An 83,350-nucleotide genomic window follows, 5' to 3' on the forward strand; every position below is an offset into this window, starting at 1 on the left:
GCGCCAGCCCTGGCCGGCCATGGCGGGGCCGCCGATGATGAAGTCCAGCGGCATGAAGACTTCGGCGCCGCGCGTGGGCCCGTTCATGAACATGGCGTTCAGCGGGAAGTGGCGGCGGCCGGTGTCCACGCCGGGGTGGTCGTGCGGCACCAGCGCGCAGGTGATGCCCAGGTCTTTCGCGCCGCCCAGCAGGCCCTCGGGGTCATACAGGCGGAACGCCAGGCCCAGCAGGGTGCAGACGGGCGCCAGCGTGATATAGCGCTTGTCCCAGGTGACCTTCATGCCGATCACTTCGCGGCCCTGCCATTCGCCCTTGCAGACGATGCCGCTGTCGGGGATGGCGGCGGCGTCCGAGCCGGCCCACGGGCTGGTCAGCGCGAAGGCGGGCACTTCCTCGCCGCGCGCCAGGCGCGGCAGGTAGTGGTTCTTCTGCTCGTCGGTGCCGTAGTGCAGCAGCAGTTCGGCGGGCCCGAGCGAGTTGGGCACCATGACCGACACGGCCAGCGCCGACGAGCGCGTGGACAGCTTGGTCACGATTTCGGAATGGGCAAACGCGGAGAAGGCGAGGCCGCCGTATTCCTTGGGGATGATCATGCCCAGGAAACCCTCGGCCTTCAGGTAGTTCCAGACTTCGGCGGGCAGGTCGAAGCGCTCTTGGGTGACGCTCCAGTCATTGACCATGCGGCAGGCGGTCTCGGCCTGGTTGTCCAGGAAGCGCTGCTCCTCGTCCGTCAGGCGCGGGCGGGGGTAGGCCAGCAGGCGGCTCCAGTCGGGCCGGCCGCGGAACAGTTCGCCTTCCCACCACACCGTGCCCGCTTCCAGCGCATCGCGCTCGGTGTCCGACATCTGCGGCAGCACCTTGCGGTACATGTTGAAGATCGGGGCGGACAGCAATGCCCGGCGGATGGGACGCACGCCCAGCGCGACGGCGACCAGGAGCGCGATGACAACCAGCGCGAGGATGACTGCGTTCATTTCTTTGTCTCCGTGAATTGTCCAATCAAGGTGTCTGACACCGTCGAGAGATGAACTCCAGTCTGCGCAGGCGTCTCATCGGTGTCAGACACCTTTGTCATCGGTGTCAGACACCTTCCAATCATTAGGGCACCTGCGGCAGCGGCGCGCGCAGGCCGCCAAGCAGGAAGCTCATCAGGCGGGGCAGCAGCAGGTCCGGGTTGTTGGGCTGTTCGGCTTCGTCGATGGTCCAGCCGGTGACCGACCGCAGCAGGTCGGTGCCGATGATGGCGTACGACGTGGCGCCGAGCATGAACTGGAAGCGCCACATGATTTCGGCCTTGGGCACGTCCGGCAGCGCCGCGAACAGCGCATTGCGGTAGCGGTCAAGCACGTCGGCGTATTCCTCGGCGAACAGCGCGCGTATGAAATCAGAGGGGTCCGTCATGGTGCGTTCGAGCAGCGGCAGGAACGTGCTGCCGGCCTGGGCGGGGTCGGCTGCCAGCCGCAGCAGCGTGCCGAAGAAGGCGTCCACGATCTGCGACGGCTTTAAGGGCTTGCCTCCGGATTGCGCCTCCAGTTCGTCCAAAAGGCGCAGGCGCTCGCGATTCAGCACTTCCAGGCGGCGTTTTAGCACCGCCTGCACGAGTGACTCCTTGGAGCCGAAGTGGTAGTTCACCGATGCGAGGTTCACGCCGGCGACGCCGGTGATCTGGCGCATGGAGGTGCCGTCGTGGCCCTGTTGCGCGAACAGGGCTTCGGCGGTGTCCAGAATGGTTTCGCGGGTGGTGAGGGATCTGATTTCTTGCATAAGGTTGAATTCAAACGTTTGTTTAAAAATATTATGCGTGAGCCTTGGACGAGAAGCGAGCCTCGGCTATCCCCAATAGGGTTTACCCCTAACTTCGCGGCTCCGACTCTGGCCGGCCATCGTTGGGCCGCTCCACTCCGCCGGATGGATGACGCCAAACCGGGCTTGCGGATGAGCGCAATTCAAGGTGGGAGGGTGAGGCTGAGCCGTTCGTCCTCGGACGGCCGCCCTAGGATGAATGTGGTCTGGAAGCGAGGCGCAAAACGCCGCAGTATCAGCGCGAGGACTTGAATGCATTGCCCCGTGTACGCGCCTGGTGAAACCTTCGCCGTTTCGGCGCGGCAGGCTGATCGCCCAGATACAGGAGCAGGAGAAATGAAGACCTACAGAGTGGGACTGCTGGTTGACGGGTATGAGCAACCCGGCTGGATGCATGAGATGGTTGAGTGGCTCGTCCATAGTCAGGATTTCGAACTCGCCGCGCTGCTGGTGATGAGCAGCGAGGGCATCGACAAGGCGCCCCGCCTGGGCGTGAAGGCGTTGTTCGGCACGCTTTCGCGCCTGGAGGGCAAGCTCCTGCCGCAGAAGCAGAGGCTGATGCTGGCGTGCCGCGACTTGCGCGAGAGCCTGCCGTCGGACGCGGTGCCGGTGCTGCCGCTGGAGCCGGGCGCGGAGGATGCGGCAGGGCAGCGCGAAGTCGACGTCCTGGAGCTCGACCTGGTGATCACCCTGGGCGCGTCGCTGGCGACGCGCGCGCAGATGATGGGCTGGGCGCGCCTGGGCGTATGGCAGCTGAGCTATTCGGATATTGCGGTGGCGACCAGCCGCTATGCCGGGTTCTGGGAGGTCTTCCAGCGCGAGGATCACACCACCGTGAAACTCTGGCGGATCGCGGCGAACGCGGACGAGGACGAGCTGCTGGACCAGCGCAGTTTCAACACGGAAGTGTTCTGGCTGAAGAATCAGGCGCGCGCATTCAGTTTGGGAAATTTCATGCTTTACGATGCCCTGCAGACCCTGGCCCGCGCCACCCAGGGCGTCGCGCCGCCCGGCATGCAGATCATGAGCGGCCCGCGCCGCGCCGATCCCGCGGAGTGGGATAGCGCGGCATATATCGCTCGCCAGGCCTGGTTAATGTCGGATTTGATTGTGCGGCGCATCATGAAGCGCAATGTGCGCTGGCGGATTGGTATGTTTCCGTCGGCCCGGCAACAAGCGGTGGTTTCGGAGGCAATGGTATTGCAGCCGCCCAAGGGCAGATTTTTTGCGGACCCGTTTGTATATACCCACGACAAGAAGCCATATATATTCTTCGAGGATTATGATTTCACTTCCCGCAAGGGCACGATTTCAGTCGCGACCTACTCCGACGGGGCTTTCCGGCTGCTTGGCACCGCGCTGAACCTGCCTTACCACCTGTCATTTCCGTATATATTCGAACACGACGGCGTGACGTACATGGTGCCGGAGACGTGTGGAAATCGCAGTATCGAGCTCTGGAAATGCACTGAATTTCCGCTTAAATGGGAGCTTGACGTAAATCTGATGACGAATATATCGGCGGTTGACACCATTATTTTCAAACACGGAGAATATTGGTGGCTATTAACTAATATCGACAGGACGGATGGCCAAAGCCATTGCGACGAGCTGTTCGCGTTCTTTTCCGATTCGCCGCGCTCGACGGAGTGGACGCCGCACGCCTGCAACCCGATCGTGCGCAACCCGATGCGCGCGCGCAACGCCGGAATCGTTGTCTCGCCTAGCGGAGACGTGATCCGCTGCGCCCAGTACCAGGGCTTCTGTCACTACGGCAAGGGCGTGTCGCTCAACCGGATCGAAGAGCTTTCCCCTTCCACCTACGTCGAAACCGATGGCGAGATCCACTACGCCAGCTTCCTGAGAAAACGCCATGCTTCAATGCACCATTGGCATCACCAGGGGGGGCACACGGTATTTGACTTCGCCTACATGGAGTAAATCCGTCCGCCGGCACGAAAATAAAAATGTTACCTATATTTCGAATGCAGGGAACGCGCCCGGGCATAATGTGTCCGCAGATACATATAGACAGCTTTCCCCTCACATACAGCTGTTTCGAGCCGCGTCCGGCGGATGTCCCGGCGCGGCATTTTTTCGTCTGTAACAATGGTGGGAGCGCGGTTGCAGGCGCCCCTGCGGAGATTTTCCATAGGGAAAACGCAGAGATGCGGCAGAGGGGCTGGTGGAAACCCTAGCGGTAAAAAGGAGGAGATGATCGTCTCATCCGTATTTAGGATCGTGATTAAGGCTAACGAATGATTTCTGATTTTATCGGATTATATCGCCCTGAAACGTCTTGATTTTGACAAATCCGAACCATAAGATGGGTTCATGCCATCCGTTATGTTGGCTACCAAAGTCTCCCAGCCCAAATGCCCCGGTCCAGCTTCATTAGATATTCCGGGATATGCGGTCCACCCCCGCGGGGCTGGAAAAAAAATAGTCTTCAGCACAGCGAAGATCCCTTCTAGGCCCGTCGAAAAACCGGGAGGACACCATGGCCAAGATGGTCCTGATTGAAGCCCATCCGCTCTTGCGGTTGGGGTTGTGGCAGATACTGAGCAAGTTGGACGATGTGTGGGAAATCGAGGGGATGGGCTTGGCGGATGTGTCCAAGGCCGATGGCGTGCATGCTGGCGCCGATCTCCTGATCTATGGATTGCCGGTGGATACCGACGAGGCCTGGAGCGCCTTGCACGAGATCCAGCGCGTGCTGACGCCGAAACGGATTCTTCTGTTGACGGATGTCATGCCCTTGCCGATGCCGGTGCAGGGCCTGCCTGGCGCGAGCGTCTACGGTTGCCTGATGAAAACGGCCTCGGTCGAGATTCTCGAGGCCGCGATTCGCCTGGTCATGGCGGGCGGGCAGTGCTTCCCCAGCGAACAGGCGCTGCAGGCTCCGGCTTCGACGGTCTGCGCCCTGCCGGCACGGGACGCGGACGATGGCGCATCCAAGGGCACTATGCCTGTCAGCGCGGGAGCGCAGTTGCTTCAAATCACGCCGCGCCAGTACGAAGTGCTGGTGTTGCTGGCCAGGGGCTATCCGATCAAGACCGTCAGCCGCATGCTGAATATTTCCGTGGCGACGGCCAAGACGCATGCGTGCACGCTCTACCAGCGTCTGCATGTCAAGAACAAGGGCGAGGCCGTATACGCGGCGCTGCAGCGCGGCGCGACCTTGGAATGGCATGAACCGAATGGCAGGGATGCGGACGCCGGGCAGCTTTATGGGCGCAAGCTTGGGTAGTCGACGGGATGCGCTGCCTGCCCGGCAGCATGGAACGCGCTTGTTCCGCAGCTGCCGGGTTCGCGCATAGCCATCGCGGCTAAGGCATACACAGCAGTATCCGCAGTTGCAGTGCTGCTGCTTTCCTCCACCAATCATCCTCCTGAACGAGATTCAGCGGACGTAGCCGCTGATAGCATGGGTTGTGTCCGCAAGCATGGATTGAGAGGGCGAATCACTTAGTCTCGCCATTGCGATTCAATGCCGCGGACGAGATTCCCTTGAATCTGGCGAAGCGCATGAACCCGCGCCTCGCGCCGCGCTGCGCCAGCGTCTTGGGAACCGTGTATGGGCCATGCGTCACAAGGTTCTTCCCGGGATGACAACCGTACTGATCGAAGACTACGCTCTGCTTCGTGTCGCAATCCAGCATGTGCTGGAACGTGTGCGGAACGCCGACGATATCCTGGCCATTTCGCCAGCCCATCTGCTCAATATGTCCAGCTCGATAAACCGCCCAGTGGAGTTGCTGGTGGTCGGTTGCAGCGGGGTGGCTGAACAGGACGTAGGGCTCCTATCGCAGGCGATGGCTTTCTTCATGCCCCGGCTGGTGCTGGTGCTTTATTCCGCCCTGGACCAGAGCGTGATGGCCGCCTGCGCGCGGGCGGGGGTGGCGGGCTATCTGCCCAAGGCCTCCAGTCCCGACGCGCTGGCCGCGGCGGTCAGCCTGGTGATGGCGGGGGGCGAGTGCTATCCGCAGCCTGCCGGGCGGCCCCAAGGCGCCACGCACGCGCCGGTGCAGGAACTGCGCGAGCTGACGCAGCGGCAGGAAGAGATATTGCAGCTGCTGGTGCAAGGCAAGACGATGCGCGAAATCGGCCAGCAGGTGGGCATATCGGTGGCCACCGTGAAAAGCCATGCGCGCACGCTCTACTGGAAACTGAACGCGCGCAACCAGGCCGAGGCGGCCTATATCGCCGTGCAGATGGGGCTGGTCAGAAACGCCAACAGCCCTGCGCCGGGCAAGAGCGACGGCGGGGGCTGACGGGGGCTCATGGAGTCAGGGCCTGTGCGGGTTGCGATGCAGCCCGCACAGGCCCTGGTTCGTTTGGCAAGCGTCGGGCGCGCGTTCGCGGGCCCGCCAGCGGGGGCCCTGGGGCAGGGATCAGATATCGCCTTCGCGGGCGCGCGCGTCCGCGGCGGCGGGCTTGCCTTTCGAAGCCACTAGGGCTGCGAATTCGCGTTCCGCCGCAGCCAGCACGGCATCCACGTGCAGGTGGGCCAGCGCGTATTGGCGCGCGGCCGCGCCCAGCGTCTCGCGGATCTGCGAGTTGTAGCTGAGCTTGCGCACGGCTTCGGCCATGGCCACGGCGTCTTCGGGCGGCGTGAGCAGGCCGCAATGCGCCACCACGCCGGCAAGTTCCGTGCCCCGCGCCGCGCCGCACACCACCGGCCGGCCGCTGGCCAGCATGCCGGTCAGCTTGGACGGCATGACCAGGTCGGCCGCGCCGGCGCGCTGCGGCAGCAAATGGATGTCCGCCGTGTTCAGCAGCGCGCCCAGGCGTTCGGCCGGCTGCAGGTCCATGAAGACGACTCGGGCCAGTCCCTTGCATTTCTCTTGCAGCGGCACGCGTTCCGGGCCCTGCCCGCAGAACACGAACCACAGGCGGTCTTCGCGGCTGAGCCGGCGCGCCACATCCGCCAGCGTCTGCAGGCCCTGCTTGCCGCCCATGTTGCCGGAGTACAGCGCGACGATGGCGTTGCCGGGAATGCCGAGCTGCGCGCGGTAGTCCCCGCCATCGGCGCGCGGGGCAATGGCGTCGACGTCGATCCAGTTGGGCAGCAGCACGGCGCGGCCGGGGTCGACGCCCTTGGCCACCGCCAGTTCCAGCATGCGGCGTGAAATGGTGGAGACGCGGTCGAAGCGGCGCATCAGGAACCGCTCCGCGCGCTTGACCATCCCCCGCAGGCGCGCGCCCTTGAGCAGGCCCAGCTCGAACGCCGCGTCCACTTCGTAGTCCTGGATGTGCAGCCAGGCGCGGGCGCCGCACAGGCGCGCCGCGAGCCAGGCGGCGGGCGCGCAAAAGAGCGCGGGCTCCACGACCAGGATGATGTCGGGCCGGCCGGCGGCGGCGCGCAGCAGCGAGGGCAGGCTGGACAGCGCGAAGCTGGCCAGGTGGATCAGGCGCTTGAGCCCGCCGGGCCGTGCGGGCACCCAGAGCGGAGCCCGCCGCACGGTCACGCCGCGGCGCTCTTCCTTGGCGTAGCGTCCGGCGCGGTAGCCGTCGTGGACCCGCCACTGGGGGTAGTAGGGCGGCGCGGTGACCGCGCTGACCTCGTGGCCGCGCGCGGTCAGCCATTCCGCCAATTCGGCGGTGTACTTGCCGATGCCGGTCAGTTCGGGCGCGTAGTTGATGCCGTACAGGAGTATTTTCATGTCGGGCCGGCCATGCGGGGCCGGATGGGCCGGCACGGATTGCCGTGGCATACCATCGCGGGCGGCATGTTGCGAAACACCGAGCTGCGCGCGCCGACCACGGCTTCGCGTCCGATGGTCACGCCCGGGCCGACAAACACGTCGGTCGCCACCCACGCGCCTTCCTCGACGCGCACGGCCCGCTCGCGCAAGGGAAAATCGGGCTGTCCGGCGTCGTGGTCGGCCGCGCACAGGTAGCTGCGCTGCGACACCACGGCATGCGCGCCGATGTGGATGGGGCCCAGGCTGTAGATCACCGCGTCGTCGCCGATCCAGGCATAGTCCCCGATCTCCACCTTCCAGGGATAGGTCACGGTGGCCGTCGGCCGGATCAGCACCTTGTGGCCCACGCGCGCGCCGAAGCAGCGCAGCAGCCAGCGCCGGAATCCATACGCCACCTGTGGCGACCAGCGGAAAATCGTCCCCTGCACCATCCACCACAGCTGCACGGTCAAGGCCGAGCGGCCGCGCTGTCCCGGCGCCAGCGCAAACTGGTCCAAGCGCTGCAATGTGCTCATTTGGCGGCCCCCGCCACGGCATCGCGACGGGCGCTGGCGGCGCTGGCGCGCTGCGCCTTCTGGATCTCTTCGGTCTTGATGCGGATCTGCCAGTAGTACATGGCGCGCGCCACGGCGTAGTCGTAGCCGGCCTTGCCGTCCAGGAAGCCCAGGCGGAAGACGTAGGAATGCAGGAACGAGATCGGCGCCTTGAACGGCAGCGCCTGGAAGATCCGCTTGAGCAGGGAGCGCACGCCCACATTGGCTTCGCGGGGATCGTTCATGAGCCCCTTGGTGCGCAGGTTGGCTTCCCAGTCCGAATAGCGGTTGTGCTTGTCGAAATAGTGATAGAGCGAGTCATGGTCGTTGTGGACCATGCGCTGGCGCAGGGCGAAGGTCTCGCCTTCGACTTGCGGCTGGTAGTGGCCTTCCACTTCCCACATGTTGGCGACGTCCAGGTCGTCGTAGTCCAGGAAGCGGGAGCGGCCGCGGGCCAGCAGCGCCAGCTTGTAGACGCGGTGGCCGTGTTCCAGCTTCTTGCCGCAGAACACGTAGTCGAACGGCACGAAGGCGCCGCCGGCGCCCGCGGCAAAGCGCGGCAGGGCCTCGCGTATCTCGGCGGCCAGGCCGGGCGTCATTTCCTCGTCGGCATCCACGTACAGCACCACGGAATGCGTGAACGGCAACTGCTCAAGACACCATTGCTTTTTCTTGGGGTACTTGCCGTCCCATTGGAAATTCGAGATGCGGGCGCCCAGCGCCGTGGCGATCGAGCAGGTCGCGTCCGTGCTGTTGGAGTCCACCACGAAGACCTCGTCGAATTCCACCAGGGCCTTTAAACACTTGGCGATATTGCGTTCCTCGTTCTTCGTCATGACCACGACGGATACCGGTATCTTCTGCATGATGCTGTCCTGTTCAGGGCGTGCCGCGCTGCATGAGCGGCTGGAATAGCTCGATGACGTTGCGGCAGTGCCGCTCCAGGGAAAAGGCGTCCGCGCGCTCCGGCCCTTGGGCGGCCAGCTTTTCGCGCATGGCGCCGTCATAGGCGAGGCGCCGCACCGCCTCGGCCAGCGCCGCGGCGTCGCCGACCGGCACCAGCAGGCCGTAGCGGCCCGCGTCCAGGATTTCGGCGGGGCCATGGGGGCAGTCGGTGGAGATCACGGGCACCCCCAGGCACAGCGCCTCCACCAGCACGTTGCCGAAGCTCTCGCGGAGGGATGTGAGGGCGAATGCGCCCGCGCCCGCGATCATCGGAAACGGGTTGTCGATGTGGCCGGCCAGCGTGACCTGGCTGCGCGATGGCTTGTCGTCGATCCGCTTCTGCAGGGCGGCGTGTTCGGACCCTTCTCCCAGGATCGTGAAGGTGATGCCGGGATCGTCCAGCAAGGCGGCTGCGTCGATCAGGGTGGCGTAATCCTTGACGGCCTCAAGCCGGCCCACGGCCACCACGTTTAGCGGCGCCTCCCTGTCGGCGTCGGCTTGACGCCCGGCGCCTTGCCGGCGCACGTTGTCCAGCGGCACGCCGTTGTAGATGGTGTGGACCTTGCCGCGCAGCGGCGGGAACATGCTGACCAGGTCTTCCTTGACGCCGCGCGAGACGCCCACCACTGCGTCGTGGCGGCGATAGGTCTGGCTCACCAGCCAGCACTTCAGGCGCCGCATGCGCGAGGCGCCGTAATGGATGGCCGGACTGCTGTGCTCGAAGGCCACCGTGCTGAAGTTGCCGCGCAGGACCTTCTTGGCCAGCACGACCAGCATATTGCACAGCAGGCCGTGCGAGCAGACGATGGCGGGCTTGTCGCGGCGTATCTGGGCGAGCAGCCGGAAAAAGGCGAGCGGCAGCATGAGCCGCAGCTTGGTTGGCGATTCGATGACGGGCAGGGCGCGGGTGACCTTGGGGTTGGCGATGGGATACTCGCGATTGCGGGAGCGCAGCAGGAACAGGGCGGAATCGACGCCCTGTTCCGGCAAGGCATCCACGATGAAGGCGACGCATCTTCCGACGCCACCGTGCAAGTCTGGCGCGACAAACAGGACATCAGGCATGAGGTATTACTCGCGGTGGCGCCCGGCGCACGGCGTCCGGGCGGTGTCTGGGGGTGGGCGGTTCTTTGCGCGGCACGGGCATGATCTGCGCATTGCGCATCAGGGACAGGCAATAGCACAGCAGGAATCCGGTAAAGGCGGTCTTGGGCGCATAGGCCAGGCCGCCGGACAGCGAATCGATGAAGATGTAGATCGGGGCCGTGGCCAGCAGGTAGCGCCGGTGCATCTCCAGGCCGGGATGCGCGTAGCGCCTGAACAGCGTGAGCAGCAGGATGAGCAGGGGCGGCAGCATGATCATGAACGTGCCCACCACGCCGAACTTCATCAGGTAGAAAGCCCAGGAGTTATGCGCGAACGTGCTGAGCTCGAAGCCGTTTTCGCCCATCACCCAACTGCGGAACCCGGCGCCCTTGCCGAACACGGGGCTTTCCGCGAAGAAGTCCATCTGGCCTTCCATTTCCTGGATGCGCGCGCCGTAGCTTGAATCCTCGTCCAGCTTTTCGACGCTGAAGATGCGGTTGGTCAGCACATCCAGGTAGCCGATGCTGGCGAAGATCAGCACGCCGGCGACCGCCGCGGGCGCAAAGATCAGCACGGCGCGGCGCCGGATTTCGGAGCTGCCCCCGAGCATCACGGCGATCACGACGGAGACCGCAAGCTGCAGGTACTGGCTGCGGTTCAGCGAGAAAACCAGCGCCATCACCATGTACACCGTCAGCGCGTAGGCCTTCGGGCCCGACACGTTCAGCGTGCGCCGGAAGTACAGCAGCGACACCACGCCCATCGGGATGGCCCACACGCCCAGCCGCACGTTGCGCAGCGGATTGGCCACGCTGAAGCCCTGCATCTGTTCCAGCAGCATCAGCGTGGCAACCGCCAGGCAAGCGGCCACGATGTACTTTTGCAGCACCGCGTAGGCGGCCGGACTGTCGATGTCCTTGTAGCAAAGAAAGGGCGTACACAAGAAATAGAACACGATGCGCAGGTCGCGCGCCACGTCGCCGGTCTGGATGCCGGGATGGTCCATGGACACCAGCAGCAGGTAGATCACGGACAGGGTCTGGAAGCCCAGCAGCATGCCCAGCACGCCGCGGGGCAGGGCATAGGCGCTGGGCTCCGCCAGCCTCAGCGCCTTGACCGCCAGCATGGCGACGAACAGCACATCGAAGGGCGAGAGCTTGAAGCTGCCCACGCCCAGGATGAACCGGTCGTCGTTCAGAGCGAGCGCGGTGAACGCGAACATGCCCAGCAGGTGCAGGGTGGAGAAGCGGCGGTGCGGGTTCATTGCGGCTCCATGCGGTGTCGGCCGGTCCTAGTGCGAGGTCCAGTCGTCGCGTCCGAGTATCTTGGTGGTCAGCTTCTCGAACAGGTACGACAGGTCGCCCTGGCGGGCATGGGCGGCCACCTTGGAGGCCCGGCAGGACAGTTCGAACAGCTTGCCCAGGCCGGGCTCGGTGCGCCGGATGCGCGTGACGATCTGCTCGCGCTCTTCCAGCAGCACGTCCTGCATCAGCGCCGTCTTGGTCTCGTCGTGAGCGGTGTAGACGCCCAGCGCATCCGGCACGATCAGGTTCTTGCCCTCGCGCAGCAGGCGGCTCCACAGCTCCAGGTCCATGCAGTAGCGCATGCTCTCCTGCAGCAGGCCGTACTTGCGCAGCAGGTCGCGGCGGAAGATGGCCGACTGGTTGGGAATGGACGCCTTCACCACCGTCAGCGTGCCGCGGTTGACGGGGGTGTAGTGGATCTTGCGGAAGATATGGTTGTCCGCGTCCGCCACGAACAGGTTGCCGCTGACGATGGGCGCGCGGCCGCGCGCCGCCGCCGCGCCCAGCTTGCGCAGCGCGCCGGGGAAGTACAGGTCGTCCGAATTCTGCCAGCCCACATAGTCGCCCGTCGCGCGTTCGAAGCCCTTGTTGATGGCGTGCGACTGGCCGCGGTCCGGCGTGCTTTCCCAGTACGTCAGGTAGCGCTCGTACTTCTTGATGATGTCCACGCTGCCATCGGTGGAGCCGCCGTCGATGATGATGTACTCCAGGCGCGGGTAGCCCTGGTTGAGCACGGACAGGATGGTGCGCTCCAGGAACTTGGCCTGGTTGAACGAGGGGGTCACGATGGTCACTTTGGGCAACAGGCCGCCGGCGATGGGCGCTGGCGGGCGGAGCTCGCGGACGAAGTCGATGAGCTGACGTGAATACTCGTTATGACGCTTGCGCATGTAGGACCTCAGCATGTTGGTTATCGGGTGGCCGCAGGCATGGCGCCCGGGAAGTCGGGGCGGGATTGACGAATGGCGAGTGCCACGCCGGCCAGCGTGATCGCCGCGTAGGCCATGCGGCCCCAAGCCGCGGCGTGCTCCCCTGCCGCGTGTACCAGCCCCGCCATGACGCACAGCATCGCCAGCCCGCCCAGGCCGTTCAGGATGGCGACGGCCCGGGAATTTCCGAGCCCAAGCAGGGAGAAATGCGCTGCGGCGTTCAGGGACAGCAGGCCTGACGCCACGATGAGCAGCTGGAAGGTGCCGAGATGGCCGGTGGCGACGTTGGCGCCCAGCAGCAGGTTCAGCAGCGGATGGCTGACCGCCAGCACCGCCAGCGTGGCGCCGGCCGACAGGGCCAGGTTCCACAGCATCATGCGGCGGATCTCGCGTTCGGCGGCGCCCGGAAACGGCGGCGACACGGACAGGCGGCTGATGCGCGGCATGGCCTTCTGGAAGATGGCGACCGCGGCGGTATGGATGATCTGGCCGACCTGCACGCCGACCGTGTAGATGGCCAGCGCGGCCGGGCCCATCAGGCTGCCGACCAGCACCCGGTCCACCGAGCCGAAGGCCAGCGCGCTCAGGCTGTTCAGCCACGACCAGCGCGAGAATTTGAATGCGTCCATCATGGCGCCGCGGTCGCGCACGGGGCGCACCAGCACGCGGCCGTAGGCGCGGGAGAAGACGCGCATCTTTACGGTGCCGGCCAGCAGCAGGCCGAAGGCCTGGGCCAGGCCCGTCCAGGTGGGCGATGCGGTCAAGGAGGCCGCCGCGCAGGCCAGCGCCATCGTGCCGGCTCGGCTGAAGACCTCGCACAGCGCGGTGGCGCGAAAGTCCTCGCGGCCCTTCAGGCATCCCGAGAAGAGCTGGTCATACTGCTGCGTCAGGTAGATGGCCAGCGCCGGCATGGCCAGCATGGTCACCGCCACGCCGCCGAATGTGGCCGCGGGCCATCCCAGGCCGACCACGCCCCACAGCAGCACGGCCGCCAGGGTCACGACCGCCAGCGCGCAGCCGATCAGCGACATGCTGACGCCGGCCGCGCGGTAGGCGCCGCCCGGCTCGTGCATGCGTTCGGACACCAGCTTGGTCGCCGTCACCGCCGCGCCCAGGTTGGCCGCGTTGCCGAAGCCGGCCAGCGCGATGATCATGGAATACTGGCCAAAGCCCACCGTTCCCAGCTGCCGGAACAGGATGGGCAAGGCCACCAGCGCGGCGACGGGGCCGATGCCGTATTCGACCAGCCCCCAGAAGGAGGCGTTGCCGGCGATGTGTTTCCTTACGAATCCAAGCATCGGGAACCCCGTCGGTCATGCTGGCGCGGCCGTCAGGCCACGGGCAGCGCGTGTTGAGTGCGCTCGCGCAGGAAATGCCCGTAGGCCAGCGTGATGCCGTGCGTCAGCGAAATCTCCGGCCTCCAGCCCAGCGACTGCACGCGCGACGAATCCATCAGCTTGCGCGGCGTTCCGTCGGGCTTGCCGTTGTCGTAGACGATGTTGCCGCCGTAGCCCACGACGCGCGCCACCAGCTGCGCCAGGTCGGCGATGGAGATGTCCTTGCCGGCGCCGATGTTGTAGATGCCCTCGGCGTCCGGATGCTCCATCAGCATGACGCAGGCCTGCGCCAGGTCGTCCACGTACAGGAACTCGCGCAGCGGCGTGCCCGTGCCCCAGATGGTCACGCTTTCCTGCCCGGCCTCGCGGCCTTCATGGAACTTGCGGATCAGGGCGGGAAGCACATGGCTGCTGTGCAGGTCGTAGTTGTCGTGCGGGCCATACAGATTGGTCGGCATGGCGCAGATGAAGCGCGCGCCATACTGGCGCTGGTAGGCCTCGCACAGTTTCAGGCCCGCGATCTTGGCGATCGCGTAGGGCTCGTTGGTGGCTTCCAGCGGACCGGTCAGCAGGGCGTCTTCGCGGATCGGCTGCGGCGCCTCGCGGGGGTAGATGCATGACGAACCCAGAAACAGCAGCTTGCGCACGCCGGCCGCATAGGCGGCGCGGATCACGTTGCACTGGATCATCAGGTTCTTGTAGAGGAAGTCCACCGGATGCGTCTGGTTGGCCAGGATGCCGCCCACCTTGGCGGCCGCCAGATACACCACGTCGACCGGCGTGGTCGAGAAGAAGCGGTGCACCTGGTTCTGGTTCTCCAGGTCCAGCTCCTCCCGGCTGCGGGTCAGCACGTTGGGGTAGCCGCGGCGGTGCAGTTCGCGGGTGATCGCCGCGCCCACCATGCCGCGGTGGCCGGCGACAAACACGCGTTGGTCCAGGTTCGTCATGTCGGACTACTCCTTGTAGGCGTAGATTTCGTAGCCGTTCTGTTCGACTAGCGCATCGCGCCGCGCGTCCTTCAGATCGCTTTCCACCATTTCCTTGACCAGCTGCGCGAACGAGGTGCGCGGCGACCAGCCGAGCTTTTCGCGCGCCTTGGTGGGATCGCCCAGCAGGGTTTCGACTTCCGTCGGGCGGAAGTAGCGCGGGTCCACGCGCACGATGACCTGGCCGGGCTTGACGTCGTGAACCGGCGAAAAGAGCACGGTCGCGGTCTCTTCCAGGCCTTCGCCTTCCCAGGCCAGCAGGATGCCCAGCTCGCGCGCGGCGGTATTGATGAACTCGCGCACGCTGTACTGCATGCCGGTGGCGATGACGTAGTCTTCCGGCGTGTCCTGCTGCAGCATCAGCCACTGCATTTCGACGTAGTCGCGGGCGTGGCCCCAGTCGCGCAGCGCGGACAGGTTGCCCAGGTACAGGCATTCCTGCAGCCCCAGCACGATGCGCGCCAGGCCGCGGGTGATCTTGCGCGTGACGAAGGTTTCGCCGCGCTTGGGCGATTCGTGGTTGAACAGGATGCCGTTGCACGCGTACATGCCATAGGCTTCGCGGTAGTTCACGCTGATCCAGTAGGCGTACAGCTTGGCCGCCGCATACGGGCTGCGCGGATAGAACGGCGTCGTTTCCTTTTGCGGCGTTTCCTGCACCAGCCCGTAGAGCTCGGAGGTGGACGCCTGGTAGAAGCGCGACTTGTTCTCCAGCTTCAGGATGCGGATGGCTTCAAGCAGGCGCAAGGTGCCCAGTCCGTCGGCGTTGGCCGTGTATTCCGGCTCCTCGAACGAGACGCCCACGTGGCTCTGCGCGGCCAGGTTGTAGATCTCGTCGGGCTGCACCGACTGGACGATGCGGATCAGGCTGCACGAGTCGGTCATGTCGCCGTGGTGCAGGACGAAATTGCGGGGCTGGTCGTGCGGATCCTGGTACAGATGGTCGATGCGCGCGGTATTGAACAGCGAAGCACGCCGCTTGATGCCGTGGACCTCATAGCCCTTGGCCAGCAGAAACTCCGCCAGATAGGCCCCGTCTTGGCCAGTAACGCCGGTAATCAGTGCCCGTTTTGGCATGGTTGTGTCCTTAAGACTTAGTGACTGCACGAAAGGAGCCGAAGGCTGCGGTACCAATGTGCAATGAGATTACTGTTGCACCAGCCGCTAAGATATCGGCCAAAAGGTCTAATAATTCAGCCTGTCGGTAGGGAAAAAAGGACTGGATTGCTTCATCCAGCGCGGCCAGGGCGGTGGCCGCCAACATGGCCGTCAGGGCCGGGCGCCGGTTGACCGAGACGTAGATGAGCCCGGTCAGGAAGGCGTAGGCCGCCAGGTGCAGGCGCTTGTCGCCAAAGGCGTCCGACATGTCCGCCGCCAGCCCGGGCAGGTTGCCCACCGTCACCAGGACGGCGAAGAACAGCGCCGCCACGGGCAGGCAGATGCGGGCCATGCCCGGGCGCCAGAATGGCTTGTCTTCGCTGTACCGCCCGTGGTCAGACACGGCCATACATATCCTGGAAGCGGACGATGTCATCCTCGCCCAGATACGCGCCCGACTGCACCTCGATGATCTCCAGGGGGATCTTTCCCGGGTTCTCCAGGCTGTGGACCTCGCCCAGCGGGATATAGGTCGACTGGTTCTCCGTCAGCAGGTACTGCTTGTCGCCGTTGTAGATGCGCGCCGTGCCCGACACCACGATCCAGTGCTCGGCCCGGTGGTGGTGCATCTGCGAGGACAGGCGCGCGCCCGGCTTGACCGTGATGCGCTTGACCTGGTAGCGCGGCCCCTGGCCCACCGAGTCGTAGGAACCCCAAGGCCGCTGCACCTCGCGATGGTGGTTGAGCTCCGACCGGTGCTGAGTCTTGAATATCTCGACCAGCCGCTTGACGTCCTGGGAGCGCGACTTGTGCGCCACCAGCACGGCATCGGCCGTTTCGATGACCACAATGTCGTCCAGGCCCACCGAGGCGACCAGCCGGCTGGTGGAGTGGATCAGGCAATTGCGCGAGTCCTCCACCATGACGTCGCCGGTGGTGGAGTTGCCTTCCAGGTTCTTCTGGGCGATGCCCCAGACCGCGTCCCATGCGCCGACGTCGCTCCAGGAGGCCGCCAGCGGAATGACCACGGCGCTGTCGGTGCGTTCCATGATGGCGTAGTCCATCGAGTCGCTGGGGCAGGCCTCGAACGAGGGGCCGTCCAGGTGGAACAGTGCGTTTTCCCCGTGGCCCGTGGCCACGGCGGCCTGCACCTGCTCCAGGATCTTGGGCGCCAGCCGCGCCATCTCGGACAGGAACACGGAGGCCTGGAAGGCGAACATGCCGCTGTTCCAGTAGTAGCCGCCGTCCTCGATGAAGCGCTGCGCGACTTCCGGCGACGGTTTTTCGACAAAGCGGCGCACGCGCCGCGCGGGCGCCATGGCGCCGGGCTCCTCCGCCTGGATGTAGCCGTAGCCGCTGAGCGGGGCGGTGGGCGTAATCCCGAACGTCACCAGCGCGCCCTGGCGGGCGGCCTGGTAGGCCTCGGCGAACGCCGCGCTGAGCACCTCGCCGTCCTCCAGCACATGGTCCGACGGCATGATGAGCATGATGGGGTCCTCGCCGTCGCGCATGGCGCGCAGCGTGGCCGCGGCGATGGCCGGCGCGGTGTTGCGCGCAAACGGCTCCAGGATCACTTCCACGTCCTTGATGCCCAGCTCCAGGGCCTGCTCCGCGGCGATGTAGCGGTGCGCGTCGTTGCACACGAGCGTGGGCCTGGCCTCGGCGCCCGCCGCGCCCAGGCGCCGCAGGGTGTTCTGCAGGAGGCTGCGGTCATCGGTCAAACGGATGAACTGCTTGGGCAGCAGTTCGCGCGACAGCGGCCACAGGCGCGAGCCTGATCCGCCGCAGAGTATGACTGCCCGGTACGGGGGAGGGGGATTGGTCATGGCGCTCACTCCTTGAAGTAGGCCTGGGTGTACGGATGCACGCCGGGGTCGGCGGCGATCACTTCCGCGGGCAGCCAGCGGTAGCTGTCGTGCTGGGCCAGGGGAAGGCTTGCGGTATCCAACGAAAGCTCGGCCTCGTAGGCGAGGACGACGTAGTGGGTGGAGCGTCCGGCTTCACCCGCGAAATTGGTGCCATAGAAATGCTCGTACACGCCGCGCGGCTTCCATGCCGCTTCGGGCACGGACAGGCCCAGCTCGTCCTGGACGATGCGGCGCAGCGCGTCGCGCAGGGACTCGTTCTTCCGGATGCGGCCGCCGGGCACGAACCAGGCGCCCTGGGCCGGCGGGTTCGCGCGCAGGCCGGTCAGGTAGTGGCCGTCGCGGTCGCGCAGCAGCAGGTCGATCGACACCAGGGGCAGCATCTCCACCGCCTGGCGGAAGTCCGCCCGGGCCAGCACGCCGCCGCGCACCGCCGGCGCCTCCCGCACGGGCCATCCCAACGGCTTAGTAGACATTGCGGCCCGTCCATCCGGAGAACGCCGTGCGGGCGATGATCAGCAGGTCCATCCTGAACGTCCAGTGCTGGATGTAGTAGATGTCGTGCTCGACGCGATCGCTCATCTTGCGCAGCGTGTCGGTCTGCCCGCGAAAGCCGTTGACCTGCGCCCATCCGGTGATGCCGGGCTTGACGCGGTGGCGCATCATGTAGCGCTGCACCAGGTCCTTGTACATTTCGTTGTGCTCCAGCGCGTGGGGCCGCGGGCCGACAACGGACATGTCGCCCATCAGCACGTTCAGGAACTGCGGCAGCTCGTCCAGGCTGGTGCGCCGCAGGAAGCCGCCGATCCGCGTGATGCGGTTGTCGTTGCGGGTGGCCTGCGTGACCACGCCATGCTCCTGGTGCACGGTCATGGTGCGGAACTTGTAGACATGGAACACCTTGCCGTCCACGCCCAGGCGAGGCTGGGTGAAGAAGACCGGGCCGCGCGACGTCGCCTTGACCAGCAGGGCCACGGTCAGCATGACGGGCAACAGCCCGATCAGCGCGCAGAGGGCGAAGCCGCGGTCAAAGACTTCCTTGGCCCAGCCGCGCACGCCGGCCGCCGGCAGGCTGTTGAGCTGGATGGCGGGCAGGCCCAGGAACTCGCCGATGCGGTGGCCGAGCAGCTGGATGGACATCACGTCGGGAATCCAGCGGATATCCACCAGGTCGTTGCGCAGGTGGTAGAGCACTTCGCGCAGTTCCTGGCCAGCCTCCATCGGCAGCACGATCCAGATCTCGCGCACATTGTTCTCATGCACGAAGGCGTGCAGGTTGTCGAGGTCCTGCAGGCGGCGCACTTGCGGCGGCAGGATTTCGTGCGGCTCCGCATAGATGCCGGCCACCTCGTAGCCGGCTTCCCGGTACTTCTCGACGCGGCGCCACAGGTCGTGGCCCAAGGCGCCGAAGCCCACCAGCAGCACGCGCTTCTTGTTCAGCCCGCGGTCGCGCGCGGCGCCCAGCGCCGCATAGACGGCGATGCGCACCCCGGCCAGGGCCAGCGCCGCCGTGCCGAACCAGGTAGCCGCCCATATGCGGGATACCGCTCCGGTCTGGTGCATGAGAAAACTGACGAATATTCCCAGCGCGAAAACGGTGGCCCACGCGGCTAGGCTGCGCACCACCAGGTCGGTCAACAGGCGGCCGCGCCAGGACACGTACAGACGGAAGGCCGGGAAGATGGCGATCACGCCCAGGCCGCACAGATAGATCAGGAACAAATGAATCTGCGGGGGATCGACCACGGCGTCGTCCGAGAATTTCAAGCCGGTGGCAGTCAGGCCGCAGGCAATGACGATCGCGGCGTCGAGCAAGCGATAGAGATAGCTTGCCGCGCTGAACTTTGTCGACGTGTCCGTTTGGGACGGGTCCATCACTCGCTCCTGTTCATGTGGAGTCGGCCTTCGCGCAGTCTTTCAACACGTACTCCACGTGAAAAAAATGCTCTGGCTCGGGCGACATTGCGCGCCTCCCGAATGGAGGCATTGCGCGATATAAAACTAGAGCCTGCGAAGAGCGAAAGACATCAGACCTGTCAGATTTCAAGGCCCGCATGCCGCAGCTATCATGGCGATCCCCTCGACCTGACTTGCTTGCAACCAGCAAGAAAAGTGCAGTGCCGCAAAGCATGTGGCCACCGACAAAATCTTATTGAGTGCGCGGTTTACCCGAAACCTCCAAACGATGTAGGAGAAGGCTTAGGACATCCGTCGAATGTGCGGGGCCGAGAAAAGAGAGTGGAATGTCGCAACCCGTTACGCATCGGGCTCCTTTCCAAGCAACGAAGTCATTCACAGTGGATTTGCCATGACTACATTTTTCGGAACGTTGAGCCGAGCCATAGCCGCTATCGCGCTCGTGTCGTCGCTGGGCGCTTGCGCCCTCTCTCCCGGTATGACCTTCAATGCCAATCAGCTCGCGGATCCGCTGGATCCCAACTCGAAGGCAGTCATCAAGGAGATCACGCCAACCCTGGTTCTCGAGGACCAGCGCGCGCGGCAGGCGCTGCTTGACAACGAGGGCATCGATCATCTGTTTGGCAAGCCGGGGCCCTACCTCATCGGGCCGGGGGACATCCTCTCGATCGTCGTGTGGGATCACCCCGAGCTCGTGCTTCCGACGCAAACCTACGCCATTGGGTCTGGGGCAACGGAACTAGCTATTGGGGATACCGCCTCGGGCATTCCGGGCTATACGGTCTCATCCACTGGATATATCCAATTTCCGTATACCGGACTGCTGAAAGTGGCGGGGTTGACGGAACTTCAGGCTCGCAATCTCATAGTCAATAGTTCGAGCAAGTACATCCAGGACCCGCAGATCACCGTACGCGTTCTGGGATATCGCAGCAAGCGCATCTACGTCGACGGCGAGGTGACGACGCCGGGGACGGTCGCGATCAACGATGTCCCTATGACCCTGTTGGAAGCGATCAACAGGGCCGGCGGCATTTTGCCGACCGGAGACCGCAGCGCGGTCTACGTGATCCGCGACGGCCGGCGTACTCGCGTGAACCTGCCTGCGTTGATCGAGCGCGGCCAGGATTTGAACCAGGTGATGCTGAAGGCGGGAGACATCGTGAGAGTCACATCGCGAGACGACAGCAAGGTGTTCGTGATGGGCGAAGTGTTCATACCCGGAGCGCCGGTGATGCGTGACGGGCGCATGTCGTTGACGGAAGCGCTGGGTGTGTCGGGGGGGCCTAACCAGCTGAGTTCAGATCCGTCGCAGGTGTTTGTCGTTCGCAGCACGGAGCAGGCGACGCCGCTGGTGTTCCACCTGAACGCCGGTTCGCCGCAAGCCCTTGCCGTGGCGGAGAAATTCGAGTTGCAACCTAAAGACGTCGTGTTCGTGGATTCGGCCGGCCTGGTGCGGTGGAACCGCTTCATCAGCAATCTTTTCCCGAGCGCGCAAACGGTACAGACCGTCAGGTCCATCGATTAGTCCGTCTCAAAACCACCCCTTTGGGGGCGCCGCAACCGCCGCGGCGCCCTCTCTTGGAGAGCTGCATGTCGTTGCCTATCGAATCGTTCGAGCCGCCAGTCCCGGCCCGTCAGCAGGAAACCCCCCTGTCGTCCCACGTGGACGCCATTTTTTCCAACCGGTGGATGATCATCGCGATCACCATGATCGCTTTGCTCGGCGCCCTGGCCTACGTGATGGTGACGCCCGCCGTCTACTCGGCCGACATCATCGTGCAAGTCGAGGAGGAGTTGCCCGGCGGGCAGGCGCGCAGCCTGCTGGGCGACGTGTCGTCGATGTTCGATACCAAGGCGGAGACCTCCGGCGAAATGGAAGTGCTGCGTTCGCGGATGGTCGTCGGCCCCGCCGTCGACAAGTTCCTCTTGTACATCCACGCCAAGCCGCGCTATTTCCCGGTGGTGGGAGAATGGCTGGCGCAGCGTTATGAAAGCCTGCCGTATCCGTCGAGCTTTCCGCGCGGCGGCTACGCCTGGGGCGGAGAAGCCATCGCGATCTCGCAGCTGGACGTGCCCAACGAGTGGCTGGGCAAGCCCTTTCGCCTGACCGCGCTGGGAGAAGGGCGCTACACCTTGAGCGACAAGCTCACCGGCGCCACCTTCACCGGCACGGTCGGCAAGCCCGAGCATTTCCTGCTGCCGGGCGGAGGCGCGATGGACGTGCACGTCGACGCGCTTGCGGGCCGTCCGGGCACCGAGTTCACCGTGTCGCGCAGCTCGCGCCTGGCGGCGATCGAGAACGTGCAGTCGCACATGGGGATCTTCGAGCGGGGTCGCGCGTCGGGCGTGATCGGCGTCACGCTGGAAGGCAACGATCCCGCGCTGACCACCGCGGTCCTGAACCAGATCGGCCAGGAGTACGTGCAGCAGAACGTGAACCGCAAGTCCGCGCAGGCCGAGAAGTCGCTGGTGTTCCTGGAGCAGCAGCTGCCCCAGCTCAAGGGCGAGCTGGACGCCGCCGAAACCAAGTACAACGCCTTGCGCAACAAGCGCGGCACGATCGACCTGAGCGAAGAGGCCAAGCTCATCCTGGCGCAGTCGGTGGACGCCCAGACCAAGGTGATGGAGCTGCGTTCCAAGCGCCAGGAGCTGATCACGCGCTTTGCGCCGACGCACCCGAGCATCGTCGGCATCGACCGCCAGATCGCTTCGCTGACGGGCGACGTGAACCGCATCGGCAACAACATCAAGCAGCTGCCCGACCTTGAGCAGGACGTGGTGCGCCTGGTGCGCGACGTGCGGGTCAACACCGAGCTGTACACGGCGCTGCTCAACAACGCCCAGCAGCTCAAGCTGATCCGCGCCGGCAAGGTGGGCAACGTGCGCATCCTGGATGCGGCCGTGCAGCCCGACAAGCCGGTGCGCCCCAAGGCCGCGATCATCATCGGCGTGGCCACGGCGATCGGCCTGATCTTCGGCATCCTGTGCGCCTTCGTCCGCAACGCGCTGTTCGGCGGCCTGTCGGAGCCCGAGGACGTCGAGCGCCATACCGGCCTGCCGGTGCTGGCCGCCATTCCCTACAGCGACATGCAGGACAAGCTGTGGCGCCGCAGCCGGCGCAAGAACGCCACCGTGCCGGCGCTGCTGGCGCAGAGCCAGGGCAACTCGCCTCCCATAGAAAGCCTGCGGTCCTTCCGCAACGTGCTGCAGGCGTCGCTGCGCCAGTCCGCCAACAACATGGTCATGTTCACCGGTCCGGTGGCGGGCGTGGGCAAGTCGTTCCTGTCGGCAAACTTCGCCTTCATCCAGGGCGGCGTGGGCAAGCGAGTGCTGCTGATCGACGCCGACTTCCGCAAGGGTCAGCTCAACCGCTACTTCGGCGTGCCCAAGGAAGACGGCCTGTTCGAAGTGCTGTCGGGCACGATCCCGCTGACCCGCGTCAGAAAGCACAGCGTGTCCGAGGGCGTGGACTTCATCGCCACGGGCGCCGTCACCTTCGATCCTTCCGAACTGCTGGCCTCGCCGGTATTCGGCGAGACCCTGCGCGAGCTGGCCACCCAATACGACATGGTGATCCTGGACACGGCGCCCGTGCTGTCGTCTCCGGACGCGGCCGTGGTGGGCACGCATGCGGCGGCGGTGATGGTGGTGGTGCGTTCCGGCATGAACACGGTGGGCGAGATCCGGGAAACGGCCAAGCGCCTGATCCAGGCCGGCGCGCCCGTGGACGGCGTGGTCTTCAACGGTCTCAAGCTCCTGCCGGAACGCTTCGGCTTCCGGTCCAAGTACGGCGGTTATCGATACTCCCGTGCGGCGTACTACGGCGATTTCAAGCAGAACGGTCCCAAGTGAACGCCACCCGGAGAAACTGGCATGCACGGAACTTTTGGCTGGGACACCCCGCAAATTCTGGATGCGGTTTTCAAGGCTTATGACATACGCGGCACGGTGCCGGACGAGATCGACGCAAGGTTCGCGCACAGCCTGGGCATGGCGGTGGGCGCCCGGGCGCGCGAACAGGGGGCGCGCTCCATCGTGGTGGGGCGCGACGGCAGGCTGAGCAGCGTGGAGCTGGCGGCCGCGCTGCAGGCCGGCCTGCGCTCGGCGGGCATGCATGTCATCGATATCGGCATGGCGACCACGCCGATGGTGTATTTCGCGACCCGCCTCATGGACACGGGCGCCGGCATCGCGGTCACGGGCAGCCACAATCCGCCCGCGCACAACGGCTTCAAGGTTGTGCTGGAAGGCGCGTCGCTCTATGGCGAGGGCATCACGGCGCTGCGCGACGCGATGCGCCTGCCGATCGAGTCGGCAAGCGTGGCCGGCGGCCGCACGCAGATGCAGATCATGCCCTGCTATGCGGCGCGCTTGGTCGGCGACATCCGCATGGCGCGGCCCATGAAGATCGCGATCGACTGCGGCAGCGGCGTGGCGGGCGCGGTGGCGCCGGCGCTGTTTCGCGCGCTGGGCTGCGAAGTGACCGAGCTGTTCTGCGAAGTGGACGGCTCCTTCCCGGGCCACCACCCGGACCCCGCCGATCCGCACAACCTGCAGGACCTGATCTATTGCCTGCGCTATTCCGACTGCGAGGTCGGCCTGGCGTTCGATGGCGACGGCGACCGGCTCGGCGTAGTGACGAAGTCGGGGCAGATCATCTGGCCGGACCGCCAGCTCATCCTGTTTGCCCGCGACGTGCTGGCGCGCAACCCGGGCGCCGAGATCATCTACGACGTCAAGTGCAGCCGCCATGTGGCGCGCGCGATCACCGAGGCCGGGGGCAAGGCCACGATGTGGAAGACAGGACATTCCCTGATCAAGGCCAAGATGCGCGAGTCGGGAGCGCTTCTTGCTGGGGAGATGAGCGGCCATATTTTCTTCAGGGAGCGCTGGTACGGCTTTGACGACGGCATTTACGCCGCCGCGCGCCTGCTGGAGATCCTGTCGGCGGCGCCGGACCCGTCGGCCTTGCTGGAAGGCTTGCCGCAGTCCTGCGCCACGCCTGAAATAAAGCTGGAGACCGCCGAAGGCGAGAGCGTTGAGCTGGTGAAGGCGCTGCGCGAGCACGGGGAATTCCCGGGCGCCGTGTCGATCAACGATCTGGACGGTATCAGGGTGGACTACGCCGACGGCTTCGGCCTGGCGCGTCCGTCCAATACCACGCCGACGGTGGTACTGCGGTTTGAAGGAGACACCGTGGCCGCACTGGCCCGAATCGAGGAGGACTTCCGCAAAGCGTTCAGGCGCATTGCACCTCATGTTCGTTTACCGTTCTAAGGAGCATCACGCGATGGGAAAGGCTCAACATGCGATTGAGGCGTTAAGGGCGAACTCCGGCCTGTCGGAAAGCCCGGAGTGGGTGGCTTTTGCGCAGGCCGCGCAAGGCGCCGCACTGGATGCCGGCGCGCTGAAGGTCATCGAGGCGGCGGGGTTGTGCGTGGACCTGACGATGCAGCGCCAGTCCTCGGCGCTGGATGCCGCGGCGCTCGCGCTGTTGCAGGCGCGCGGCGTGGCGGATGCGCGCCATGCGCTTTTTTCCGGGGAACCGGTCAACTGGACCGAAGGCAAGCCCGCATGGCACACCGCGCTGCGCGCGGGGCGCACGCGCGAGCAGCCGGACGGACAGGACGCGGATTCTGTTTGCGAATATTCGCGCATGACCGACTTCGTGCGGCGCGTGGACCAGAGCGCGGATTTCTCGACCGTGCTGCACATCGGCATCGGCGGCAGCGACTGGGGCCCGCGCCTGGCGATCCAGGCGTTCGGCGGCCCGTTGCAGCGCCGCCAGATCCGCTTCGTGTCCAACATCGACGGGCATGCCTTCCATGACGCCGTGGCCGGGCTGGACCCGCGCCGCTGCCTGGTGGTCGTGTCCTCGAAGTCGTTCACCACGGCCGAAACCCTGCACAACGCGCGCGCCGCCATCGCCTGGCTCAAGCAGGGCGGCGTGGCCGACGTGTCGGACCACCTTGCCGCGGTCACCGCCAATGTGCCGGCCGCCAGGGCGCTGGGCGTGCCGTCCAGCCAGGTCTTCAAGATGTGCGACTGGGTGGGCGGGCGCTATTCGGTCTGGTCGGTGGCGGGCCTGTCCATCGCGCTGACGGTCGGGGCCGACGTGCTGATCGGCATGCGCGCGGGCGCGGAAGCGATGGACCAGCATTTCCAGCAGGCGCCTTTCGCGTCGAACGCGCCGATCCAGCTGGCATTGTCCGGTCTCGTGAACTGCAGCGTGCTGGGGCACAACTCGCTGAACATCGCGGCCTACAGCGCTCGCATGCTGCATCTGGTCACCTACCTGCAGCAGCTGGAAATGGAATCGCTGGGCAAGCGGGTCGCGGGCGACGGCGCCGCGGTCGGCGTGCCGACGGCCCCCATCATCTGGGGCATGCCCGGCACCGACGGCCAGCACACCTTCTTCCAGTGGCTGCACCAGAGCGAGGACGGCGCGCCCGTGGACTTCATCGCCAGCCTGCAGGGCCACGCGGACAGCCCGGACGCGCATCGCATGCTGCTGGCCAACTGCCTGGCGCAGCGCCAGGCCCTGTTGCGCGGCAAGTGCCTGGAGCAGGCCTTGCTGGACGTGGCGCACATCGACGACCAGGAGCGCGCGCTGAGCCTGGCCCAGCACATGGTGCATCCGGGCGGACGGCCCTCCACGCTGATCGTGCTGCGCCAGCTCGACCCGCGCGGGCTGGGCGCGCTGCTTGCCCTGTATGAACACAAAGTGTTCGTGCAGAGCGTGGTCTGGGGCATTAACCCGTTTGACCAATGGGGCGTGGAACTGGGCAAGCGGCTGGCCACCGGCATCGAGCGCGAGCTTGCCGTGCCGGTCTCGGCGGGCGTGGTGGATTGGGGGCACGACGCTTCCACGTCCTACTGGATCGACCGCTATCGCGGCCACGCGCAGGCCCCGCGCTCGCGGCATGCCTGGGTGCCTGGCATGGCGGCGCATCTGTGACGGGGGCGGGCATGCCGGACACGCATGTGCTGGTGACCGGCGGCGCGGGCTATATCGGCACGCACACGCTGGTGGCGATGCTGGCAGCGGGCCAGCGGCCACTGGTGCTGGACAATTTCAGCAACGGCAGCCGCGAGGCCGTGCGCCGCGTGGAGCGGCTCTGCGGAGCCCGGATCCCGCTGGTCGAAGGCGACATCCGCACGCCGGGCCTGATCGGGTCGGTGCTGGCCGACTCGGCGGGCCGTGGCATGCCGGTGCGGGCGGTGCTGCACCTGGCGGGCTGCAAGGCGGTGGGCGAATCCGTGGCGGACCCGCTCAAGTACTACGACAACAACGTCAACGGCTCCCTGGTCCTGCTGCGCGCCATGCGGGAGGCGGGCGTGTCGCGGCTGGTGTTCAGCTCGTCGGCCACCGTCTATGGAGAACCGCGCTACCTGCCGTTCACCGAAGCGCATCCGCTGGCGCCGACCAATCCCTATGGCCGCACCAAGCTGATGGTGGAAGAGATGCTGCGCGACGTTTGCGCGGCGGACCCCGCCTTCAGCGCGGTCACGCTGCGCTACTTCAATCCCATCGGCGCGCATCCCAGCGGGCAGATCGGCGAAAGCCCGCGGGACCTGCCGAACAATCTCTTTCCGTTCATCACGCAGGTGGCGGTGGGACGCCAGCCCTTCCTGCGGGTATTCGGCAACGACTACGACACGGCCGACGGCACCGGCGTGCGGGACTATCTGCACGTCATGGACCTGGCGCAGGGCCATGTGCAGGCCCTGTCCTACTCGGAGGGCCAGGCGGGCTTCGTGGCGGTCAACCTGGGCACCGGGCAGGGCACCAGCGTGCTGGAGCTGGTGCGCGCGTTCGAACGGGTCAACGGCTGCGAGATCCCCACGCGCACGCTGCCCCGGCGGGCGGGCGATGTCGAGCGCATGTGGGCCGATCCGGCGCTGGCCAGGTCCTTGCTGGGGTGGCGCAGCACGCACGATGTGGAGTCCATGTGCGCCGACGGCTGGCGCTGGCAGCGGGGCAATCCGCAGGGATACGAGGCGGACCCGGCCGCGGCATAACCCCAACGCCATGTCGGATGGATTCCAGGAAAGGCGCGCGAGCGGTTACAGTTGACGAGAATATTGCGTAGCAACATTGCCCCGGCGGTCCGGCCGCCGGGGCAATGCACCGTCAGCGAGGCACTCCCATGTTTGATTTCCATCCGTATGCCGGAATTGCCGGCGCCCAACCGGGGCTCTGGCAATGAGCGGCCCGGCCTACCTCCCGCCCGCCCACTGGAACCTGGACAGCATCGTGTCCGGCCTGCGCGAGGCGCGCGTCGCCTGGCGCGGCCCGCGCGGCCGCCTGCGCGACGACGCCGGCATGCGCGAATTCCCCTCGCAGGAAAGCCTGCGCCAGATCGTCAAGGATCTCTGCGGCGCCTTGTTCCCGATGCGCCTGGGCCCCATCGACCTGCGCGAGGAGGTCGAGGACTTCTATGTCGGGCACACCATCGGCGCGGCGCTGGACGCGCTCTTGCACCAGGTCTGCCTTGAACTGCAGTACGTCGGCCGCCAGGAGCCCACCCTGCACGCGGAAACGCAGCAGCGCGCCATCGAGATCGTGCGCCGGTTCGGCGCCGAACTGCCCGCCGTGCGCGCCGCGCTCGACCTGGACGTGACGGCGGCCTATCAGGGCGACCCGGCGGCGCACAGCGTGGACGAGGTCCTGCTGTGCTATCCCGGCGTGGCGGCCATGATCCATCACCGCCTGGCCAACGTCCTGTACCGCCTGGGCGTGCCCATGCTGGCGCGCATCGTGGCGGAGATCGCCCATGCCGACACGGGCATCGACATCCATCCCGGCGCCACCATCGGCCGCAGCTTCTTCATCGACCACGGCACGGGCGTCGTGATCGGCGAAACCGCCATCATCGGCGACCGCGTGCGGCTCTACCAGATGGTCACCCTGGGCGCCAAGCGCTTCCCGCCCGGCGAAAACGGCGAACTCAAGAAGGGCCTGGCGCGCCACCCCTTGATCGAAGACGATGTGGTGATCTACGCTGGCGCCACGATTCTGGGCCGCGTCACCATCGGCAAGGGATCGACCATCGGCGGCAACGTCTGGCTGACGCGCAGCGTGGCCCCGGGCAGCAACGTGACGCAGGCCAGCCTGGTGAGCGACATGCCCGACTGCGGCCTGGGCGGCTGAACGCCGTTTCCCCGCGCGCGGCGCATCGCTGCCCGCGCGGGCGGGCAGGACACAGGAGCCAGCATGGATACAGGAGTCTCGGATCTGGCCGCGCTGCGCGGCTTCATCGACCGCCACCCGCGGCTGTTCGTGCTGACGGGGGCGGGAGTCAGCACCGACTCCGGCATCCCCGACTACCGCGACACCGAGGGCGAATGGAAGCGCAGTCCGCCCATGACCCTGCAAACCTTCATGGGCGGCGATCTGGCACGGGCGCGCTATTGGGCGCGCAGCATGGTGGGCTGGCGCCGCTTCGGCCATGTGCGGCCCAACGCCTCGCACCGCGCGCTGGCTCGCCTGGAATCGCGCGGCCACGTCGCGCTGCTGGTGACGCAAAACGTCGACGGCCTGCACGAGGCCGCCGGAAGCCGCGAGGTCGTCGATCTGCACGGCCGGCTGGACGAGGTGCGCTGCATGAACTGCGACTGGCGCGGCTGCCGCCACGACTGGCAGGACGCGCTGCACGCCGGCAACCCCGACTGGGCGCTGCTGGACGCAGCGGACGCGCCCGACGGCGATGCGGACCTGGACGGCGAGGACTTCTCGCGCTTTTCCATCCCGCCGTGTCCGCGCTGCGGCGGCATCGTCAAGCCGGATGTGGTGTTCTTTGGCGAAACGGTGCCGCGGGACCGGGTGGACCGCGCCAACGCGGGCCTCATGAGCGCCGACGCGGTGCTGGTGGTCGGGTCTTCCTTGATGGTGTATTCGGGCTACCGCTTCGTGACCGCCGCGTCGCGCAACGGCATGCCGATAGCCGCGATCAACCTGGGCAGGACCCGCGCCGACAGCCTGCTGACCCTGAAGGTGGAACAGCCTTGCGCGGTGGCGCTGGACGCGCTATAGGCCAGGGCGGGCGCGGCCGGTTTTTGACCGGTCTAAGCAAGTGCTTGGCCCGCAACGGTTTTTTCGCGGTGTTACAGACCTTTCCATAGGGTTGTCCACAGGAACTGTGGATAATTCCTAGGGATAACCCCATATTTTGACCCCTTTCCGAGGCGCTTTTGTCAAGCCTCGATGCCGTCTGCTGCGTCCCCCAACAACGCCTTGCGGGCCGCGTGCCAGCTCCCGGCGTCCGGGGCGTACAGTAGGCCGCCCGTGCGGTGGGTGGGCTTGTAGGGCGAGCCGTCGAAGCGGGCCGCATAGCCGCCGGCCTCCCGGTGCAGCAGCCAGCCGGCGGCGTGGTCCCAGGCGGTGAGCTGGTTGTACAGCGCGATGTGGCAGTGTCCCGCCGCCAGCATGCGGTATTCGTGCGCGGCGCAGCGCAGCGAGGCCGTGCTGCCCAGGCGCGACAGATTGCCGTTGACGGCGCTGCGCAGGGGCTCGGGCAGGGCGCCGGTGGCGATCAGCCCGTCCATGTCTTCCGGGGGCGCGGGGCTGGCGACCGCCAGCGGCGCCTGCCTGCCGTTTTCGTACTCCATCCAGGCGCCTTCGCCGCGCACGGCCAATGCGCTGTCGCGGCTGACCGGGTCGTAGATCACGCCCGCGATCACGTCGCCGCGGTGGCAGGCCGCGATCATCATGCCGAACAGGGGCAGGCCCGCGACATAGTTGCGGGTGCCGTCGATGGGGTCGATCAGGAAGGCCAGGTCGGCGTCGACCAGCATGTTCAGCAGGGCGGGATTGCGCGACGAGGCTTCTTCGCCGATCAGCACGGCGCCGGGATGCAGCTTCGCCAGGCGCGCGGCGATCAGGCGTTCGGCCGCTTCATCGGCGTCGGTGACGAGGTCGCGGGGGGAACTCTTGCCCCGCACCGAGCCTTCCGGCAGGTTGCGAAAGCGCGGCATGACCTCCGCCTGGGCGGTTTCAGCCAGAATGGCCGCCAGCCTGCGGGTGTCCTCACGGGTAAAAGTTCTGCTCATACTGACTCGTCCAGGGAACGCGCAAATCTATCATGCCTGGGCGACATTTGATCGCGATTTTCAAGTCACTGGTTTGAAAGGACTTTTTCCGGTCATGCAGGAGTTATCTGCCGGGTTGTCCACAGTTGCTGGGGATAAGCGGGCGCGGAGCCCGCCTATCCCGGCGCGCGGCGGGGAGCCGCGCGCCCTGGGGCATCAGGCGCCCAGGTCCACGCAGAGGTACTTGATCTCCAGGTACTCTTCGATGCCGTACTTGGAGCCTTCGCGGCCCAGGCCGGACTGCTTGACGCCGCCGAACGGGCCGACTTCGTTGGAGATGAGGCCGGTGTTGATGCCGACGATGCCGTATTCCAGGGCCTCGGACACGCGCCAGATGCGGGCGTAGTCGCGGGTAAAGAAGTAGGCGGCCAGGCCGAAGATGGTGTCGTTGGCCATGCCGATGACTTCTTCTTCCGTTTCGAAGCGGAACAGCGGCGCCACCGGGCCGAAGGTCTCTTCGGTCGCAAAGCGCATGGATTGCGTCACGTCGCGCACCACGGTCGGCTCAAAGAAGGTGCCGCCCAGCGCATGCGGCTTGCCGCCGGCGATGACCTTGGCGCCGTGGGCCGTGGCGTCGGCGATGTGCTCTTGCACCTTTTCGACCGCGTTGGCATCGATCAGCGGACCTTGCGTCACGCCGTCGGCAAAGCCGTCGCCGACCTTCATGGCGGTGACCTTGGCCACCAGGCGCTTGGCGATTTCCTCGTACACGCCGGCCTGCACGTAGATGCGGTTGGCGCACACGCAGGTCTGGCCGGCGTTGCGGTACTTCGAGGCCAGGATGCCGTCGACGGCGCGGTCCAGGTCGGCGTCGTCGAACACGATGAAGGGCGCGTTGCCGCCCAGTTCCAGCGACAGCTTCTTGATGGTGGGCGCGCATTGCTCCATCAGCGTGCGGCCGACTTCGGTCGAGCCCGTGAAGCTCAGCTTGCGCACGACATCGCTTTCGCACAGGGCCGCGCCGATGTCGCGCGAGCTGCCGGTGATGACATGGAACACGCCCGCGGGCACGCCGGCTTCTTCGGCCAGCACGGCCAGCGCCAGCGCGGTCAGCGGCGTCTGCTGGGCGGGCTTGACCACCATGGTGCAGCCGGCGGCAAGCGCGGGGCCGACCTTGCGGGTGATCATGGCGGCGGGGAAGTTCCAGGGCGTGATCGCGGCGGTGACGCCGATCGGCTGCTTGAGCGCCATCAGGCGCTGGCCGGCCTTGGGGCTTTGCAGGATGTCGCCGTCGATGCGCTTGGCTTCCTCGGCAAACCATTCCAGGAACGACGCCGCGTAGGCGATTTCACCCGCGGCCTCGGTCACGGGCTTGCCCTGTTCGGAGGTCATGATGGCGGCGAGGTCTTGCTGGTTCTGCAGCATGAGCTGCGCCCATTTCTGCAGGATCGCCGCGCGTTCCTTGCCCGTCTTGGCGCTCCAGGCCGGCAGCGCGGCCTGGGCGCTGGCGATGGCCTGTTCCGTTTCCTTGCGGCCCAGCTTGGGCACCGACACGATGGTCTTGCCGGTGGAGGGATTGTCCACGGGGATGGATGCGCCGCTGCCGGCGCCTACCCACTTGCCGTCGATATAGCAGGCGTCGCGCAGCAGATCGGGACGCGAAAGGGGATGGGTCAATGCTGTCATGTCGGGAGTCTCCTTGATGGGTGCGGCAGGCCAAGCGACTACGGGCGTGGCAGGCTCCGGGCTTGAGTGCCAAGCCGGAGTCCCTGCTACGCCCGCAATCGTCGTGCCTGCCGGCCGAATAACCGGGTATTCAGGGCTGCGCGCCTTACGCCGCGAGCGCCTCGGACAGGATGTCCAGCGCGCGCGCGAACTGGGCGTCGGGAATGGTCAAGGGGTACAGGAAGCGCAGAACGTTCCCGTACACACCGCAGCTTAGCAAAATCAGGCCGCGTTCGAGGGCGCGCGCCTGCACGCGCTTGACCGCTTCGGCGTCCGGCTTGCCGGCCGGGTCGTTCAGCTCCAGCGCGACCATCGAACCCAGGCCGCGCACGTCGGCGATGCCCGGAACCTTGGCGCGCAGGCCTTCCAGATGCGCGCGCAGCTTGTCGCCGAGTTCGGCGGCGCGCTCGCACAGCTTTTCCTCGGCGATCACGTCCAGCACGGCATGCGCGGCGGCGACCGCCAGCGGGTTGCCGGCGTAGGTGCCGCCCAGGCCGCCGGCTGCGGGGCCGTCCATGACGTCGGCGCGGCCGACCACGCCCGAGATCGGCATGCCGCCGCCCAGGCTCTTGGCCATCGTGATGAGGTCGGCCTGGACCGTGTGGTGTTCCATCGCGAACAGCTTGCCCGTGCGGCCAAAGCCGGTCTGGACTTCATCGGCGATCAGCAGGATGCCGTGTTCGTCGCAGACCTTGCGCAGCGCCGTCATCAGTTCGGGCGGCGTGATGTTGAAGCCGCCTTCGCCCTGCACCGGCTCGATGATGATGGCCGCGACGCGCTTGGGATCGATGTCGACCTTGAACAGCAGGTCCAGCGCCTTGAGCGAATCGGCCACGCTGATGGACTGCGTGGCGTTGGGGAACGGCACGTGATAGATGTCGCCCGGCATGGGGCCGAACGACAGCTTGTAGGGGGCGACCTTGCCGGTCAGCGCCATGCCGAGCATGGTGCGGCCGTGGAACGAGCCCGAGAACGCGATGACGCCCGAACGGCCCGTGGCCGAACGCGCGATCTTCACGGCGTTTTCGACGGCTTCGACGCCGGTGGTGAAGAAGGCGGTCTTCTTCAGGCCCGCGATCGGCGCCAGGCGGTTGATGCGCTCGGCCAGCGAGATGTAGCCTTCGTACGGCACGATCTGGTAGGCGGTGTGCGTGAAGTTGTCGAGCTGCGCGGTGATCGCGGCCTTGATCTTCGGGTGCAGGTGGCCGGTGTTCAGGACGGCGATGCCGCCTGCGAAATCGATGTATTCCTTGCCATTGGCATCCCACAGCGTGGCGTTTTCCGCGCGCACGGCATAGAAGTCGCACATGACGCCGACGCCGCGGGGCGTGGCGAGGGAACGGCGGGTATTCAGATCCTGATTCTTCATCTCGGCCTCGAAGAGCATGATGGGCGGTAAAAACCTTATTTAATGCTACGATGGCCCCACTTGTGGGAACCACTTTAATAAATCAGGTAGAACCAATTGCGTTCCATCGTGGGTGACTTGCTGCTGCTGCGCCTGGCCGACGGGTCGACCGAGCCCATGAACAAGCGGCTGTACCGGGGAGTGCGCGAAGCCATCCTCGACGGATCCATCGCCGCGGACTCGCGCCTGCCCGCCACGCGCGACCTGGCGGCCGAGCTGGGCATCGCCCGCAACACCGTGGTTCACGTATACAGCCAGCTGCTGGCCGAAGGCTATACCCGCAGCCGCCAGGGCAACGGCACCTTCGTCAACGCCTCGGTGCCGGATTCCTACCTGGCCAGCGGCCGCCGCTTGCGCCAGGCCGCGCACGCGCAGGCCCGCCCGGCGCTGTCGCCGCGCGGCGCGGCGATCGTCGACAGCGTGTCCGCCTCGCCCTACCAATGGGGCGCCTTCATGCCGGGCGTGCCCGACCTGACCGAGTTCCCGCACAAGAAATTCGGCCGCATTTTCAGCGCCCTGTGGCGCAACCCCTCGCCCGACCTGCTGACCTACGCCTACGGGGGCGGCCTGCCCGCGCTGCGCGAGGCGCTGGCGCAGCATCTGGCGCTGACCCGCTCCATCGACTGCGATCCCGAGCAGATCATCATCACCGAAGGTTCCCACCAGGCCATCGACCTGACTACCCGCATCCTGGGCGAGGCCGGCGAGACCGCCTGGGTCGAGGACCCGGGCTACTGGGGCGCCCGCACCATCCTGCAGGCCAACGGCCTGCGCACGGTGCACCTGCCGGTGGACGAAGAGGGCATGCGCCTGCCCGAGACGGCCGGCGCGCCGCCGCGCTTCATCTTCGTCACGCCGTCGCACCAGTATCCCCTGGGGCCGGTCATGTCGCTGACCCGCCGACGCCAGTTGCTGGCGATGGCGCGGCAAAGCGGCAGCTGGATCATCGAAGACGACTACGACAGCGAGTTCCGCTTCTCGGGGCGGCCCATCGCGTCGCTGCTGGGCCTGGAGCCCGATGCGCCCGTCATCTACATGGGCACCTTCAGCAAGACGCTTTATCCCGGCCTGCGCGTGGGCTACCTGGTGCTGCCCAAGGCCCTGACCGCCGCGTTCCAGGCCGCCCATGCGGAGCTCTACCGCGAGGGTCACCTGATGACGCACGCCGCGCTGGCAACCTTCATCTCGGAAGGCCACTACGCCGCCCACATCCGCCGCATGCGCATGCTGTATGGACGCCGCCGCGCCATGCTGGTCAACCTGATCGAACGGCGGCTGGGCCCCGACTGGCTGCATCGCGACGCCAGCATGGCGGGCCTGCACCTGGTGCTGACCTTGCCGCAAGACATGGACGACCTGCGCGTGGTGGACGGGGCGCGCGGCAAGGGCGTGCTGACGCGCGCGCTGTCGCGCTACTACGTCAACGACGAGGGACGCCGGCCCGGCCTGCTGCTGGGCTATGCCTGCGTGCCCGAGCACGACATTGCGCGCAAATTTGAAGTGCTGCTTGAAAGCCTGGCGGAAGTGGCGCGGGGGAAGTAGTTGTAATGGACGTCTATGTGCAGGATCGCAATCGCCGAAACCGGAAATGGCGCGAAGTAGTGCGCATATCCGGTGTCTGACACCTTTGCCTTGCCGGTGTCAGACACCGCGCGTCCCCGCGCAGGCAGTCTCAGAACGGCAGCAACGCCGACGCAAAGGCCGCCGCATTGCGCATGCCCTGGTCTTCGAAGTTGGTGTTGAACACGGCGTGCGCCTGGGCGCTTTGCGCCGCCAGCCGGGTGAACCGTTCGGCCAGTTCGGCCAGTTCCTCGTCCGAATACTCGTACTGGAAGCGTCCGGAAGAGGCCGCGCCCGATACGTTCCAGGCGGCCGTGTTGCGCCCGTGCAGGCGCAATAGCGCCAGGTCGGGATGCGTGCTTTCCCAGACGGCGGGCACGGTGTTGTCAAAGCCCTGCGGCGCGTCCACCACGGTATGCGCGACGCCCAGCTCGCGCTCGAAGGCCAGGGTGTCCGCGGTGGCGGCGGGCGTGTCGAACCAGCTGCGGTGCCGGAATTCCACCGACACCAGGTGTTCTTCCATGCGCCGCGCGCAGTCGGCCACGCGCGCCATGCCGCGCGCGTCGCGCCGGATCCATGGCGGAAACTGGAAGTGCACGGCGCCCAGCTTGCCGGGCAGGCGCAGGGGCTCCAGCGCGAGCTGGTAGCGCCGCCAGAGTTCGTCGCGCAGATCGGGCGGCATGCGGTCGTGGTAGATGATGGGTTCGGGCCAGTCGGCAAGCTCGCGGCGGATGTCGGCGGGCAGGGCGGACAGCGGCGTCTGGTGGCCGGTGAACAGCCGGAAGGCCTTGATGTTGAAAACGAATTCGTCCGGCGTCCGGGTGGCCCACAGGTAGGCGTTTTCCGGCGTGGGCATGGCGTAGAAGCTGGAATCGATCTCGGCCATGGGAAAGCGCGACGCATAGAAGCGCAGGCGGGCTTCGGCGCTGCGGGCCTCGGGCGGGTAGAAGCGTCCGCAGGCAAGCAGGGTCGGGTCGGTCCAGGAGGCGGTGCCGGTCAGGATGCGGGTCGAAAGACGCATGGCGCCAGGGGGGAATCAGACGGAATCGAAAAAATTCTGTATAAATATACAGTGTTCATCCGCAGCCAGGCAACGCCATGGCTCCCTCATTCCTTGCGGCCGCAGCGCTGCGGCCCCGCTCCATGTCCGACCCATCCAATTTGCCGTCTCCGCCCGCCAACGACCGCCCAGCCGGCCGTCCCGACCCCCTGGCCGACCTCAATCCCGCCCAGCGCGAGGCCGCCGAATTCGGCGTGGCCGGCGCGCCGGGGGACGACGGCGCCCTGCTCGTCATAGCCGGGGCGGGTTCGGGCAAGACCAATACGCTGGCGCATCGCGTCGCGCACCTGATCATGAACGGCGCGGACCCGCAGCGCATGCTGCTCCTGACCTTCTCGCGCCGCGCGGCGCTGGAGATGGATCGCCGCGTGGGCTCGGTGCTGCAGCGGGTGATGAACCTGCGCGCTTCCCAGCAGGCGCCGTCCCTGCCTTGGGCGGGCACCTTCCACGCGATCGGCGCGCGCCTCCTGCGCGATTGCGCGCAGCGCATCGGCCTGTCCGAAGCCTTCACCATCCATGACCGCGGCGACGCCGAGGACCTGATGGGCATGGTCCGCCACGAACTGGGCCTGTCGTCCACGAAGTCCCGCTTTCCGCTTAAGGGCACCTGCCTGGCCATCTATTCGCGCGTGGTCAACAGCCAGACGCCCGTGGACGACGTGCTGAAGACGTCCTTTCCCTGGTGCGCCCAATGGGAAGACGAACTGAAGAAACTGTTCCGCGCCTATGTCGTGGCCAAGCAGGACCAGCAGGTGCTGGACTACGACGACCTGCTGCTCTACTGGGCCGAGATGATGTCCGACCCCGGCATCTCGGCCGACGTGGGCGCGCGCTTCGACCACGTGCTGGTGGACGAATACCAGGACACCAACCGCCTGCAGTCGGCCATCCTGCTGGCGATGAAGCCCGACGGCCGCGGCCTGACGGTGGTGGGCGACGACGCCCAGTCCATCTATTCGTTCCGCGCGGCGACGGTGCGCAACATCCTGGACTTCCCGAACCAGTTTCCCAAGCCCGCGCGCGTCATCACGCTGGACCGCAACTACCGGTCCTCGCAGCCCATCCTGAATGCGTCCAACGCCGTGATCGGCCAGGCGGCGGAACGCTACGCCAAGGACCTGTGGACCGACCGGCTGTCGTCCCAGCTGCCTGAACTGGTGACCGTCAGCGACGAAAGCGGGCAGGCGCGCTGGGTGGCCGACCAGGTCCTGGCCCAGCGCGAGGGCGGCGCCACGCTCAAGTCGCAGGCGGCGCTGTTTCGCACCGCCAGCCATAGCGCCGCGCTGGAACTGGAGCTGACCCGCCGCAATATTCCCTTCGTGAAATTCGGCGGCCTGCGCTTCCTGGAAGCCGCGCATGTGAAGGACCTGCTGTCGCTGCTGCGATGGGCCGAGAACCCGCGCGGGCGCATGGCGGGTTTCCGCGTGGCCCAGCTGATGCCCGGCATCGGCCCCGCCACGGCGGGCAAGCTGATGGACGCCATGTCGGCGTCGGCCGAACCTCTGCGGGCGCTGCGCGAATTCAAGCCGGGGGCGGCGGCGCAAGAGGAATGGGGCGCGTTCGCCGACACCTATGCCGCGCTGTGCGATCCCGCGCTGAAATGGCCGGCGGACGTGGACCTGGCCCTGCGCTGGTACTCGGGCCAACTGGAACGCCTGTACGACGATGCGCGCGTGCGCAAGACGGACCTCGACCAGCTCGCGCGCATCGCGGCGACCTATCCGTCGCGCGAGCGCTTCCTGACCGAGCTGACCCTGGACCCGCCCGACGCCACCAGCGACGAGTCCGGCGCGCCGCTGCGCGACGAAGACTACATGATCCTGTCCACGATCCATTCCGCCAAGGGCCAGGAATGGAAGGCGGTCTACGTGCTGAACGTGGTCGACGGCTGCATTCCGTCCGACATGAGCACCGGCACCGCCGAGGAAATCGAAGAAGAGCGCCGCCTGCTGTATGTCGCGATGACGCGCGCCAAGGAACGCCTGCAGCTCATCGTGCCGCAGCGCTTCTACGTGCATCAGCAGACCGGCATGGGCGACCGCCACGTATATGGATCGCGCACGCGCTACATCACCAATTCGATGCTGCCGCTGTTCGACCACCTGCCCAAGCTGCCCGAACTGCCGGCGGGGCGCGGCGAACCCAAGGAGCCCCAGGCGCCGCGCGTGGACGTGGCCAAGCGCGTGCGCAATCTGTTCTAGGACGCGCAGGACGCAGGCAGGCTGGGCTATCATCGCCCGATACGCATAAGCTGTCCGGCAGGGATCGCATTGTCAGAGGGTGTTTATGTCTACTGAAGAACGTGCCGGCGACCCGTCCAAGAGCGAGGTCGTGGCGTCGATCGCCTATGTGAACGGACGGCGGGACCGCGAGGTTCCCATCGATGAAGTCGGCCAGTACGTCAGCCAGAGCCACAGCATGCTGTGGATCGGCCTGCGCAATCCCGGCCCGGAAATGTTGGCCAAGGTTGCCCGGGAACTCGGCGCCTGCGGCAAGAACCAGGAAGAGATGCTGGAAACCCACCGGCGGCCGAAGATCATCGACTACGGCAACATGATCCTCATTGTCGCCATCACGGTCGAGGTCGAGGCCGAGCGCCCCATCTTCGGCGAGACCCAGTTCCTGATCGGCGACGGCTTTCTGGTCACGGTGCGCCGCGGCGCAACCGCGGGCCACAGCCCCTTGCGCGAGCGGCTGGAGGCCGCGCCCGACCTCCTCAAGCGGGGCAGCGACTATGTGGCGTCCGAACTGCTGGACTGGCTGGTGGACCGCTACGTGGCGGCAGCCGGCAAGATCGAATCCGTCGTGGAAGGCGCGGAGCAGAAACTGCTGATCCGCGGCGCCAAGGACTCCGACATCCGCAGGCTGTACCGGCAGCGCCGCGACCTGCTGCGCATCCATACCGTCGTGTCGCCGCTGTCGGAGATCTGCCGCCGCCTGGCGCGGGTGGAAATGTCCGCCGTGGACGAGCATGCCCGCCCGTATTTCGGCGAGGTCGCCGACCGCGTGCTGCGCGTGGACGAACTGTTCAATGCCCTGCGCGAATCGCTGGCGTTCGCGTTTGAAGCCAGCCTGATGATCGGCCAGGCCGCGCAAAACGACACCACCCGCAAGCTGGCTTCCTGGGCCGCCATCCTGGCGGTGCCCACGGCCATTGCCGGCATCTACGGCATGAACTTCGAGTTCATGCCCGAACTCAAGACCCCCTGGGGCTACCCCATCACGCTGGGCGTGATCGGGACGGTCTGCTCCGTGCTGTACTGGCGCTTTCGCAAGTCCGGCTGGCTCTGATGCGCCCCGGTGTCTGACACCCTGGGAGATGAACCTTGGCCTGTGGCGATGCGCCTTAGGGTGTCAGACACCTCACCCCGGTGTCTGACACCCTGGGAGATGAACCTTGGCCTGTGGCGATGCGCCTTAGGGTGTCAGACACCTCGCCCCGGTGTCTGACACCCAGGGAGATGAACCTTGGCCTGTAGCGGTGCGCCTTAGGGTGTCAGACACCTCACCCCGGTGTCTGACACCCTGGGAGATGAACCTTGGCATGTGGCAGTGCGCCTTAGGGTGTCAGACACCTCGCCATGAACCTTCCCTTAGGGTGTCAGACACCTCCTTAGGGTGCAGACACCTCAGCCGCCAGCGGGCTTGTGGCAAACTGCCTGCGTTTTCCTGTCTGGAGCCCGGCTGGTGCGTGGCAAACCTTTCTTTCGCGGCGGCAGCAAGCTGACCGCCCTTGTCGTCGCCCTGATCCTCGCGGCGGCCGGCGCCCTCATCAACTGGCTGCAGCCCTCGGGCCGCGACGGGCAGCGTCCGGCCGAACGGCCGGGCGCTTCCGCGCCCGCCGTCCAGAACAAGCCCGGCCCGGCCGCCGCGGGGGGCGTTCCCCCGGGCAGCTATACGCTGACCGGCATGATCGTCAACGTGGCCGATGGCGATACCGTGACCCTGCGCGCCCCAGACGGCCAGCGGCGCATCCGCATGGACAGCATCGACGCGCCGGAAGAGGGCCATGGAACCGAGCAGCCGGGGCAGCCCGATGCCGAAGCCTCGCGCAAGCACCTGGCCAGCCTGGTGGCGGGCAAGACGCTCACCGCCCAATGCTATGAGCAGGACCAGTACGGCCGCGATGTCTGCGCGCTGATCCTGGACGACGGCCGTTCCGCCAACCGCTTGCAGGTGGAGGCCGGCTATGCCTGGGCCTACACCGCCCCCAAGGGCGACTATCTGCGCGACAAGGCCATGCCGGAACTGCAGCGCCAGGCCAAGGCGGCCCGGCGCGGCCTGTGGGTGCGCCAGGACGCCATGCAGCCCTGGAAATGGCGCTACGACTGCTGGCGGCAGCGCCAGTGCGGCTGAGGCTTCTTCCAGTGCGGACGGGCCGCTAGGGGATGCCTGGGTACTGGCTGCGGCCCGCGTTTGCTATCCTCTGTCGCAACGATACGAAGGGAAGGTTTCCATGGGTGTAATGAAGCGGCTCTGGGCGTCGGCCATGCTGCTGTCGCTGGCTTTGACGGGCTGCTCGCAAGAAAGCCCCATCAACAGCCCGTATCCATCCGGCGCCGAGAGCCAGAACACGCTCTATTCCGCTTTCGTCAAACGCTCTCCGAAGTACCTGGATCCGGCCAGCTCTTATTCCGGCGATGAAACCCCATATACCTACAACATCTATGAGCCGCTCTACGGGTACCACTACCTGAAGCGGCCCTACGAGCTGGTGCCGCGCGCGGCCGCGGCGATCGACCCGCCGGTCTTCCTGGATGCCCAGGGCAATCCGCTGCCCGCGGATGCGCCGGGCGAACAGATCGCCGAAAGCGTCTACGACATCAAGATCCGGCCCGGCATGCGCTTCGCGCCGCATCCCGCCTTTGCCCGCAAGGCGGACGGCAGCTACGCCTACTATCCGCTGGCGCCCGGCGAACTCGACGACAAGTTCTACATTCCCGACTTTCCGCTCACAGGGACGCGCGAGCTGACGGCCGACGACTACGTCTACGCCTTTCGCCGCCTGGCCAGCCCGCGCGTGGTGTCGCCCATCTATTCGCTGATGGCCGAGCACGTGCAGGGCCTGAAGGACTACGGCGACCGCCTGCGCAAGCGCGACCAGGAACTGCGGCGCGACATGCCCGGCGGCGCCGGCGCGCCGCCCTGGCTGGACCTGCGCGAAGCCGATGGGTTTACCGGCGTCGAGGCGCTGGACCCGCACACGCTGCGCATCCGCGTCAACGGCAAGTACCCGCAGTTCAAGTACTGGCTGGCCATGACCTTCACCGCGCCCATCCCCTGGGAGGCGGACCGCTTCTACAGCCAGCCGGGCATGGCGGCGCACGACCTGTCCTTGAATACCTGGCCCGTGGGCACCGGCCCTTACATGCTGGTGGAGTCCCTGCAGAACCGCCGCCACGTGCTGGGCCGCAATCCCAACTTCCATGGCGAGCCCTATCCCTGCGAAGGCGAGCCGGGCGATGCGGCGGCCGGCATGCTGGCCGATTGCGGCAAGCCCACGCCGTTTATCGACCGGGCGGAATTCAATGTCGAAAAGGAAGCCATCCCGCTGACCGGCAAGTTCCTGCAGGGCTACTACGACGTGCCGCAGATCGAGCGCGGCGAATACGGCGTGGCGATGCTGGTGGCGGCCGGCGACAGCCAGGACAAGGCGCGCACGTATCGCGAACACGGCATCAAGCTGCCCACCACGGTCGAGACCGCCAACTGGTACATGGGCTTTAACTGGCTGGACCCAGTGGTGGGCAAGGGCGACACGCCCGAGCAAGAGGAACGCAACCGCAAGCTGCGCCAGGCCATCAGCATCGCATTCGACTGGGAAGAGTATGTCGCGGTGTTCGAGAACAGCCAGGCGTCCGTGGCCTACGGTCCGGTGCCCCCGGGCGTGCTGGGCTACCGCGAGCCGCCCGAAGGCGTGAACCCGGTGGTCTACGACCTGGTCGACGGCAAGCCCGTGCGCAAGTCCGTCGGCGAGGCCAAGCGCCTGCTGGCCGAGGCCGGCTACCCGGACGGCCGCAACGCCACGACAGGCGCGCCGCTGGTGCTGTACTACGACTCCATGTCCGGGGGCGGGTCCAACCCGCAATTCGACTGGATGCGCCGCCAGCTGGCCAAGATCGGCGTGCAGCTGGACGTGCGGGCCACGGACTACAACCGCTTCCAGGACAAAATGCTGCGCGGCTCCGCGCAGATCTTCCTGTGGGGCTGGAATGCCGACTACCCCGACGCCGAGAACTTCCTCTTCCTGCTCTACGGCCCGAACGCCAAGGCCAAGGGCGGCGGCGAGAACGCGGCCAACTACGCCAGCCCCGAATTCGACAGGCTGTTCGAACAGATGAAGTTCCTGGACGACGGTCCGGAAAAGGCGGAGCTGATCGCCCGGATGATCGCCGTCGTGCAGCGCGACGCGCCGTGGATGTTCGGCTACTTCCCGATGTCGGGCGGCGCCTATCAGCAGTGGGTGGGCAACGCCAAGCCCACGCAGATGGTGCGCAACACGCTGCAGTACATGAAGATCGACCCGGAACTCAGGCAGCAGAAGATCGACGAATGGAACTCGCCCATCTGGTGGCCCATCGGCGTCTTCGTGCTGCTGCTGGCGCTGGCGATATGGCCTTCGTATGTGGCGCTCAAGCGGCGCGAACGCCAGACGGCCTTTGTTCCGTCCGAGCGCAAGGAGCAATCATGATCGGCTACGTGATCCGCCGGCTGCTGTACGGCGTGCTGATTCTGATCGGCGTGAATCTGTTCACCTTCATCCTGTTCTTCGCGGTCAACACGCCCGACGACATGGCGCGGCTGGCCATCGGCGGGCAGCGCGTCAGCCAGGACGCCGTGGAAAAATGGAAGGCCGAGCGCGGCTACGACAAGCCGCTGTTCTTCAATGCCCAGGCCGAGGGCGCGGCGCGGCTGACCGACACGGTGTTCTACCGGCGCTCGGTGCCGCTGCTGGTCATGGACTTCGGCGCGTCCGACGGCGGCCGCGACATCGGCCGCGAGATCAAGACGCGCATGGGCCCCAGCCTGGCGCTGGCGGTGCCGACCTTCTTCCTGGGGCTTTTCGCCAGCATCGTCTTTTCGCTGACCCTGGTGTATTTCCGGGCCACGCGGCTGGACTTCTGGGGCGTCGTGCTGTGCGTGATGCTGCTGTCCATCTCCAGCCTGTTCTACATCATTGCCGGCCAGTGGGTCTTTGCCAAGCTGCTGCGGCTGGTGCCGTTCTCGGGCTTTTCCGGCGGCCTGGATATGGTCAAGTTCCTGGCGCTGCCGGTGCTGGTCGCGATCGTGTCGCGGCTGGGACCGGAGGCGCGCTTCTACCGCACGCTGTTCCTTGAGGAAATCGGCAAGGATTACGTGCGCACCGCCCGCTCCAAGGGGCTGGCCGAGCGCGTGGTGCTGTTCCGCCACGTGCTGCGCAACGCCATGCTGCCCATCCTGACCAGCACGGTCGCCGCGCTGCCGCTGCTGTTCATGGGCAGCCTGATCGCGGAATCGTTCTTCGGCATCCCCGGCCTGGGCAGCTACACCATCGACGCCATCAACGCGCAGGACTTCTCCATCGTGCGCGCCATGGTGTTCCTGGGCTCCGCGCTCTACATCGTGGGGCTGATCCTGGCCGACATTTCCTACACGCTGGCCGATCCCCGCGTCCGATTCGAGTAGCCGCCATGCCCAAGTTCGTCTTCCTCTGGACCGATATCGCGCTGTGGCTGATCGTGCTGGGCGCCCTGGCCTATGTCTGGCACGTGCGCCGCAGCCCCAACCTGCGGTCCACCTGGGCGCGAGTGGCCCGCGACACCCCCGCCATGTGTTCGGCCGTCATCCTGGTCGCCTTTTCGGTGGTCGGACTGCTGGACTCGGTGCACTACCGCCCGCAATTGCCGCCCGCGCCCGGCGCCGCGGCCGGCGCCCCCCCGGTGTATGCGCCGGCCGTGCAGTCGGCGCTGGACGGGCTGCTGGCGGGCACCGTGCTGATGCGCCCCGAGAAAAACTATTCGGCCCCCCTGGCGGCGCACCTGTTCACCAAGGAAACGATGCTGGTCGACGATAAGCCGGTGCGCGATTTTCCGCGGCTGCGCGGCGCGGCCACGCATTTGACCGATCCGGAAAAGGAGCTCCCCGCCGACATCGCCAAGCGCCTGGGGCTGGGCCTGGCGGTCGGGCTGCTCATCTCGCTGGCGGGCGCGGCGCTGCTCTTTGCCTGCCTGGCGCGGGCCACGGGCTCGGCCTCCCACGCCGCCGAGGAACTGCTGGCCGGCCGCGCCGACGTGCCGTGGCGGGCCATGACCATCACCTTCGCCTTGCTCTGCCTGACCGTCGGCGCGCTGGCCGGCCTGTCCAGCGGCTACCACGCGCTGGGCACCGACCGCATCGGCAACGACGTGCTGTGGCAGGCCTTGAAGAGCATCCGCACGGCGCTGGTCATCGGCAGCCTGACCACCCTGGCGATGCTGCCGCCCGCCATCGTCTTCGGCATCGCCGCCGGCTATTTCAAGGGCAAGGTCGACGACGCCATCCAGTACCTCTACACCACCATCACGTCGATTCCCGGCGTGCTGCTGGTGGCCGCCTGCGCGCTGATGATGCAGGTGTACATCGACAATCATTCCGACCTGTTCGATACCTCCGCCGCCCGCGCCGACCTGCGGCTGTTCCTGCTGTGCATGATTCTGGGCCTGACGGGGTGGGCCGGGCTGTGCCGCCTGCTGCGCGCCGAAACCCTCAAGCTGCGCGAACTGGAATACGTGCAGGCGGCCCGCGCGTTCGGCGTCTCGCACTGGCGCATCATGACCCGCCACCTGCTGCCCAACGTCGCACACCTGGTGCTGATCACCGTGGTGCTGGAATTCTCGGGCCTGGTCCTGTATGAGGCCGTGCTGTCCTATCTGGGCATCGGCGTGGATCCCAGCATGAATTCCTTTGGCTCGATGATCGACGGCGCCCGGCTGGAAATGTCGCGCGATCCCATGATCTGGTGGAACCTGATGACCGCTTTTCTCTTCATGCTGGCGCTGGTGCTGGCGGCCAACCTGTTCGCCGACGCGGTGCGAGACGCCTTCGACCCGCGCACCCGCCGGTTCAAGCCCAGCCGCCTGGCCCGCCTGGGCTTTTTCGGCCGGCGCCCGGGCGCGGTGCTTGCCGCCGATGCGCGCCCCTCCAAGACCGGAGAGGCGCCATGAGCCAGGACACGCCTTTGCTGGCCGTGCGGGGCCTGGACGTGGACGTTGCGGGCGAAAGCGGCATGACGCATGCGGTCAAGCGCCTGCAGCTTGCCATCTCGAAGCGCCAGACCTTCGCGCTGGTCGGCGAGTCAGGCTGCGGCAAGAGCATGACGGCGCTGGCGCTGCTGCGCCTCTTGCCGGATGCCGGGCGCATCGTGGGCGGGCAGATCGACCTGGACGGCGAAGACCTTAACCGGCTGCCCGAAAGCGCCATGCGCGGCGTGCGCGGCGGCCGAATCGGCATCATCTTCCAGGAGCCGTCCACCAGCCTGAACCCGGTCATGCGCGTGGGCGACCAGATCACCGAGACGCTGACCACGCACACGCCCTTGCGCGGCGCCGCGGCGCGCGCCAGGGCCATCGACTGGCTGCGGCGCGTCGGCATTCCGGAGCCCGAGCGCCGCGTCGACGACTATCCCTTCCAGTTCTCGGGCGGCCAGAAGCAGCGCGTCATGATCGCCATCGCGCTGGCGGCCGAACCCCTGCTGCTGATCGCCGACGAGCCGACCACCGCGCTGGACGTCACGGTGCAGGCGCAGGTGCTGGACCTGCTGGCCAGCATTCAGCAGGAAATGGGCATGGCCGTGCTGCTCATCACGCATGACCTGGCGGTGGTAAAGAACGTGGCGCACCACGTCGCGCTGATGCGCGGCGGCGAGATCGTCGAGAGCGCCAGCGCCGAGGAATTCTTCCGCGCGCCCAAGCATCCCTACGCGCGCCAGCTCTTCGAAGCCATCCCCACGTTCGACAAGCGCGGCGTGCCGCTGACGGAACAAGGGCGCGACGCAGCCGAGCAAGACCGCGGCCAGCGCGCCCTGAGCCGGGCCGCGCACGCGACAGGCGTGGTGCTGGACGTGCAGGACCTGAAGGTGCACTACCCGGTGCGCAAGGGCCCGCTGCGCCGCATCGTTTCCTGGGTCAAGGCCGTGGACGGCGTGACGTTCACGCTGCGCGCGGGCGAGACCCTGGCCTTGCTGGGCGAGTCCGGCTGCGGCAAGACCACCACGGGCAAGGCCCTGCTGCGCCTGATCGACGGCGCGCGGGTGTCGGGCCGCGGCATGCTGCAAGGGCAGGACGTGCTGTCCGCCGACCGCCGCCAGCTGCAGCGCCTGCGGCAGGACATCCAGATCGTCTTCCAGGATCCGTACGCGTCGCTGGACCCGCGCATGCGCGTGGGAGAGATCCTGGACGAGGGCCTGGCGTCCCTGCGGCGCGGCATGGGCAAGGAGGCCCGGCAAAAGCATGCGGCGCAGTTGATCGACCGCGTCGGGCTGCCCGCCAATACGCTGACGCGCTATCCCCATGAGTTCTCGGGCGGCCAGCGCCAGCGCATCGCGATCGCGCGCGCGCTGGCGGTCGAGCCCAAGGTGCTGATCTGCGACGAGCCCACGTCGGCGCTCGATGTCTCGGTGCAAGCCCAGATCCTGGACCTGCTGAGGGAACTCCAGGACGAGCTCGGCATCGCCTATCTTTTCATCACGCATAACTTCGGCGTGGTCGAATACCTGGCGGATCGCATCGCCGTGATGGACGCAGGGCGCATCATCGAGCTGGGGCAGGCTGAATCGGTGCTGCTGGCGCCGCGCCAGGAAGTGACGCGCAGGCTGCTGGCGGCGGTGCCGCGCCTGCAGTTCGGACCGCCGGGCCAGGGCTGAATCTTGTATTCTGGGGGTTCACCCCCATATTGATGCCATGGCCCTCAAAGTTTTTGACCTCCAGTGCGAACACAGCCACATTTTTGAAGGCTGGTTCGGCTCGCACGAAGACTACGACGCGCAACAGGCGCGTGGCTTGGTCACGTGCCCGGTTTGCGGCTCGGCCAGCATCACCAAGCGCCTGTCCGCGCCGCGCCTGAACGTGGCGCACCTGCATGCCCCGGCAACCCAGCCCGCCGTGCCGGCCGGCGCCTCCGACGCCGAAAAGATGGCCGCGCTGCAGGCGGTGGTCATGCGCCAGGTGCGCGCGCTGGTGCGCAGCACCGAAAACGTGGGGCCGCGCTTTGCCGAAGAGGCGCGCCGCATCCACGAGGGCGACGCCAACGACCGCCCCATCCGCGGCACCGCCACTCCCGAAGAGCGCGAATCGCTGGCCGAGGACGGCATCGAGGTCATGGCCGTGCCCGACTTCCTGGACGACGAACGCCTGCAGTAGGGCGCGCCGCCGCGGCAATAAAAAAGCCAGACCCGCGTGGGTCTGGCTTTTTTTTGTCGCAGGGCCGGATCAGTTGTTGACGCGGCTGCGGTATTCGTTCGTGCGGGTGTCGATTTCGATCTTGTCGCCGATGGCGCAGAACAGCGGCACGTTCAGCTCGTAGCCGGTGTTGATCTTGGCCGGCTTGGTCACCTTGCCCGACGTATCGCCACGGACGGCGGGTTCGGTGTAGGTGATTTCGCGGACGAGCGTCGTGGGCAGTTCCACCGAGATGGCGCGGCCGTCGTAGAAGACCACTTCCACGGGCATCGCTTCTTCCAGGTAGTTCAGGGCGTCGCCCATGCTGTCGGCTTCGATTTCGTACTGGTTGTACTCTTCGTCCATGAAGACGTACATCGGGTCGCCAAAGTAGGAATAGGTGCATTCCCTGCGATCCAGCTGGACGACTTCGAACTTTTCGTCGGCCTTGTAGACCGATTCGCTGGCCGAGGCGGTCAAGAGGTTCTTGAACTTCAGCTTCACAACGGCGGCGTTACGGCCAGACTTGTTGTATTCGGCCTTCTGGACCACGAGGGGATCCTTGCCGACCATGACCACGTTGCCGACTCGCAATTCCTGAGCGGTTTTCATCGATAAAACTCCGGGGGTGATGGGTGCACTCGCCGTGCTTGCAGAAGTCGCCTTGCATACGTGGGTCTGGCCTGGGCCTGGACTTGGTCTGTCATGTAGACGGTTTCGTGCACACCCCGGGAGGCGTCATAGTTGAGGCCCGACAAATTCAGGGCGACTCAGAAAACTCTCTATTCTAACGTTTCTTGGCCAAGTCTGCGCAAAAACCGGCCAGATTTTCGGCCAGGTCGGGCAGCGCCGCCTGGCTGGCGTCCCATTGGCGGGCAGCCGCGGCCCAGGCCTGCCAGCCGGCGGGCGCCAGCGCGGCCGCGACGGCGGATGCCGTCAGCCCGGTTTCCGGCTGGTTCCAGGCCCGGATCAGCGCCTGGGCGGATTCCGGGGCCGGATAGCGGGCCAGCCATGCCTCCAGCTTTTCCAGATGGATGTTCTCGTCTTGCGGGTAGATCTGCCAGACCAGCGGGCGGGCGGCCCAGGCGGCGCGGACAAAGGAGTCTTCGCCGCGCACGAAATTGATGTCGGCGCACCAGAGCAGGCGGTCGAAGTCCGGCTGGGCGACAAAGGGCAGGCGGACCAGGCGGGGCGCGCCGGGGGCCTGGCAGGCCGCGTCCAGGCCGGGCGCCACGCCCTGGGGGGCGAGCAGCACGCTGGCGCGCGGGTCGGCGGCCAGGGCCTGAACCAGCGCCGGGGCAGGCGCGGCGGGGTAGCAGAACAGGGATACGGTGCGGGCGCCGTTCCGCCGGAGCAGCAGCGCATCGTCCGGCACGCCGATCGACCGCAGGAAGCTCTCTTGCCGCGGTACCGACGTCTGCAGCGCGTCGCGCTCGGCGGACAGGCCGGGTTCGCGCAGCAGGCCGCCGGTCGCCGGGGTGAAGCCGGGAAAGAAGAAGTGCTTCACCAGCCCATCCGGCCGCTGCGACGGCAGGCCGTGGCAGCTTTCCACCCAGGGTTCGGCGCTCAGGTATTCCAGGTTGATCCAGGCTGGATGGGTGCGGTGCATGCTGTCGACGAACGCCGCGGGCGGATCGCAGGCGAACGCCTCGATCACCACGTCGCGGGCGGTCAGCGCCGGGTCGGGCGCGTCGGACCAGTGGACGATATCGACGCCGCCGTGCCGCTGGCGCGGCGACAGGGCATCGATGCCGGGCTGGATGCGCGCAAAGCTGGCCAGGTCGTCGACCCACAGCCGGACATCCCATCGGAAGTCATGCGCCAGTCGGCGCGCCAGGCGCCAGCAGACGCCGATGTCGCCATAGTTGTCGACGACCCGGCAGAAGATGTCCGCTTGCATTGCCGCCCTAGTGGAACTTGGCGGGGGCGGCTTCGGCGTCCTCGGGGAGCTCGGCATGCACCAGCTCGCCCAGGGGATTCGGGAAATAGGGCGCGCCGCAGTCCTCGCAGTATTCGGCCGGCAGCACGCCGGGAATGCGACGCACGTCGGTGACGCCGTACTCCTTGAGCAGCGCGGCGATCTCGTCGACCACGTCCGGCTGGCCTTCGTCCGACGCCAGGTCTTCCTCGCGTCCGTACAAGGGCCACACGCAGCCGTAATAGACGTCGTTGCTGCTGCGCGCCGTGAAGCTGATGCGGTATTCGTCGATCCGGCCCTCGCCGCAGCCGGCCACGACCGCCCGCAGCTGCGAGGCTTCGAGGCTGACCGCGCCTTCCAGCCAGCTGATCGCCGCGCGCAGCGACAGGGGGCGCACTTGGCGGTCCGCTTCGCGGTTGCTGACGTAGTAGGCGTCCGGCAGCAGCGATTCAAAGCCGCAGCCGGGCAGCAGCGTGGCCAGGGTAGGCTGGGCCTGCGCGGCCCATTGCTCCTGGCAGGCGTCGCGGCTGGCCTCGGCGTTGCCCAGGTGTTCCTGCCAGCGGAAGATAGGCTCGTTCTCGGGCACCGCCACGGCGCCCACGATGTAGCGCGTGTCGGCCAGCATGTTCGCGGTCTCGACTTCGGTGTTCAGCGCGGGCTTGGTGGTTTCGGCGCCCAGCGCCTGCGAGCCCAGGCGCTGCAGCCATTGCCAGGTCTCGGAGAAGGTGCGGGGCATCTGGTCCACGCTGACCACCAGCGGCATCAGCGCGCTGCGGGCCTTGCTGGACAGGACGTGCCCGTGCAGCTGGGCCAGCAGGGCTTGCTGCGCGCTGGCGGAGATGGGGCCGGTCGGGATGGCGTAGCGGGTCCAGGCGACGATGGGCGCGACGATCAGCAATACGTCGTACCGGACGCCGTTCTTTTCGATCTTCATCGATTCAGACAGGGTTTCCGCCTGTTCGATCAAGACCTCGTAGGCGCCTATGTCGCTTTGCGCGAGGTGGTCCAGCGCCGCTTCCAGGGGGGCATCCTGCCCCGCCTTCAGCAGCTTCGGAATCGCTTCGCCAAGCTGGTTCTCCCAGAACACGTCTTCGACGCGGCTGCCCGAACGGTTCAGCGCTTGGGCAAGCGCAACCAGGCGGGTGGCGTCGCGGGTCATGCGGGGAGCGGATTGGCTGCGGGATCGGGCCATAACTTCGGGGGACGTCCAATAAGTGTGTAACGACGTAGTTTAACGCCCGCCACACCCCGGCAGGGGGGCGGCGCGCGCGGGCTTGGCGGGCCGGGCCGGCCAGGGGGCGCAGCGGCGCGGATCCGGATGCCGGCACGCCCGGAATTGATGCTGGTTCAGCAACAGATTATGTCGATGTAGGGGGTTTATTGCTGAAGTCAAACAGCCGAAAATGGCGGCATCGACATGATTTCTGGAGGCATCGCCATGCGTTGGCCTGTGCTTTTTGTTTCCCATGGTTCACCCATGCTGGCCGTGGAACCCGGCCTGACCGGTCCGGCGCTTGCGGATTGGAGCGCCGCGCAGGGCCGCAAGCCGCGCGCCATCCTGGTGGTGTCGCCGCACTGGATGGGCGAGGGCCTGGCGCTGTCCACCCGCGACCAGCAGGTGGCCTGGCACGACTTCGGCGGATTTCCGCCCGAGCTCTACACCTTGCAGTACGCGGCGCCGGGTTCGCCGGCGCTGGCCGCGCGCGTGCAGGCCTTGCTGGCCGAGTCGGGCATCGCCGCGGAACGCGACCCGCGCCGCCCCTTGGACCATGGCGCCTGGGTGCCGCTGCGCTACCTGTATCCCGATGTGGACGTGCCGGTCGTGCAGCTGTCGCTGGACATGGGGCGCGACGCCGCCGGCCAGATGGAATTGGGCCGGGCGCTGGCGCCCCTGCGCGACGAGGACATCCTGATCATCGGGTCGGGGTCGCTCACGCACAACCTGCGCCATGTCCGCATGCCGCAAAACGCGCCCGCGGCGCCCTATGTGCCGGCTTTCCAGGAGTGGTATGCCCGCAATCTGGCCGAACACAACGTGCCGGCGCTGCTGGACTGGCAGGCCCAGGCGCCCGGCGCCATGCAGGCGCATCCGCATGACGACCACCTGATGCCGCTGTATGTGGCGATGGGGGCGGGCGGCCCGGCGGCCCGCCGCCTGAACGACGAAATCTCGTACGGCGCGCTGGCGATGGACGCGTACCAGTTCGATTGATGCGGCACCCGCGCCAAGCGTGAAAAAGCCCCGGAGCCTTGCGGCTCCGGGGCTTTTTTCCATGCGCCCGAGGATCAGGCCGCCAGCAACTGGCGCAGCACGAAAGGCAGGATGCCGCCGTGCTGGTAGTAGTCCACCTCGATCGGGGTGTCGATGCGCAGCAGCACCGTCACGTCCTGCTTCGAACCGTCCTTGCGGGTGATCGTCAGCGTCACGTCCTGCATCGGCTTGATGCCGTTTTCCAGGCCCGAGATGTCGTAGGTTTCTTCGCCGGTGATGCCCAGCGACTGCACGCTGTCCGCGCCCTTGAACTGCAGCGGCAGCACGCCCATGCCCACCAGGTTGCTGCGGTGGATGCGTTCGAAGCTGCGGGTGATCACGGCCTTCACGCCCAGCAGCTGGGTGCCCTTGGCGGCCCAGTCGCGCGACGAGCCGGTGCCGTACTCTTCGCCGCCGAACACCACGGTGGGCGTGCCGGCCGCGACGTACTGCATGGCCGCGTCATAGATGGACATCTGTTCGCCCGTGGGCTGGAACAGCGTTTCGCCGCCTTCGAAGCGGCTGCCGTCGGGCAGCGACGGAATCATGAGGTTCTTGATGCGCACGTTGGCGAAGGTGCCGCGCATCATGATTTCATGGTTGCCGCGGCGCGAGCCGTAGCTGTTGAAGTCGGCCTTCATCACGCCGTTTTCCTTCAGCCACTTGCCCGCGGGCGAGGTTTCCTTGATGGAGCCGGCCGGCGAGATGTGGTCGGTGGTGACCGAGTCGCCGAACACGCCGAGCGCGCGCGCGCCCTTGACGGCGGGCATCGCGGCCGGCGTCATGCCGAAGCCTTCGAAGAAGGGCGGTTCGGCGATGTAGGTCGAATCCGGCCAGTTGTAGGTGTCGCCGTTGACGCCCTTGATGTTCTCCCAGAGCTTGCCCGGGTTGCTCTTGACCTGGCCGTAGTTGGCCTCGAAGACCTTCGGATCCAGCGCGTGCTTGAGCAGCGCGTTGACTTCCTCGGCGGTGGGCCAGATGTCGCCCAGCCAGACGTCGCCGTTCTTGCCCTGGCCCACGGGCTCGGTCATCAGGTCGCGCGTGACGGTGCCGGCCAGCGCGTAGGCCACGACCAGCGGGGGCGAGGCCAGGAAGTTGGCCTTGATGTTCGGGTGGATGCGGGCTTCGAAGTTGCGGTTGCCGGACAGCACGGCCGAGCACACCAGGTCGTTGCCGATGATGGCTTCGTTCAGGTCCGGCGTCAGGTCGCCCGCGTTGCCGATGCAGGTCGTGCAGCCGTAGGCGGCCACGTCGAAGCCGAGCTTTTCCAGGTAGGGCAGGAGGCCCGTCTTGGTCAGGTAGTCGGTGACCACGCGCGAGCCGGGGGCCAGCGAGGTCTTGATGTGCTTGGGCACCTTCAGGCCCGCTTCCACGGCCTTCTTGGCCAGGAGGCCGGCGGCCAGCAGCACGTTGGGGTTGGACGTGTTGGTGCAGGACGTGATGGCGGCGATCAGGATGTCGCCGTTCTTGATCTTGGTGCCGGCGCTGGTGGTGAATGTCTGCGCAAGCTTTTCGGCGGGCTGGTTGAAGCCGTTCTCGGCGATCGGCTTGGAGAACAGGTCGATGAAGGTGTTCTTGACGTTGCCGATCTCGATGCGGTCCTGCGGACGCTTGGGGCCGGCCAGGGACGGCGCCACGGTGGACAGGTCCAGCGTCAGCAGCTTGGTGAAGTTGATGTCCTGGGCCGAGGGGATGCCGAACATCTTCTGCGCCTTGAAATAGGCCTCGAAGGCGGCGATTTCCTCTTCGGTGCGGCCGGTGCCGCGGAAGTAGTCGATAGTGCGGTCGTCGACGGGGAAAAAGCCCATGGTGGCGCCGTATTCCGGCGCCATGTTGCCGATGGTGGCGCGTTCGGCCACGGTCAGGCTGGCGGTGCCTTCGCCGCAGAATTCGACGAACTTGCCCACGACCTTCTCGCGGCGCAGCATTTCGGTGATGGTCAGCACCAGGTCGGTGGCGGTGACGCCGCCGCGCAGCTGGCCCTTCAGTTCCACGCCCACGACGTCCGGGGTCAGGAAGTACACGGGCTGGCCGAGCATGCCGGCTTCGGCTTCGATGCCGCCCACGCCCCAGCCGACCACGCCGATGCCGTTGATCATCGTGGTGTGGCTGTCGGTGCCCACCAGCGAGTCGGGGTAATAGACGTTGTTCTTCTTGTCCAGGTGCACGCCGCGCGCCAGGTATTCCAGGTTGACCTGGTGGACGATGCCGAAGCCCGGAGGCACGACGCCGAAGGTGTCGAACGCCTGCATGCCCCACTTCATGAACTGGTAGCGTTCCTGGTTGCGCTTGAACTCCAGCTTCATGTTCAGGTCCAGCGCGTCCTTGGTGCCGAAGTAGTCGATCATGACCGAGTGGTCCACCACCAGGTCCACGGGCACCAGCGGCTCGATGCTCTTGGGGCTCTTGCCCATCTTGTCGGCCACCGAGCGCATGGCGGCGATATCGGCTAGCAGCGGCACGCCCGTGAAGTCCTGCAGCACGACCCGGGCGACCACAAAGGGAATCTCATCTTCGCGCTTGGAGTTGGCCTGCCAGCCGGCGAGCTGCCTGACGTGCTCTTCCGTGACCTTCTTGCCGTCGCAGTTGCGCAGCACGGACTCCAGCACAATGCGGATGGAGACCGGGAGCCGCTGCACATCGATGCCAAGCGACTTGCCCAGCGCCGGCAGCGAGTAGTACTGACAGGACTTGTTGCCGATCTTGAAATTCTTGAGTGTGTCTAGGGTGTTGTGCGGCATGATGGACTCCGTGGTTTTGCCCGACTGAAGGCGGCATTTTCTGGCGTTTTGGCGCGCTTGTCATTGTATGTGAGACAAGCTCGCGGGTAGTCTTATGTCTTGTATCTTATATAAGACTTGGGTGGCGCGTCAAAGTTCCGGCCCTGTTTCGCGCCGGACAATCAGGGTGCGGCAAAACCCCTACTTTGGCGGACGCGCGCAAAGCCCGCAAGACCCCTTCGGTTTTACCAAGAAAGTCCTACCGTTGCGTGGCGCATGCCGCCGGGCGTTCCGGACCGCGGGCGAGCGCGCCGTCAGGTCAGGAAATCGCGCAGCAGCGGTTCCAGTTCGGTCTTCAGGAAGTCCACCAGGGCGCGCTGGGCGGTCGAGGGGTAGGGGGTGGGCGAGGTCAGGATGTAGAGCTTGTCGCCGGGGCCTTGCGCCTTGTAGGCCGGCAGCACCTCGCGCAGCCGCCTGGCCTGCAGGTCCGCCTGCACGATGTAGGCGGGCAGCAGCGCCACGCCGGCCCCGTCCCGCGCGGCCTGCGCCAGAAAGGGGAAATACTCGGATTGCAGGCGGGGCGCGAGCTTGGCCTCGTAGGACTGCCCCTTGCGCTGCAGCCGCAGCGTCACATGGGACCGGGGTCCGGGCGGGCACAGGAAGTCCAGGCGGCCCAGGTCCCGGGGGTGGGCCGGGGCGCCCGTGCGTTCCAGGTAGGCGGGGGACGCGCACAGGCGCCACGTCACCTCGCCCAGTTCGCGCGCCACGTAGTCTTGCGGCGGCGCCGAGATGACCCGCAGCGCCACGTCGATCTCCGAGGAAATCAGGTCGCTGACGCGGTTGGAGAACAGCACGCGCAAGCTCAGGCTGGGATGCTGCAGGGCGAAGCGGACCAGCAGCGGGCGCAGCCGGTCCAGTTCCCCCAGGCCCGTGGGCAGGCTCAGCCGCACATGGCCGGTGGGCTCCGAACCCAGCTTCTGCAAGGCGTGGCGGGCGGATTCCACCTCGCGCGCCATACGCGCCCCATGTTCGTACAGCACGGTTCCCTGCTGCGTGAGCTCCAGCCGGCGCGTGGTGCGCCGGATCAGCTGCGCGCCGAAGGCGCGTTCCAGTTTCTGCAGATTCCGGCTGACATGGGACCGCGTGACCCCCTGGCGCAGCGCGGCTTCGCTCAGCGTGCCGGCCTCGACGATGGTCACGAAGAGCTGGATCAGGTTCAGGTCCAGCGCGGGCAGGGTGGACATGGGCGACGTCTATTGTTGCCTGTGAGGAAACAGAGTTTACCCAGGTTGGAGGATTGTCGCGGTATTGGCGCGTTGATATTCTGGACCCATAACCAGGAGACAGCGATGCAAAACAGCATGTTCCGCGCGGACCTCTTCCAGGGACAGCGCATTCTGATTACCGGCGGGGGCACGGGGCTGGGCTACGCGATGGCCGAGCAACTGGCCTCCCTGGGCGCCACCGTGCATCTGTGCGGACGCCGCCTGTCCGTGGTCGAAGAGGCCGCGGCCGCCTTGCGCGCCAAGTACGGCGGCCAGGCGCATGCGCATGCGGTCGACATCCGGGACGCCGACGCCGTGGACGCGATGGTCGAAGGCATCTGGACGGAGCACGGCGGGCTCGACGGCCTGATCAACAACGCCGCGGGCAACTTCATCAGCCCGACCGAGAAGCTCTCGGCCCGAGGCTTCAATGCGATTGCCGACACCGTGTTCCGGGGCACCTTCTACACCACCCAGGCGGTGGGCAAGCGCTGGATCGCGACCGGCAGGCCCGGCGCGGTGGTGTCCATCGTGGTGACCTGGATCTGGACGGGCACGCCTTTCGTGGTGCCGTCCGCCATGTCCAAGGCCGGCATCGACGCCATGACCAAATCGCTGGCGATCGAGTGGGGCCGCCACGGCATCCGTTTCAACGCCATCGCGCCGGGGGTGATACCCACCGAGGGGGCCACGGCGCGCCTGCGCCCGAACGGCAACGGCATGGACACGCTGATCAAGCAGAATCCCATGCAGCGCCTGGGCACCGGCCGCGACATCGGCGAACTGGCGGCTTTCCTGCTGGGGCCGGGCAACGACTGGATCAATGGCCAGACGATTGCGCTGGACGGCGGCGACTATCTGGCCAACGGCGCCTACTTCAAGCAGTACTTCGATTGGACCGACGACGACTGGGCCGCGGCGCGCGCCGCGATCGAGGCGCGCACCGCGCAGGACAAGGCGCAGCGCGCGGGGAACCCGGCATGAGCGGGCAGGTCATTGCCGGGGACCGCCGGCTGGACCGCGCCGCGCTGGCCGCGCGGGGCGAGCAGGTGGCGGCGGGCCTGGCGGCCATGGGCGTGCGCGAAGGCGACGTGATCGCGGTGCTGCTGCGCAACGGCATGCCCTATCTGGAAATCATCCAGGCCTGCAAGCGGCTGGGCTGCTATTACTGCCCGATCAACTGGCACTACACCGCCGAGGAGGTCGCGTTCCTGGTGACCGACAGCGGCGCGAAGCTGCTGATCGCCGAAGACGACCTGTGGCGCCAAGTGTGGACGGCGCTGCCGGCCGGCCTGCCCGCGCTGCGGGTGATGGGCGAAGGAGAAACCGTCTTCGAGGCCAACGACTACGACGCCTGGCGCGACGCGCAGCCGCGCTACGACGGCCCGCTGGTCGCGCCGCGCGGACACATGGCCTATACCTCGGGCACCACGGGCCGCCCCAAGGGCGTGGTGCGCCAGCCCTTCCCGGTGGATCGCCTGGCCGAGCATCTGGCGGCGGTGGAGTCCGTGGTGGAACAGGCCTATGGCCTGCGCCCGGGCTGCCGCGCGCTTCTGCCCGCCCCGATCTACCACAGCGCGCCCAGCGTGTTTGCGCAGGTGGCGCTGCGCGTGTGCGACACGCTGGTGCTGACGGCGCGCTTCGATCCGCTGGAAGTGCTGCGGCTGATCGAACAGCACCACATCGACACCGTCTACCTGGTGCCCATCATGTATGTGCGCCTGCTCAAGCTGGACGCGCGCACGCGGGCGTCGTTCGACCTGTCCTCCCTGCGTTTCGTGGCGTCCACCGGCGCCCCCTGCGCGCCGGAGCTCAAGCGCGCCATGATCGACTGGCTGGGGCCGGTGGTGCACGAAACCTACGCCTCCAGCGAAGCGGGCATGGTGACGGCGATCGATTCGCGCGAAGCCCTGGCGCGGCCGGGCAGCGCGGGGCGGCCCATCGGGCCGGCGCAGGTCCGCATTTACGCCGAAGACGGCTCCGTCTGCCCGCCGGGCCAGATCGGACGCATTTATGTGCGCCAGCCGGCGTATGCCGACTTCACCTACCGCAACCATCCCGAGGCCCGCAAGGCCGTGGAGCGCGACGGCCTGATCGGGCTGGGCGACCTGGGCTATCTGGACGAGGACGGCTACCTCTACGTTTGCGACCGGGAGTCGGACATGGTGATCTCCGGCGGCGTGAATATCTATCCGGCGGAAATCGAACACCACCTGATGCAGTACCCGGGCGTTGCCGATTGCGCCGTTTTCGGCGTGCCCGACGCGGAGTTCGGCGAGCGGTTGCTGGGCCTGGTCCAGCCCGCGCCGCAGGCCCGGCTGGACCCGGCCGAGGCGATGGAGTGGCTGTCCGCCAGGATCGCCCGCTACAAGGTGCCGCGCGAGCTGCTGCTGCGCGAGGCCTTGCCGCGCGACGACAACGGCAAGATCGCCAAGCGCAGATTGCGTGCGGAATTCTGGGAGGGCCGCCAGCGCAAGGTGTAGCGGCCCGGGCCGCATTCAAAAAAGAGACGGGCAGCACCCACTACAAGAGTCGGAGCAGACTCGGGAGACAAGCATGTTGAAGATGAATCATTGGTTCGGCCGCGCCGCGGCCGCGATGCTGGTGTGCGCCGCCGGCGCGCCGCAGGCCCTTGCGGCGTTTCCGGACCGGCCGGTCAAGCTGGTCGTGCCCTATACGCCGGGCGGCGCCGCGGACCAGTTGTCCAGGGTGCTGGCCGAGCGCCTGTCGCGCGAGCTTGCGCAGCCCGTGGTGGTGGAGAACAAGCCCGGCGCCAACACCATGATCGCCGCCACCCAGGTGGCCCGCGCCCAGCCCGACGGCTATACGCTGTTCCTGGCCAGCAACGCCAGCATGGTGCTCAACCCCATGCTTTATCAGAAGATCTCGTACGACGCCGCCCGCGATTTCCGCGTGCTGTCCGTGGTGGCCGAATTGCCGCTGGTGGTGGTGGCGAACAACGAAGTGCCCGCCGCCACGCTGGCGCAATTCGTGTCCTACGCGAAGACGCGGCCCGGCAAGCTGAATTACGCCTCCGTCGGCATCGGCAACCCCTTGCAGCTGGCCACCGAACTCTTGAAGTCGCGCACGGGCATCGACGTCGCGCACATTCCCTACAACGGCAGCGCGCCGGCGTTGAGCTCGCTGATGGCCAACGACACGCAGCTCATGGTCGACGTCGTCAGCACCTCTTTGCCGCTGGTGAAGGAGAACAAGATCAAGGCGCTGGCCGTGACCACCGCCGAGCGCCTGCCGGTGCTGCCCGAGGTGCCCACGGTGGCCGAGAGCGGTTTCCCGGACTTTCGCGCGGCGACCTGGTTCGGCATCGCCGTGCCGCAGGCCACTCCGGCCGCCGAGGCGAGCGCGCTGCAGGACGCCGTGGCCAAGGTCATGGCGCAGCCCGACTTCCGCGAACGTTTTCAGACGCTCGGGCTGGTGATCCAGGCGCCGCGGGACCAGGCGCAGACCGACCGCTACGTGGACGAAGACCGCCAGCGCTGGGGGGCGGTGATCCGCGCGAACCACATCAAGCTGGATTAGGCCTGTTGTCGCAGAGCAACGAGGCGCCCCTTTTTCTAAGAGGGACGCAATGAGAACCATTCTCTTTTGGTAACATCTACCCCGCAAGACCTCAAGACCCCCAAGGCGAACGGGCTCTGCAGGCCCCCGCCGCAGGGGCGTCGCGGCAGTTCAAATCGGGATTTTTGCGGATCTGCCCCCCCGCAACGCGGACTGTTTTCCGCCCTACCAGCGTCCCGATATGAAAATTCGAACTCTCGCATGCATGGCCGCAGCGCTGCCGTGCCTTGGATCCGTCCACGCGCAAACCGCGCCGCAAGCGCAACCCGCCGGTTCCAACGGCTCAGTCATGTCGATGGACGCCATCAGGGTCGAGGCCAGCGCCGACGCGTCGGCCGGCGGCCTGGCCGAACCCTTTGCCGGCGGGCAGGTGGCCCGCGGCGGCCGCGTCGGCCTGCTGGGCACGCAAGACAACATGAGCACGCCGTTCAGCATCACCAGCTACACGAACGAGCTGATCCAGGACAGGCAGGCGCGCAGCGTGGGCGACGTGCTGCAGAACGACGCCGGCGTGCGCGTGGCGCGCGGCTTCGGCAATTTCCAGGAGTCGTACTTCATCCGCGGCTTCATCCTCAGCTCGGACGATGTGGCCTACAACGGCCTGTACAGCCTGCTCCCCCGCCAGTACATCGCCACCGAACTGTTCGAGCGCGTGGAAGTGCTGCGCGGCGCATCGGCCTTCCTGACCGGCGCGACGCCCGGCGGCGGCGGCATCGGCGGCGTGATCAACCTGGTGCCCAAGCGCGCCCCGAACGATCCGCTGACCCGCGTCACCACCGGCGTGTCCAGCGGCGGCCAGTTCCAGCTTTCCACCGACATCGCGCGCCGCTTTGGCCCCGACGACAGCACCGGCATCCGGCTGAACGCCGCGCAGCGCAGCGGCGACACCGGCGTCGACGACGAACACTCCCGCACCAGCCTGGTGTCCCTGGGCCTGGATTGGCGCTCGGCCGATACGCGCCTGTCGGCCGATATCGGATGGCAGGAAAACAAGCTCAAGCGCGCGCGTCCCAACGTGACCCTGGGCGCGGGCGTCACCACCGTGCCCGACGCCCCGGACGCCAGCTCCAACTACGCGCAGCCATGGTCGTATTCCAACGAGCGCGACGTGTTCGGCACCTTGCGCGCCGAGCATGACTTCAGCGACAAGGTGACGGCCTACGCGGCCTTCGGCATGCGCCGCAGCGACGAAGCCAACTCGCTGGGCAACGTCACGCTCACCAACGGCAGCACGGGCGACGGCAACTTCTATCGCTTCGACAATACCCGCGAAGACAGCGTGAACACGGGCGAACTGGGCCTGCGCGCCAAGGCGCGCACCGGTCCGGTGGGCCATGAGTTCGTCGTGTCGGCGTCGTTCTTCGACCTGAAGAAGAAGAACGCCTACGTGATGGATTTCAACAACAAATTCGCCACTAACATTTATGATCCGATTTCGTATGACAAGCCCGCGTTCAGCGCCGGCGCGCTGCGCGGCAACGACCTGGACAATCCGGCGCTGCAAGGCCGCACGCGCCTGAGCAGCTATGCCATCGGCGACACCATGTCCTTCCTGGACGACAAGGTGCTGCTGACGGCCGGCATCCGCCACCAGCGGTTGTCCCAGCGCGATTACGCGTACAACACCGGCGTGGAAAACGGCGCCTACGACACCAGCCACAACTCGCCGGCCGCCGGTCTTGTCGTCAAGGTCGCGCCCAGCGTTTCGCTGTACGCGAACTACATCGAGGCCCTGGTCGCGGGCCCGACCGCGCCCGCGACCGCCGGCGGCATGCCGGTGCCCAACGTCGGCCAGAGCCTGCCCGCCTTTGTCTCCAAGCAAAAGGAAATCGGCGTGAAGTACGAAGGAGAGGGATTGGGCGGCGGCCTGGCCTTGTTCTCCACGGACAAGCCGCGCGCGGTGTTCGACTCCAGCAATACGCTGACCAACTCCGGCAAGGACCGCCATCAGGGCGTGGAACTGACGGTGTTCGGCGAACCCGTCAAGAGCGTGCGCCTGTTGGGCGGCCTGACCTGGCTGGACGCCGAGCAGCGCTCCACCGGCACGGCTTCGCTGGACGGCAACCGCGTGATCGGCGTGCCGCGCTTCCAGGCCAACATGGGCGTGGAATGGGACATCCCGGGCGTGCAAGGCCTGGCCGTGGACGGCCGCGTGGTCTACACGGGCTCGTCCTACGCGGATGACGCCAACACGCTCAAGGTGCCCGGCTGGACGCGCTTCGATGCCGGCCTGCGCTACATGATGGACGTGGACGGTCATGTCCTGACCCTGCGCGCCCGCGTGGACAACATCGCCAACCGCAACTACTGGTCGTCGGTGGGCGGCTACCCCGGCAACGGCTACCTGGTGCTGGGCGGCCCGCGCACGTTCTCGCTGTCGGCCAGCATGGACTTCTGACGAACGGCCGGCCCCTCACCACAACCATCCCCCTCGCGTCAGATCCCCCTCGCAGCTCTTGTACTGCGAGGTGAACTTCTCGGCGCGCGCCTGCACCTTTTGCGACACGGTCTTCAGCCAGGCCTTGCGGTCGAAGCTGCGGTTGCGGTAGCCGGTCCAGCCCTCGTGGTAGTTCAGGTACTGGCCATAGGCGTCCCATTTGGAGATGCCGTTGATGCGCTGGGTCTTGCTCATGTACCAGCCCATGAAGTCCAGCGCGTCGGCGAAGTTGTCGCGGCTGGAGCCCCAGCCGCCGGCGTCCTTCTTGTAGTCCGCCCAGGTCTCGTCCTTGGCCTGGGCGTAGCCGTAGGCGGAACTGACGCGGCCCCAGGGGATGATGCCCAGGAAGTAATAGCGGGGCGGCACCGCGTCCTGCTTGAACGAGGATTCCTGGTACATCATCGCCATGGGGACCGGCACGGGCGCGCCCCATTTCTTCTGCACCTTCAGCGCGGCGTCATGCCAGTCGGGCTTTTCGCGGAAGATGGCGCAAATGTTCTCGGGGTTGGAAGGCGGTGCGGTGGCGCAGCCGCCCAATGCCATCAGCAGGGTCGGCAGCAGCAGCGGCCCTAGTCTCATTGCCGGGTTCCTTGTGCATGGGATGGCCGCATTCTAAGTGTTCTTGCGCGCCGGGCATTCGCCGAACAACGATGTTGCCTGGGGGCAACTAGCCCGAATCCGCAAGATGGCCGCCCGGCCGGCAGGAAGCCCCATGCCGGCCCGGCCTTGTTTTCAGCCCGCGGCCACGGCCTGCGCCGCCCAGCGCGCGTAGGCCGCGACGTGCTCGTCGCCGTGCGGCTGGCCCATGAACTGCACGCCGAGCGGCATGCCCTGCACGGCGAGCAAGGGCGCGGCCACGGCCGGCGCGCCCAGGTACGACGAGACGCAGCTGAACGAGACATCCCCGGTGGGGAAGGGCGTATCGCGGGTCGCGTCCAGGCGCGGGGCCGGTCCGCATGAGGCCGGGCTGATCAAGGCATCGCAATGGGTCGCCAGCGCGGCCAGGCGCTGGCGGGCCAGGTCGCGCAGCGCCAGGTCCTGGCGGAAGGTTTCCAGCGTGACGCCGCGTCCGCTTTCCAGCTGGCGCAGCAGGCTGGGGCCCAAGGTGCCGGGATACTGCTCGACGAGGTTCTCCAGCGACCAGCGCTGCTCCCAGGAAATCAGGCGCAGCATGTCGGCCGTGGCGGTCGCGATGGACTGTTCGAATATTTCCAGCAACGCCAGATCGGCCCGGCGGATGATCTCCACGCCTTCGCCCCTCAGCTGTTCCAGCAGGGCTTCAAAGGCATTCCTGGATGCGGCGTCCAGGCGCGGCCAGCCTTCCGTTTCCATCACGGCCAGCCGGCGCGGCTTTTCCGGCGGCGGGGCGGACAGGCCGCCATACAGCCCCGGATGGCCCGGATCGCCGCCGACCCGCGCCACGATTTCCATCGCCGTCGCCCACATGTCTTGCGCGCATCCGGCATGAATGCCGATATGAGACTGGCTGTAGCCCAGCCGTTCGCCACGGTTGATGCCGCCAAAGGTCGGCTTGAGCGCCCAGTTGGCGTTGAAGCTTGCGGGGCGCAGCACCGACCCGACCAGTTGCGAACCGATGGCGACGGGCACCATCCCGGCGCCGACTGCGGCGCCGGAACCGCTGGACGAGCCCCCCGGCGTGCGCTGCGGATCAAACGCGTTGGTGGTCGGGCCCGGATCCAGGAAGCCCAGCGCGGTGGTCACCGTCTTGCCCAGTATGATGGCGCCCGCGTCGCGCAATGCCCTGACCAGGGCGCTGTCGCGCTTGGGGAAGCTGCCCGCGTACGCAGGGCTGCCCATCTGGGTCGGCATGTCCTTGGTTTCGATCAGGTCCTTGATCCCGACAGGCATGCCGTCGATCTGCGACAGCGGCCGGCCTTCCTGATAGCGCTTGTCCGATTCCAGGGCTGCGGCGCGCGCCCCTTCTTCGTTGAGCACCACCCACGCCTTGACGGCGGGTTCGCGCTGCCGGATGGTTTCCAGGCAGGACTCCAGGAATTCGCTGGGACGCTGCGCGCAGGCCAGGAAGCGCTCGCGCGCGGCGCTGAACGACAAGGCCTGATAGGTGTCCGGATGGTAGTTCATTCGTGTGTTCCTCGATGGATTCAGTTGCTTTGAATGCCGGCGCTGACGATCAGGTCGGTCCAGCGGCGGTATTCCTTCTTGAAGAACGCATCGAACGATTCCGGCGTGCCCGTATCGACAGCCATGCCCACGCCTTTCAGGCGCTCGCGCACGTCCGGCATCTGCAAGACCTCGATGACATCCTTGTTCACCTTGTCGATGATCGAGCGAGGGGTGCCGGCGGGCGCGAACACGCCATACCAGGCCTCCAGCTGCAATGAGGGCAAGCCTGCTTCCGCGGTCGTGGGCACATCGGGCAGCGTCGCCAGCCGCTCGCTTGAGGCAATCGCGTAGGCCTTGGTCCGGTTCGCCTTGACGTAGTTCTGCACGTTGCCCGAGGCGAACTGCACCAGCACGTCCACCTCTCCCGAAAGCATGGCGGTGGAGGCCTCCAGCGCGCCCTTGTAGGGCACATGCATGATGTCCACCCCCGCTTCCTGCTTGAACATCTCGGAATAAAGCTGAAGCACGCCGCCCGAGCCGTTGGAGGCATAGGTCAGCTTGCCGGGATTCTGTTTGGCTTGCGCGATCAGTTCGCGCAAGGTGTTGGCCTCTACCTTGGGATTGGCCAGGATGAGGACGGGCAGGGTGCCGATCTTGCCGATGCGCTCGAAGCCCTTCACCACATCCACCTTGGCGTGCTTGTTGATGGCCGGCAGCGTCGCCAGCTCATTGAATGTCAGCAGCAGGGTGTAGCCGTCCGGCTTGGCCTGCGCGGCATAGTCGGTGCCGACCAGCGTGCCGGCCCCCGGCTTGTTCTCGACAATGACCGGATGGCCCCACATGACGGCCAGCTTGGGTCCGACCAGGCGGGCCAGCAGGTCCGCCGTGCCGCCCGGGGTGGTGGGCACCACGATGGATACGGTCCGAGAGGGATAGGGCGCCTCGTCGGCGGCCGCCGCCGCCTGCGTCCCGATGGCCAGATAAAGCAATACGCCCGCGCAGTTGCGCCAAAGTCCCAGCTTCATGCGTGCCCCACTTTGTTTAATAAATGATTAAGGGAAAGTCCGCCAAACATTCATTGCCGCGATGGAATCGTAGAAATCGCTACCCGGGTGGTCAATCAACTTCTCCGCTGCTACGATTTAGTTTTAGTTAACTGAAACAATATGGACCCGCTTCCTCCGCTCAATGCGCTGCGTGTCTTTGACGTGGTGGGGCGCGTGTCCAGCGTCACTGCCGCCGCCCAGGAACTCTGCGTGACGCCCGCGGCTGTCAGCCGGCAGATCCGCTTTCTTGAGGACCACCTGCGCATCCGGCTGTTCGACAGGCATCACCGGCGGATAAGCCTCACGCCGGCGGGCCGCGATTACCACCAGGAGGTATCCCGCCACCTGGCGGGGCTGCGCCGGGCCACGCAGGACCTGCATCATGCGGCGCGGTCGCGCATCTTCAACCTGCGCGCGCCTCACACGATCGCCATGCGATGGCTGTTGCCGCGGCTGGCAAGCCTGCATGCCGCGCATCCCGAACTGGAGGTCCGCCTGCACACCTCCGCCAGTCCGCCCGACTTCGAACGCGAAGACCTGGACGCGGCCATCGTGATCAGCCACGGGCACGAGCCGGGGGTGGTGCATTACAAGATCATGGAAAACGAGATCGCGCCGGTGTGCAGGCCCGACATGGCGGCGCGGCTGCAGCGCCCCGAGCAGCTGTTGGGCGAGACCTTGCTGCATACGCATGCCCGCCCCGACGACTGGCAGATGTGGTTTTCGCATGCCGGCCTGCAGGTGCCCGGAACCAGCCGCGACATGCGTTTCGAGTCTTCCGCCCTGGCTTACGAGGCGGCATTGGCGGGCTTCGGCGTCGCGATCGGGCAAAGGTCGTTGATTACCCAGGAGCTGGATGACGGCAGCCTGGTGGCGCCGTTCGGGCAGTGGGTCAACCTGGGCAGTTTCAGCTATTACTTCGTCATGCCCAAGGCGGTCTACACGCGCAACACGCCCGAGGCCGCCGTGCTGAGGCAATGGATTGCCTCGATTTCGCTGCCGGCAACGGGGCCGTAGACGGAAGCGATAAAAAAAACCCCGGGCGGAATCGCCCGGGGTTTTCAGCCGTGCCGGCAAGCGCGCCGGTCGGGTGTCTTAGACTTCGATGGCGTCAGCCACGTCCTTGTAGTCCGCGATCTTGTCGAAGTTCAGGTACTGGTAGATCTGGTCGCCGCTCTTGTTGATGACGCCCATATCGGCCATGTACTCGTCCTTGGTCGGAATCCGGCCCAGCTTGGAGCAGATGGCGGCCAGTTCCGCGGAACCCAGGTACACGTTCGTGTTCTTGCCCAGGCGGTTCGGGAAGTTGCGGGTGCTGGTCGACATGACGGTGGCGCCTTCGCGCACTTGCGCCTGGTTGCCCATGCACAGCGAGCAGCCCGGCATTTCCGTACGGGCGCCGGCGGTGCCGAACACGCCGTAGTGGCCTTCCTCGGTCAGCTGGGTGGCGTCCATCTTGGTCGGGGGAGCAACCCACAGTTTGACCGGGATGTCGCGCTTGCCTTCCAGCAGCTTGGAGGCTGCGCGGAAGTGGCCGATGTTGGTCATGCAGCTGCCGATGAACACTTCATCGATCTTGGCGCCGGCGACTTCCGACAGCGTCTTCACGTCGTCCGGGTCGTTCGGGCAGGCCACGATGGGCTCATGCACGTCGGCCAGGTCGATTTCGATGACGGCGGCGTATTCGGCGTCGGCGTCAGGCTGCAGCAGCTGCGGATCGGCCAGCCAGGCTTCCATGGCCTTGATGCGGCGGCCCAGCGTGCGCTCGTCTTCGTAGCCGTTGGCGATCATCCACTTCAGCATGACGATGTTGCTGTTGATGTACTCGATGATCGGTTCCTTGTTCAGGTGCACCGAGCAGCCGGCGGCCGAACGTTCAGCGGAAGCGTCCGACAGTTCGAAGGCTTGTTCGACCTTCAGGTCGGGCAGGCCTTCGATTTCCAGGATGCGGCCGGAGAAGATATTCTTCTTGCCTTGCTTGGCAACCGTCAGCAGGCCTTGCTTGATGGCGTACAGCGGGATGGCGTTGACCAGGTCGCGCAGGGTGACGCCGGGCTGCAGCTTGCCCTTGAAGCGGACCAGCACCGATTCCGGCATGTCCAGGGGCATCACGCCCGTGGCGGCGGCAAAGGCCACCAGGCCCGAGCCGGCCGGGAACGAGATGCCGATGGGGAAGCGGGTGTGCGAGTCGCCGCCGGTGCCGACGGTGTCGGGCAACAGCATGCGGTTCAGCCACGAGTGGATCACGCCGTCGCCCGGACGCAGCGAGACGCCGCCGCGCGTGCTGATGAAGTCAGGCAGCGTGTGGTGCGTCTTGACGTCCACGGGCTTGGGGTAGGCGGCGGTATGGCAGAACGACTGCATGACCAGGTCGGCCGAGAAGCCCAGGCAGGCCAGGTCCTTGAGCTCGTCGCGGGTCATGGGGCCGGTGGTGTCCTGGCTGCCGACCGAGGTCATCTTCGGTTCGCAGTAGGTGCCCGGGCGGATGCCCTTGCCTTCCGGCATGCCGCAAGCGCGGCCGACCATCTTCTGGGCCAGCGTGTAACCCTTGCCGGAATCGACCGGGTCCTTGGGCAGGCGGAACAGCGTGGAGGCCGGCAGGCCCAGCGCTTCGCGCGCCTTGGCCGTCAGGCCGCGGCCGATGATCAGCGGAATGCGGCCGCCGGCGCGCACTTCGTCGAACAGCACGTCGGACTTGACTTCGAATTCAGCGATGACTTCGCCGTTCTTGATGGCTTTGCCTTCGTAGGGGCGCAGTTCGACCACGTCGCCCATTTCCATCTTGGAAACGTCGAGTTCGATCGGCAGGGCGCCGGCGTCTTCCATGGTGTTGTAGAAGATCGGGGCGATCTTGTTGCCCAGGCACACGCCGCCAAAGCGCTTGTTCGGCACGAAGGGGATGTCTTCGCCCGTGAACCACAGCACCGAGTTGGTGGCCGACTTGCGCGATGAACCCGTGCCGACCACGTCGCCCACGTAGGCGACCAGGTGGCCCTTGTCCTTCAGCGATTCGATGAACTTGACCGGGCCGCGCTTGCCGTCTTCTTCCGGTTCGAACGCGGCGCCGTCGCGCTTGTTCTTCAGCATCGCCAGGGCGTGCATCGGGATGTCGGGGCGGGTCGTGGCGTCGGGGGCCGGCGACAGGTCGTCGGTGTTGGTTTCGCCAGGCACCTTGAAGACCGTGATGGTCAGGCTTTCCGGCAGTTCCGGACGGCTGGTGAACCATTCGGCGTCTGCCCAGCTTTGCAGCACGGACTTGGCGTTGGCATTGCCCTTGTCCGCCTTTTCCTTCACGTCGTGGAAGGCGTCGAACATCAGCAGGGTCTTCTTGAGCGCATCGGCGGCGATGGTGCCGATTTCCGCATCGTCCAGCAGTTCGACCAGCGGGCCAATGTTGTAGCCGCCGAGCATCGTGCCCAGCAGCTCCGTCGCCTTGGCGCGGCTGATCAGCGCACAAGCTTCCTTGCCCAGCGCCACGGCGGCCAGGTAGGAGGCCTTGACCTTGGCGGCATCGTCCACGCCGGCCGGCACGCGGTGGGTCAGCAGTTCGACCAGGTTCTGCTCCTCGCCAGCGGGCGGGTTCTTCAGCAGTTCGATCAGTTCAGCGGTTTGTTTGGCCGTAAGGGGCAGCGGGGGAATCCCCAGGGCCGCGCGTTCGGCAACGTGTTGGCGGTAAGTATCCAGCATGTAAGGCCTGCTTAAAGTCGGGTTGGAAGAAGGGTTGTTGGCCGGAATTGTAGAAGGAAGTGGGGGCGGCAAGCAAATGTCTTATATCTTATATAAGACCTGGATGGGCTGCTGTTGCTCCGGGACGACGCCGGGCCGGGGCGGCGGATGCGCCGGGAAGGAAAGGAGGCCGCCTTTTCCCAGGCGGCAGGCCCGCCGGCGGCGCGGCGCAGGAGCTCATCTATTTGTGACAGGGTGTGTGGACAGCGCGCTTCGGGCGTCGAGCCGGGGGAAAGTCCCGGTGCTATCATCGCCGGCTTCAAACCGTTAACCCGTTAGCACGCCGTTTCCCCGTCGATCCGCTCCTGGCCGCCTTGCCGCGCCGCCGGGGCCGAGCCGAGGCTGGTCTGGCTCTTCCCCGCGCATGAGTATTTATCAACACTTGCTGTTCCTGGCCTGCGTGGCGCTTGCCACCTACGCCCAGACAATGACGGGCTTCGCATTCGGCCTGGTGCTGCTGGGCCTGTCCGGCGTGTTCCAGCTTGCATCCGTGTCCGAGGTGGCCAATGTGGTCAGCGTGCTGTCGCTGGTGAACGCCGCCGTCACGCTGGCGCGGGCCAAGCCCCAGGTGAATTGGTCGCTGCTGACGCCCGCGATGGTCAGCAGCCTCGCCGGCGTGGGCGTGGGCGTTGCCGCGCTGACGTGGATCAGCGGATCGATGGCGGTGCTGCTGCAGTTGCTGCTGGGCATCACCATCCTGGCTTGCGCCGTGCTGCTGGTGGCGCGCACCCAGCCGCTGGCGCAGCTCTCGTCGCGCGCGTCGTCCGTGTTCTTCGGCGGCGTGTCGGGCGTGCTGGGCGGGCTGTTTTCCAGCGCGGGTCCGCCCATGGTCTATCACCTGTACCGGCAGCCCCTGCCGCTGGCGACGATACGCAACAGCCTCCTGATCCTGTTTTCGCTCAACGCCGTCGTGCGCCTGGCGCTGGTGACCGGGCAGGGGGCCTTCATGGCCTCGTCGTTCTGGTTGAGCGTGCAGGCGCTGCCGATCGTGATCGGGGTGACCTGGATGGCGCGGCGCTACAGCACGGCGGACTCAATGAAGACCGTCAAGCGCATGGTGTTCGTGCTGCTGCTGGCCGCCGGCCTGGGCCTGATCGTGCCCGCGTCGCGGATGCTCGCGGCGGGCTAGCCGCGAGCGTGGCCGGGCGCTAGCCGCGTTCGCCGGTGATGTAGCGTTCGAGCTCGTGGATGATGAATTTCTGCTCGCTCATCACATCCTTGACCAGGTCGCCGATGGACAAGAGGCCGATGAGCTTGTCGTTGTCGATGACCGGGAGATGACGGAAATGCCGCTCGGTCATCATGGCCATGCAGTGTTCCCGGGTGTCCGCGGGCCCCACGTAGTAGACGGAATCCGTCATGATGTCCCGGACCTTGGTGGTGCGCGAGGATCTGTCCTGCAACACGATCTTGCGCGCGTAGTCGCGCTCGGTGAACATGCCCAGCACCACTTCTCCTTCCACGACCACCACGGCGCCGATGCTGCGTTCGGCCATGGTCTTGACCGCGTCGAAAACCGATGAGTCTGGCGAAACCGTCACGACGGAGTGATTGGTTTTTTCCCTGAGAAGCTCAGCAACTGTCTTCACGATGTGCTCCCGAATCGCTGGTGAGGTTCGAACGTCGGCCCCCGCGCCGCACCGGGCGGCTGGCGGATGCCACGGCGTGACCATGCTCCATCCTAAGCCTGCCGGCCATGTTGCCGCAAGCGGGGCGGCTTATTTCGTGTTTTTGCCGCGAAATGCCTGGCTGGCGTCGGACGGGTGCGCGTTCAGGCGGCTTCCTTGTCGTAAAGCGACGTGCGCAGGTAGGACAACGCGTCCATGCCGCTGGCGATGGCGTGGCCGCCGATGCGTTCATGCCAATGCGATTCCGATCCGCCGGCCAGGCGCCATTCGCGCAGCCGCCGGGTGTAGAGCTGCAAGTCGTACTCCTCGGTGACGCCGATGGCGCCGTGCACCGCGTGCGCGATGTCGGCCACGAGCGGGGCGGCCTGGCTGGCGCGGGCTTTGCCCAGGCCTGCCAGCAGGGGCTGGGGCAGGCCGTCGCGGCCCTGGAAGGCCAGCTGCGCCGCCATGCGGGCGGCCCACACCTGTTCGGCCATCACGCTGATCTGCTGTTGCACGGCCTGGAACCGGCCGATGGGCTTGCCGAATTGCACGCGCTGGTTGGCATAGTCCAGCGTCATCGCCAGCACGCGGTCCATGGCGCCGGCGATAAGGCCTGCATAGGCGGCGGCAGCCAATTCGGCGAGAGGCGCGCCGTCGGCGATGCGCTCGGCGTCGTCCAGCGCCCAGGACGCCTGCGCGTCCAGGCTGCCGTGCGCGCCGTTGGGCTGGACGCAGGCCGCCTGCATGGGCAGCAGCCATGCCTGGCCGCCGATGCCGGCCAGCACGTAGTCGGCCGTGCGCGCCCATGGGACGCTGATGCCGGCGATGCGCTTGCCGTCGATGGCGAGCCCGTGCGGGGCCAGCGCGATCGAACCGGCCGGCTGAGGCCGCTGCGCGCGGCTCAGCCAGGCGCGCGCCAGCAAGGTGTGGGCGATGGGGTAGGGGCACAGATGGCGGCCGGCGGCCAGCGCCACGGGCAGGGCGTCGGCCAGGCCCAAGCCGGCGCCGCCGTGTTCTTCGCGCACCAGCGCGTCCGCGAAGCCCGCGTCTTCGCAGGCGCGCCAGGCCTCTATGGGAGGCTGCCCCTGCTCGGCGAGGCGGATCACGTCCGGCGTGCAGGTCTGGGCAAAGAGGCGTTCGGCGGCATCGCCAAGAATGTTGTCCATGACTGTCGTCCTTATCGAAGGCCAAGACCGCGGGCGATGATGCCGCGCAGGATTTCACGCGTGCCGCCGCGCAGCGAGAAGGTGGGGGCGACCTGTTCCAGATAGGCCAGCGTGCGCAGGAGCGGCAGCGGCGGGGGCTGGTCGGGGCGCCGTCCCAGCGTGTCGCCGATCAGGCGCGGGATGGCTTGCTCAAGCTCGGTGCCCAGGTCCTTCACCAGCGACGCCTCGGTGGCCGGGCTGAGTCCCGCCGCCAGCTTGCCCGCCACCGCCAGGGACATGGCGCGCAGCACCGCCATCTGCGACAGGATGCTGCCCAGCGCGGCGCGGCTGCCGGCATCGTCGGACACGTCGCGGCAATGCGCGAGCCAGCACTCCAGGAGCGCGATGCTGGAATACAGGCGCTCGGGTCCGCTGCGCTCGAAGGCCAGTTCGGCGTTTACTTGCGCCCAGCCGCCGCCTTCCTCCCCGATCAGCGCGTCCGCGGCCAGCGCTACGTTGTCGAAGAACACTTCGGAGAAATGCGCGTCGCCCGCCAGGTCTTCGATGGGGCGGATCGTGACGCCCGGCAGCGACAGGTCGACGATGACCTGCGACAGGCCCTGGTGGCGGTCCTCGGCCGTGCCTGATGTCCGGACGAGCGCGATCATGTAGTGCGAGCGATGCGCGTTGGTCGTCCAGATCTTGCTGCCGTTCAAGCGCCAGCCGCCGGCCGCGGGCTCGGCCCGGGTGCGGATGCTGGCGAGGTCGGATCCGGATCCGGGTTCGCTCATGCCGATGCAGAAGAACGCCTCGGCGCGGCAGATGCGCGGCAGGTAGAAGGCCTTCTGGCCGGGCGTGCCGTACTTGAGGATCAGCGGCGCGCTCTGGCGGTCGGCGATCCAGTGCGCGGACACCGGCGCGCCCGCGCCCAGCAGTTCCTCGGACAGCACGAAGCGCGCGAAGTGGCCGCGCGCCGCGCCGCCGTGTTCGCGCGGCAGCGTCAGGCCCAGCCAGCCGCGTTCGGCGAGCTGGCGGCTGAAGCCCGCGTCGAATCCCATCCAGGAGCGGGCCCGTTCGTCGGGCTCCAGGCCGTCCAGCGTGTCCGCCAGAAAGGCGCGCACGTCGGCGCGCAAGGCTTCGTCCTCGGGAGGGATGGCGGTCAGTTCAAGCGTATCGATCATCGAAGCTCCGGTGCGGGCAAGGGCGCCGCAGCACAGGCGCCGGGGCCCACTATCCGGGAACCCGCCGAACGCTGTCCAATAGTATTTTTTTGATTTCCGATACGCAGGGCTTATAGGCGCAGCCACGCCCCGATAGCGCAGGCGTATCGCGCGCGCAGAAATTAATATTAGACGGCGCCTGCCTGCATGCCTACGCTCCCTGTAGACCCGTGACTCGCCCCGCGCGGACCGGGCGACAACAACAAAGGAGACAAGCATGAACAAGGTGATGCGCCTGTTGGCGCTGGCCGGCGCCGCCTGGCTGGCGCAACCCGCGGCGGCGGCCCAGGCCGCGTATCCGGACAAGCCGATCCGGCTGATCGTGTCGTTTCCGCCGGGCAGCGGCACCGACAGCAACGCCCGCTATGTGGCCAGGAAGATGGAGGAAAAGCTGGGCGTGGCCGTCACGGTGGAGAACCGCCCGGGCGGCAACAGCTTCATCGCCGCGCAGGCCGTGGCCACGGCCGAGCCCGATGGCTACACGCTGCTGCTGGCCAGCAATTCGCCGGTGGCGACCAATGCCGCCATGTTCAAGCAGCTGCCCTACGACCCGGTCAAGGATTTTGCGCCGGTGGCGCGGCTGGGCTACGGCGCGATGGCCCTGGCGGTGAAGGCCGATGCGCCGTACAAGACGGTGGCCGACCTGGTCGACGCGGCGCGCCGGCGGCCGGGCGAACTGAATTTCGGCAGCGGCAGCGCGTCCTACCAGATCGCCACCGAGCTGTTCCTGTCGATGGGCGGCATCAAGGCCAACCATGTGCCGTATCGCGGCGCGGCGCCCGCGCTCACGGACCTGGCGGGCGGGCAGGTGGACTTCGTGTTCGCGGACTACGGCGCGGTGATTCCCTTTGTGCAGAGCGGCCGCATGCGCCTGCTGGCGGTCACCGGCGATGCGCGCCTGAAGAGCGCGCCCGATACGCCCACCTTGCAGGAGTCGGGGTTCCCGGGCTATTACATGGTGAACTGGACGGCCGCCTTCGCGCCCGCGCGCACGCCGGCGGCCATCATCGACACCTTGTCCGACGCCTTGCTGGCCATCTACCGCACGCCCGATGCCGCCGAGTTCCTGGCGCGCACGAGCTGGGAGGTGTTTCCGGTGGGGCCGAAGGAACTGGGCGACTTCCAGCGCGCCGAAATACGCAAGTGGGACGAGGCCGCCCAGCGCGCCGGCATCCCGAAGCAATGACCCGCAGTCTTTCAGAACAGGAGGGATCCATGACGGATCTGGTGCAGATCGAACAGAGCGCGGACGGCGTGGTGACGCTGACCTTGAATGACCCGGCAACGCGCAACGCGCTGACCGGCAGCACGATGGTGGACGAGCTGCTGGCCGCGTTTGCGCGCATCGAGCGAGATCCGGCCGCGCGCGTGCTGATCATTGCCGCGGCGGGCAGCGTGTTCTCGTCGGGCGGCAACGTGAACGACATGCAGCGGCAGATCGGCCCCGAGGTCGGCAGCGCCGCGTTGCGCCAGGAGTACCGGCACGGCATCCAGCGCCTGCCGCTGGCCTTGCACGCGCTGGAGGTGCCGACCATCGCGGCGGTGAACGGCCCGGCCATCGGCGCGGGGTGCGACCTGGCCTGCATGTGCGACGTGCGCATCGCGGCGGAAGAGGCGACGTTCGCCGAGAGCTTCGTCAAGCTGGGCATCGTGCCCGGCGACGGCGGCGCCTGGTTCCTGCCGCGGCTGGTCGGCATGGCGCGGGCGGCCGAGATGTCGTTCACCGGCGACGCGATCGATGCGCGCACGGCGGCCGACTGGGGACTGGTGTCGCGCGTGGTGCCGGCGGCGGAGCTGCTGTCCGCCGCGCGGGCGCTGGCCAGCCGCATGGCGGCGAATTCGCCCGATGCGGTGCGCCTGACCAAGCGCCTCCTGCGCGAAAGCCAGCATGCGCGGCTGGATGCCTTGCTGGAGTTGTCGGCGGCCTACCAGGCCCTTGCGCACAAGACGCCGGCGCATGCCGAGGCGGTCCAGGACTTTGTCGCGCGCCGCGCCGCGAGGAAGCCCAAAGGATGAACCGGGGACGGCAGGCGGGCGGTATGATGGAAAGCACTACAAGGAGGAAACATCATGAATGAAGTCATCGTCGCTTCGGCCGTCCGCAGCGCCATTGGCGATTTCGGGGGCGCGCTGAAAGACGTGCCGCCCTGCGACCTGGGCGCCACCGTCATCAAGGCCGCGCTGGAGCGCGCCGGCGTCTCGGGCGACGAAGTCGGCCACGTCGCCGTCGGCCACGTCATCAACACGGAACCGCGCGACATGTACCTGTCGCGCGTTGCCGCCATGAATGCCGGCATCGCCAAGGAAACTCCCGCGTTCAACGTCAACCGCCTGTGCGGTTCGGGCCTGCAGGCCATCGTGTCGGCGGCGCAGACCATCATGCTGGGCGACGCCGAGATCGCCGTGGGCGCCGGCGCCGAAAGCATGAGCCGCGCGCCGTATATCGCGCCGGCCCAGCGCTGGGGCGCCCGCATGGGCGACAGCGTCATGCTGGACATGATGACCGGCGCGCTGTCCGATCCGTTCGGCCGCATGCACATGGGCGTCACCGCTGAAAACGTGGCGGCCAAGTTCGGCATCAGCCGCCAGGACCAGGACGCCGTGGCCGCGGAATCGCACCGCCGCGCCGCCGCCGCCATCGACGCGGGCTACTTCCGCGACCAGATCGTGCCGATCGTGATGAAGTCGCGCAAGGGCGACATCGTGTTCGATACCGATGAGCACGTGCGTCGCGACGTCACGGCCGACAGCCTGGCCACGCTCCGGCCGGTCTTCCAGAAGGAAAACGGCACCGTGACGGCGGGCAACGCGTCCGGCCTGAACGACGGCGCCGGCGCGCTGGTCCTGATGAACGCCTCGGTGGCGGCCAAGCGCGGCATCAAGCCGCTGGCCCGCCTGGTGGCCTATGCCCACGCGGGCGTGGACCCCGAGATCATGGGCATCGGCCCGGTGCCGGCCACGCAGGCCGCGCTCAAGCGCGCCGGCCTCACCGTCGACCAGCTCGATGTGATCGAAGCCAACGAAGCCTTCGCGGCGCAGGCTTGCGCGGTGTCGCGCGAACTGAAGCTGGACCCGGCCAAGGTGAATCCCAACGGCAGCGGCATCGGCCTGGGCCACCCCATCGGCGCCACCGGCGCGATCATCGCCACCAAGGCGCTGCATGAGCTGCAGCGCGTGGGCGGCCGCTATGCGCTGGTGACCATGTGCATCGGCGGCGGCCAGGGCATCGCCGCGATCTTCGAACGGATCTGATCCGACCAGCCGGCGCGCGCCCTCCCTGATCCGGTTCGCCGGGCCAGGGAGGGCGCTTCGCTTTATGCGTGGCCCAGGTAGTCCTTGGCCCAGGCCAGGCATTCGGCGCGCAGCAGCGCGCCCATCTGCGCCCGGCGCGGCGCATCCAGGCGGCTGCTGATGGCGCCGAAGCTGAACGCCACCCAGGTCAGTTCCGATACCGGAAACGCGACGCCCACGCCCGATACGCCGGGCGTGATGGTGTCCACGATTTCGGCGTGGCCCGCCGCGCGGGCCTGCTTCACCGCTTTCATCAGCGAGGCGCTGGACACGCCGATCTGCGCGTAGCTGGCGGCATGGCGCGCATACAGCGATGCGATCTCTTCGTCCGGCAGGCTCGCCATCAGCGCCAGCCCGCCCGCGCCCACGCCCAGCAGGCGGCGTTCGCCCTGGTCGATGGTGAACACCTTCACGGGGAAGGAGCCTGCTTCGCGCAGCAGGCACAGCGCGTAGTCGCCCTGGCGGATCACCAGGAACACCGTGTCCCCCGACAGGCGCGCCAGCTTCTGCGCGAAGGGGCGCAGCGCGTCCAGCAGGGGCGTGCGCCGCAGCGCGGCAAATCCCAGCTGCATGGAATCCACGCCCAGCCGGTAGCGCCGGCTGCGGCCGTCGCGTTCCGCGAACTGTTCTTCCAGCAGGCAGCTCAGCAAGCGGTGGGCGGTGGAGCGCTCCAGCCCCGTTGCCGTCATCACGCCTTGCAGGTCTATGCCTTCTTCCTGGTGCTGCGCCAGCACGCGCAGCAAGCCCAGGGCGCGCCGCATGCTTTGAGTGCCGCCGGTGGAACCTGTTGTGTTCATATTGTGGGAAATATTGATTGAATATTTTGTATTCTAGGATTTGTGGTGCGTTAATTCAATCCAAGCGATCGCGCCGCTTGTAGACGGCGCGGCATCACAAGGACGAGGAGACCATGGAATACGCCACCCTGGCCGTCGAGCGGCACGACTCGGTATGCCGCATCAGCCTGGCGCGCGAATCCGCGCGCAACGCCCAAAGCCAGCAGATGCTGGATGAACTGGACGACGCCCTGACGCGGGCCGAGCAGGACGACTCGGTGCGGGTCGTGGTGCTGGCCGGCCGCGGCGCGCATTTTTCGGCGGGACATGACCTGAAGGAAGCCCAGGCCAAGCGGGCCGACTTCACGGTGGAAGAGCGCTGGGAATACGAGTCGCGCCGCTACTACGGCTACTGCCTGCGCATCTGGGATTTTCCCAAGCCCACCGTGGCGCAGGTGCAGGGCGCCTGCGTGGCGGGCGGCTTCATGATCGCCAACATGTGCGACCTGGTGGTGTGCTCGGATACCGCGTATTTCTCGGACCCGGTTGGCCACACGCTGGCGGCGGCCGCCACCGAAGTGCTGATCCACCCCTGGGTGATGGGGCTGCGCAAAGCCAAGGAAATGCTCTACACCGGCGAGAAGGTGGACGCCCAGGAAGCGCTGCGCATCGGCATGGTGAACCGGGTCGTGCCCGAGGCCGAGCTGGACGCCGCCACCCTGGCGCTGGCCCAGCGCATCGCGCAGGCGCCGCCGTTCGGGCTGCGCCTGATCAAGCGTTCCCTGAACCGCACGGCCGACGCGCAGGGCTTTCGCACGGCCCTGTCGGCGCACTTCGACACCCATCAGCTGTCGCACCTGAGCGAAGAATTCCAGGCGGTGCGCGAACGCGGCCTGGCCCAGGCGATCCAGCGCAACAAGGACTTGCCCCCACGCCCCGCCCGCGATGCGGGCTTGCTGCCCCCCGAGGGGGAGACTTTTGCCTTGGGGCAGCCAGGCGGCAAAAAAGGCGAGGCCGCATGACCCCGCAACTCGACCCTTTGCTGAACCCGCGTTCGATTGCCATGATCGGCGCCAGCGCCAACGCCGGCCGCATCGGCGGCATGCCGCTGGAATTGCTGACCCGCTTCGGCTATGCGGGCGGCATCTATCCCGTCAATCCGAAGTACCAGGAAGTGTTCGGCCTGCGCTGCTGGCCGGACATCGAATCCGTGCCGGAATCCGTGGACCTGGCGGTGCTGGCGATCGCCGCGGCGGAAGTGACGCCCATGCTGCGCCGCTGCCATGCCAAGGGCGTGCGCGCGGCCATCGTCTACGCCGCGGGCTTTGCCGAGGCCGGCGGCGACGGCATCCGCCTGCAGGAAGCGCTGGAGGCCTTCGTGGCGGAAAGCGGCATGGCCGTGGCCGGCCCGAACTGCATGGGCTTTGCCAACCTGAACACGCAGGCCCATACGGCGTTCGCGTCGGTCTTCAAGACCGCGCCGGCGCAGGACGGGCCCGGCGCCGTCAGCCTGCTCACGCAGAGCGGCAACGTGTGCGCGGCGGTGTACGCCATCGCGCGCAGGCTGGGCCTGCCGTTCTCGCATTTCATCAATACGGGCAACGAGGCCTGCCTGGATTTCTCCCAGTACCTGGAGTATTTGGCGGCCGACCCGCACACGGAAATCGTGTTGGGCTACATCGAGCAGTTGCGCGACGGCGAGCGTTTCGTGCGCGCCTGCCGCGAGCTGGAGCGCCGGGGCAAGCTGCTGATCGCCTTGAAGGCGGGCACCACGGACAAGGGCGCGCAGGCCGTGCAATCGCATACCTCGGCGCTGGCCGGCGACCGGCGCGTGTACGCGGCGGCCTTCCGCCAGCTGAACGTGATCGAGGCCACCGACTTTGCGCAGATGGCGCACCTGGCCAGCCTGGCGACCCTGCGCCATCGCACGGCCGGCAAGCGCGTGGCGGTGCTGACGATGTCCGGCGCCCTGGGCGCCATCCTGGCGGACAAGTTCATCGGCGCGGGACTGGACCTGCCGGACCTGCCGGCCGAGCTGCAGGCGGTGCTGCGCGGCGGCATTCCCGACTACGGCATGGTGGGCAACCCGGTGGACGTCACCGGCAACGTCGTCAACGACCCGGCCTTCGTGCGCACCGTGCTGCAGGCGCTGGCCACGACGGACGCCATCGACGCCGTGGTGGTGTATGCGCCCGGCTACATGCTGGACCGCATGGCCGACGCGCTGGCCGAGGCGTCGCGCCAGCACAAGCGCCTGTTCGTCGCGATCGATACCGGACTGGCCCAGAGCCGCGACGCCCTGCGCGAGGCCGAGGTGGCGGTGTTCGAGGACCTGGGCCTGGCGGTGGCGGCGCTGGCGCCCTACCTGCTGTGGTGCGATGCGCGCGCGGCCACGCGCCAGGCGCCCGCGCCGCGCCTCGCGGCCGTGGCCGCGCCCGCCTTGCCGTGCAACGAAACGGACGCGCGCGCCTATGTGGCGGCGTTTGGCCTGCCGCAAGCGCGGGCAGGCGCGGCGCGCAGCGCCGACGATGCCGTGCGGGACGCGCGGCAGGCGGGATATCCCGTCGCCCTGAAGATCCTGAGCCCGGACATTGCGCACAAGACGGAAGCCGGCGGCGTGGCGCTGAACCTGGCCGACGACGAGGCCTTGCGGCGCGCCCATGCGCAGGTGACGGAGGCTGCCGCGAAGGCGCAGCCCGATGCGCGCATCGACGGCGTGATGGTGCAGAAGATGGAGCGCGGGGTGGCGGAGCTTATCGTCGGCGCCACGCGCGATCCCGTCTTCGGTCCCGTGCTGACGGTGGGCCTGGGCGGCGTGCTGACGGAAATCTACCAGGACACCAGTCACCGGCTGCTGCCGGTGGACGAGGAGATCGCCTTGCAGATGCTGCGGGAACTCAAGGCGTTTGCGCTGCTGGACGGCTACCGGGGCAAGCCCCGCGGCGATCTGGCGGCGGCGTGCAGGAGCATCGTGGCCGTGGGCAATGCCTTGCTTGCCGCGCCCGCGCATGTGGCGGAAATCGAAGTCAATCCATTGCTGATCAAAGAGGCGGGACAAGGCGTTGCCGTGCTGGACGCGCTGATCCTGCCCGCAACCCCATAGCGCGACAGCGCGCAGCGTATCCCAGGAGGAGACAAGCATGATCAAGAGACTATTGGCCGGCGTCGCACTGGCCTGCATCGGCGTCACGGGCGCCTCGCATGCCCAGGACAATTTCCCCAGCCGCCCCGTGCGCATCGTGGTGCCGTTCTCGCCAGGAGGCGCGGCCGACATCATGAGCCGCCTGCTGGCGGAAAAGCTGAGCGGCAAGCTGGGCCAGACCGTGATCGTGGAGAACAAGCCGGGCGGCGGCACCATGATCGCGTCCGACTACGTGTCGCGCGCCGAACCGGACGGCTACACCTTGCTGATGGCCGCGTCCTCGCTGGGCATCGCGCCCAGCATCTACGCCAAGGTCAACTACGACCCGATCAAGGACTTTGCGCCCATCACCCAGGTGGCCTCGGTGGTGCACGTGCTGGAAGTGCATCCGTCGATTCCGGCCAAGAACGTGGGCGAGCTCATCGCCTACCTGAAGGCGAACCCGGGCAAGGTGAGCTACGGCTCGGTCGGCACCGGCAGCTCGACGCACCTGGAAGCCGAGCTGTTCAACAGCATGGCCGGCGTGCAGATGGCGCACATTCCCTACAAGGGCAGCGCGCCTGCGTTGAACGACCTGGTGGCGGGGCGCCTGCAGGTCATGTTCGACGCGTGGGCCTCGTCGGGCCCCTTCGTCAAGGACGGCAAGCTGCGCGCGCTGGCGGTCACCACGACCAAGCCGTCCGCGTCGGTGCCCGACCTGCCCACCGTGGCGTCCTCCGGCCTGCCGGGGTATTCGGCCATGCCCTGGCTGGGCCTGGTGGCGCCCGCGCGCACGCCGCAGCCGGTGATCGACAAGCTCTACCAGAACCTCGCGCAGATCCTGCAGCAGCCGGACGTGAAGGCGCAGTTCGTGGGCCTGGGGCTGGACATCATCGGCAGCGACCCCAAGGCCTTCGCCGCGTTCATCCATCAGGACGTGGCGACGTGGGCCAAGGTGGCGCGCGATTCGAACATCCGCCTGGAGTAAGCGCATGACAGTGCTGGAAACCGCCGCGCGGGACGACGAGGCCTACCGCCTGGGCCTGCGCGGCCGGCTGGAAACCGTCTACGCGCGCTTTGCCCGCGGCTGGCCCGGCGGGGCCGATCCCCGCAGCCTGGACTTCCGGCGCGCCTGGGAAGACACCCTGTGCGCCAACGGCTGGTCCGGGCTGGGCTGGCCGACGGCCTACGGCGGGCAGGACCTGCCCCTGTCGCGCCAGGCGGTCTTTCACGAGGAGCATGCGCGCTGCGGCGCGCCGCTGGGCGTGAACCTGATCGGCCACGGGATACTCGCGCCCACCTTGCTGCACTTCGGCGCCGAGGCGCAGAAGCGCCGGTTCCTGCCCGGCATCCTGTCCAACCGCGAGGTGTGGTGCCAGGGGTACTCGGAGCCGGGGGCGGGGTCGGACCTGGCCTCGGTGCGCACGCGGGCGGAGCCGGCCGCCGGCGGGTTCCGCCTGAACGGCCACAAGATATGGACGTCCTTCGCCGACCGCGCGCAGTGGTGCTTCGTGCTGGCGCGCACCGATCCGCAGGCGTCCAGGCACAAGGGCCTGAGCTTTCTGCTGGTGGACATGCGCAGCCCCGGCGTGCGGGTTGAACCCATCCGGCAGATCACGGGCGAGGCCGAGTTCTGCGAGGTCTTCTTCGAGAACGTGTTCGTGCCCGAGGACGGGCTGCTGGGAGAGCGCAACCAGGGCTGGAAGATCGCCATGGCGGCGGCCAGCTTCGAGCGCGGCACCTACTTCATTCCGCGCCTGGTGCGCTTTGCGCAGGAGCTGCAGCAGGTGCGCGAGCTGTCGCTGCGCGGCAATGCCCATGGCCACGTGCCGGCGTCGTCGTCCGCCGTGCGCCACCGGTGGGCGCGGCTGGCCGCCGACAGCCATGTGCTGGCGCTGAAGTCGCGGCGCGCGCTGGCCGGCGCCATGCGCGGCGATCCGCCGGGGCCGGAAGGCTCGTCCACCAAGATCCACTGGAGCGAAGCGCATCAGCGCCTGCTGGAGCTGTCGCTGCAATTGCTGGGCGAAGAGGCCTGCCTGGCCGACGGCGCCGCCGACGCGCGCGCCGCGGGCCTGGTGCACGCCTACCTGTGGTCGCGCGCCGAGACCATCCTGGCCGGCACCTCGGAAATCCAGCGCAACATCATCGCCGAGCAGATGCTTGGCCTGCCCAAGGCTTGAGCGCCCATGACACAGCATCCGGACCTGCATCTGAACGAAGACCAGCGCATGCTGCGCGACGCCGCGCAGCGCTTCCTGGCCGAGCGCCATCCCCTGTCCCTGGCGCGCGCCGCCTGCCGGCGCGACGCCGCGGCGCGGCTGGCGCTGTGGCGCGAAGTGGCGGACCAGGGCTGGCCCGCCTTGCTGGCGCCGGCGGCGCTGGGCGGCCTGGACCTGGGCATGCGCGAAGCCTGGATCGTGGCTGAGGCGGCCGGGCGGCACCTGCTGAGCCTGCCGCTGGCGGCCAACATGGCGATCCTGCCAACCCTGTGCGAGGCGGGCGCGGCGGGCCCGGTGGCGCAGTGGGCCGCGGCGATGATGGCGGGCGAGACCTGGTATGCGGACGCGGCCATGCGCCCCGACGGCTCTGCATTCATCGAAGGCGCGGGGGAGGGCGTGCGCGCCCTCGCCGTGAGCCGGGTCGGCGCGACGGCCTTGCGGCTGGACCTGCTTGCGCCGCTGGCGGGCGTGGCGGGCCTGGATCCGACCATGCCGGTCGCGCTTGCGGCGCGCCCGGAAGTCGCGGCCAGCGTGGACCTGGACGTGGCGCCCGGCGCGTGGGACCGCCTGCGCACGCGCCTGCGCCTGCTGCGGTCGGCCGAGTTGCTGGGCGCGGCCTCGGCCGCGCTGGACATGGCGGCGGCCTATGCGCGCGAGCGCCGGCAGTTCGACCGCGCCATCGGCGCCAACCAGGCGATCAAGCATCGCCTGGCCGAGGACTGGATGGCCCTGGACGATGCCCGGCTGGCGGGATGGGCGGCCGCGGCGGCGCTGGACGCGGATACCCCGTCGGCGCAGCGGGACTGCCTGTTTGCGCCGCTGCTGGCGGTGGAGGGCGGCCGCCGCGCCGCTCAGAACGCCATCCAGGCGCACGGCGCGCTGGGCGTGACCTGGGAGTGCGACGCGCACCTGTATCTGAAGCGCGTGTTGCGCCTGTCGCAGAGCCTGGAGGCCGAAGTGTCGTGCCCGGACCTGCTGGAGCGGATCTGGGAGGGGGCGGCGTAGGCCCCCAGGTGTCAGACACCTCCGGGTGTCTGACACCCACAAGACGGCGCGCTTCCGGGTGTCAGACACCTGCACAGAAGCTCCAGGTGTCTGACACCCACAAGCGGACCTGCTGGAGCGGATCTGGGAGGGGGCGGAGTAGGTCCCCAGGTGTCTGACACCCACAAGACGGCGCGCTTCCGGGTGTCAGACACCTGCACAGAAGCTCCAGGTGTCTGACACCCACAAGCGGACCTGCTGGAGC

General features: G+C 67.1%; 66 protein-coding genes (1 of these 66 running past the window's edge). 34 read left to right on the forward strand and 32 right to left on the reverse strand.

Translation table 11 applies throughout. From position 1 onward, the window contains the following. Together ACFWP0_RS16725 and ACFWP0_RS16730 are read right to left on the reverse strand one after the other, a co-directional pair. On the reverse strand, window positions 1-975 hold the beginning of the coding sequence (locus ACFWP0_RS16725; protein WP_377843843.1) for an acyl-CoA dehydrogenase. It extends 1,374 nt beyond the left edge of the window; the window shows 975 of its 2,349 coding nt (coding positions 1-975); the start codon lies at window positions 973-975; its stop codon lies beyond the left edge, outside the window. 124 nt (window positions 976-1,099) lie between these two features. Then, window positions 1,100-1,765 carry a TetR/AcrR family transcriptional regulator gene (locus ACFWP0_RS16730; protein ID WP_377843844.1) on the reverse strand — a complete coding sequence of 222 codons (666 nt, stop codon included), beginning with the start codon at window positions 1,763-1,765 and terminating at the stop codon, window positions 1,100-1,102. Between the two features lie 375 nt (window positions 1,766-2,140). Between ACFWP0_RS16730 and ACFWP0_RS16735 the strand changes: the two genes are divergently transcribed. From ACFWP0_RS16735 to ACFWP0_RS16745, 3 genes are all read left to right on the forward strand, one after another. After that, complete coding sequence (locus ACFWP0_RS16735) at window positions 2,141-3,745, forward strand: hypothetical protein (protein ID WP_377843846.1); 1,605 nt, start codon at window positions 2,141-2,143, stop codon at window positions 3,743-3,745. A 559-nt stretch (window positions 3,746-4,304) separates the two neighbouring features. Further along, a complete protein-coding gene (locus ACFWP0_RS16740) occupies window positions 4,305-5,054 on the forward strand; it encodes a response regulator transcription factor (RefSeq protein ID WP_377843847.1) in 750 nt (249 codons plus the stop codon). 358 nt (window positions 5,055-5,412) lie between these two features. Next, window positions 5,413-6,078, forward strand: a complete 666-nt coding sequence (locus tag ACFWP0_RS16745) for a DNA-binding response regulator (protein WP_377843849.1) — start codon at window positions 5,413-5,415, stop codon at window positions 6,076-6,078. Between the two features lie 120 nt (window positions 6,079-6,198). On the opposite strand, the gene ACFWP0_RS16750 is transcribed toward ACFWP0_RS16745, so the two are convergent. From ACFWP0_RS16750 to ACFWP0_RS16810, 13 genes are read right to left on the reverse strand one after another with little or no spacing between them, the layout of a single operon-like run. Continuing rightward, complete coding sequence (locus ACFWP0_RS16750; protein ID WP_377843850.1) at window positions 6,199-7,470, reverse strand: glycosyltransferase WbuB; 1,272 nt, start codon at window positions 7,468-7,470, stop codon at window positions 6,199-6,201. Beyond that, a complete protein-coding gene (locus ACFWP0_RS16755; protein WP_377843852.1) occupies window positions 7,467-8,027 on the reverse strand; it encodes a putative colanic acid biosynthesis acetyltransferase in 561 nt (186 codons plus the stop codon). Before ACFWP0_RS16755 ends, ACFWP0_RS16750 begins: the two co-directional genes overlap by 4 nt. Continuing rightward, window positions 8,024-8,911 carry a glycosyltransferase family 2 protein gene (locus ACFWP0_RS16760; RefSeq protein ID WP_377843854.1) on the reverse strand — a complete coding sequence of 296 codons (888 nt, stop codon included), beginning with the start codon at window positions 8,909-8,911 and terminating at the stop codon, window positions 8,024-8,026. Before ACFWP0_RS16760 ends, ACFWP0_RS16755 begins: the two co-directional genes overlap by 4 nt. Before the next feature lie 13 nt (window positions 8,912-8,924). After that, window positions 8,925-10,055, reverse strand: a complete 1,131-nt coding sequence (locus ACFWP0_RS16765; protein ID WP_377843855.1) for a glycosyltransferase — start codon at window positions 10,053-10,055, stop codon at window positions 8,925-8,927. Then, window positions 10,048-11,340, reverse strand: coding sequence for an O-antigen ligase family protein (locus tag ACFWP0_RS16770; protein ID WP_377843857.1), 1,293 nt, complete (start codon window positions 11,338-11,340; stop codon window positions 10,048-10,050). Before ACFWP0_RS16770 ends, ACFWP0_RS16765 begins: the two co-directional genes overlap by 8 nt. A 27-nt stretch (window positions 11,341-11,367) precedes the next feature. Beyond that, window positions 11,368-12,270: a glycosyltransferase family 2 protein gene (locus ACFWP0_RS16775; RefSeq protein WP_377843858.1), complete on the reverse strand. Its 903-nt coding sequence runs from the start codon at window positions 12,268-12,270 to the stop codon at window positions 11,368-11,370. A gap of 20 nt (window positions 12,271-12,290) precedes the next feature. Beyond that, complete coding sequence (locus ACFWP0_RS16780) at window positions 12,291-13,607, reverse strand: oligosaccharide flippase family protein (RefSeq protein WP_377843860.1); 1,317 nt, start codon at window positions 13,605-13,607, stop codon at window positions 12,291-12,293. A gap of 32 nt (window positions 13,608-13,639) precedes the next feature. Beyond that, window positions 13,640-14,593, reverse strand: a complete 954-nt coding sequence (locus ACFWP0_RS16785; protein ID WP_377843862.1) for a GDP-L-fucose synthase family protein — start codon at window positions 14,591-14,593, stop codon at window positions 13,640-13,642. Window positions 14,594-14,599: 6 nt separating this feature from the next. Then, complete coding sequence (gmd, locus tag ACFWP0_RS16790) at window positions 14,600-15,709, reverse strand: GDP-mannose 4,6-dehydratase (protein ID WP_377843864.1); 1,110 nt, start codon at window positions 15,707-15,709, stop codon at window positions 14,600-14,602. A 10-nt stretch (window positions 15,710-15,719) separates the two neighbouring features. Further along, window positions 15,720-16,082 (reverse strand): VanZ family protein, encoded by a 363-nt coding sequence (locus ACFWP0_RS16795; RefSeq protein ID WP_377844134.1) that lies wholly within the window; start codon window positions 16,080-16,082, stop codon window positions 15,720-15,722. A 43-nt stretch (window positions 16,083-16,125) separates the two neighbouring features. Continuing rightward, window positions 16,126-17,556, reverse strand: a complete 1,431-nt coding sequence (locus tag ACFWP0_RS16800; protein ID WP_377843865.1) for a mannose-1-phosphate guanylyltransferase/mannose-6-phosphate isomerase — start codon at window positions 17,554-17,556, stop codon at window positions 16,126-16,128. Window positions 17,557-17,561: 5 nt separating this feature from the next. Beyond that, complete coding sequence (locus ACFWP0_RS16805; RefSeq protein ID WP_377844136.1) at window positions 17,562-18,014, reverse strand: GDP-mannose mannosyl hydrolase; 453 nt, start codon at window positions 18,012-18,014, stop codon at window positions 17,562-17,564. Window positions 18,015-18,060: 46 nt separating this feature from the next. Further along, entirely contained in the window at window positions 18,061-19,470 is a 1,410-nt protein-coding gene (locus tag ACFWP0_RS16810) for an undecaprenyl-phosphate glucose phosphotransferase (protein ID WP_377843867.1), read from the reverse strand. Between the two features lie 433 nt (window positions 19,471-19,903). On the opposite strand from ACFWP0_RS16810, the gene ACFWP0_RS16815 reads away from it, so the two are divergent. The 7 genes from ACFWP0_RS16815 to ACFWP0_RS16845 all read left to right on the forward strand — a co-directional run bounded on the left by ACFWP0_RS16815 (window position 19,904) and on the right by ACFWP0_RS16845 (window position 29,551). After that, window positions 19,904-21,040 carry a polysaccharide biosynthesis/export family protein gene (locus ACFWP0_RS16815; protein ID WP_377843869.1) on the forward strand — a complete coding sequence of 379 codons (1,137 nt, stop codon included), beginning with the start codon at window positions 19,904-19,906 and terminating at the stop codon, window positions 21,038-21,040. Between the two features lie 65 nt (window positions 21,041-21,105). Continuing rightward, complete coding sequence (locus tag ACFWP0_RS16820; protein ID WP_377843871.1) at window positions 21,106-23,367, forward strand: GNVR domain-containing protein; 2,262 nt, start codon at window positions 21,106-21,108, stop codon at window positions 23,365-23,367. A 21-nt stretch (window positions 23,368-23,388) separates the two neighbouring features. Beyond that, window positions 23,389-24,792 carry a phosphomannomutase/phosphoglucomutase gene (locus tag ACFWP0_RS16825; RefSeq protein ID WP_377843873.1) on the forward strand — a complete coding sequence of 468 codons (1,404 nt, stop codon included), beginning with the start codon at window positions 23,389-23,391 and terminating at the stop codon, window positions 24,790-24,792. A gap of 13 nt (window positions 24,793-24,805) precedes the next feature. Beyond that, entirely contained in the window at window positions 24,806-26,473 is a 1,668-nt protein-coding gene (gene pgi / locus ACFWP0_RS16830) for a glucose-6-phosphate isomerase (protein WP_377843875.1), read from the forward strand. Window positions 26,474-26,484: 11 nt separating this feature from the next. Next, window positions 26,485-27,537: a UDP-glucose 4-epimerase GalE gene (gene galE, locus ACFWP0_RS16835; protein ID WP_377843877.1), complete on the forward strand. Its 1,053-nt coding sequence runs from the start codon at window positions 26,485-26,487 to the stop codon at window positions 27,535-27,537. Window positions 27,538-27,721: 184 nt separating this feature from the next. Continuing rightward, complete coding sequence (gene epsC / locus ACFWP0_RS16840; RefSeq protein ID WP_377843878.1) at window positions 27,722-28,669, forward strand: serine O-acetyltransferase EpsC; 948 nt, start codon at window positions 27,722-27,724, stop codon at window positions 28,667-28,669. 63 nt (window positions 28,670-28,732) lie between these two features. Then, window positions 28,733-29,551 carry an NAD-dependent protein deacetylase gene (locus ACFWP0_RS16845; protein ID WP_377843879.1) on the forward strand — a complete coding sequence of 273 codons (819 nt, stop codon included), beginning with the start codon at window positions 28,733-28,735 and terminating at the stop codon, window positions 29,549-29,551. Window positions 29,552-29,712: 161 nt separating this feature from the next. On the opposite strand, the gene ACFWP0_RS16850 is transcribed toward ACFWP0_RS16845, so the two are convergent. The 3 genes from ACFWP0_RS16850 to ACFWP0_RS16860 form a co-directional block, all read right to left on the reverse strand. Next, window positions 29,713-30,567, reverse strand: a complete 855-nt coding sequence (locus tag ACFWP0_RS16850) for an inositol monophosphatase family protein (RefSeq protein WP_377843881.1) — start codon at window positions 30,565-30,567, stop codon at window positions 29,713-29,715. A 195-nt stretch (window positions 30,568-30,762) separates the two neighbouring features. Beyond that, window positions 30,763-32,232 (reverse strand): NAD-dependent succinate-semialdehyde dehydrogenase, encoded by a 1,470-nt coding sequence (locus tag ACFWP0_RS16855; RefSeq protein ID WP_377843882.1) that lies wholly within the window; start codon window positions 32,230-32,232, stop codon window positions 30,763-30,765. Window positions 32,233-32,377: 145 nt separating this feature from the next. Continuing rightward, window positions 32,378-33,640, reverse strand: coding sequence for a 4-aminobutyrate--2-oxoglutarate transaminase (locus ACFWP0_RS16860; protein ID WP_377843884.1), 1,263 nt, complete (start codon window positions 33,638-33,640; stop codon window positions 32,378-32,380). A 96-nt stretch (window positions 33,641-33,736) separates the two neighbouring features. Between ACFWP0_RS16860 and ACFWP0_RS16865 the strand changes: the two genes are divergently transcribed. Continuing rightward, window positions 33,737-35,221, forward strand: coding sequence for a PLP-dependent aminotransferase family protein (locus ACFWP0_RS16865; RefSeq protein ID WP_377843886.1), 1,485 nt, complete (start codon window positions 33,737-33,739; stop codon window positions 35,219-35,221). A gap of 130 nt (window positions 35,222-35,351) precedes the next feature. Here ACFWP0_RS16865 and ACFWP0_RS16870 read toward each other — a convergent pair whose 3' ends face one another. After that, on the reverse strand, window positions 35,352-36,260 hold the full coding sequence (locus ACFWP0_RS16870) for a DUF72 domain-containing protein (RefSeq protein WP_377843888.1): 909 nt from the start codon (window positions 36,258-36,260) through the stop codon (window positions 35,352-35,354). A gap of 122 nt (window positions 36,261-36,382) precedes the next feature. Between ACFWP0_RS16870 and ACFWP0_RS16875 the strand changes: the two genes are divergently transcribed. The 8 genes from ACFWP0_RS16875 to ACFWP0_RS16910 all read left to right on the forward strand — a co-directional run bounded on the left by ACFWP0_RS16875 (window position 36,383) and on the right by ACFWP0_RS16910 (window position 47,674). Continuing rightward, on the forward strand, window positions 36,383-38,500 hold the full coding sequence (locus ACFWP0_RS16875; protein ID WP_377843890.1) for an ATP-dependent helicase: 2,118 nt from the start codon (window positions 36,383-36,385) through the stop codon (window positions 38,498-38,500). A gap of 85 nt (window positions 38,501-38,585) precedes the next feature. After that, the gene (locus ACFWP0_RS16880; protein ID WP_377843892.1) at window positions 38,586-39,590 is read left to right on the forward strand and encodes a magnesium and cobalt transport protein CorA; all 1,005 of its coding nucleotides are present in this window, start codon (window positions 38,586-38,588) and stop codon (window positions 39,588-39,590) included. A 396-nt stretch (window positions 39,591-39,986) separates the two neighbouring features. Then, on the forward strand, window positions 39,987-40,655 hold the full coding sequence (locus tag ACFWP0_RS16885) for a thermonuclease family protein (RefSeq protein ID WP_377843893.1): 669 nt from the start codon (window positions 39,987-39,989) through the stop codon (window positions 40,653-40,655). 100 nt (window positions 40,656-40,755) lie between these two features. Beyond that, window positions 40,756-42,990, forward strand: a complete 2,235-nt coding sequence (locus ACFWP0_RS16890; RefSeq protein WP_377843895.1) for an ABC transporter substrate-binding protein — start codon at window positions 40,756-40,758, stop codon at window positions 42,988-42,990. Beyond that, window positions 42,987-43,964: an ABC transporter permease gene (locus ACFWP0_RS16895; protein WP_377843896.1), complete on the forward strand. Its 978-nt coding sequence runs from the start codon at window positions 42,987-42,989 to the stop codon at window positions 43,962-43,964. The genes ACFWP0_RS16890 and ACFWP0_RS16895 overlap by 4 nt, the downstream gene beginning before the upstream one ends. Before the next feature lie 5 nt (window positions 43,965-43,969). Next, window positions 43,970-45,481: an ABC transporter permease gene (locus ACFWP0_RS16900; protein WP_377843898.1), complete on the forward strand. Its 1,512-nt coding sequence runs from the start codon at window positions 43,970-43,972 to the stop codon at window positions 45,479-45,481. Further along, window positions 45,478-47,178, forward strand: a complete 1,701-nt coding sequence (locus ACFWP0_RS16905; RefSeq protein WP_377843900.1) for an ABC transporter ATP-binding protein — start codon at window positions 45,478-45,480, stop codon at window positions 47,176-47,178. Before ACFWP0_RS16900 ends, ACFWP0_RS16905 begins: the two co-directional genes overlap by 4 nt. Before the next feature lie 37 nt (window positions 47,179-47,215). Next, complete coding sequence (locus ACFWP0_RS16910; protein WP_377843902.1) at window positions 47,216-47,674, forward strand: DUF1178 family protein; 459 nt, start codon at window positions 47,216-47,218, stop codon at window positions 47,672-47,674. A gap of 69 nt (window positions 47,675-47,743) precedes the next feature. Here ACFWP0_RS16910 and efp read toward each other — a convergent pair whose 3' ends face one another. The 3 genes from efp to ACFWP0_RS16925 form a co-directional block, all read right to left on the reverse strand. Further along, window positions 47,744-48,304, reverse strand: coding sequence for an elongation factor P (gene efp, locus ACFWP0_RS16915; protein WP_057282347.1), 561 nt, complete (start codon window positions 48,302-48,304; stop codon window positions 47,744-47,746). 175 nt (window positions 48,305-48,479) lie between these two features. After that, window positions 48,480-49,592: an elongation factor P maturation arginine rhamnosyltransferase EarP gene (earP, locus tag ACFWP0_RS16920; protein WP_377843903.1), complete on the reverse strand. Its 1,113-nt coding sequence runs from the start codon at window positions 49,590-49,592 to the stop codon at window positions 48,480-48,482. A gap of 7 nt (window positions 49,593-49,599) precedes the next feature. Further along, complete coding sequence (locus ACFWP0_RS16925) at window positions 49,600-50,802, reverse strand: DUF2863 family protein (protein ID WP_377843905.1); 1,203 nt, start codon at window positions 50,800-50,802, stop codon at window positions 49,600-49,602. Between the two features lie 246 nt (window positions 50,803-51,048). On the opposite strand from ACFWP0_RS16925, the gene ACFWP0_RS16930 reads away from it, so the two are divergent. Then, entirely contained in the window at window positions 51,049-51,822 is a 774-nt protein-coding gene (locus ACFWP0_RS16930) for a DODA-type extradiol aromatic ring-opening family dioxygenase (protein WP_377843907.1), read from the forward strand. A 74-nt stretch (window positions 51,823-51,896) separates the two neighbouring features. On the opposite strand, the gene acnA is transcribed toward ACFWP0_RS16930, so the two are convergent. Continuing rightward, window positions 51,897-54,602, reverse strand: a complete 2,706-nt coding sequence (gene acnA, locus ACFWP0_RS16935; protein ID WP_377843908.1) for an aconitate hydratase AcnA — start codon at window positions 54,600-54,602, stop codon at window positions 51,897-51,899. 293 nt (window positions 54,603-54,895) lie between these two features. Then, a complete protein-coding gene (locus tag ACFWP0_RS16940; RefSeq protein ID WP_377843910.1) occupies window positions 54,896-55,825 on the reverse strand; it encodes a LysR family transcriptional regulator in 930 nt (309 codons plus the stop codon). 117 nt (window positions 55,826-55,942) lie between these two features. Here ACFWP0_RS16940 and ACFWP0_RS16945 point away from each other — a divergent pair, with 117 nt between their 5' ends. From ACFWP0_RS16945 to ACFWP0_RS16960, 4 genes are all read left to right on the forward strand, one after another. Next, complete coding sequence (locus tag ACFWP0_RS16945; protein WP_377844138.1) at window positions 55,943-56,830, forward strand: SDR family oxidoreductase; 888 nt, start codon at window positions 55,943-55,945, stop codon at window positions 56,828-56,830. Next, a complete protein-coding gene (locus ACFWP0_RS16950; RefSeq protein WP_377843912.1) occupies window positions 56,827-58,329 on the forward strand; it encodes an AMP-binding protein in 1,503 nt (500 codons plus the stop codon). Before ACFWP0_RS16945 ends, ACFWP0_RS16950 begins: the two co-directional genes overlap by 4 nt. Window positions 58,330-58,402: 73 nt before the next feature. Then, on the forward strand, window positions 58,403-59,386 hold the full coding sequence (locus ACFWP0_RS16955) for a Bug family tripartite tricarboxylate transporter substrate binding protein (RefSeq protein ID WP_377843914.1): 984 nt from the start codon (window positions 58,403-58,405) through the stop codon (window positions 59,384-59,386). Window positions 59,387-59,606: 220 nt separating this feature from the next. Then, complete coding sequence (locus tag ACFWP0_RS16960; RefSeq protein WP_377843916.1) at window positions 59,607-61,823, forward strand: TonB-dependent receptor; 2,217 nt, start codon at window positions 59,607-59,609, stop codon at window positions 61,821-61,823. A 15-nt stretch (window positions 61,824-61,838) separates the two neighbouring features. Here the strand turns inward: ACFWP0_RS16960 and ACFWP0_RS16965 are convergent, their stop codons facing one another. The 3 genes from ACFWP0_RS16965 to ACFWP0_RS16975 all read right to left on the reverse strand — a co-directional run bounded on the left by ACFWP0_RS16965 (window position 61,839) and on the right by ACFWP0_RS16975 (window position 64,972). Then, entirely contained in the window at window positions 61,839-62,441 is a 603-nt protein-coding gene (locus tag ACFWP0_RS16965) for a hypothetical protein (RefSeq protein ID WP_377843917.1), read from the reverse strand. Between the two features lie 153 nt (window positions 62,442-62,594). Further along, window positions 62,595-63,965, reverse strand: a complete 1,371-nt coding sequence (locus tag ACFWP0_RS16970) for an amidase (protein ID WP_377843919.1) — start codon at window positions 63,963-63,965, stop codon at window positions 62,595-62,597. Between the two features lie 20 nt (window positions 63,966-63,985). Next, window positions 63,986-64,972 carry a tripartite tricarboxylate transporter substrate binding protein gene (locus ACFWP0_RS16975; RefSeq protein ID WP_377843921.1) on the reverse strand — a complete coding sequence of 329 codons (987 nt, stop codon included), beginning with the start codon at window positions 64,970-64,972 and terminating at the stop codon, window positions 63,986-63,988. 141 nt (window positions 64,973-65,113) lie between these two features. Between ACFWP0_RS16975 and ACFWP0_RS16980 the strand changes: the two genes are divergently transcribed. Further along, the gene (locus ACFWP0_RS16980) at window positions 65,114-66,010 is read left to right on the forward strand and encodes a LysR substrate-binding domain-containing protein (protein WP_377843922.1); all 897 of its coding nucleotides are present in this window, start codon (window positions 65,114-65,116) and stop codon (window positions 66,008-66,010) included. 78 nt (window positions 66,011-66,088) lie between these two features. Here the strand turns inward: ACFWP0_RS16980 and acnB are convergent, their stop codons facing one another. Next, window positions 66,089-68,680: a bifunctional aconitate hydratase 2/2-methylisocitrate dehydratase gene (gene acnB, locus ACFWP0_RS16985; protein WP_377843924.1), complete on the reverse strand. Its 2,592-nt coding sequence runs from the start codon at window positions 68,678-68,680 to the stop codon at window positions 66,089-66,091. Window positions 68,681-69,083: 403 nt separating this feature from the next. Here acnB and ACFWP0_RS16990 point away from each other — a divergent pair, with 403 nt between their 5' ends. Beyond that, window positions 69,084-69,848, forward strand: a complete 765-nt coding sequence (locus tag ACFWP0_RS16990) for a TSUP family transporter (RefSeq protein ID WP_377843925.1) — start codon at window positions 69,084-69,086, stop codon at window positions 69,846-69,848. 19 nt (window positions 69,849-69,867) lie between these two features. Here the strand turns inward: ACFWP0_RS16990 and ACFWP0_RS16995 are convergent, their stop codons facing one another. The 3 genes from ACFWP0_RS16995 to ACFWP0_RS17005 all read right to left on the reverse strand — a co-directional run bounded on the left by ACFWP0_RS16995 (window position 69,868) and on the right by ACFWP0_RS17005 (window position 72,655). Beyond that, window positions 69,868-70,308, reverse strand: coding sequence for a CBS domain-containing protein (locus ACFWP0_RS16995; RefSeq protein ID WP_377843927.1), 441 nt, complete (start codon window positions 70,306-70,308; stop codon window positions 69,868-69,870). 182 nt (window positions 70,309-70,490) lie between these two features. After that, window positions 70,491-71,495: an acyl-CoA dehydrogenase family protein gene (locus ACFWP0_RS17000; protein WP_377843928.1), complete on the reverse strand. Its 1,005-nt coding sequence runs from the start codon at window positions 71,493-71,495 to the stop codon at window positions 70,491-70,493. Window positions 71,496-71,506: 11 nt separating this feature from the next. Further along, on the reverse strand, window positions 71,507-72,655 hold the full coding sequence (locus tag ACFWP0_RS17005; RefSeq protein ID WP_377843930.1) for an acyl-CoA dehydrogenase family protein: 1,149 nt from the start codon (window positions 72,653-72,655) through the stop codon (window positions 71,507-71,509). A gap of 256 nt (window positions 72,656-72,911) precedes the next feature. On the opposite strand from ACFWP0_RS17005, the gene ACFWP0_RS17010 reads away from it, so the two are divergent. From ACFWP0_RS17010 to ACFWP0_RS17020, 3 genes are read left to right on the forward strand one after another with little or no spacing between them, the layout of a single operon-like run. Next, window positions 72,912-73,880 carry a Bug family tripartite tricarboxylate transporter substrate binding protein gene (locus ACFWP0_RS17010; RefSeq protein WP_377843931.1) on the forward strand — a complete coding sequence of 323 codons (969 nt, stop codon included), beginning with the start codon at window positions 72,912-72,914 and terminating at the stop codon, window positions 73,878-73,880. Window positions 73,881-73,909: 29 nt separating this feature from the next. Further along, entirely contained in the window at window positions 73,910-74,710 is an 801-nt protein-coding gene (locus ACFWP0_RS17015; protein WP_377843933.1) for a crotonase/enoyl-CoA hydratase family protein, read from the forward strand. 54 nt (window positions 74,711-74,764) lie between these two features. After that, a complete protein-coding gene (locus ACFWP0_RS17020; protein WP_377843934.1) occupies window positions 74,765-75,946 on the forward strand; it encodes an acetyl-CoA C-acyltransferase family protein in 1,182 nt (393 codons plus the stop codon). Between the two features lie 62 nt (window positions 75,947-76,008). Here ACFWP0_RS17020 and ACFWP0_RS17025 read toward each other — a convergent pair whose 3' ends face one another. Next, on the reverse strand, window positions 76,009-76,782 hold the full coding sequence (locus ACFWP0_RS17025) for an IclR family transcriptional regulator (RefSeq protein ID WP_377843936.1): 774 nt from the start codon (window positions 76,780-76,782) through the stop codon (window positions 76,009-76,011). A 113-nt stretch (window positions 76,783-76,895) separates the two neighbouring features. On the opposite strand from ACFWP0_RS17025, the gene ACFWP0_RS17030 reads away from it, so the two are divergent. The 5 genes from ACFWP0_RS17030 to ACFWP0_RS17050 are packed head-to-tail and all read left to right on the forward strand — an operon-like array spanning window position 76,896 to window position 83,106. Next, a complete protein-coding gene (locus ACFWP0_RS17030) occupies window positions 76,896-77,783 on the forward strand; it encodes an enoyl-CoA hydratase (RefSeq protein WP_377843937.1) in 888 nt (295 codons plus the stop codon). Then, on the forward strand, window positions 77,780-79,864 hold the full coding sequence (locus ACFWP0_RS17035; protein WP_377843939.1) for an acetate--CoA ligase family protein: 2,085 nt from the start codon (window positions 77,780-77,782) through the stop codon (window positions 79,862-79,864). Before ACFWP0_RS17030 ends, ACFWP0_RS17035 begins: the two co-directional genes overlap by 4 nt. A 37-nt stretch (window positions 79,865-79,901) precedes the next feature. Then, complete coding sequence (locus ACFWP0_RS17040) at window positions 79,902-80,870, forward strand: Bug family tripartite tricarboxylate transporter substrate binding protein (protein WP_377843940.1); 969 nt, start codon at window positions 79,902-79,904, stop codon at window positions 80,868-80,870. 4 nt (window positions 80,871-80,874) lie between these two features. Further along, window positions 80,875-82,062 carry an acyl-CoA dehydrogenase family protein gene (locus tag ACFWP0_RS17045; protein ID WP_377843942.1) on the forward strand — a complete coding sequence of 396 codons (1,188 nt, stop codon included), beginning with the start codon at window positions 80,875-80,877 and terminating at the stop codon, window positions 82,060-82,062. A 6-nt stretch (window positions 82,063-82,068) separates the two neighbouring features. Then, window positions 82,069-83,106: an acyl-CoA dehydrogenase family protein gene (locus ACFWP0_RS17050; RefSeq protein ID WP_377843943.1), complete on the forward strand. Its 1,038-nt coding sequence runs from the start codon at window positions 82,069-82,071 to the stop codon at window positions 83,104-83,106. Window positions 83,107-83,350: the final 244 nt, after the last annotated feature.

The organism is Achromobacter sp. NPDC058515 (assembly GCF_042721735.1).
In the GTDB taxonomy this organism is placed as follows: Bacteria; Pseudomonadota; Gammaproteobacteria; order Burkholderiales; family Burkholderiaceae_B; genus Achromobacter.

Bases quoted from the DNA above. Each gene is read 5' to 3' on its own strand.
- ACFWP0_RS16965 (WP_377843917.1), bottom strand. From the start codon at position 62,441: ATGAGACTAGGGCCGCTGCTGCTGCCGACCCTGCTGATGGCATTGGGC.
- ACFWP0_RS16755 (WP_377843852.1), bottom strand. From the start codon at position 8,027: ATGAGCACATTGCAGCGCTTGGACCAGTTTGCGCTGGCGCCGGGACAG.
- ACFWP0_RS16740 (WP_377843847.1), top strand. From the start codon at position 4,305: ATGGCCAAGATGGTCCTGATTGAAGCCCATCCGCTCTTGCGGTTGGGG.
- gmd (WP_377843864.1), bottom strand. From the start codon at position 15,709: ATGCCAAAACGGGCACTGATTACCGGCGTTACTGGCCAAGACGGGGCC.
- ACFWP0_RS17045 (WP_377843942.1), top strand. From the start codon at position 80,875: ATGACAGTGCTGGAAACCGCCGCGCGGGACGACGAGGCCTACCGCCTG.
- ACFWP0_RS16970 (WP_377843919.1), bottom strand. From the start codon at position 63,965: ATGAACTACCATCCGGACACCTATCAGGCCTTGTCGTTCAGCGCCGCG.
- ACFWP0_RS16810 (WP_377843867.1), bottom strand. From the start codon at position 19,470: ATGGACCCGTCCCAAACGGACACGTCGACAAAGTTCAGCGCGGCAAGC.
- ACFWP0_RS16825 (WP_377843873.1), top strand. From the start codon at position 23,389: ATGCACGGAACTTTTGGCTGGGACACCCCGCAAATTCTGGATGCGGTT.
- acnA (WP_377843908.1), bottom strand. From the start codon at position 54,602: ATGCCGCACAACACCCTAGACACACTCAAGAATTTCAAGATCGGCAAC.
- ACFWP0_RS16950 (WP_377843912.1), top strand. From the start codon at position 56,827: ATGAGCGGGCAGGTCATTGCCGGGGACCGCCGGCTGGACCGCGCCGCG.
- ACFWP0_RS16760 (WP_377843854.1), bottom strand. From the start codon at position 8,911: ATGCAGAAGATACCGGTATCCGTCGTGGTCATGACGAAGAACGAGGAA.
- ACFWP0_RS16990 (WP_377843925.1), top strand. From the start codon at position 69,084: ATGAGTATTTATCAACACTTGCTGTTCCTGGCCTGCGTGGCGCTTGCC.
- ACFWP0_RS16930 (WP_377843907.1), top strand. From the start codon at position 51,049: ATGCGTTGGCCTGTGCTTTTTGTTTCCCATGGTTCACCCATGCTGGCC.
- ACFWP0_RS16975 (WP_377843921.1), bottom strand. From the start codon at position 64,972: ATGAAGCTGGGACTTTGGCGCAACTGCGCGGGCGTATTGCTTTATCTG.
- ACFWP0_RS16745 (WP_377843849.1), top strand. From the start codon at position 5,413: ATGACAACCGTACTGATCGAAGACTACGCTCTGCTTCGTGTCGCAATC.
- ACFWP0_RS16955 (WP_377843914.1), top strand. From the start codon at position 58,403: ATGTTGAAGATGAATCATTGGTTCGGCCGCGCCGCGGCCGCGATGCTG.
- ACFWP0_RS17010 (WP_377843931.1), top strand. From the start codon at position 72,912: ATGAACAAGGTGATGCGCCTGTTGGCGCTGGCCGGCGCCGCCTGGCTG.
- ACFWP0_RS16880 (WP_377843892.1), top strand. From the start codon at position 38,586: ATGTCTACTGAAGAACGTGCCGGCGACCCGTCCAAGAGCGAGGTCGTG.
- ACFWP0_RS16855 (WP_377843882.1), bottom strand. From the start codon at position 32,232: ATGACAGCATTGACCCATCCCCTTTCGCGTCCCGATCTGCTGCGCGAC.
- ACFWP0_RS17025 (WP_377843936.1), bottom strand. From the start codon at position 76,782: ATGAACACAACAGGTTCCACCGGCGGCACTCAAAGCATGCGGCGCGCC.
- ACFWP0_RS16860 (WP_377843884.1), bottom strand. From the start codon at position 33,640: ATGAAGAATCAGGATCTGAATACCCGCCGTTCCCTCGCCACGCCCCGC.
- ACFWP0_RS16750 (WP_377843850.1), bottom strand. From the start codon at position 7,470: ATGAAAATACTCCTGTACGGCATCAACTACGCGCCCGAACTGACCGGC.
- ACFWP0_RS17015 (WP_377843933.1), top strand. From the start codon at position 73,910: ATGACGGATCTGGTGCAGATCGAACAGAGCGCGGACGGCGTGGTGACG.
- ACFWP0_RS16800 (WP_377843865.1), bottom strand. From the start codon at position 17,556: ATGACCAATCCCCCTCCCCCGTACCGGGCAGTCATACTCTGCGGCGGA.
- ACFWP0_RS16730 (WP_377843844.1), bottom strand. From the start codon at position 1,765: ATGCAAGAAATCAGATCCCTCACCACCCGCGAAACCATTCTGGACACC.
- ACFWP0_RS16770 (WP_377843857.1), bottom strand. From the start codon at position 11,340: ATGAACCCGCACCGCCGCTTCTCCACCCTGCACCTGCTGGGCATGTTC.
- ACFWP0_RS16905 (WP_377843900.1), top strand. From the start codon at position 45,478: ATGAGCCAGGACACGCCTTTGCTGGCCGTGCGGGGCCTGGACGTGGAC.
- ACFWP0_RS16960 (WP_377843916.1), top strand. From the start codon at position 59,607: ATGAAAATTCGAACTCTCGCATGCATGGCCGCAGCGCTGCCGTGCCTT.
- ACFWP0_RS16910 (WP_377843902.1), top strand. From the start codon at position 47,216: ATGGCCCTCAAAGTTTTTGACCTCCAGTGCGAACACAGCCACATTTTT.
- ACFWP0_RS16980 (WP_377843922.1), top strand. From the start codon at position 65,114: ATGGACCCGCTTCCTCCGCTCAATGCGCTGCGTGTCTTTGACGTGGTG.
- ACFWP0_RS16945 (WP_377844138.1), top strand. From the start codon at position 55,943: ATGTTCCGCGCGGACCTCTTCCAGGGACAGCGCATTCTGATTACCGGC.
- ACFWP0_RS16785 (WP_377843862.1), bottom strand. From the start codon at position 14,593: ATGACGAACCTGGACCAACGCGTGTTTGTCGCCGGCCACCGCGGCATG.
- ACFWP0_RS16820 (WP_377843871.1), top strand. From the start codon at position 21,106: ATGTCGTTGCCTATCGAATCGTTCGAGCCGCCAGTCCCGGCCCGTCAG.
- ACFWP0_RS17000 (WP_377843928.1), bottom strand. From the start codon at position 71,495: ATGGACAACATTCTTGGCGATGCCGCCGAACGCCTCTTTGCCCAGACC.
- ACFWP0_RS16870 (WP_377843888.1), bottom strand. From the start codon at position 36,260: ATGCGTCTTTCGACCCGCATCCTGACCGGCACCGCCTCCTGGACCGAC.
- ACFWP0_RS17020 (WP_377843934.1), top strand. From the start codon at position 74,765: ATGAATGAAGTCATCGTCGCTTCGGCCGTCCGCAGCGCCATTGGCGAT.
- ACFWP0_RS16900 (WP_377843898.1), top strand. From the start codon at position 43,970: ATGCCCAAGTTCGTCTTCCTCTGGACCGATATCGCGCTGTGGCTGATC.
- ACFWP0_RS16890 (WP_377843895.1), top strand. From the start codon at position 40,756: ATGGGTGTAATGAAGCGGCTCTGGGCGTCGGCCATGCTGCTGTCGCTG.
- ACFWP0_RS16765 (WP_377843855.1), bottom strand. From the start codon at position 10,055: ATGCCTGATGTCCTGTTTGTCGCGCCAGACTTGCACGGTGGCGTCGGA.
- ACFWP0_RS17040 (WP_377843940.1), top strand. From the start codon at position 79,902: ATGATCAAGAGACTATTGGCCGGCGTCGCACTGGCCTGCATCGGCGTC.
- ACFWP0_RS16735 (WP_377843846.1), top strand. From the start codon at position 2,141: ATGAAGACCTACAGAGTGGGACTGCTGGTTGACGGGTATGAGCAACCC.
- ACFWP0_RS16850 (WP_377843881.1), bottom strand. From the start codon at position 30,567: ATGAGCAGAACTTTTACCCGTGAGGACACCCGCAGGCTGGCGGCCATT.
- ACFWP0_RS16795 (WP_377844134.1), bottom strand. From the start codon at position 16,082: ATGGCCCGCATCTGCCTGCCCGTGGCGGCGCTGTTCTTCGCCGTCCTG.
- efp (WP_057282347.1), bottom strand. From the start codon at position 48,304: ATGAAAACCGCTCAGGAATTGCGAGTCGGCAACGTGGTCATGGTCGGC.
- ACFWP0_RS17035 (WP_377843939.1), top strand. From the start codon at position 77,780: ATGACCCCGCAACTCGACCCTTTGCTGAACCCGCGTTCGATTGCCATG.
- ACFWP0_RS17030 (WP_377843937.1), top strand. From the start codon at position 76,896: ATGGAATACGCCACCCTGGCCGTCGAGCGGCACGACTCGGTATGCCGC.
- pgi (WP_377843875.1), top strand. From the start codon at position 24,806: ATGGGAAAGGCTCAACATGCGATTGAGGCGTTAAGGGCGAACTCCGGC.
- ACFWP0_RS17005 (WP_377843930.1), bottom strand. From the start codon at position 72,655: ATGATCGATACGCTTGAACTGACCGCCATCCCTCCCGAGGACGAAGCC.
- earP (WP_377843903.1), bottom strand. From the start codon at position 49,592: ATGCAAGCGGACATCTTCTGCCGGGTCGTCGACAACTATGGCGACATC.
- ACFWP0_RS16775 (WP_377843858.1), bottom strand. From the start codon at position 12,270: ATGCGCAAGCGTCATAACGAGTATTCACGTCAGCTCATCGACTTCGTC.
- ACFWP0_RS16815 (WP_377843869.1), top strand. From the start codon at position 19,904: ATGACTACATTTTTCGGAACGTTGAGCCGAGCCATAGCCGCTATCGCG.
- acnB (WP_377843924.1), bottom strand. From the start codon at position 68,680: ATGCTGGATACTTACCGCCAACACGTTGCCGAACGCGCGGCCCTGGGG.
- ACFWP0_RS16845 (WP_377843879.1), top strand. From the start codon at position 28,733: ATGGATACAGGAGTCTCGGATCTGGCCGCGCTGCGCGGCTTCATCGAC.
- ACFWP0_RS16875 (WP_377843890.1), top strand. From the start codon at position 36,383: ATGTCCGACCCATCCAATTTGCCGTCTCCGCCCGCCAACGACCGCCCA.
- ACFWP0_RS16780 (WP_377843860.1), bottom strand. From the start codon at position 13,607: ATGCTTGGATTCGTAAGGAAACACATCGCCGGCAACGCCTCCTTCTGG.
- ACFWP0_RS16925 (WP_377843905.1), bottom strand. From the start codon at position 50,802: ATGGCCCGATCCCGCAGCCAATCCGCTCCCCGCATGACCCGCGACGCC.
- ACFWP0_RS16895 (WP_377843896.1), top strand. From the start codon at position 42,987: ATGATCGGCTACGTGATCCGCCGGCTGCTGTACGGCGTGCTGATTCTG.
- ACFWP0_RS17050 (WP_377843943.1), top strand. From the start codon at position 82,069: ATGACACAGCATCCGGACCTGCATCTGAACGAAGACCAGCGCATGCTG.
- epsC (WP_377843878.1), top strand. From the start codon at position 27,722: ATGAGCGGCCCGGCCTACCTCCCGCCCGCCCACTGGAACCTGGACAGC.
- galE (WP_377843877.1), top strand. From the start codon at position 26,485: ATGCCGGACACGCATGTGCTGGTGACCGGCGGCGCGGGCTATATCGGC.
- ACFWP0_RS16940 (WP_377843910.1), bottom strand. From the start codon at position 55,825: ATGTCCACCCTGCCCGCGCTGGACCTGAACCTGATCCAGCTCTTCGTG.